The organism is Bacteroides intestinalis DSM 17393 (assembly GCF_000172175.1).
GTDB lineage: Bacteria > Bacteroidota > Bacteroidia > Bacteroidales > Bacteroidaceae > Bacteroides > Bacteroides intestinalis.
The window spans coordinates 1-115,343 of sequence record NZ_ABJL02000007.1; the positions used below are offsets into that span (position 1 = coordinate 1).

A 115,343-nucleotide genomic window follows, 5' to 3' on the forward strand; every position below is an offset into this window, starting at 1 on the left:
TTCAGGATGACAGAGCGAAATGATAGTGATTCTTACTTTTGACACATTTACATTTGCAGTATTAAATATCACAACAAAATATAAGTGTATATTTGAAAAGTAGAGTTGCAGTGAACTAACTTTGACACTAGTCTTAAATGACTATAGGCTGAATCAGACTGCAACTCTCTTAATAGGAGAACCTAGCCAGTTAGAATTGTAGGCTCACGACCTAATAAATGTATTAGCTGTTTCTCCTTCATGTTTAATACTGTAAATACAAAGTTATGAATTATTCTCATTTTGTAGGTCTTGATGTAGGAAAAAAAACTTTCGATGCATCATTAATGTCCGCAGACGAAAAAGAGTTGTCTCACAAGTCTTTTGATAACGCTCCAACTGGGATCCAATCTTTATTGGATTGGATAGCTGGTTATCATCTCTCTTTATCCAAACTCTTGTTCTGTGCTGAAAACATGGGAAGTTATGTCACAGAGTTATCTGTTTCCAGTGTCTCCATGGGATTTTCCCTGGCTTTGGTTTGCCCGTTGACCATCAAGAAGTCCATAGGCTTGCAACGAGGCAAAAATGACCGCATTGACGCCAAAAGAATAGCGAACTATGCGGTATTACACTATCGAAAACTGGAGTTATACAAATTGCCTGACAAAGACTTGGTGAGACTGCGGGGATGGATTATTATACGTGACAATTTAGTCAAGCAAAAAGTATCAAGCATAAAGTTATTGGAAACATTCTCCCGGATGGCTAAGTTGGCTGATGTGACAGAATCTATTTCTTTTTTGGAAGAGCAGCTCAAGTCGATAAAAGAAAGAATCCTGGAGGTGGAAGAGGATATGGAGCAACTAATAGCCGCCAGTACATCGCTTTACACAAACTACTTGCTATTAAGAAGTATAAAAGGAATAGGAATTATCAATGCCATTGTATTACTGTGTGTTACTGACAATTTTCAAAGATTTGACAACCCGAGGAAATTTGCCTGCTATTGTGGGGTCGCCCCATTTGAACATACTTCAGGTATTTCCATACGGGGAAAAACGCAGACTTCTTCATTGGCTAACAAAGAAGTAAAAGTATACCTTACCCGGGCAGCTATTACTGCCATCTCTTGGGATCCGCAGATGAAAGCATACTATAAAAGGAAAATAGCAGAGGGGAAACATAAAGCAGCTGTAATCAATGCTGTAAGAGCCAAAATCATAGCAAGGTCTTTTGCTGTGATACGAAGGCAGACTCCATTTGTAACATTAGCCGTATAATAAAAAGGTCCTTAACTTCGAAAATATCTTAGGTTTAGGAAGTAGCTATACACTTCCGAAGAGTAGTTATGTCTATATACAAACTTACCCAAGGATACGTTAATGTTCGTAAACTTGGGTAAGATTTTATAGATATTGTTTGGAGAGGACTTAGAATTCAACCTCATTATTATTATCTTTGGGCTGAGAAACATCTTATACATAATGAAAAAGCCGAATTTAAACCTGAAGCGAGCGTCTTTGCTGACCTCATCACTCCTGTGCAGCGCCCTCCTGATAGCCGTCCCCCTGCGCAAAGAACTGAATGAAGGATGGAAGTTCAAGCAAGCCAGACTAAGCAACTGGTATCCCGCCACCGTGCCCGGAGTGGTGCACACCGACCTGATGGACAACAAAATCATCGAAGACCCTTTCTTCCGCCTCAACGAGCGAGGCATGCAATGGATTGACAAAGAAGACTGGATATACCAGACCACCTTCCAACTCACCCCCGAAATGATGGGAAGGGAGAACATCGACCTCATCTTCAAAGGACTGGATACGTATGCCGACGTATACCTGAACGAGAAGAAGATACTGGAAGCCAACAACATGTTCCGCGAATGGAAAACCAGCATCAAGCCCGACCTGAAACCCGGTGAGAACGTACTGAAAATCTATTTCCACTCCCCCATCAAAGTGGATATTCCCAAGTGGGACGCCCTGCCTTACCAGTATGAAGCCGGCAACGACCAGTCCGAGAACGGCGGAGTATTCAATAAGAAAGTCAGCGTATTCGCCCGCAAAGCTGGTTACCACTACGGATGGGACTGGGGCCCCCGCCTCGTCACCTCCGGCATCTGGCGGCCTGTATATGTGGAAGCCTGGGATAATGCCCGAATCAACGATGTCTTCATCCGCCAGCCGGAAGTCAGCAAAAGCCGTGCATCCCTCATCGGAGAAGTGGAGATACTGGCAGACAAGGAGATAGACCAGGCAAACGTCACCATCACCGAAGCCGCTTCCGGCAGAGTACTGGCGGGGCAAACCGTTTCCCTGCAGAAAGGCATCAACAAGATTTCCCTACCCTTCTCCATCAAGAGCCCGAAACTATGGTGGAGCAACGGACTGGGCGAACCACATCTGTACAGTTTCCGCACAGACCTCACCGTCAATAATCAGACATCCGATGCCTGGACAGAAGAAGTGGGCCTGCGCTCACTCAAAATCATCAACCGCCCGGACAAAGATGGAAAAACCTTCTACGTAGAACTGAACGGCATCCCCGTATTTGCCAAAGGTGCCAACTATATCCCGCAGGATAACTTCCTGCCGCGCGTCACACCAGAGCAATACGAAAAGACCATCCTCGACGCCGCCAACGCCAACATGAACATGCTCCGCATCTGGGGCGGCGGCACCTACGAAAGCGACCTTTTCTACCAACTTTGCGACCGCTACGGCATCCTCGTCTGGCAGGACTTCATGTTTGCGTGCAGCCTCTATCCCGCCGAAGGGGAGCTTCTGGAAAACATCCGTCAAGAAGCCATCGACAACGTGAAGCGGCTCCGCAACCATGCCTGCATCGCCCTTTGGTGCGGCAACAACGAATGTAACGATGCCTGGTTCAACTGGGGCTGGCAGAAGCGGTATAAAGCGCAGAACCCCGAATACGAACAGAAAATCTGGAAACAGTTCAACGACCAGTACAACGTCACACTCCCTCAGGTGGTAGAAGAGTATGCTCCCGAAAGCTTCTATTGGCCTTCTTCCCCCTTCGCCCGCTATGATGGCGGCAGCGACGACCGCAACGGCGACCGCCACTACTGGGAAGTATGGCACGGCAAGAAGCCGATTGAAATGTATAATAAGGAGAGAAGCCGTTTCTTTAGCGAATACGGTTTCCAGTCCTTCCCCGAATTTGAATCGGTGAAACGCTATGCACCGCGTCAAGAGGATTGGGACATCTATTCGGAAGTCATGATGTCGCATCAGCGGGGAGGTATGCATGCCAACGAGTTGATTGAAACCTATCTGCTGAACGAATACCGCAAGCCCAGAAACTTCGAAGCATTTCTTTATATGAACCATGTGTTGCAAGGCGACGCCATCAAAACCGCCATCGAAGCGCACCGCCGGGATATGCCTTACTGTATGGGAACGCTCTTCTGGCAGCATAACGATTGCTGGCCCGTGGCTTCCTGGGCAAGCCGCGACTATTACGGTCGCTGGAAAGCGCAGCATTACTTCGCCCGCAAAGCCTACCGGGACATCCTTGTATCTCCCATAGCCGACGAAGACGGGCAGTTGAAGGTTCAGATTGTTTCCGACCGCCACAAGGTTTGCAACGGTAGGCTTGAGGTAAAAGTCATGAAGCTGACGGGGGAAGTTCTCAACAGCTACAACCGGAATGTGAAAGTAGATGCCAATAGCAGCAAGGCGCTTTTCTCCGTCCCACTGGATGAAGCCCTGAAAGGAGCACGCAAAGAAGACGTCTTCATCCATGCCGTCCTCTTGACGGATAAAGGGAATAGCAACTATACCAACAACTACTTCCTGGTGAAGCAAAAAGAGGTGAACTATCCCAAGGCCCAACTTGCAACCAGTGTACAGCCCATTGAAGGAGGTTTTGAGGTAACACTTAGCAGTGATAACTTCGCCCGTGCCGTCTTCATTGCTACCGGAGACGTAAACAGCTCGTTCAGCGACAACTATTTCGATATACTTCCCGGAAGTTCAGTTAAGGTGGAAGTCTACACAGACTTACCGCTGGCGACATTTGAAAAACAATTGAAGGTGGTATCTCTGAGCGATGAATACTAAGACACGCAAATGAGTAGTTGGATTTGATTCATAACCCTACAGAAATGAATTAAAGATTGCTAATGGGCTTTTTATTAATCCACTGATAATCAACAAATAGCATTTACCGACTGTTTACTACAAAATGTAAAAGCATTTACCGCCGTATGTAATGGCTTTTACCCCTTATTGTAACGACCTTTACCGCGGCATGTAACGGTCTTTACCGCGGTATGTAAATGGAGTTACCGTGTGGAGTGAACAAAGTTACCATTTGGGGTAGCTGCGCTATATCACAGAGCGTTAGGTTGAAAACTATATTTTGCCTTATTGTTTTTATCCTTTTGCCAGTAACAAAACGGTATGTCTCGCAATTGAAAAACAAGGTTTTGCCTATGGCATAACATCATTTTCTTTAAAGCAAAAGGGGAAAAGGAAAGGGGCAATGGGGGATTAGTAACGGAGAATTGCCCTCTTTATACACGCATATCGTAAAAAAGATTGCCACTGTTTACTGACTTTTCGAAGAAGAAAGGGCTAAATATCCTCTATTTACTTGAGAAAAAGGGATATTTGCACATAAACTGGCAAGATGCACATAAAGCATTCACAATAGCTGATAATAAATAAGTTACAGAGTAATCCATGCACTTCAAGGCATGTTTCGGGGTGTAGGCAGAAGATTTCATACATCTGCCTACACCCTTTTACATCTCCGATATCTAATTGACAATCAATAGAAAGCAGACATTGGTGTAGGATGTAGGCAAAGTATGACAAAAAACGTATTTAGAATTGATAGTTATAACCTGTCATTTATCAAAAGACAATTCATACCTATCGCGTCTCTTTCAAAGCTGCATCCAAATCGATACCCAAAGCTTTGGCTACACCTGTGCCATAGGCCGGGTCTGCCTTGTAGCAGTTGCGAACGTGGCGCTGCTTGATGAAGAGTTCGGCATCCCCCATGGCGCGGGCAGTGTTTTCAAACAACAGTTGTTGCTCGTCCGCAGGCATCAGTCGGAACAAATCGCCCGGCTGGCTGTAGTAATCATCATCATATTCACGCTCGTTGTAGTTATAGACGTCGCCATGAACCTTCAAAGGCGGTTCTTTCTTCTCGGGAGAATCCTGCCATTCGCCATAACTGTTCGGTTCATAACTTTTGGCTGAACCATAGTTACCATCTACGCGCATGGCACCGTCGCGATGGTAGGCATGGAACGGACAACGGGGCTTGTTCACCGGAATTTGTTCTGAGTTTACACCCAAGCGATAACGTTGGGCATCGCCATAAGAGAAGAGGCGGCCTTGCAGCATCTTGTCGGGAGAGAAGCCGATACCTTCTACAATATTCTGGGGGTTGAAGGCAGCTTGTTCCACTTCAGCGAAGTAGTTTTCGGGATTACGGTTCAGTTCCAGGATACCTACATCCTGCAATGGAAAATCTTTATGCGGCCAAACCTTCGTCAGGTCGAATGGATTGATGCGGTAATGATCCGCTTCTTCCTCGGTCATTAATTGAATCTGGAACTTCCACTTCGGGAAATCGCCTTTCTCAATGCTCTCGTACAAATCCCGCTGATGTGATTCGCGGTCTTTGGCAATGATGGCTTCGGCTTCCTGGTCGGTCAGGTTTTTAATGCCTTGCAGGGTGCGCAGGTGGAACTTCACCCAGATGCGTTTGTTATCGGCATTGATGAAGCTATAGGTATGACTACCGAAACCGTGCATGTGGCGATAGGAATAAGGAATGCCACGGGGGCTCATGGTGATGGTCACTTGATGGAGAGATTCGGGCAGAAGGGTCCAGAAGTCCCAGTTATTGTTCGGACTGCGCATATTGGTGCGCGGGTCGCGCTTGACGGCGTGGTTCAAGTCGGGAAATTTCAACGGGTCACGCAGGAAGAATACGGGGGTATTATTTCCTACCAGGTCCCAGTTGCCTTCTTCGGTATAGAACTTCATTGCAAAACCACGGATGTCACGCTCGGCATCGGCAGCCCCGCGCTCACCGGCCACGGTAGAGAAACGGACAAAGCACTCCGTCTGCTTGCCTACTTCGCTGAAGATGGCGGCACGGGTGTACTTCGTAATGTCATGTGTCACGGTAAACGTGCCGTATGCACCGGAGCCTTTGGCATGCATACGTCTTTCGGGAATCACTTCACGGTCAAAGTGGGCGAGTTTCTCAAGAAACCAGGGGTCTTGCATCATGACCGGACCACGTTGTCCGGCTGTCTGGGTGTTCTGATTGTCGGCGATTGGTCGACCATTAGCAGCGGTTAGTTTTTTCTCTTCCATGGGATTTTGTTTAATGAATGAATTATTATGTAACAAAAGTAGTTCTTCTTAGGTTTACCTCCAACCGACAAAATCTATACACTGATAGACAAAATCTATGTATCTCACAAATATAGGTAATTCCTTGGGAATTCGTACCTTTGCAATCCCTAAAAGAATGGTATGAAACATCTATTTTATCTTTTAATAACCTTCTGGTTCATCCCCCTCGCAGCACAACAAAGCCAGACTGCCCGCCACATGGAAAATCTCGGTTTCGTAAACATTGCCGAAGCGGACAGCACCATTGCCATCGACCTGATGTATACACGTGCCGATAACTTCACCGGACGGGTGTTATACGAAGATTTGCACGAGGCCTATCTGCACCCCGACGCCCTGAAAGGACTGCTACGGGCACAGCAGGAATTAAAGAAGCGGCATCCCCGCTACCGCCTGATTGTTTACGACGCCGCCCGCCCCATGAGCGTACAGCAAAAGATGTGGAACGTGGTGAAAGGCACTTCCAAATATATCTACGTCTCCAACCCGGCACGTGGCGGCGGACTGCATAACTACGGTCTGGCAGTAGACATCAGCATACTGGATGAAGCGGGAGTCCCTCTGCCGATGGGCACGAAAGTAGACCATCTGGGTCCCGAAGCCCATATCACGAACGAAGCCGCCCTGGTGCAAAGCGGAAAAATGACGAAACAGGAACAAGAGAACCGCCAACTGTTGCGCACCATTATGCGTGCCGCAGGTTTCCGCACTCTGTCCAGTGAATGGTGGCACTTCAACTGGTGCAGCCGCCAGGAAGCCAAACAAAAATACAGGGTTATACCGTAAAAATCCCCTATATTCCTTATATTTGTGCAGAGAAACCAGGTAAAAACTCATACCGGAACAACTATGAAACAAGCTCTCAAACTTATACTCTCCACCCTGTTCGGGGCATGCATCGGCTTCGGGGCAGTGATGCTTTGCATTACATTCTTTACGGAAACCACACTCAGTGAATTCTTTGGCAACATGGGGAATGTACAGCTAAGCAGATTATTGCTCTCCTGTATCCTGTCGTTGGTATGCCTCATACTTGCTGTCTTCGTACAAATCATCCTGCACGAAGGCGGACATCTGATTTTCGGGCTTGCTACCGGCTACCGGTTCGTCTCTTTCCGTGTGGGCAGCCTTACCCTGATAAAAGAAGGTGGAAAGTTCCGCTTCAAACGCTTCTCCATCTCCGGCACAGGCGGCCAATGCCTGCTTTCCCCACCGGATAAGCCTTACGAACAAATGCCTTACTTCTGGTACAATGCAGGCGGGGTACTGATGAATCTGTTGACGGGAATCATCGCACTTATTCTTTGGATTTCGTACCCTGAATTGCCGTTACCCCTGCATCTATTCCTCCTATTTTCCTTTATCTGCGGTTTCTTCCTGGCGCTGATGAACGGCATCCCATTGAAAATGTCGGGCATCACGAATGATGCCTACAACCTGATATTGATGCACCGCGACCTGAATACCCGGAAGTACCTGGCCCTTCAATTAGCCGTCAACGCTGAAGTTCAGAAAGGCATGAGACTGAAAGATATGCCGGACGAATGGTTCCCGAACGATGAAGTGACAGACTATAAGAATATCATGCAAGTTGCCGTAAAATTACTCTATATCTCGCGCTATGTCGACCGGAAAGAGTTCAAGACAGCGCAGGTCCTTTTCAGCGAGATAGAACAACACAAAGAAGAAATTGTAGGATTATACGTAAAAGAAATCGAATGCGAACTCTTGTTCCTCGAACTGATAGGCGAACGAAGACAAGAAGAAGTGGAGCGACTTTATACAGACAGGACAAAGAGATACATCCAGCGATACAAGACCATGATGTCCTCCAAACAACGCCTGCTGTGTGCACTTGCCTTGTATTGGGAGAACCGGCCGGAGCGTGCGAAGGAGATTTATGAGAAGGTAGTCCGTAAGCGGGACAAGTATCTGCTGCAAGGTGAAGTCAACTCTGATTTGGATATCATGGAGACGATACTTCGGGAAGCACAAATACAGGTTTAAGTGAAGCCATTATTATTTTCTTTGCATTATTACTTTATAATAATTATCTTTGCATAATCATCATAAAGTAAAGAAGCCATGCCAATCATCCGAAACCCTTTCATTATAAACGGATACATATCCCCCGCCTATTTCTGTGACAGGAAAGCGGAGAGCGAGATACTTATCCGCCAAATGACCAATGGTAATAATATCGCGTTAATCTCAACGCGAAGAATGGGTAAGACAGGATTGATACGTCATTGCTTCCAGAGTAAAGAAATTCAAAAGGCATATTACACATTCTTTATTGACATATATGCAACTAAATCTCTGCGTGAGTTTGTGTTTGCCCTTAGTAAAGAAATTATTGAGTCATTAAAATCCTCGGGCAAGAAAGCGATACAGACTTTCTGGGAAACGATGAAGTCGCTGCAAGCCAGTCTGACATTCGACTTTAATGGTAACCCTTCATTCAATTTAGGCTTGGGAGACATCCAGTCTCCGGATGCTACATTGGATGAAATATTTCATTATCTGGAACAGGCCAACAAGCCCTGTATCGTAGCCATTGACGAATTCCAGCAAATTACCAATTATGCAGAAGACAATGTAGAAGCTATCCTGCGTACTTATGTGCAACATTGCAACAATGCCCATTTCATCTTTGCCGGAAGCCAGAGGCACATTATGGGTAATATATTCCTGACAGCATCACGTCCCTTTTATCAGAGCGTATCGATGATGCATCTGGAAAGCATCCCTTTAGAAGAATACATCAAATTTGCTCAGAAACATTTCAAAGAAGCAAATAAGACTATATCCAAAGAAGCCATCGAACACATATACAAATATTTCGATGGTATAACCTGGTACATGCAGAAAGTACTGCATACCCTGTATGACATGACACCTGTCAATCAGGTTGCCGATATTTCGATGGTAGAGGAAGCCATCTGTCAAATCATAGGCTCGTTTCAATATACCTACTCCGAGACCCTTTTCCGGATGCCCGAGAAACAAAAAGAACTGCTCATTGCTATTACCAAAGAAGGGAAAGCAAGTGCCATTACCTCCGGTGCATTCATCAAGAAATATAGATTGCCATCTTCCAGCTCTGTACAATCGGCATTAAAAGGACTGTTGGAAAAGGATTTTGTCACACAAGAGGCGGGAGCTTATCAGATTTACGACCGTTTCTTCGGATTATGGCTTCAAAGAAACTACTAAACGATAAGGTTTATGAAACTGAATGACGAAACCCTTCGTTTTATACACGAACACTGCAAGGATGATGTACGCAACCTGGCTCTGCAAGCGCCGAAATATCCCGGTGTGGATATGCCTGTCGCACTGACACAGATAGCAGGCAGACAGGCGGCGGCAGAGAAAATACCATCCTGGTATGCAGAAGAAGGCATTCTATATCCCCGCCACTTGTCCTTAGAGCAATGTTCCTCGGAAGCTACGGCACGATACAAAGCATCTATCATTCCGGAGTTTTCCTCCGGCACACTGGCCGACTTAACCGGAGGGTTCGGCATAGACTGTGCTTTTCTTTCTCCGAAATTCCATCATGTCACCTATGTGGAACGGCAGGAGGTTCTTTGCGAAATTGCTTCGCATAACTTTCCGCTACTGGCTCTGAACCATATCCGGATAGAAAACAAAGACGCCATCCGGCATCTGCAAGAAATGTCTTCCGCCGACTGGATATTCATTGACCCCGCCCGTCGAGACGGACATGGCGGTAAGACCGTCGCCATTGCCGACTGTGAACCGAATGTAGCCGAACTGGAATCCCTGCTGCTCGAAAAGGCGCAGCACGTAATGGTGAAACTCTCCCCCATGCTCGACTTGTCTTTGGCTATTCAGGATTTAAAGTACGTACAGGAAGCACATATTGTTTCTGTAAACAATGAATGCAAAGAACTCTTACTCATCTTAGGACACAATACTGTTGCCGCAGAGAATATTCCCATCCATTGCATCAATCTGCAAATGAAGGATGGGAGAAATACAGAGCCAACCGGACAGTTCTTCACTTTCACCCGCGAACAGGAACAATCAAGCTCCAATGAATATACCGATACTTTAGATAAATATCTATATGAGCCCAATGCGTCCATCCTCAAAGCAGGGGCTTTCCGCAATGTAGCCTGTATATATAAGGTGAAGAAACTGCATCCCAACAGTCACCTCTATACTTCCGGTGAACCGATAAAGAACTTCCCCGGAAGAAGCTTCCGGATAACGGGTATATGTACATTGAATAAGAAAGAACTAAAAAGCGTATTAGGAGATCTGAAGAAAGCCAATATCACGGTTCGTAACTTTCCAAGTTCAGTAGCGGAACTCCGTAAACGTATCAAATTGAGCGAAGGCGGAGAAGTTTATCTGTTCGCTACGACCTTGATCAATGAACAGAAAGTTCTGATCCGTTGCGAGAAAATATAAATGCCTTGTAACAGGTATTTTCCTTTTTAATGTAACCTCAGCAAAACAAGATGTAACATCCGGAAGAAATCTGTAACATAGGCTTAACTATCTGAAATACGATTCTTCTTCCAAATCCTCTTTTCTGCCTATTTTTGTAATCGTCATCCACAATGACAAAACAGAAGTCTATTAATAACAATAAAAAGCGCACTAATACCATGAAAAGAAAACTTCAGTTGCTCACCGGAATCGGATGCCTGTGTCTGTGCTTCCTTTCCTGTTCACAACCTCCCTACAAAAACCCGGCACTAAGCCCGGAAGAGCGTGCCAATGATCTGGTAGGCCGACTCACACTGGAAGAGAAAGCCGCCCTGATGCAAAACACATCTCCCGCCATTCCCCGACTGGGCATAAAAGCCTATGACTGGTGGAACGAAGCGCTGCACGGCGTAGGACGCGCCGGACTGGCAACCGTATTCCCGCAAGCCATCGGTATGGGAGCTTCTTTCAACAATGAACTGCTTTACGATGTATTCACCGCAATTTCGGATGAAGCACGCGCCAAGAATACCGAATTCAGCAAAGAAGGCGGATTGAAGCGTTATCAAGGGCTCACCATGTGGACACCTAACATCAACATCTTCCGTGATCCGCGTTGGGGACGGGGGCAAGAAACTTACGGAGAAGACCCTTACCTCACCAGCCAGATGGGTATGGCAGTGGTACGCGGTCTGCAAGGTCCTGAGGGGGAAAAATATGACAAGTTGCATGCCTGCGCCAAGCACTATGCCGTACATTCCGGTCCGGAATGGAACCGCCATAGTTTCAATGCCGAAAACATCGACCCGCGTGATCTTTGGGAAACCTATCTGCCTGCTTTTAAAGACCTGGTTCAAAAAGCGCATGTGAAAGAAGTGATGTGTGCCTACAACCGTTTTGAAGGTGAACCCTGTTGCGGAAGCAACCGCCTACTAATGCACATTCTGCGTGACGAATGGGGATATAAAGAAATCGTAGTATCGGATTGCTGGGCAATCAGCGACTTCTACAACAAAGGTGCCCATGAAACCGATCCCGACAAACAACACGCTTCCGCCAAGGCCGTACTCTCCGGAACAGATATAGAATGCGGAGATAGCTACGGATCACTGCCCGAAGCTGTGAAGGAAGGGTTGATTGACGAGAAACAGATAGACATCTCTCTGAAGCGCCTGATGAAAGCCCGCTTTGAGTTGGGCGAGATGGACGAACCTTCGCAAGTGTCCTGGGCACAGATTCCTTACAGCGTGGTAGATAGTAAAGAACATCGTGAACTGGCACTCCGCATGGCACGCGAGAGCCTTGTATTGTTGCAAAACAATCAGAGTTTACTGCCTTTAAATAAAAACCTGAAAGTGGCCGTGGTAGGACCTAATGCCAATGACTCCGTAATGCAATGGGGCAACTACAATGGTTTCCCCTCACATACCATCACTCTATTGGAGGGTATCCGCGAATATCTGCCCGAATCACAGATCATCTATGAACCCGGATGCGACCTGACCTCCGATGTTACTTTGCAAAGCGTATTCCAGCAATGTAGCATGGATGGCAAACAAGGTTTCAGTGCCAAATACTGGAATAATACGAAACAGGAAGGAACACCGGATGCAACCAATCACATCAGCACCCCCTTCCACTTCATCACCACCGGTGCCACGACCTTTGCAGCCGGCATCAACCTGCAAGATTTCTCTGCCAGCTACGAATCCGTATTCCGCCCCGTCAAGAGTGAAGACATCGCCTTCCGCTTCCAGACTCAAGGGATAACGAAACTCTCCATTAACGGTAAGGAAGTGGCTGCAGGCATGAACTTCAAGAACAATGCAAAAGTCTACACCCTCCAGGCAGAAGCTGGAAAGGAATATCATATCAAGATTGATTTTACTTTCCGCAACCGTGATGCCGCACTCGATTTTGACATGGGGCGTGAAGTCCCCGTTGATCTGAAGCAAACAGTAAACAAGGTAAAAGAGGCGGATGTCATCATCTTTGCCGGAGGTATATCCCCGGCAGTGGAAGGTGAGGAAATGCATGTCAACATTCCCGGCTTCAAGGGAGGTGACCGCGAAACCATCGAACTTCCATCTATCCAAAGCCGTTTGCTTGCCGAATTGAAGAAAGCAGGAAAGAAGATCGTATTCGTCAACTTCTCCGGTTCCGCTATCGCTCTGACTCCCGAATCGAAAACATGCGATGCTATCCTGCAAGCATGGTATCCCGGTCAAGCCGGTGGTACGGCTATCGCCAATGTCCTCTTCGGAGATTATAACCCGGCAGGACGTCTTCCAGTCACTTTCTATAAGAGTACGAGCCAACTGCCCGGCTTTGAAGATTATTCCATGAAGGAACGCACGTACCGGTACATGACAGAAGCTCCGCTCTTCCCCTTCGGGCATGGTTTGAGTTATACCACATTCCGTTACGGAGACGCTTCATTGAATACACAGGAAGTAAAAGATGGAGAACAAACCATCCTGACCATCCCCGTGAGCAATGTAGGTGAATACGACGGGGAAGAAGTGGTACAGGTGTATCTGCGTCGTCCGGGCGACAAAGAAGGTCCGTCGCACGCACTCCGTGCCTTTAAGCGTGCGAACATCGCCAAAGGGGCAACCAGCAATGTGACCGTATCATTAAGCAAAGAAGATTTCGAATGGTTTGATACGGAAACCAATACAATGCGCCCGATAGAAGGTGATTATGAAATACTTTATGGTGGTACGTCGGAGCTGAAACAGTTGAAGGCGATACCAGTCATTGTTAAATGATAATTTAACTGCGTAATCTTGAAAATCATATAATATAAAACGTTCCTTTATGAAGAACTTATTTTACCTCCTCCTTTGCCTCATCGCCGGGACATCGTGCAGCCAGGCAGACCCGACAAAGCCCTGGGATAAAGGTGCCTTTGAAACACAGAAATACCGGAATCTCCTCGCCGAGATGGGCTACAAACAGGCAGATATTGATGCCAAGCTCAAATCCGTCTTTGACGGTGTATTCTACGGTCCCGACAAAGTATATTTTGAAGTAGGCGACTCTATGGCTTACATCAGTGACATCAAAAACCATGATGTCCGCACCGAAGGTATGTCTTACGGATTAATGATTGCAGTCCAGTTCGACCGTAAAGATATCTTCGACCGCCTTTGGCGATGGGGCACAAAGTACATGCAGCATCAAGACGGTCCGTTGAAAGGATACTTCGCCTGGAGCTGCGAGACAGACGGTACCCGTAACTCCCAAGGCCCCGCCTCCGACGGAGAACTTTACTATGTAACCGCCCTCATCTTCGCCTCCAACCGTTGGGGAAACGACACCGGCATCAACTACCTTGCCGAAGCTCGGAATATCCTGAACTGTTCCATGGAGAAAGATGGTACAGACCGAGTAATGCCTTTTATCAATGTAGAGCATAAGCTCATCACCTTCGTCCCCGACATACGGGGCGGCCTTTTCACCGATCCATCTTACCACGTACCCGCTTTCTATGAAGTATGGGCACGCTGGGCCGATGATGGCAGAGCCGACTTCTGGCGTGAATGTGCCGAATGCAGTCGTGAATACCTGCATAAAAGCATCCACCCCGTAACCGGTCTGAACCCCGATTACAACAACTATGACGGCAGCCTGCTGGGCAATAACCGCATTATTGGTGATGCTTTCCGCTTCGATTCTTGGCGTGTACCGATGAATATTGCTTTAGATTACTCCTGGGCATGTGCCGACAAAGAGTGGCAACAGGAATACGGCAACAAAATCCAGAACTTTCTCTACAGCCAGGGTATTGATACTTTCGTAGACCAGTACAACATAGACGGTACACAGGTAAAAGATACCCTCCGAGCCGGAGAACACAAGGCGTTAAGACACTCTTTAGGCTTAGTAGCCACTTCTGCCGTCGCCTCACTGATGTGCACTCACGAGAAAAGCCGTGAGTTCGTAGACAAGTTGTGGAACGCAAAACACGAGCCGTATGAAGACGGATACTTCGATGCTTACTATGACGGGCTGCTCCGCCTCTTCGCTTTTATGCACCTGAGTGGAAACTACCGCATCATCTTCCCTGAAAAGTAAACTTAGAGCATAACCCTAAAAAAAGAAACAGTAGATTCAGGATTTACATCCTATTCTACTGTTTCTTCACTAATTAACTAATCCTAAAAACATCCTACCATATAATTGCAGAGATTTGGTAAAAAGATAGTTATTTCAGTTGAGGGAAACCATCCCTCCAGATAATCTTTCGTTGTGAAAGGAACCAGGTTCTGCCGAAATCCTCATTGCCCTGATAGAAGAGGTAGGTCTGCCCATCTTTATCTTTGAAGATATGCGGATGACCCGATTCGCAATAGTTCCAGGCCCCCGGATCTCCATTCGCCAGGAAAGGTTTATTCGAAACTTTCCTCCAGTGGATACCATCTGTACTGGTTGCCAGTCCTATCTGCTGCGGACGATTATTATAAGCCCCTGCATAGAACATATATAGCGTACCATTCATCTCTACTACTGAAGGAGCCTCTATACAAGTTTCTTCCCACGGCCATTCGGGAACCAAGATGGCACGGTCACAGGCCTCCGTCCATGTTTCCCGATTGAAATTTGTACCTGCAGGAGCAGTAGCCACACCTACAATCTGTTTCACATAGTCGGGTGTACGGGTAGCATAATAAAGAAAATACTTTCCTTTTGCAAATATGACTTCCGCATCAATGGCCCGTCCACAATTCCAGTCACCCGCTTTAGGGGCAAAAATAGGATTGGTAGCATTACGTGTGAAGTTCACGCCATCCACCGACCATGCATGACAGATCGCATCTTTCTTGTCATTACCATACGTTTGATAGAATAGATGGATCGTATCGTTACGTACCAGTGCACCCGGTGCACACAAGCCCTTAGCCTCATAGTCGGCAGCCGGAGACAAAGAACCGATAGGCTTCCATTGTGTCAGGTCCGTACTCTCTGCTATACCTATTCCCCAACCCGAATTTCCCTTAGGAGGTACAGAATAATACATCAGGTACTTTCCGTGGAATGGAATCACATGCGGATCTTTCGAGAAAGGCCTGCCTGTACGGGTAGTATCGGCAAACAACATCGGAGAGTCCTGATGTTTAGGCAGCACATTGTACTTTATCGCCCAGTATTCCCATTCATTCCGCAACTTCTTCAGTACATCGGGATGCTGGGAAGCAAGATTATTTTTCTCCGTACGGTCTTTCACAATGTCGTAAAGTTCCCATTCCGTACCTGCTTCATCACGTATTGCTTTCCAGTTACCGTAACGGATGGCACGATTGCCCTGATGCTCCCAATACATATATTCATGCAGGGAGGGCACTTTCTCCGTAATGGCGGGGAACAGACTGGTACCTACCAAAGGATGAATTTTATTTCCACCATGATAGGTTTCAGGATATGCAGCGCCTGTCGCTTCCAGAACAGTAGGCATAATATCCGGCAAATAACCCGGAATAGTGCACAAATTGCCATGCCGGTTGCCTAGTTTCTTGTTCCAGGAGAAGATAAGAGGAGTGGATATACCACCTTCGTAGGAACGACATTTGTATTTCCGGAACGGAGTGTTCGAAGTTTGCGCCCAGGCTCTGCCATAGGACGGCATATTATTGCAGGCAGGATTATTAATATCTTCCTGCTTGCCGCCTCCCAATTCCAGATAAGGTTCGGCACAAGCACCATTGTCTGCAAGGAACAGGATTAAGGTATTATCCAGTTGTTTGGTTTTCTTCAGATAATCGATCACCTTACCTACGTTGTAGTCCACACAGTGTACCTGTGCTGCATACACAGCCATGCGATAGGCGGATTCATCCTTTTCTTTCTCTGTCAGTTCATCCCAGGAACGGTTTTCCCATTCGGCGAAACCAACATTCTTATCGATAATACCCATCTTCTGCATCCGGTTGTAACGCTCCTGGCGTATCTTATCCCAACCCTTGGAACGGTAAAGTTTGGTAAACTTCTGAATGTCTTCCTCTTTTGCCTGCAAGGGCCAATGCGGAGCATTGAAAGCCAGATACAGGAAGAATGGTTTGTCATCCTTCTGTTCACCAACAAACTGAAGGGCATGATCGGTGAAAGCATCCGTGGTATAGTAAGGAGATTCAGGTGCAGGCAAATGTTCATTATCCAGCGTCAGACCACGTCCACCTTCCGGACGTAAGTAACTGGCAGCACCTGCCAGAATACCGTAGAAGCGTTCGAAACCTCTTTGCAAAGGCCATTTCTCTTGCCCATGCATACCCAAGTGCCACTTACCTGCCATATAGGTATGATAGCCGTTTTCTTTCAGCACTTCGGCAATGGTGACACAATTACGATTCAGATAACCCTGATAGCCTTCGGAGCCCCAATCATTGATATCCCGTTGCGTTTCTTTCTTAAACGTTCCCGGATCCTCGGACATCTGACCGATACCTGCCTGGTGCTGATAAAGTCCGGTCATCAGACTGGCACGCGCCGGACAAGAACGGGATGTATTATAGAACTGGGTAAAGCGAACCCCTGTAGATGCCAACTTATCGAGATTCGGGGTCATAATCTCACCCCCATAACAACCGATGTCGGAATAGCCCATGTCGTCTACCAGAAAGATAACGACATTTGGCTTCTCTTGCGCCCAACAAAGGGGAGCAATCATTAATGGGGTCAAAGCAATAATACTCTTTCTCATAAAGCCTATATTTTGAAATTATTTTATGATAATCTGCAGTCTTTTTCCTGTAAATGATAACTCATAAGCCTGTTATTGTAAGATTCAGGCGTCTAAAATATAAATTATCACTTGCAATACCAAACATATAATACCCCAAAACCTCTACATTACTCCCCAATAACTCTTTCCCTTATTCCTTTCAACATCTCCCTAAGACTTCATGCAAAAGATGGCATCTTTTACAACAAAACATACCATCTTTTGCATCAGCGGAATAAGGCATAAGAACCAAAGGGTTACGGCTGAAACCTCTGTGCTTCATCCGGTCCGGGCACAGCATATGCAGGGTCAATAGCGCGGATATAAACATCCCCGTCTTTCCCTGTCTTTACTTCCAGAGGAACAATCGTGGTTCCCTGCTCATTAATGGTCTGAGCAGTCTCACTTAAATCGCGATTCTGAATGCCCAATTTGGATACAGGTGCGATATTCCCGTTAAAGAATGCCGTGCACCACCATTGGCCCTTCTTATCCTGGAACGGAGTTCCATGTCCCAGGAAACGGCCGGCAAAACGACGTTCACTGTAAGGACCGGTTATCCGGTCGGCTGTGCAATAATACAGATTATAAGACCCCTTACGGGAATCATCCGTAGACCATGCCGTACCGAAAAGTACATACTTTTTTCCTATCTTCCGTATAGTTGCACCTTCGTGCCCGATGCTGCGGTCGGAAGGATCAATATGTACAGGTTTTGCTGCCAATCCCTGAAAATCAGGTTTCAGAGGGGCAATCTCGGTATTGCTCCACGTCAGATACCAAGTGCCATCATCATCACGAAAAAGAGAAGGATCGTGCTTGTCTCTCATATCATCTCCCATAGGGAAAGCGAAAGAATCATTCTTATCCGCATGATCGGCAATAATAAGATTGGCACCATTGCCTACAGGTTCGGGTGAGGTATGTACAAATACCCATTTGCCATCTACCCGGTACATTTCGGGGGCCCAAAGCAACCAGTTTTTCTTAGATTTATTCTGGAAAGCATCCGGGAATTGCCGGGCCCAGTATCCCTTTTCCAACGAAAAGGGTTCGCCCAGATATTCCCATTCAGCAAGATCCGGGCTACGCCATACGCGAATTTGATAACCGACTATACTTGGTTTCAAACCCATCTTCCGAGAAACATGGTCCAGTCCCAGATTATAGGGATCTCCGGCTTCACAGGTATCTCCATACGTAGGTGTGGTACCAGTCAGATAATAGAAACCATCCTCACACAAGTAAATATACGGATCTCGTATCCACCCTTCTTTCAGATAGACTGCCTGGTTATGCTGCTTCACAGCTTTCCGGATTTCTTTCTTATCCTGGGCTTTCGCAAGAAACGATACACCTATCAAAAGTATGAAGCAAAAGAATAATCGGTTTCTCATCATCAGGGTTTCTTTTTATTGAATGGATGTTACTTTGCAGAAGTTGCTACTGTTCCCGACGGTTTGTTCAGACGAGTCGTTGTAGGAAGCGGAGTTCCGAAATCGGGATAGTCGTTCTCGAGCCATACAAACTTCTGGGCACGTGGTGAACGGGTATCTCCAGCACCTTCAGGATCTACCTGTGTGTCGCGAGCATGATACAGGATATACCATTCCGTACCATCAGGAGAGGGGAAGAAGCTATTGTGTCCTGTACCGTATACACCGTTCTCTGGTGACTGTTTGAATACAGGTTGCTGGGATTTGGACCATGACTTCGGGTCCAACATATCACTGTCAGTGCTCGCCGTCAGCATACCCAGAGCATAATACGGAGTCCATACCCCACTGGCGGAATAAGCTATATGAACATACTTACCTTTAGGACTCAGCAGGGGTTGAGGACCTTCATTTACAAAAATATCGTAAGAAGGATTCCAGCCGTTCTCGTTCTTATGATGTCTTTCCCACTCCAATTCCGGTTTGGAAATCAGAACTCTCTCGGAACCCAGTGTCCAGGGGTTCTCCATACGGGCAATGTAGATACACTGAGTTTCGGTATCCACACGACGGGTTTGCCAACCAGACCATACCATATACAATTCACCTTTATTCTGGAATACAGAACCGTCGATAGCCCAGTTGTTATCCTTGTCCGTACTGATACGGCCTTTCATTACAAACTCTCCATCAAAAGGATCTTTGTTTACATTCTCCAATACATACATCTGGTGATTGTCCGTATTGCCATCATCGGCGGCATAATAGATATACCATTTGCCATCGATATTATGGATTTCAGGTGCCCAAAGATGGCATTTATTAGAAGATTCGGTAGGAATCCAGACAGTCTTCCGGGGAGCATTCTTTACATCGGTAACGTCTGTAGTCTTCCAGAGTACCAGACTATCTTGCACGGTATGCATATAGTAGTAAATACCTTCATGGAACAGAGCCCAGGGATCAGGACCTTTCTGGAACAAAGGGTTCACATACGTAGTTGCCAGAGAATCAACCTCTGCCAATCCGTCTTTCTTCACTTTAGTATTTCCACATGAGGTTACAGAAAGTAATGCTGCGACTCCCAGCATCACAACAAAGCAATTCTTAAATTTCATATTTTATCATATTAGAGTTGTTGACTATTAGTTTTACCAGGCTCTGTATTTAGCCATCGGATTGGTCACATTCCAACGGAAATATTCGTATGCAGTATGAACGGATGCACGCTGAAAAGCAGGCATCTCATAAAGCAACCGTCCACCTTCACCTACCAATTCCACTTTAACCGTCTTCGAACGGTCTATCGCTTTCAGTACTTCAGGAAACACGAAAGTGCGCGTATCACGCTCTTCCACTGCTTTACCACCATCTGCTACGTCGGAATATTCTATCTCCAAAGGAAGTTCATACGTAATGTCGTCCAGAATAAACCGGATAAGATTCATCTTGAAAGGCTTTCCAGCAGGATATTTATAGCTGACTTTAAAGGCCGACTGGATATTATTCTCTTTACTTTCCTGATTATAGAAGGCGAGCATCACCGATGCACCATTCGCCTCATAGTTATAAGGTCCATACCACACTTTGTGTGATACTCCCGGATAGAAAGTTTCAACTACCGGAAAATGGAATAAAGAATAGAACTCCACTTTGCCGGGTAGTAGTCTTACAGCATAATCCGGATCGGAATAAACCACAGCACCTCCCTGTTTATAATCTGCTTTCTTAAAATGTCTGTCCAGGTTCTTTTCTATTGCTGCACGCTTAGCATTATCCTGGGTATCGTAAAACAGGATAATGCCATAAATCACGCTGTCGCAGAATTGATAGGAAACTCCTGAAAAGATGCTTTTACTATAAAAAGGTCGTACAGTACTTTCTGCCATATTCTCATTTTGACCTGCCAATTCTATCTCCGAAGCAGTACTTAGTCGAAAGCCGAAAGGGATGACCTCACGTGCACCGTAATCTTCCAGATCGGGCAAGTTTAGCATCAAATTCTTCTGGTTATTGTAGAGGGTACTCAATAACCCGTACCGCCTCTCGGGAGCACCTTTCAGTTCAACGGTTTGCCCGGTAGCAGCCAAATATTCATCTACTTGTTTCAGACGGGGTTGTTGTGAAAAAGCCTGAATGGCACCAACCCACAATAGCATTGTTACGATATAATATTTCATAGCTTGTTCCTTTTTTATTCTTTTTCCAAACCTTGTGTACGCGCATAACGCTCTATCATCTCTTGCCGTTTTTCCATCGGCCACTGTTCTATGACATCAATATCCCACTCGCCGAAAGCATCCATAAAGCGGTGCATAGGTTCGAGTATGGAAGCCTGATTCCACGGAAGCTGCTGGCGTACACTATGTCCACGATTGGATTGCGGGTTGAAGCATTCCGTAAGCAAACCTCTGTAACGGTATCTCATGTCTCCATTCAGATCCATAATGGAAAGAGTATTGTTTTGAATCAGCTTTGCCATTTCCAGGAAATGCGTATCTCTCGTCATGAGGTATAAGCGATAGTACTGAAAGGAAGAGAAAGCCAGTCCGTTGTCTATTGCAGAGTGTCCGGTAGCAATCAGGGTTTGCCCTACAATACTTACATCCTTTGGGAAATCAGTCAATGTATCGTTAATGGCCATCGGTACGTGATAAGCAAACATAAAGGTTTCCGTATAGCGGGCAGCCTGTATGGCGGCTTCCTTCCACTTGGCATCACTTGTAACGTCATAAAGTGCCAGGAAAGCATAAATAGCCATTTGTCCGGACTCACGGTCTTTTACATTGGGATTGTCAATAACTCCACCTACATAAAGGTAATCATGGTGGATAAAGTCATAACTAAATTCACCTGCTTTCAAGGCTGTATCCAAATAGCGTTTGTCCTGGGTAACCGAGTAGAGTTCAATCAGGAAGCGGATGGTATTAGTAGTTGTATATTTACTGTCATGAGTCGGCTTTCCGGTTCTCCAGTCATAACGGAGATAAAAGCTACCGTCCTTTTCCTGATTCCGTACCAGCCAATCAGCGTACTTTTTGCAATAGGAGAGCCATTCGGGTTTATTAATTCCATGCTTTTTCATTATATTCCATGCACCCATCATGCCTTCCATACCACCGGCAGCAACACGCATATAAGCTTCATAATCACGCCAGGTTGCTTTCCGATCTACATAGGCATCTGCCCAAGGACTTACAAGGCCACTTTCCTGTTGTGAGTTATTCACCCAGAAGTCAACAACTTCCGATGCTTTGCGTACATATTCCTGATTGTCAATTTCCAATCCTTTCCGCAAAAGGAAATAGGCATTTGAAATCTGGAAACCGATAAAGCCCATCTGATAGTTATAAGCACGGGCTATTCCATTAGGCAGATAGATCGAGAAAGGCCAGCCCGGTGCACCATTCAGATTCAACAGGTAAGCATCTAGCACCTCAATACTAGCTTCATAAGCATCTTTCACATCTATTTTATGTACGACAGGGGTATATTTATTCCACGCCTGTTTCCATACTGTTTCCACCAGTTCGGGGAAATCTTTTGTCTGGTTGAAACCGAAAGTCAGGCTATATGTATGTTTCACTCCGGCTTTCACAGGATGACTGCGATAGGCAAAGCCTTTTCTTTTCTGTTCGGGGAGGCGACCTACATAGGTGGTTTCGCCCTCAATTCCCGGGAAGACAAAAAGAATAGAGTGTGAATCGGTTTCTGTGAAACCCAGGCTACCGAATTGCATACGTTCATCCACTATACGGTTTACTCCATTTTCACCATAGAAAGTTTCAGGATCAGCATTCAAGTGCACCATGTCAATAGCTAATCCGGAAGCCTTCTCACGGGCAGATACCAATGGCAAGGGTAAACGGTCTTCGCGGAAATAAAAGTAATTATCGGTGTAGTCACTGGCAAGAGAACCACGTCTAAGGCTCAGGTTGTTCCTGTACCAGATACCCGGAACAAAGAATTCAAAATCTTCAATCTGTGTTTTACGTTGCAGAGTCAATCCGAAATAAGAGTTGAAGTAGTCATCTCCTTTTCCAATCTTTTCAATCGTTACCTCCCTATCCATACGGAAATGATTCTCTGTATCGGGGGCAAACACATCTTTTACATGAAATACGGTTCCATGAGATGACTTTAACTTTGCGATGCAAACCAACGACCCTTTTTCTTCCTTTACAGAAGAATAGTAACCGTTCAGCGTTTCTGCATTCACTTCCAATGTAACTACATAAGGAGCATTTAAACTCAAATAATGGGCGTTACCAGTTTGCAGGATCAGGCGTTTTCCATCTTTGACTACAGACAGGCTGGCATCACCACTTTGCAATGTATATGTTTTTTCTGCTGCCAGGGAAAACTGGATGAACGAGAGGAAACTGATGAGTATAAATAGATATTTCATGTTTCAGATATTATCAGGAATACAATAAATTTAATTTGAAAAGACTCTGCCGGTTTATGCCGGCAGAGCCTTTATATCAAAACATAGTGTTTACTCTACCGGCAGGTTTTCGATCTTCTTAATTGTTGAGAAGAGGAAATATTCGTTCATTCCCTCTAACTCAATAGCTACACGATAGAAAGCATAAGTACGATAGTTGTCGATGAAATTTTCCTTCTTACGATACTCAGACAACGGGATATACACCTGCAATGTCGTATCATCGATGTATTCTACATCACTGCTACGTGTACACTTAATACCACTGTTAACCAAAGAACTTGTGCTTAACCAGATACGAGTTTTTACAATCTTCGGAGCAGCTTTCACCGTGTTGGTCATCTTTTCAATATTGAAAGTAGCAACGATATTACCGTTTTTCAGTTCAGCATTCAAGTTCTTCAACTTGTAGTACGGACGCACTTCAAAGTCTTGTGTAACGTTCGAGTTAAAATGATAGGTAATAGAGTCATAGCCCTTACCTGCACCTAATGATTCAAAATCAGGGAGTTCAAAAGGTAGAGCCTTGTTTACTAATGTCATTTTATACTCTGCATCAAAGAAGAGTTGTTGGTAATGTCCTTCATCGTTGGTACGTATACCCGTACCACCACCGTCGACTTTACCATAGCCTTTTTGAAAAACTCTTAACAGTCCTCTATTTGAGTCAAAAGGAAAATTTTCTCCGTCACATTTCAACTGACCGCTGAAAACATAAGACGGGGCATCGTAATTATCATATTCGCAGGATGTCATAGTAAATCCCAATATGACAAATGTTGCTGCAATTATAGATTTTATTTTCATTGTTTTTAAGCTTTAGTTGATAAATTAATGATTAGGATTCTTTTCAATGTTCGGGTTACCTTCATTCATCGGATATGCATTGTAGTACATTGTGTTATTGAAACTCAAAATAGCATTACTGGCTCTATTCTGAGCTTTCATCTTCCGATAAATCCACTTACCATTTTCGGGTGTACCCGGAGCATAAATCTTATACGGCCACAATACATAGATAGTAGCAGTCTGATTAGCTTGGTCATTGAACCACCACTCATCAGCAACTCTCCAACGCTTCAAGTCTTCATAACGATGATCTTCGAATGCCAACTCTACACGTCTTTCGTTTACAATGCGATTAAATGTCAGTTCATTCTCAGTCAACTTGAACACCTCACCACCTGCACGCTGACGTACGCGGTTGATATAGTCTAATGCTACAGTCTTAGTAGGACGGCCATTGTAGCTGGCTACTCCTAGTTCATTCAAATAGAAAGCAGCTTCAGCAGCATTCAACAAAGCCTCACCAAAACGGAATACTACATAAGGAACAGAACTTGCACCATTTATCTCACTTCCAGCGGCAGTATCAACAAACTTCCTCAATAAGAAACCGGAATGAGAAATATACCAGTTACTACTACCATCATCGCCACGAAGAGGTCCATCTTCTCCAGTCACTTTCTGACCTTCATATGTAAAATCATCAACTTGTCCAATGGTCTGTGCTGCTTTAAATTCATAGCCATCAGCAGTAGGAAGAGCCAGACCTGCCTGAAGATCAACAGAAGTACCTCTGAATGAACTTCCCGGATACAGTACCGTACCAGCCAAACGAGGATCACGTCCTGCAAAAATATCTTCCGGTTTATCGTACAGATTATATTTGCAAGTAGATGTATACACATTCATATCTTCGATCACTTCATCACCTACATAAGCGTCCATCTCTTTCACTTCATGTGTGTTTAGCATTTCATAATCATTCACAAGATTCAAGACAGGATTAACCTGACAACCTGCTTTATTATTCGAAGCACGTACCAATTTGCGCGTAAGGGCACGGGTAGTAAAGTTATTCTTCACATTCACTCCATCATAAGCCTTACAGAAAATCAATTCTGGATTATCTTCCGGTTTAGCAATAAATGCTTCTGCATAGTTAGTTGCTAAATCAGCTTGTTTTTGATAAAGTTGATAACCCATAGCTTCCAGTTCGGCACAAGCATCCAGGCAAGCTTTCAAATAACCTTCTGCCTTACTTCTTTCAATACCCGTAGCACCACTTGACAAATTCAAAGTTTTGGTAGCACTTTTATCATAGTTGTATGCTAAAGTTCCGGCATACAGAGCTGCACGGCACTTCAGGGCCATAGCTGCACCTTTGGTAGCACGAGTCTTAACACGGGCAGTTCCAAAATCTTCTTTTATGGCATCCATTTCACTGATAATAAAGTCATAAATTTCAGATTCCTTATTTCTGGGCACAGCCAATGGCGTCGGATCCTCCATATATTCTGTTACTTCAGTAACCAAAGGCACGCCACCGTATTGAACAACCATCTTAAAATAAGTATAGGCTCTAAAATAACGCGCTTCTGCTTGAAAATACTTCAACTTATCAACGGCAATTGAACCGGCAGATACCGTATTCAAATTACGGATATGAAGATTTAATTCACGGATAAAGGCATAATCATAAAAGTTTCTGTAATCAGTTCCTACATTTCCTGCAAAGTTCCAGTACTGACTATTATTGGACGCTTCATCCCAACGAGTAAGATCATAAGAATCTCCATCGGTACCAAAATCTTGCCAGTACTTCATACGACCATAAAAATTGGCCGCAATACTGTTAAGGCCAGTTTCTGATGTATAGGCCTGATTTTCCGTAAAAGCCATCTTGTCCTCTTGTTCCAACCAACTATCACAAGAAGAGAAAAGCAATAAGCCTAATAATAACGCTATTGATAATCTATTTTTTTTCATGTTACATTCAATTAAAAGGTTACGTTTACTCCAACTGTGTACACTTTGTGTTGCGGATAGTCGAATCCGGTAACAGAAGAGATTTCAGGGTCGAAACCAAAGTCATTCAAGCTATCCCAGCAAAGCAGGTTAGAACCTTCAAAGTAAACTCTAAGCTTTTGTATCAAAGCCTTCTTTGTCCACTTAATCGGCAATGTATAACCTACCACTAAGTTACGCAGACGTAAATAGTTGATTTCCTTTGCATAAAAATCATTCCAGTCTCTGATAGAAGGATTGTTACTGCGAACAGCAGGGAACTTACCACGTTTCCAAGGAGATTTTGTATCGAAGATATCTTCGTGTTGCCAAGAATCTATCACATTGTATACATATCCCATCTGGTCAGTGCCAATACCATACTTCACATGCCAGTCGCCAATAAATGTGTTCATGAAACCACCGGCAAAATCGGCTGCAAAGTCAATGCCCTTATATTCGAAGCCCAAGTTAATACCCATTGAAAGTAAGGGGTTCTTGTTAGCATTACCGCTATCCCAATCATAATCAGTAGCTGCATAACCCAAAGGACGCTTATCATAGTCATCAATCAAGCCATCACCATTAACATCCTTGAAAATCAAGTCACCCGGACGTAAGTTCACGTTGTTAGCACCATCAATGTTCACCGGATAGTTATCAATTTCTTCCTGAGTCTGGAACACACCGATAGTTTCCCACATCCATACGGCACCATTTTTCACATTAGACCAACGGTTAGTCTGTGCCCAACGATATTGATCCCATCCGTTCAAGAAAACTTCACCATAGTTATTTATTGTCTTCTGACGAGCTAAAGTCAGATTAACACCTACAAAATAATTGAAGTCATTAACGCGATCATTCCATCTCACCATACCATCAATACCACTAACCTGATCGGAGTTCAAATTCTGTTTTTGTACACTATAACCTGCCTCATAAGGGTAGATAATGTCAGTTGGGGTAGCAGGGATGCCACTTCTTTTTCTCTTAAAAAAGTCCACTTCCAGTTTCAAGCGATCGTTCAGGAAACCCATATCGAAACCGACATTCATCATAGAAATCTTCATCCAAGAAAGTCCAGTTTGAGGAATTCCTTTGTAAGCAGTGCCTGTAGTATAAGCATCTGGAGCATTCCCCAAAGGATTATTGCTTATGATAGCTCCTCCATTGTTAAATGCATAACCAGGCAAGTAAGCAAAGTCCGGATAACTGCTATTAAAGTTTCTAGCCATGTCATCGCCCATTTCACCATAAGAAGCTCTCAACTTAATGCTGGAAATCCAATCAGCCACCTTAGAGTCTTTGTAAAATTCTTCTTCAGACAGACGCCATGCACCGGAAACTGACGGGAAGAAGCCCCATTGATTACCCGGTAAGAAACGCCAGGAAGCATCATAACGACCGGCAAAATCAATGATATACTTTTCTTTATAAGAATAGCCTGCACGGAAAATGAAACTGGCTGTAGTAATGGTACGTACTGAATTACTTACAGTATTATTAGCATTCGTTGTAATATTTTCTACAAACGGATTTTCTACTGGACTCTGAGCCACAGTCAAATATTTCCGGTCTTCTTTAAAGAATTCAAAACCTGCGACGGCTGTCACATGATGATCCTTGGCAAAAATATGATCGTAATTCAAGGTAAACTGCCCCATCATTTCAACTTTATGATTTCTTACATCTCCACGATAAGTATCAGTTTTTGTAGATGCTACTTTGTACTCCTGTGTGGCAGGGTCATACCTATATTCATTCCAACTCTTCTCATTATCTGTCTGATGAAGAGTTTCGTAATAATAAGACAGCAAACCTTTAGCTGTTAATCCTGGAAGCGGTGTCTTATATTCCAAATTTGCACTAAGCTGAATAGTACGGAAGTCTTTCTGGTGCTTACCAGCATTGTCAATAGTATAAGCAGCCATATTACGAGCACCGTCATGAGTCGGGGTAATATAATTCAGATAATCCGGATTATCGTTAGCATACGGGCGCATAGTCGGAATCAAATTAAAGATAGAATTACGCATCTGGAAGTAATCGTCTCCACCAGGAAGTGCTGGATTGACATTTTGCTCTATTTTACCCAATGTCTGAAAACCTACCTTGAATTTATCGGTCAACTGCATATTAAAGTTAGCCTGTAAGTTCGTACGGTTATAGTTGTATTCTTTGAACACGGCATCCTGATCAATATGTCCTACCGAAATGTAATAATCTGTCTTCTCTGTGCCACCGCTGATATTAGCATTTACATAATACTGAGGAGCAGCATTGCTTACAAAATTATCCTTCCAATCATATCCACGATAATCTTCACCTGTAGCCGGATTATAATATCCTGTCCGCCATTTCTCCAAATCAGCCTTAGCATTAGCAATATTATCAGCTCCAGTCAGGTTTCCATCATTGGCTTGCTTCATGTAGTTACCCCATTTCCATTGGTAAGCATTCAGCAGTTCAGGATACTTTGTCCATCCTTGCCATCCCATGTGAGCATTCAGATTTATCTGAGGCTTCTGTCCTTTTTTACCGGTTTTTGTAGTAATCAAAACCACACCGTTGGCAGCCTTCACACCATAAATAGCAGCAGCACCATCCTTCAGAATAGATACATTCTCAATATCGTGAATATCCAAGGCATTGAATGCTGTCTCATCTTTCATGATACCGTCGATAACATAGAGAGGAGTACCCATGTTACGAATCTCAAGGTTAGTCGAAGTTCCCGGTTGACCAGACTTCTGACGTGCCGTAATACCTGATACTTTACCTACCAAAGCATTGGCAGCCGATGTTGATGTAGAACGGGTCAAATCTTTATTGTTCACCGAACTTACCGCTGCAGCCACTGTAGCTTTCTTCTGAGTGGCATATCCCACTACCACAACTTCGTCAAGCAACTCTGTATCTTCCTTCAGTGTAACATCCAGGTTTCGTTTTCCCTTTACGCTGATCTCCTGCGGTGCATAGCCCACAAAAGAAACTGTCAAAACTGCATTAGTTCCCTTAACAGAAAGTGTAAACTTACCATCGACATCAGTAATCGTTCCGTTGGTAGTTCCTTTCTCCATAATGTTTACTCCAGGCAAAGGTTCACCTGTAACATCTTTCACTATACCTGACACAGCTATATTTTGTGCCTGAAGCATTGCGGAAGACACTAAAACAACTAATAATAAGAAGAAATTCTTCCTTCTATTACCAGCCGAGATTAACTCATTTAAAAAGTGCTTCATAAGTTATTATTTAAAATTAAACATAAATTAGTTTATCTGTATATTATTGAAAACTGAAAAATGAAAACTTATCTGAAAACTTATTATTTTACCTTAACTATGAATATCTTATATCATGCTTGTTTCAATGTTTTTTTTAACGCCCTCCTTTCTTGATCCTTAAAAGTGAATACTCATTTATTTTTATAAACTTTAAATGCTTTTTGTTCTCCTGAAACTAAACACACATTCAAAATATAAAACCCTGAAAACGTTCCATGCATCGGGAATGTGTATTCCTCATCTGTTACCTTCATATCTTCGGTCCATAACCGTCTTCCTGCCAAATCTGTAAGCTCTACCTTTGAAATATCTTCTTTACCTTTATTTACCAGAAAAAGCTGATCCCCTGAAATATATGCCGAAAGTGAATTTCCATCAATCGTTTCGATTCCGGTCTCCGGATCCTGCCCATAATCGGAAGACTGATATTTCGAATATCTATTATTCAATTCCTCTACCTTGGATTTCGGCATAGCTTCTACTTCCTCCAGATCATAAGTACCAAAAGCATCCTTAAAACGAATCATCGGATCCAAGTGAGCAGCAAAGTTCCACGTCAATGCTTCCATAATAGAATTCATTCTTCGACCCGCACCATTGCTTACCCTTACTTGGAAAGCTTCTTGCTGCAAGCCTTCAGGTTGTCCGGGATAAAGTTCCTGTCCCAGATTCATAGACTGTTTCGTATTGTGAGCACTGATACGTGCAACGTGGAGATAATGTTCTTTACCCGTCAACAGATACAGGCGATAGTACACAAATGAGGACCATGCAAAACCTAAATCCGTAGCAGAATGGCCAATAGCTATAATATGCTGTCCGACAATACTTCTGTCTTTAGGCCAATCTGTTCTAGCTGTCTGATCCTTTTCTACCGGTACTTCAAACATATAGCTCCAACTTTCGGTGTATGTAGCAGCTTGTTCTGCAGCAGCCAACCATTTCGGATCTTTTGTAAGGTCATAGATAGCAAGAAAACCATTGATAGCTTGCTGACCGGATTCACTGTCGATAGTCTGCGGATTGTCTACCACACAAGCCACATAGAGATATCTTTCATGAATATTAGCATAAGAAAACTCTGCAGCTTTCAAAGCAGCTGTCTTATAACGTTCATCATTGGTGGCGATATAAAGCTCTACCAGATAACGAACAGCGCAAATAGTCAGAAACTTATTCTGATTACCTGCCGGATGTTTACCACCTACAACACTGAAAGGGTCATATTCCAGATAGTAACTACCATCCGCATTCTGATTAGTCACCAGGAATTCACCAAACTTCTTACAGGCATTCAGCCATGAAGGGATATCTATTCCATTACGTTTGGCATAACACCATGCATTCAGCAATCCGGCCATTCCGTTACAAGCTTGGCGCATAGAAGTCTTTGCCCAGTTGTCCCATGTACCCCATAGTGCAGCATAACGTGTCTTGGGAAGTCCTAAATCTGTCAATCCTTGAGAAGCCCATAAATTCAGTACATTGCTTCCTCTTACCTTATATTCCTCATTACCAGTCTCCACACCTGCACGAAACAATGCATAGCCAGCTGTAGGTTGTGAGCCAACAAAACCGATCTCATAAGTATTCTTATTTAAGGAGAAATCTGTCAGTTTCACACTCCATGGGAATCCGGGACCTTTTATATCCTTATCAACCGAACTGTCCAGATAATAATGATTAACAGTTTCAATCAATCCCCGATAAGCAGAATTCAAGTTAACATCATAAATCTTTGGATTATACAGATTGAAAGCCAGTTTCCAAGCTTCATTTACAGCATTAGCATAGTCGGAAGTTTTATCTATTTTGAAATAGACATTATAAGTATGTTTATCAAATCCTTTTGTTATGGGATGCATACGTCTGCCCATTCCTCCGGTACGCAAGTCAGAACCTGGATAAGTAACTACAGCAGCAAAAGAGTCAGACTTCTTCCAGTTGACAACACCCACGCCACCAAACTGATAATTTTCGTCGACTACTACACCACGTGAATCATTCAGTACAGTTTCACATTTTGAATCTTTATGTACTAAAGTGAAAGTCAATCCACTTTCTTTTTGACGCATCATCACCACCGGAAGGGGAATGCGGTCTTCTCTATAAAGAAAACTCAAATCAGTAGCGACCGGAATGCCTGCAGGAATATTTCCATCTTTCTCAAAGTTACCTTTATACCAAACAGCAGGAATAAAGTATTCGCTATTTGCCAATACATCTTCCGGTGCAAACTGTAAGCCGAAAGAAGAAGAGAAGCCTTCATCATAAGGATTATCTCCCAACTCAACAACTTTCACGTTGCGTTTCAGTTCAAACTCACCGTTTCCCTTCGCTGTATATACGTCATTTATTTCAAAGACGGTGGTGCGAGGAGTGGTAGTCAGGCGTGCCATCAACTCTACTTTATCACCATCCTTTGTATAAGATGTATAAGTCGGGTAGAAAGTATTCATCTTGACGTCAATCAGTAAAGCAGGATTATGCTCTGTACCCGCATTAAATTCTTTGCCATAAGCAGAGAATGTAACACCATACGTGTTATCTTTCTGACGGGTAATATTCAGTGTTACTTCACCGGATGACAAAGTTGCTTCTTGTGAAAAAGCAAAAGAGGTATAAAGTAAGCAACTTAACAGGAAAAGAAGTTTTAGCGTTTTCATAATAGTACTTCGATTACAATGTAACATTCGTTTTGATGGTGCAAATCTAACGTGAAATAATATAAGAGGATATCCCTTGCGTACCAAAAAATTGCTCTAATTTGTCTATTTACAAAATTGCCTCAAACGGCCTCCAGAAAGGGGAAAAGAACAAAAATGCTCTATTCTTCCAAAAAAATGCTATTTCTGTTCAAAGAGGAAAAATTAGAGTTCATATCCACGTATTGTACGTATAGAAATAAATCAAAGATTGCTGATGGACATTTGTTAGTTTTCTGATAATCAGCTAATAGTATTTACCAATGGCTTACTGCAAAATGTAAACGCATTTACTGCCGTATGTAACGGCCTTTACTCCTTATTGTAACACCATTTACCTCGGCATGTAACGAGCTTTACCTCGGTGTGTAAATGGAGTTACCGTGTGGGGTTAACAAAGTTATCATTTGGGATAAATAGAATCTCCATGAAATGAAACAACGATATACTTATCGTTCACCTCACATAAGTAAAAATCGGCTTGCTCTTACAGATTGGTCAAATGCTGTTGTTTTCTGAAAAATTAGCATCATTCCAAAAGGAAAGTTTCGCCTACATTTGCATCGAACTTAAATATATAATATCATGAATATACAACGATTATTAATCTGCATCTGTGTGGTACTAACTGCCGCCATCTCCGCTACTGCTCAAAGCAAAGTATGGAGTACAGAACAAGCCCAGAAATGGGGCAAAGAAAATCCGTGGTATTGCGGAGTAAACTACATTCCCGCCACTGCCATCAACTACACTGCCATGTGGGATAAAACGTCCTTCTCACCCGAAGTGATAGAAAAAGAAATGAAGTTAATGAAGAGTTTAGGTATGAACTGCGCGCGCATAGTGATGCAATATGCGGTATATGAAGAAGATCCCGCATACTTCATACGTACACTCGACCGCTTTCTAAGTATCTGTGATAAGTACGGTGTAAAAGTAATGCCTATTTTCTTTGATGATTGCGCCTTCGGTGTCAATACAGACCCGACAGTAGGAAAACAACCCGAACCGCTGGAAGGCTGGTACGCCTGGGTCTGGTCTCCATCTCCCGGCTACTCAATGGTAGTAGATGAACGGACTCACGGTAAACTGGAAAAGTATGTAAAAGAAGTAATGAACCACTTCAAGAATGACCCGCGTATCTTTGTATGGGACTTATACAACGAGCCTACCAATACCACCATGCCGGAAAGAAGCTGGCCACTCCTCCGTAAAGTCTTCACATGGGCGCGTGAAGTGAATCCGAAGCAACCCATCACATCAGGACTCTGGAACGAAAACAAAGAGCTAAATGACTTCCTGGCATCAAATTCAGACATCATCACTTTCCATTGCTATGCTTCGAAAGAAGAAACTGAAAAAGTGATGAAAGAGCATCTTAAACTAGGTCGTCCTACCATCTGTACCGAGTGGATGAACCGTGTAGCTCACTCCACTATCCCGGAAATCCTCCCAATGTTGAAAGAAGCACATGTAGGCAGCATGATGTGGGGACTGGTAAATGGAAAGACGCAGACCCATCTATGCTGGGGACACCGTCCTGAACAATTGCCTTACACTGGAGTATGGCAACATGACATTTACAAAGGAGATTATACCCCGTATTCTGCTAAAGAAATTGAAATAATCAAGAAAACAACCAAGTAGATAGAAAGATTGTTTTTAAACTGAGGTTGTGTCAAAACGTTGGCACAACCTTTTTCTATAATTTATCGTCCTGTTATCTTTTCTTTTGTCTACGCCGCTTTTTTCTCATTCATTTGGTAACAAGTTGCTATATTCCCGTTGTATCGGGTTATAAATAGTCCAATAAATATAGATTTAGTAAGTGTAATGAGCTCCTTTCCTGTTTTTCTCAGTTTTGCACACATCTTTTTGATATTAAAAGCTATGGCAAAGAAGGCAAAGTCCATTGTCACCTTGTCTTCTCCCACATGCCGGAACCTCCTGTATGCCATGTTGTATTTCATTTGTCCGAACACAGCTTCCGGTTCTATACACCGCCTGCCCCTATGCCTGACTCCTTCTTCTGAGACTAACCTTTCCCGTGCCTGCCGTTTGTATTGGTTTAACCGGTGGTTGACTTCTATAATACGGTTCCCCCGTGCTTTAAAACAACTTCCATGCAAAGGACAACCTTCGCATCTTTGTGCTTTGTACCGGGCACTTTCGGTGATGTATCCGCTCGCTGTTTTGTCATGTCTGGTTCCTATGCGGTTCATGTGTTGCCCCATCGGACAAACGTAATAATCCTCCCCCGCATTGTAATGGAGACTTTCCGCATGGAACGGGTTGGGAGTATAACGGGGACGCTGCTCTTTATGGAAGTAGTTGTACTTGACAAAGGCCTCTATCCCGTTTTCCTGCATGAACCGGTAATTTTCTTCCGAGCCGTAACCGGAGTCTGCCACACCGATACCCGGTAAGCGGTTATAGCGGTGCTGGAAGGAGTGGAAGAAAGGGATCAGGGTCAGCGTATCGGTGGGGTTGGGAAACAGCCGGAAGTCTATGATGAATTGGTTTTCAGTACCTGTTTGTAAATTATACCCGGGCTTGGTCTGCCCGTTCTTCATGGCGTCTTCTTTCATACGCATGAATGTAGCATCAGGATCGGTCTTGGAATAGGAATTACGTTCTCCAAGGACTTCAAGGTGATTGTCGTATTCCATCAGCTTGTCACGATACCCTTCAAGTTCCCTGACCTGTTTCTTCTTTTCGCGCAGGGCTTTCTTTTGTTCCTTATCCTTTGTCGCAGGCTGGTGTTCTAGGACTTCTTTAAGTTCATCCACTATGTCAGAGAGCATGGCGGGAGTGAATTGGGCGGGTGTGTCTTTTACGGAGTTCTCTTGTGCAATGGCTTCGTCCACCTGTTCCAGAAGGATACGAATCTTGTCCAGCAACTTCGTGCGGTGCTTTTCAACACTCTTGCGCCAGACAAAAGTATATTTGTTGGCTTTGGACTCAATCTTGGTACCGTCGATATACTCCACGTCAAGACTGATGAAACCCTTATCGGCAAGGACAAGAACCAACTGCGTGAAAACGTTGTTTATCTCCTCCTTTACACGGTTACGGAAACGGTTGATGGTGATGAAATCCGGATGCTCATGACCGGCAAGCCAGATATAATGAATGTCACGCAAAAGAAGCTTCTCTATTTTACGACAGGAATAGATATTATTCATGTAAGCGTAGATAATTACCTTGAGCATCATTTTAGGATGATAAGCTGAGCGCCCCGTTTCTTTATAAAGCTTCTTGAAATTATCAAGATTGAGATTATCAACAACTGCATTGACTATGCGGACAGGGTCGTCCGCAGCTATGTTTTCATCAATTCTTTGTGGAAAAAGAACGGTTTGGTTGGGAATGTAAGGACGAAAATGTAACTTTGCCATAACGAAAAAAATGATGCCTAAAGTTACATAAACTTTGGGTAATAACAAAGCCTGGGCTTGGGAAAGTCCGGGCTTTGCGCATAAAAAAAGGTTGTGCCAGCATTTTGACACAACCTCTTCTTTTATCACTGCTTCACATGACTCTTAGCAAAGTCTTTCGGCAGCACCCCAAACTGTTTTTGGAAGCTCTTTGAGAAGTACGACAACGAGCGTATTCCCACAATCATACAGATTTCATTAATCCTGTACTCCCCTTCCAGCAACAACTCAGCAGCTTTTTTCAAGCGGATAATACGAATAAAGTCACCGGGAGTCAATTCCGTAATCCCCTTTAGTTTCCGGTGCAGACTGGTACGGCTCATATTCACCTCCCGTGCCAAATCATCAATATTAAACGTATCATCATCCAGATTCTGCCTGATAACTTCCGTCAGTTTATTCAGGAAGTCCTCATCCGCTTTATTCTGTACCATACTATTGGTAGCAATATACGGGCTATTAGCAAAGTTCTGCCGGAGTTTACTTCTGTTTTCCAATAAGTTCTTAATCTGCACCAACAGATGAGGCATCGCAAATGGCTTCTCCATATACGCATCCGCCCCACTATTCAACCCTTCAATCTTATTGTTCAGTGTAGTCTTCGCCGTCAGCAGAATAATAGGAATATGGCAGGTTTCAAGATTCGATTTAATCTCATTACACAGTTCCAGTCCATCCTTCAACGGCATCATGATATCCGAAACAATGAGGTTTACAATATCTCCCTTGAGTACCTCCATTGCCTCCTCTCCATTATTGGCAGTGAGTACCTTGTAATATCTGCTCAACTGGACAGACAAGAAAGATTGGAGTTCTTCATTATCCTCAACCACCAGTATGGTTTCCTTAGCAGAGAAAGAGTCTTCAAGTACCACAGTCGAAATATTATCTTCGTCAGTTATTGCATCTTCAATCAAAACATCTTCCTCGGCCTGTTGAGCATCAGCCGATGCATTGGTAGGTATTTCCACCACAAAGGAAGTATCTTCCGCTTCTTCATCCAGATACAACTGTCCGTTATGCAGCTGCACCAACGAAGATGCCAACGTAAGTCCGATACCCGAACCCGGTTGCGTAGGATGAGCGCCTTTTATCTGGAAGAAAGCTTCGAAAATACGCTCCCGCATATCCGGTGGAATAGGCGTACCGTCATTCTTCACGGTAATCCGGAAAATACGACCATCCTCACTCACCGACAGTATGGCTTTAATGTATGTAGACGAATATTTAATAGCATTATTAAAGAGATTACTACATACCTTCGTTATAGCTTCTTCGTCCACCAGTGCCATCACTGCATGATCGGGACATTCCAGTATCATCTCCAGCTTCTTCCGCTTACCTGTCGGGACGAAGCGATTGAATGTATTAGCCACCAATACATTGATATTCCGTATCTTCAGAGACAACGTAAACGCTTTAGACTCTATCTTACGGAAATCCAGCAACTGATTCACCAATACCAGCAAACGGTCTGTATTCCGTTCCATTGTTATCAGGTTCTCCTTCGTTTCGTGCTCATCCGGATGGGAAGTCAGAATATAATCGAGAGGTGCCTTAATCAATGTTATCGGAGTTCGTATCTCATGTGCAACATTCGTAAAGAAGTCTATTTTAGCCTTATATATTTCCTCTTTCTTCTGCTGTTCCTGATGGGCCATTTTCTCATCTACCTGCCTCTTCTTCTTCCGTACATAGAATCGGATGACACCGAAAGACATACCCAGAATCAGCAAGGTATATAGTGCGTAAGCCCAAGAGGTCCGCCACAGCGGAGGAATGATATTGATATTCACTACAGTATTCGTATCACTCCAATCATGGCCATCCCTCGAGTATTTGATATGAAGTATATAATCACCGGGAGGAATACTATTATACGCTATTCTAAAGATATTGTCCACGTAATTCCATTTCTTATCAATCCCCTCCAGCATATAAGCATACTTCCCGTTTCCTTCGGTAGAATAATTCAATGCAGAGAAGCTGAAGCTGAAAGTAGCCTGGTCATAATTCAGGTTAATCGTATTTGCATACGGTATAGCCTTGTCCAATACATGATCAGAAGTTCCCACCTGAACTTCCTGATTGAATATGTAGAATCCTGTCAGGACAACGGAATACTTGTTTTCATTCGGATGGAAGTTTTTAGGATTGAAAGCTACAAAACCATCTATACTGCCAAAATACAGTGTACCATCTTCTGTCTTGATGCCAGAATTGTAATTGAACTGCTTACTCCGCAATCCATTAGGAAGATTATACAGCGCCTCAACACTCATCGTTTCAGGATTGAAGTTCGCCAACCCGTTACTGGTACTCAACCAGAAATGCTGATGATCATCTTCCAGAATCTTGTAGACCACATTGCTGGGAAGTCCTTGTTTCGTAGTGATACGCGTAAAAGTATCATCCGTCTCATTGTAACGGCAGAATCCACCGTCCTCGGATGCAAACCACAGGCGCTTTTTACTATCTTCAAAAGCACAGGTAATCCGGTCGTAACAGAGACTGTTAGGGTTCTTCACATCATGACGGAATCTCTTTATTTCCTTGGTATCCGGATTATATCTAGCTACTCCAAGGTTATAAGTTGTGAACCAGATATTTCCGTTCTTATCTTCCAGGATATCGCTGATGAACATGCCATTCATAGGCATGAATACCTTGAAACCATCTATTTCGGGCACATACGTATAAAGTTCCGTAGTCGAACTCACCCAAGTAGTATTCCGGCTATCTGTATAAATGGCAAATATATCATTATTGAGGATCGAATTTGGATGTCCGTCCTTCTCGTAATGTCTGCAATGATTTGTTTTTAAATCCAGTACATCTACTCCTTTAGTAAAGGTTCCGATCCACAACTTATCACCTACCAGATTCAGACATTGAATATTCGTAAAAGAAATATTCACCGGTTTAGTCTTATCGGATATATGTGTAAATAGCCCGGTATGGGTATCGTAGTAGTTCAACCCGTTATCTTCCGTAGCAATCCACAAATAGCCTTTCCGGTCACTCACAAATTCTCTGACTCTGTAACCGCTAATAGAGTTTTTATAGGCAATGGGATAGAAGTTCTCAAAATAAGAATATTGCTTAGGAATATAGTCCACACCGCCGAAGTAACTTCCAACCCAAATCCCCCCTTCCCTATCTTTAAAGAGGGCATAAATGGCATTATCAGAAATAGACAAATCATTGTATGCTTCATAAGTGATATGCTGAACCGCCCCATCTTTCAAGACGTAAATGCCGCTTTCCGCACCTACCCAATACTCATCTTTCGAGATCTTTTCAATATGCCGCACATAAATATCAGAATTTCGCGATTCGTCAATCTGGAGTTTCTTAGATTCTCCGGTTTCTTTATTGATAAGAAACAATCCCTTGTCCAGAGTACCCAGAAGAATATACTGTTCCTTATAAGCACAGATAGCGGTAGGAGTATTATCATTCCGCGCTAAAAAGGTTGTTTTATCTCCATCGATATCATATTTGATAACCCCTATATCGGGAAAGGCAAGATAAGCGGTTCCATCTTCATCCAGAAATAACGCCCGGGGGGCATAAGCTGTGTAGGGTGCAAACCTATCATGCATATTATAAAGTTTATCCTCCGATGGCTGGTAAATGAATAGTCCGTCACCGGAAAGTATCCATACCCTATCCGACTTATCAATATAAATCTTATTGATAAATCCGTCTACCCTTTCCTGCTTATCTGTTTGCTTATTGAAATTCGAGAAAGTCTCCGTAAAAGGATCATAAAGAGAAATCCCTTTATCCGTGGCAATCCACAAGGTTTTGTCCTTATCTTCAGTGATGCAGTATATCATACTGTTCCGAAGTTCATTAATAGAGTCACCACGTTGGTAGACCTTAAAGTCATGTCCATCGAACCTGTTCAGACCGTTCTTAGTTCCCACCCAGATAAACCCTTTGCTGTCCTGAAACAAGCACATTACCGTATTATGTGACAAACCGGAATTATTATTATAATGTTTAATCTGTTGTGCCCAAAGGTTCCCCAAACAGAATATCCCCAAGAATAATATTAGTATAATCTTTCTCATAAGAATATGTTTTTCATATAGCTCGAACTACTGATGCAAATTTAGGAATTAAAATCAATTCCGGCATAAGAAGAGCATAGAATAAAGCCCAAAAGGCCCATTCTGGTCGAAAAACGCTAAAAATGGCAAAATAGTATCTTTTCAACACCTCCTGACCCTTCTCATTAATATATAGAATGAGTGAAAAGTGTCATTTTTTGGTGTTGTATTGCCAAGGCTTTGGGCTAATCTTCAGTATGTTTGCAGCAGGCAGAGTTAGATTTGTTAATCACTAAATTTATGTAGTTATGCAAAACTGTAAAACCAAAAGAGAAGTAATAAAAATGGTGCTGGATGGTCAAAAACCTCCTTATGTACCTTGGTCTTTCAAATTCACGCAGGAGCCCAAAGAACAACTGCAAAAGTACTACGGTGTAGAAGATCTGGACGTAGTATTAGGCAACCATGTTCTTCAGTTAGGTAGCGATATCGGTTTCTTCGAATACCTGGGCAATGACCTGTATCAAGATGTATTTAAAGTAGTATGGGATCGCAGCATCGACAAAGACATCGGTGACGTAAAAAGTATCGTGTTGCCGGAACCCACCTTGGAGAGATATACATTCCCCGACCCACTGGATCCCCGCTTCTTTGCAAACATCGAATCGGAAATAACAGCCAAACCGGATATGTTCCCTTACAGGACAGAATCACAGTATCCGTAGATTGGAACAAGGTACCTCAAGGTGACGATGTTGTAGGTGTCATCGAGTTGACTTTCGGTAATCAGACAAAGGAAGTATTCGTTCCTGTCTTCAATCCGGCAAACCCCACAGTTGAGGAATTGAGAGGAATGTATGTAGAAGACAACGGATGTGTTTCCATCAATGCCGGTAAATTCCACCGAAAAGTGGAAAATAGCGGTATAAAAATCAGAACTATCAAGGGATTGGGATACGAGAACGATTGTGTTCTATTGGGAGAAGCTACCCAGAATGTGCCCAATATGTGGTTCACTAACAAAAGCCCTAAAGCCGAATATGACTTCTATACATTCAATGGTGGTAATGCAACCGTACATGTTTATGCCCTACCCTTGTTCCCTATCAACTCCAAACATGATACCCGTTACGGTATCATGATCGATGACGGCATGGTACAATGGATGACTACTTCGGCTAAAGAATACTCCAGCCAATGGAGACTGAATGTGTTCCGTAACAGTACCATCAGCACTATCAATGTAAATGTCGACAAGCCCGGCAAACACACCTTGAAACTAATCTGTGCCGACCCGGGTATGATTATCCAGAAAGTAGTTATCGACTTCGGTGGAATGAAGCGCTCTTACTTAGGTCCTAACGTAACATACATAAAATAATAATAATTATGGAATTAAAGAAAATCTTGATTGCAGCCGTATTGGCTGCCGGCATGGCATTTCAGACAAATGCCGCAGATATTCCGCGCAAGGAATATCCCCGCCCTCAGTTTGAACGGACAGCATGGGTGAATTTGAACGGTGAATGGGATTACACATTCGATTTCTCCAATTCGGGTATGGAGCAGGAGTATTACAAAGCTACTTCCTTCTCAGGAAAGATAACAGTACCTTTCTGTCCGGAAAGCAGTTTATCCGGTGTAGGGCATAAGGACTTTATCAATCATATCTGGTATCATCGGGAGATAAGTATTCCGCAGGATTGGAGCGGCAAGAATGTATTGCTGAATTTCGGAGCTGTCTACTACAATTCTGAGATTTACATTGACGGAGCTTTGGCAGGACGTCACTTCGGCGGTAGTTCTTCTTTCAGCATCGATATCACCAAGTTAGTGACTCCGGGTAAGGTACACCACCTAGTAGTACGCGCATCCAGTGATTTGCGTTCGGGCATGCAGAGTGCCGGTAAGCAGAGCCTGCAATTTGGTTCTTACGGCTGTAACTATACCCGTACTACAGGTATCTGGCAGACTGTATGGATGGAAGCGATCAATCCTTCCGGCTTAAAATCCGTACAAGCCGTTGCAGACGTCGATCAGGAGCAATTGGTCGTATGGCCTACATTCTACAGTGACAGTAACAACAAGCTGAAGATTACGCTGAAAGATGGTAATAAAGTCGTTGCTGCTGCCACAGTGAAAGGTACCAACAGTTCTGTGGCCGTACTTCCGGTAAAGAAAGCCAAACTCTGGTCACCGGAATCACCTTTCCTATACGACATTACTTATCAGATGATTGATCCGGCAGGAAAGGTTATCGATGAAGTATCATCTTACATAGGTATGCGCAAAGTGCATATTGAAGGAAATAAGATTTATCTGAATAACAAGCCTTACTATCAACGCCTGGTACTGGATCAGGGTTTCTATCCCGATGGCATCTGGACAGCTCCTACCGATGAAGCATTGAAACGCGACATCGAGTTATCGATGGCTGCCGGCTTCAACGGAGCACGCCTGCATCAGAAGGCATTCGAAGAACGCTTCTATTATTGGGCAGATAAACTGGGTTATATTACTTGGGGAGAGGCTCCAAGCTGGGGTATGGATGCCAATAACATAGAGGTGGCACGCAATTTCCAGGTTGAATGGTCGGAACTGGTACTTCGTGACCGGAACCATCCTTCTCTATTGATCTGGACACCGATGAACGAAGAATGGTGGCCTGATTTGGTTCAGTACCCACGTTTTACGACCGATTTATACAATCTGACGAAGTCACTCGACCCTACCCGCCCGGTGAACGATGCCAGCGGTGGTTGCCACATCAAAACAGATATATGGACTGTACACAACTACGAACAGGATCCTGCCAAGCTGAAAGATATCATCTACAAAGATGGTAAATTCTTCCAGGCTCCCAACTATAAGATTGGAGTACCTGCAGCCAATATTGGCTTCAACGGTTTACGCCAGAATGCAGTATATGACTTCCCGGTATATGATGGCAAAATGCCATATCTGATTGATGAAGTAGGGGGTATTAAATGGGTGAAAGACCAGGATAAGACCAACTCAAGCACACAATCATGGGGTTACGGCACACCTCCGAAAACTGAAAAGGAATTCCTGGAACGACTGGAAGGTCAGATGAATGGCATTCTCGAATTGAAAGATCAGGTTTGGGGATATTGCTATACTCAGCTGACGGATGTGGAACAGGAACAAAACGGTATTTATTACTATGACCGTACTCCTAAGTTTGATACGAAACTTATTCACAGTATCTTCAGTAAGAATCCTGAAGATCTGGAAGGCACTTATACCAATCCATTATGCAATTATGGTCCGGATCCCTGGGCTATCTGGCACGATGGTTCCTACTATTACATGCATACCATGGTCGACAGCCTCGTGTTGTGGAAGACGCAGGATGTGACCGACATTCGTAATGCAGAGAAGAAAACAATCTGGATTCCGACAGACCCGTCTAATAAGCATAACCTGTGGGCACCCGAGATTCACAATATTGATGGAAAGTGGTACATCTATTATGCAGCCGATGACGGTAACTCCGACAATCACCAGATGTATGTACTGGAAAATACAAACAAAGATCCGTTCAAGGGAGAGTTCGTGATGAAAGGCCGCATCAGTACGGATAAAGATAACAACTGGGCTATTGATGGATCAGTATTCGAAAACAAAGGCAAATTATACATGGTTTGGTCCGGTTGGCAAACCCGTCGTGTGGATACCGAAACCCAATGTATCTACATTGCCGAGATGAAGAATCCCTGGACACTGGGTTCCGAAAGAGTCCTGATCTCTAAACCGGAACTGGAATGGGAACGCCACTACATTAACGAAACCGGTTGGAATCCTCCACACAAAGTATTTGTGAACGAAGGACCTCAACCGTTGAAGAGCCCGAAGGGTAAATATATTCACGTTGCTTATTCGGCAAGCGGTGTATGGACTCCGTACTATGCTTTGGGCATGCTGACAGCAGATACGAATGCAGACTTGTTGGATCCGGCATCCTGGAAGAAAGCTCCCCAGCCTCTGTTCCGCCAGTCTCCTGAAAATGGAGTATACGGTACAGGACACAACAGCTTCTTCAAATCACCTGATGGCAAAGAATGGTATATCCTGTATCATGCTCGCGACACTCAGGTAGATCCTCCGGGCATGGGCGATACAAGATCTCCCCGTGCTCAGAAGATAGAATGGAAAGCTGACGATTACCCTGTATTAGGTACCCCTTATCCAAAGACGATGCGGTTGAAAAAACCGTCAGGGACAAAGGTTAAATGATTAAACTGAAACTCTGAAATCAACAAACAATAATGAACAAAGCATCTTTATGGATAAGTTGCCTTGTGCTGTTTCTCCTTGCCGGCTGTACGAATGCCGGCAAGCAGGCAGCTGAGGAAGAAACAACTTTCACCAATCCGGTCATCTATGCTGATGTACCGGATGTTGACGTTATACGCGTAGGTAGTGATTACTATATGATTAGCACTACCGCACACATGTCACCCGGAGCGCCTATCATGCACTCCAAAGACATGGTTAACTGGAAAATCATCAGCTATGTGTTTGATGAACTCAAAGAGAGCCCATACAATGATCTGGAAGGCGGTAATATCTACAGCCGCGGACAATGGGCTGCTTCCTTACGCTATCACGACGGGCTTTTCTATGTATTCTTCGGTACAGGAAACAAATCCTACATTTATACGGCAAAAGATCCGGCAGGAAAATGGGAACAGAAGCTTGTGATTGATGAGTATCTGCACGATGCTTCCATGTTGTTCGACGATGATGGACGCATTTATCTGGCTTATGGTGCACGCCATATCCGTATCATTGAATTCAATAAGGATTTGTCTGGAATCAATCCTAACGGCTTACAGGTAGAAGTTATCCCCGGTGAGCCACAAGGGTTACTGGAAGGCACTCACTTCTATAAATTCAATGGTAAATATTACCTCACTCTGATCTGGTGGCCGGAAGGCGGCATACGCACACAACTCTGCTTCCGTTCCGATAAAGTGTCCGGACCTTATGAGATGAAAACCATTCTTTCGGATGATCTCGGATATGCCAATCACGGTGTAGCACAAGGATGCTTCATCGATACAGAAGCAGGCGAATGGTATGCTATGTTGTTTCAGGACCACGAAGCCGTAGGCCGTGTACCTGTGCTGATGCCTTGCCGTTGGGAAAATGGTTGGCCCATGCTGGGGGACGAAAATGGCAAAGTGCCTCCGGTAATGAAAGTACCCGTACAAGGATATGATGAAAAGACGGAACTGGTAGTCAGCGACAACTTCGACGAAGCTCCCAAGCTGGGACTGACCTGGCAATGGAATCATAATCCGGATAATTTGCTATGGACTCTCACCGAACGCCCGGGCTATCTGAGACTGAAAACCGGAAAAGTAGTAAAGAACCTCTTCGAAGCCCGCAACACACTGACGCAACGTACTGAAGGTCCCAAATGTAGTGGTGTCGTTTCCTTAGACCTCACCTTCATGAACGATGGTGACTATGCAGGATTGGCAGCATTCTGTTCTGAACCGGGAATCCTCTCTGTCGTGAAAGAGTATGGAAAAAAGTATCTGGTGATGACCGACCGCAATGTAGAAAAAGCACGGCGCGAACTGAATCAGGATATCGTCTTCCTGAAAATGGAGTGTGATTTTACCACTGACTATGCCCAATTCTCCTATAGCCTGGATGACACTAACTGGACTCCGATAGGCGACAAATTCCACATGATATTCAGTATGGCGCACTTCACTGGTAATAAATTCGCTATATTCAATTATGCCACAAAGGCTGCCGGTGGATACGTGGATGTTGATTTCTTCCGTTACGAAAAGCAATCTAATTAATAGAATATGAATAAACTGATGATTTTGGTATGTGCCGTCCTAGTGGTTGGATGTACCGCAACAACAAAAGAAGAACTGACTGAATCCGGATTGAAGCGAAGCGATTTCCAGACAGAAGTCGATGGTGAAAAGACAGACCTGTTTGTGTTGAAGAACAAAAACAACATGGAAGTTTGCATCACTAATTTCGGAGGCCGTATTGTATCGGTCATGGTTCCCGATAAAGATGGTAACATGAAGGATGTGGTTCTGGGATTCGACTCTATACAGGACTATATCAAATATCCGTCCGACTTCGGAGCAAGCATTGGACGATATGCCAACCGCATCAACCAAGGGCGCTTCACACTGGATGGTGTGGAGTACCAGTTGCCACAAAATAACTATGGTCATTGTCTGCATGGTGGACCGAAAGGTTTCCAGTACCGTGTATACAAAGGAGTACAAAAGAACGATCAGGAGGTACAACTGACTTATCTGGCAAAGGACGGAGAAGAAGGATTTCCCGGTAACCTGCAGTGTACGGTTACTATGAAGTTGACGGATGATAACGCCATCGATATTCAATATGAAGCCGAAACGGATAAGCCGACTATTGTCAATATGACCAATCATTCTTACTTCAATCTGGATGGTGATCCCACAACTGATAACTCTGCCTATCTGTTAACGTTGAATGCCGATAACTACACCCCGATAGACAGCACTTTCATGACAACAGGCGAGATTGCAACGGTAGAAGGAACTCCCATGGATTTCAGAAAGCCTACAGCAATCGGTGCAAATATCAATCAGGAGTTTGAACAGCTGAAGAGTGGAAACGGAATAGACCATAACTGGGTACTGAACACTCAAGGGGATGTAACTAAAGTATGCGCTACTCTTGAATCACCCAAAACCGGTATAGTTCTGGATGTTTATACCAATGAACCTGGCATACAGGTATATTGCGGAAACTTCCTAGATGGTACTCTGACGGGGAAGAAAGGCATTGTTTATAACTTCCGTGCAGCAGTTTGCCTGGAGACGGATAAATATCCCGATACGCCTAATAAACCGGAATGGCCGTCGGCAGTGTTAAGACCGGGAGAAAAGTACCAAAGCCAATGCATCTATAAATTCTCGGTACATAAGTAATACAAAGAGAATCTGGTCTCTATTATCCTGATATAAAAGAAGAATCTGCTTTCCCTGTGTATGAAAAAGAAGCAGATTCTTCTTTTTGTTTCGTAGAAGAGAGTGTATGGTGAACCGGATTAATGGTAGGAGTTCCGATACTCCTGCGGAGTAAGTCCTGTTGTCTTTTTAAAGAGCCGATTAAAATAAGAATAGTCATCAAAAGAAAGGGAAAAAGCCACGTTCTTTACAGACATCTCATCTGTTACCAGGATGAGTTGTGCTTTTTCTATTTTCTTCTGATTGATATATTTTGAAGGAGTCACACCAGTCTCTTTTTTGAATAAACGGATAAAATGATCTTTTGACAAACATGAGTTCTCAGACAGAGTTGTCAGGTCTATAGCCTCATAGATATGTTTGCGTATATAAAGAATAGCTTTCTCTATTCGATCGTCTTTCGTCTCTACTTTAACTTGCGCACGCTTTAAGAAATGTGCCAGTAACTGATATACAATACCACGTGATTCAACCTTATCACATAACGCACGCTGCTTGTTCTTCAGAAGATTCTCCATCAACGTTGAGTTATTATCATAAGTCGAAGGGTCCGACTTAGGCAAACTCATGTGAGGGTTTATTGCACATAGACGCTGAAATAGAGCCAAATCTAAATCACCGGCAGGTATCTCTACCGGAAATTCCCACTCATCTAATGAATTGGAATCTGACTGATGCTCTTCATAAATGTGCAGGTAGTAATGGCAAAAATAGGAATTGCATATATAACTATGTATAGTAAAAGCTGGAATAAAATACAGATAGTTTGGTTTTAAAATTTGTACGCTCCCCGATAACTGTATTTGGGCAGTCCCTTCCGTTATATAATATAAGCGCGTAAACGGACTATTTACATTCTTCCAGTTCCAATCTGCATTATGCACAGCTAAACCGACATTCAACACAAGAGGGTGTAACTTATCAACCAATGAAACCATAGTATATAGTATTTAGTAACTCGATAAAGGTAGGTGAATTTCTTTATCATTCAAAACGATTATCGATATTCTCAATATAAAAATCGTTTTTATCCTATCATATCAGATATATCCTATTTATATAATCGATATTTTCCAATACAAACACTTTTTAATCCTATTATAACTATTAATTAATCCATATCTTTGCAATGTACAATAGAAACAAAATTAATACCTATGAGAACCAGAATTTTATTAGCCTCTTTAGTTCTTTCAATAGGAACCTTATCTGCCCAGAACTATCAGGTTCCGGTTTCAGAAAAGAACGAACCTATGATGAAAGGTAAATTCCAACCTACATGGGAGTCTTTGGAGAATTACCAAGTTCCCGAATGGTTTAGGAACGCAAAATTCGGAATATGGGCGCATTGGGGACCTCAGTGTGTAGAAGGCTCGGGCGACTGGATGGCACGCTCCATGTATATGGAAGGAACATCAGAATATAAGCATCATGTAGAGCACTACGGTCATCCTTCTGAAGTGGGATTCAAAGACATCATCCCTTTATTTAAAGCAGAAAAATGGAATCCGGATGAACTGGTTGCATTCTATAAGAAAATAGGAGCGCAGTATTTCTTTGCTTTAGGTAACCATCACGATAACTTTGACCTTTGGGATAGTAAATATCAACCATGGAATTCAAAGAACATGGGTCCGAAACGTGATATCTTGGCAGAATGGGAAAAAGCGGCACGCAAATACGAGCTTCCATTTGGTATCAGTTTCCATGCTGACCATGCCTGGACCTGGTATGAACCCTCCCAACGTTATGACAGACACGGACCTAAAGCCGGTGTCCCTTACGATGGCACTTTAACAAAAGCGGATGGTAAAGGCAAATGGTGGGAAGGATACGACCCTCAGGATTTATATGCACAAAATCATCCGATGAGTAAAGGTAGCTGGGCGGATGGCATGATTCATAGCCAATGGGCTTGGGGAAACGGGGCATGTTTGCCTACTCAGGAATACTGCACAAACTTCTATGACCGTACCGTAGATGCCATCAACCGCTATAATCCCGATCTGATTTATTTTGATGTGACTGTAGCTCCATTCTATCCAATCAGTGATGCCGGACTGAAGATTGCGGCTCACTTCTATAACCACAATATGGCGACCCACAAAGGCAAGTTGGAAGCCGTCATGTTGAGTAAGATATTGGATGAAAACCAACGCAAAGCCATCGTCTGGGATGTAGAACGCGGTGCACCCAATGAAATAATGGAGCGACCCTGGCAGTCCTGTTCATGCATTGGCGGATGGCATTACACTACATCTGTCTATGAGAATAACTGGTATAAATCAGCCTCGGATGTCGCAAAACTGTTGATTGACATCGTAAGTAAGAATGGTAATCTGCTTCTCAGTGTTCCATTGCGGGCCGACGGTACGTTTGATGAAAAAGAAGAAAAGATACTGAATGAATTCGGCGAATGGATGAATATTAATAAAGAAGCTATCTACAGCACCCGACCTTGGGAAGTGTTCGGCGAAGGTCCGATAGCCGAAGCCGATATTAAAATCAATGCACAAGGATTCAACGAAGGAGCATATAGCAAAGCTACGGCACAAGAGATCCGTTTCACCCAAACCAAGAAGGATTTATATGCCACGGTTCTGGCTTGGCCGGAAAATGGAAATGTAATCATCAAATCATTAGCTGCCGACAGCAAACTATTTCCGCAAAAGATAAGGAAGGTAGAACTGCTCGGATATGGCCCGGTACGATTCAACCGCACAGCAGAAGGGCTTTCCATTAATCTGCCGGAGAAAAAGCTCAACAACATAGCTCCCGTCTTTAAAATAAAGAAATAAAATCATAAGGAATAAGAGAGTATTTATCGGCTTTTTCTTAAGTCGATAAGCTCTCGCTATACCTTAAAAATAACCCAATAATCAATTAAAATTATGAGAAACAGATTAACGTATGGACTTATGCAACCAATGAGATTCATAATGATCCTATTGGTTTGTCATCTTAGCAACGCTACTTGGGCACAAGTGCAAAGCAATGTGAAAGGCTTAGTTACCGATTCTTCTGGCGAACCCCTGATTGGGGTAAGCATATTGGTTAAAAGTACCAATAATGGAACTGTCAGCGATCTGGATGGTAAATTTACCGTAACAGCTAAAACCGGAGATATTCTCCATATCAGTTATGTAGGTTATATTTCTCAGGAGATAAAGGCAGAAGAGAATAAGCAGCTTCGCATCATTATGGAAGAAGATACGAAGAAGCTGGAAGAAGTTGTAATCGTAGGTTATGGTACACAAAAGAAGGTGAATCTGACAGGATCTGTATCTTCCATATCGGCCGAAGACTTAGCCAGCAAACCTGTGATGAGTACTGCACAAGCATTGGCAGGTTTAGCACCGGGACTGAGTGTTTTACAAACTTCCGGTCGTCCGGGAACAGGAGCAACGGTCAAAATACGTGGTACAGGTACCTTCTCCAATGCCGGAACAGATCCGTTAGTATTGATTGACGGTTTATCCGGGAATATAGACGATATAGACCCCAACGACATTCAGAGTATTTCTTTCCTGAAAGATGCCGCCTCAGCCTCTATTTACGGTAACCGTGCCGCTAATGGTGTCATCCTGGTTGAAACCAAAAAGGGAGTACAAGGAAAGACTACCATCACATACAGTAATTCTTTTGGTTGGCAACGTCCCACAGAGTTACCGGATTTCCTGCCATCATGGGAATATGCAGAATACTACAATATGGCTATGCGCAATATGGATAAGCAAGATGCCTACCTCCCTGAAGAGATACAGAAATTCAAAGACGGCTCAGACCCCGATAATTATCCTAATGTAAATCATCTGAAATGGCTATTGGAGTCAGGTTCCGGTTTCCAACATCAGCATAACGTCAGCATACAAGGCGGTAATGCCACAACGAACTACAACTTATCAATAGGCTACCGCAACCAGGAAGGTATGACGGCAAATACTTCTAACGAACGTATGACAGCATTATTCACTATGAAAAGTGAAATAGCTAAAGGACTTACCCTCAATCTGAATATTAACGCCTATAACAATAAATACAATGCTCCCAATGGAGAGCCTCAAAGTATTGATGGGATGATAGGATATGCCGTACGCCAGGGTCCTATCTATGCAGGCCAGAAGTCTGACGGCAGTTTTGGGTATCAGGACAATTACAGCCCGGAGGCATGGCTGGCAAGTGAATCTTTCGTGCAAAACATCAATAGAAATATCAGTGCTTCCGGTCAGTTGAAATGGGACACTCCTGTTGAAGGACTCTCTTTCATCGGAAAAGCAGGGGTTAATTACTGGACTAAGTATGACAAAGCTTATCGTGCGGATACTTATTTTGATGAAAGTAAGACTGTGGGACCGGCTTCTTTGAACGTCTGGACAGCCAACAATACATACACTACTTTCGAAGCATTGGCTACTTATGAAAAGCGGATAAAAGATCATAGTTTTAAGTTACTGGCAGGTACATCCGTAGAGCAATCAGCCAATAGAGGGTTAGAAGGTTACAGAAATACATTCCCCAATAACTATCTATATGAATTAGGTTCCGGTGACAAAGCAACAGCTACGAATAACAGTTCACTGGAAGAATACGCATTATTATCTTTCTTCGGACGTATCAATTACTCACTGAAAGACCGTTATCTGTTGGAAGCCAATTTGCGATATGATGGTTCTTCCCGTTTTGCAGACGGACATCGTTGGGGAATCTTCCCATCTGTATCTGCCGGATGGAGAATTTCAGAAGAAGACTTCTGGAAGAACAGTTCCGTTTCTAATATATTCGATAATCTGAAGGTTCGCGCTTCCTACGGTGTATTGGGAAATCAAAACATCGGTGTCTATCCGTATCAGCAAACTTACAGCCTTGGACAAGATTATCCTTTTGGCAATCCTGCCGCCCTGCAACCCGGTGCTGCCGCAGGAACTTATAATAATCCGGAAATAACCTGGGAGAAGACAGCTATCACGGATATCGGTTTGGATTTCAGTCTGTTTAACGGACGCTTTACCGGTACTTTGGACTACTTCTATAAATATACCTCAGACATTCTGGCACCGGTAGAAGTATCCAGCATAATGGGACGCGGGGTTGGACAGTCAAACATTGGTGCTGTATCCAATAAGGGTATCGAGGTGAATCTTACTTATAACGGACAAATCGGACGTAACTTCCGCTTTAGCATCTCTCCTAACTTTACCTGGGTAAAGAATGCCGTAGAGAAACTGGCAAATGGTGCTACTGAAGAAATCAATAATAACCGTATTGTGGGACAACCTATCGGAATAATTTATGGTTACGAGACAGATGGTTTATTCGTAGACCAGGCTGAAATAGATGCAGCTCCCGAACAATTGGTTGGTAAATCAAGCCTAAAACCGGGCTATGTGAAATACAAAGACATCAGCGGTCCTGACGGAGTGCCTGATGGCAAAGTGGATGCACAATATGACCGCACCGTATTAGGAAGCACCACCCCTAAATTCTATTATGGTCTGAATCTGTCAGCATCTTACAAAGGACTCGATTTCTCCGCTTTACTGCAAGGTTTGGGAGGACACAAACGCCTCATCGGTTCTTATATGGCCTATGCATTTTACAATGGGGGACAAATCCAGAGATGGCAGGCAGATAATTGCTGGACAGAAGCAAATCCCAATAAATGGGCAGAATATCCACGTTTGGAAACTCTGAATATGAATAATACAAACCTTCAGACCTCTGATTACTGGGTACGTAATGCCAGTTTCCTGCGTGTGAAGAATGTGCAAATAGGATATACCTTCCCCAAAACATGGACAAAGAAAATAGGAATGGAAAATGTACGTGTCTATGTGAGCGGGCAGAATCTGTTCTCTTTCAACAGTTTCTATAAAGGTTGGGACCCGGAAAATGAAATTGCTACAGGAGATGGTCCATCCTATTATCCTATCAATAGCATCTATTCATTTGGATTTAATATCAAGTTCTAAGTTAACGATTCAATCAAGAACAATATGAAAAATATATATCATACATTAGAAATAACAAAAGCCTGTTTAGTTACTTTGGCTTTATCATTGGTAACAGTAAGTTGTTCAGACTTATTAGATAAAGAACCTCCTTCATCTATTTCTGATGGTAGCTTTTGGACAGGTGAAGGAGATGCTATGCTGGCATTGACCGGATGTTATCGTTTCCAGACCGGCTGGTCGCATGATGATTTTGCCACCCCACAAGGATTGCTCTATCTGGACTTTGCCGGAGGAAATGGTACGGAAAAAGAAAACTTTTCCACATTGATGGCAAGTTCCAACACAGTTGCCACCAATAGTAATCTGCGCTGGTTTTGGGGAAACGCCTATACCCAGATAGCCAAATACAATGTCTTCCTGGAAAATATAACGGACTGTCCTATGGATGGAGATAAAAAAGGAATCTGGTCAGCCGAAGTGAAATGCCTGCGTGCCTATTTCTTATTCAATCTTGCATTTTATTATAAAGATGTACCGATGCCATTGAAAACATTGTCAGTAGAAGAAGCTAACACCATCTCACAAACTCCACAAGCGGACGTCTATGCTCAAGTGGAAACTGATTTGAAAGCAGCCATCAATCTATTGCCAACCAAATACTCGTCGGAAGAATATGGACGTTTCACGAAAGGAGCAGCACAAGTATTGTTAAGCCGTCTCTATCTGGCACAAGAGAAATGGTCGGAAGCCGCTGCTGTTTTGCGTAGCGTCATTGATTCCGGAATATATGAACTAGATCGCCGTTATGGTGAAGATAGTTATGAAAAGCTATTCCAGATAGGCGGAGAATATAGTCCTGAAACAATATTCTGCATCATGGGAGTAAAGGACTTATATACAAATTCACGTTATCAATATTTGTATCCTGAGGCTGCTTACGGTGGTTGGCACCAATTTGCCCCTTATAATGAACTGGTCAAAGAGTACTTTTGTACAGACGGTAAGGATATAAAAACATCTGAAGTATATGATGAAAATGACCCCTATGCAAATCGTGATTTACGTTTATATGCGTCCGTCTTCTTGCCGCCATTGGGAAGTTATCCGGGAACCAAATATAATGATATAACCTACGACTGTTTCAAAGGTGCCAACACTTCAGATTACTATAACAAGTTTGCCCTGTTTAATGGTTATTGCCCCAAGAAAGGATGTGATCCTTCCATAATCAACAATTTGGGAGCTACTCCCACTTATACGCCGATAATGCGTTATGCAGAAGTCTTGTTAAGCTATCTGGAAGCTTTGAACGAAGCTCAACCAAGTGCCGTAGACCAAGACATTCTCGACCTTACAATAAACGACATTCGTGACCGTGTAAAATTAACAAAGCTTGAAAAAGCCAATATGTCTCAGGAACTAATCCGTGAAGCTGTCCGCAAAGAAAGGCGGGTTGAACTGGCTTTTGAAGGCCTGCGTTATTATGATGTATTGCGTTGGGGCATTGCCGAAAAAGAGTTGAACCATACATTCACAGGCGTTAAACTATCAGACGATCCCAAAGCCCGGAATTATCGGGGAAGCGGAACTGCAGCTTCTCCGGTTGATGAAGACATGTATTATCAGTTTGAGAAACGCACCTGGTCACCTCATAACCGTTATTTCCCAATACCACAGAATGATCTGAATGTCAATAAGAACCTCAAACAGAATACAGGATACAATTAGTTTTTATTTAATGGACAAGTAATTAATAGGTATGGTTAAGTATCCGGAACTTTGTCTCCGGATACTTATATTATTATATAGTTTTTTAATGCAATAAGATTATGACAAATAAAGGATATCAAGTAAAGGAATACCATTGCCCGGTAAAAAGATATTGCCAGACTATGGATTTAAAAGACAATCCAAAACTAATTAAGGAATACATCAGGTGCCACAGCAAACCTGAAGCCTGGCCGGAAATAAGAGCCGGCATTCGTTCAGTAGGTATTTTAGAGATGGAAATCTATATATTAGGTTCCCGGTTATTCATGATTATAGAAACACCGCTTGACTTCGATTGGGAAACAGCTATGGACAAGCTTTCTCATTTACCCAGACAAGCAGAATGGGAAGAGTATGTATCCAAATTTCAGGAGTGTGTACCTACAAGCACCTCTGCAGAGAAATGGAAATTGATGGAGCGAATGTTTCATCTATATGAATAGTAAGAATTCTGATAGAAAAGCTTTACTTTGCTTTTTCTTAAAGTAGGTATAACCTTAAAACGATTATAATATTATGAAGAAAAGTCTTTTTACCAGTTTAATGTTAGGGATTCTGATTTCAGAGCCACTAACAGCGCAGACAGGAGCAGACAATCCTTTCGGTAACGCTTTGATACCTGATATGATTGCAGATGCAAGCATTCAGGAAATAAACGGAACGTTCTATTGTTATGCTACCACTGACGGATATGGTCGGGGATTGGAAACTTCGGGACCGCCTGTGGTATGGAAATCAAAGGACTTTGTTCATTGGAGCTTTGACGGTACTTATTTCCCTTCTGCCGCGAAAGAAAAGTACTGGGCACCCAGCAAGGCTGTCGCTGCCAATGGTAAATACTACATTTATCCGACAATAAACGGATATATGTATCCCGCAGTAGCGGATAGTCCGGATGGTCCTTTCAGGCTGGCCCGCGGAAAAGATGAGTTTCATAAACCTTTCACGACTTCCACCTTATTACAAACAGAAGATCCCGGAGGCATTGATGCTGAGGTGTTTATTGATGACGACGGTCAGGCTTATGTGTTCTGGGGACGCAGGCATGTGGCTAAACTTAATAAAGACATGATAACGGTGAATTCGGACATTCAAATGATCTCCACTCCCCGCAAAGAATATTCCGAAGGACCCATTTTCTTTAAAAGACAAGGAATATACTATTATTTATACACCATTGGAGGAGACGAAAAGTATCAGTACGCCTATGTGATGAGCAAGGTTTCTCCAATGGGGCCGTTTGAATTTCCCAAGCAGGATATCATTTCCACGACTGATTATAAGAAGGGCGTCTTCGGTCCGGGACATGGTTGTGTATTCAGTCCGGAAGGAACGGATGATTATTATTTCGCTTATCTGGAGTTTGGACGGCGTAGTACAAACCGGCAAACTTATGTAAACCGATTGGAGTTTAATGAAGACGGCACCATCCGGCCTGTCGAACTTACTCTGGATGGAGTGGGTGCCTTGCGGAAGGTAAAGCGGGAGAAGAAAATAAAGGTAGACACCATTTATGCGTCCAGTATAGCAGAGCCTTTACACATCAAACCGATGAAGGATACTTTGTGCCGCCGAACAGAATATTTCGTTCCCGCTTTTGCAGCAGACGGGGCCAATGGCTCGCGGTGGATGGCGGCTGACAGGGATAATGAAAGCTGGATTGTTGCAGATTTGGGAACAACCAGAAAGGTGCGCCGCAGTGAAGTCTACTTTGTGCGTCCCACAGCCGGACATGCCTATCTGCTTGAAGGTTCGAACGATGGAAAGGTATGGGAAGCTTGTGGAGGACATGAAGATATAAGAATACAGTCGCCGCATACGGATGCACCAGGCAAGAAATACCGGTATCTCAGGATAAAGATATCAGAGGGCGTAAAAGGAATTTGGGAATGGAATATTTACTAATAAGAAGTTATTATGAAACACCTATTAGCACTCATCTTTTGCGTATATTTTAGCGGCTGCCTGATGGGGCAGCAACAAGCCGAATGGGGGAACTGGAAAAACTGGGGCGACCAGGAAGACGGTACCTACCTGAACCCCATCATTCCGTCAGATTATAGCGATATTGATTGTATCCGGGTGGGTGAAGACTATTACGCGATATCCTCCACCTTCCAGTTCTCTCCGGGAATGACGCTGCTACACTCCAAAGACCTGGTGAACTGGGAAATATGCAGCAATATTATAGATGATCTGATCCAAATAAGTGAATCCCTGAACTGGACCCGCATGGACCGCTATGGCCGTGGCGTGTGGGCCGGAACCCTCCGCCATCATAACGGGCGTTTCTATTTATTCTTCGGTACACCCGACGAAGGGTACTTCATGACCTCTGCCGCTCACCCCGAAGGTCCGTGGGAACCACTGACACCACTTCTTGCCGAAGCAGGTTGGGACGATTGTACTGCAATGTGGGATGACAACGGAAAAGCCTACTTTGTTGGCACCCATTTTGCCGACGGATATAAGACCTATCTCTTTAAGATGGCTGAAGATGGGAAAAGCATTGACCGGAAATCTGCGGTACTCATCAATTCGGGCAGTGGCAGGGAAGCCAGTAAATTGATTAAGGTGAACGGCTGGTATTATCTGATTTTCAGTGAGCATAAGCCGGGAGTGGGCCGTTACGTCATGGCAAAGCGTTCCAGGAAGTTAACAGGACCCTATAAAGAAGAAAAACAGTTGGCATTACCCAGTTGTGAAGCTATGGAACCGAATCAAGGAGGTATTATCCTGGGAAAGGACAATAACTGGTATTTTCTTACCCATCATGGAACAGGGGACTGGAGCGGGCGAATTGTCAGTCTGCTACCCGTTACGTGGGTAGATGGCTGGCCCATACCGGGTGAAGTGCTTCCCCAGAACATCGGTGCAATGAAATGGAGTGGAAAGATGCCTTTCAAATATATTGAGAAACTATCTATCAAGCGTAGTGATGATTTCGACGATGAACGGCTTGCCCCGCAGTGGCAGTGGAACTATCAGCCGAGGAAGGAATACTTTTCACTCACCGAACGTCCGGGCTGGTTACGCCTGAAAGCTTACCGACCCTTAGAGGCCGATAAACTTCTGAAAGCCGGCAATACACTTACGCAGAGGACTTTCAGAAAGCAGGATAATGAGGTCGTGATAAAGATGGATATTTCCAATATGAAAGACGGACAAAAGAACGGGCTTTGCCACTTCTCTTCACAACATTCGGCCATTGGCATAGTAAAAGAAGAGGGTACCTGCTATCTGGAATATAGAAAGAATGATAACATAACAAGAGGAATCCCCATCCGGTCGCAATATGTATGGCTTAGGACGCAGTGGGGGTTAGATGGTAAATCCCATTATTATTATAGTCTGGACGGGGATAACTTCCTGCCGTTTGGAGAGCCCTATCAATTGGTATGGGGAAACTATCGGGGTGACCGCGTAGGCATTTATTGTTTTAATGATAAGGGAGAGGCCGGTTTCGTAGATGTGGATTATTTCCATTACCGATTGTAACCGGAATGTATCATATTTGTTACCGATTCTTAAATTTGCCGCAAAACGTATGAAACGCCACGTCTCTACTTTTGCGGCAAATTAATCAACGAATGACAACAGGTATGAAACACATTGTTAAAGTATTCACGCTCTTATTCTTATTTCTAACAGTCGGCAGCACAGCAAAAGCCGACGAGAAAGTAAACGTAGTGAAACAGGGCACCGTACGCGGCCGCATCATTGATGCCACAAAACAAACCCTTCCGGGTGCCTCCATCTACATCGAGAAACTGCATGCCGGAGTGACGAGCGACGTCAATGGCTTCTACACTTTCCCCAATCTGGAACCGGGGACGTATACCGTAAAAGTAAGTTATGTGGGCTATTCACCCGTAGAACTGAAAATAACCATTCCCGAAGGACGCACTTTAGAAAAAGACGTAGTGATGAATGAAGGAGTGGAACTACAGGAAGTAGTGGTAGGCGGCGCCTTTCAGGGACAACGCCGCGCCGTCAATTCGCAGAAGAACAGCCTCGGCATCAAGAATGTAGTGTCTGCCGACCAGGTAGGCAAGTTCCCCGACTCCAACATAGGTGATGCACTGAAACGCATCTCGGGTATCAACGTACAGTACGACCAGGGTGAAGCCCGCTTCGGACAAGTACGCGGCACCTCTGCCGACATGAGTTCCGTCACTATCAACGGCAACCGCGTTCCTTCTGCCGAAGGTGATACGCGCAACGTGCAACTGGACCTCATCCCGGCAGATATGATACAGACCATCGAAGTGAACAAAGTAGTCACCCCAGATATGGATGCCGACGCCATCGGTGGTTCCATCAATCTGATTACGAAGAACTCTCCTTATAAACGCTTCATCAGTGCCACCGCCGGAACAGGCTACAACTGGATTAGCGACAAAGCACAACTGAACCTGGGTTTCACCTATGGTGACCGCTTCTTCAACGACAAACTGGGACTCATTCTTTCCGCTTCCTATCAGAACTCCCCCTCCGGCTCGGATGACATCGAATTTGTATGGGACAAGGACGTAGAAACCGGAGAACTTTGCATCACCGACTATCAGGTGCGCCAATACTACGTCACCCGCGAACGCCAAAGCTACTCCGCCGCACTGGACTGGGACATCAACGAAAACCACAAGCTGACTTTCAAAGGCATCTTCAACAACCGCAACGACTGGGAAAACCGTTACCGCCTCAACGTGAAAGGTATCAATCTGGAAGAAGACGACAATGGCAACGAATATTGTTCCATCAACAACAAAGGCGCCGTGCGCGTGCAGACCAAAGGCGGCACGCCCGACAACCGCAACGCCCGTCTGGAACGTCAGCGCACGATGGACTTCACCCTCGGCGGCGAGCACCTCTTCGGCAAACTGGACACGAAGTGGAGCGTCAACTACGCCAAAGCCAGCGAAGAACGTCCCAACGAACGCTACATCGACTATCAACTGAAGAAACAGAAGTTCACAATGGATTTGAGCGATGAGCGCAAGCCGTTGCTTACTCCGCAGGAAGGTTCGGCTATGTATCTGAACGACGATTTCAGCCTGAAAGAGGTGACGGAGCAACAGGAAGATATTCAAGAGAAGGACTTCAAGTTCAAGCTCGATTTCAGCTTGCCGCTCACAAAAGGAAAGTTCGGCAATCATCTGCGCTTCGGAACCAAGGTGGTGCATAAGACTAAAGATAAAGAGATTGATTTCTACGAATACACCCCGCTGGATGAAGACGGTTTCGACAAAGCCAGTCTGGCGGCTGCCGTAGACCAGAACCGGGACGGATACATGCCGGGCAAGCAATATAAAGCCGGTAGCTTCATAAGCAAGGAGTATCTGGGAGAACTTGACTTGAACAATGCAAGTCTGTTTGAAAAGAACCAGGTGCAGGAAGAGCTTGCCACCAACTTCAACGCCAAAGAAACCGTTGCGGCAGGTTATCTGCGTTTCGACCAGAAACTGGGTGAGAAGTGGGACTTGATGCTGGGCCTGCGTCTGGAGAATACACATGTGAAATATTCGGGTAGCCAGTATGATGCGGACGAAGACAAGACCACCCGCACAGCCTACGAGTCGGACAGTTATCTGAATGTGCTTCCTTCCGTTCTTGTGAAGTATGATGTAAACGATGACTTCAAGGTGCGTGCCTCGTTCACCAATACAATTGCACGACCTAAGTATGCGGCCTTGGCACCGAATATTACGATTAAGCGTAGCGACAACTCCATCTCTTTGGGTAATCCGGGCCTGAAACCCACCATTTCTTATAACTTCGACCTGAGCGGTGAGTATTACTTCAAGAGCATCGGTCTTGTCAGTGCCGGTGTCTTCTACAAGAAAATCAATGATTTCATCGTAGACCAGACTATGCGCAACTACAATTACAACGGAACCACGTATACCAAGTTCAGCCAGCCGCGCAACTCGGGCAACGCCGACCTGCTGGGTGTGGAGGTAGCTTATCAGCGCGACTTCAGTTTCATAGCCCCGGCCTTGAAATGCATCGGCTTCTACGGAACATACACTTACTCTTACTCCCGCGTGGATAACTTCAACTTCGAGGGACGTGAGAATGAAAGCGGTCTGCGCCTGCCGGGTTCTCCGGAGCACACGGCCAATGCTTCGCTCTTCTTTGAGAAATCCGGCGTGAGCCTCCGCCTTTCTTACAACTATGCATCGGCATTTATCGACGAGATGGGAGCGGAGAAGTTCTACGACCGCTATTACGATGCAGTGAATTATATGGATGCCAACGCCAGCTATACTTTCGGAAAGAAACTGAAAACAACATTCTATGCCGAAGCCACCAATTTGCTGAACCAGCCTTTGCGCTACTATCAGGGAACGAAGGAGCGGACGATGCAGAGCGAACATTACGGAGTGAAAGTAAATGCAGGTGTGAAAATTAACTTCTAATAAAGTAACTGCACAATATATTGCAGAGATTTGTCAGAATTTATCAATAGCAATACAGCTTTTTATAACATTCTGATTATCAATATCATTAAACCATGCCCTATTCAGTATACGACTGAACCCTATTAAGTATACGACTGAATGGCATTCAGTATACGAGTGAATTAGGTTCAATATACGACTATTATAGGAGGACACATCATTTGTAAACAATATACACCACTACTCTGCTTTTTCAGTTCATAACCGCAACAGAAAGGAAACAAATTAATTCCGCCAACAAATTAATAACAATCAAATCAATATAATAATGAAAAAAGTATTCTTTCTCCTTTTAGTTGTCCTCCTCAGCAACTGGGCAACCGCACAGATAACGGATTATTCCATCTTCGACAAGAAATTCAACTTCTACGTTGCCAACGACCTGGGCCGTAACGGTTATTACGACCAGAAGCCCATAGCCGAATTGATGGGAACCATGGCCGAAGAAGTCGGTCCCGAGTTCGTAGTCGCCACCGGAGACATCCACCATTTTGAAGGCGTGCGCAGCGTGAACGACCCTCTGTGGATGACCAACTACGAACTCATCTACTCCCACCCGGAACTGATGATTGACTGGTTTCCCGTACTTGGCAACCACGAATACCGCGGCAACACGCAAGCAGTAATGGACTACACCAACATCAGCCGCCGCTGGACCATGCCCGCCCGCTACTATACAAAAGCATTTGAGGACAAAGGAATCACTATCCGTATCGTCTGGATAGACACAGCCCCCATGATGGACAAATACCGCAATGACTCCGCCACCTATCCCGACGCTTGCAAACAAGACTTGCAAAAACAACTCGCCTGGATTGATTCAGTGCTGGCCAATGCCAAAGAAGACTGGATTATCGTAGCCGGACACCACCCCATCTACGCCGAAACTCCGAAGGACGATAGCGAACGCCTGGATATGCAGAAGCGACTCGATCCGATACTCCGTAAGCACAAAGTAGACATGTATATCTGCGGGCACATTCATAACTTCCAGCATATCCGCAAGGCGGGAAGCAATATCGATTACGTTGTCAACTCAGCCGGTTCGCTTGCCCGCAAGGTGAAACCGACAGAAGGAACCGTATTCTGCAGTCCTGAACCGGGTTTTTCCATAATATCTGCGGACAAAAAAACGCTAACACTACGAATGATCGATAAAAAAGGGAACATACTGCATACCGTAACACGCAACTCACAGTAAGCTTTTCACAAAAATAAGAGGGTGTTTACTCCTTGCTCATTAACCAGGCAATTGAGTAAACACCCTCTTATTTATCTTTTCCTTTTTACTTCTCCAATGAGAAAATATCAATTGGCAGACTTCTGATAATTCTTATACCAATCTGTATATTCTTTACCATCCGATTCTACCCATTTCTCGAAATCGGGATATTCTTTATCTATCGTCACAGTCTCCGTTACAGAAGTGAAAGTGCCGGGTATTGAAATGGCAAACGGGTGTTTTCCATCCTTATTTACATAGTAAGCATCTGCCTCTTTACCTATCTGATCAGAATTTGCCAAGTTAGTAGCTTTAGACTTTGGCAAATGCACTTCAGTACGATTGTCTTTTCCAGCCCCCTCATAGTTCACAATGATATAAGGATTCAATATTGAGTTTCCAACTTTTAAGGCATCCTTCTTCATGGCGCCAGCAGCAAATGTACGGGTAATCACGAACTTCTGATTTCTCACATCCATAGCATTGGGGAAGAGAATAATAGAATTAGTTTGCGTTTCATCCACAGCACCGGATGGCAGAACCATTTCGCCGCGTTGATCTGTGGCATACTGTACGGCAAACGCATTCCTGTTCGTGGCAGCACCCACCTTTTGTACCGGTTCGTAGGTTTCTTTCACCTCACTCACGTAATTATCTTTATTGAAGGTAATGGAACGATGGTATTCTATGATAACATCATTCAGGTCATAGTCACCTCCCGAAGGCCAGATATCCTCATAGGCAAAAGACATATAATTGTTCTCTGTTTCAGAAACTTCCGGTTCATCTGGATCTATGACAGGACGGTCAGGGTCTTGGATGGCTTCATTAGGATTCGCATCAATACAGAAGAGGAGATCTTCGTAACTGCTGTCTCCACCATCTTCTACGCCATAGACCACAGTACCCCCTTCGGCTGAAAGAGAGATAAAGCGGGCTTTCTGACCTTGATAGTTCTTATTCCACTCTTCATTAGAATAAACGAAACTCTTATCTGTATCAATGAAACCGTCATGGCCTTTACTACCACATTTAAAACCGTCAGCAATAATAAAGTAGCCGATGGTATACCCTGCCGGAAATTTGGTGGAAAGATTACCCTGATCGTCCTGAAAGAGAAGTTGCACCTTCCGGTTCGTTTCCAAAGGAGCATTTCTACTACCATAATTAGTAGCTCCTCCCGGCACTTTATCGTACCAATTCAAATAAGGTACATTACCTTTAATTGAAGCATTCGGGAAGATAACGATTTTCTTCACTTGATCAGGAGCCGCAGGACATTCACCGGTCTTATAATAATAATACCCCACTACATTCTGATACCAACAGGATTCTGTTAAAAAAGTAAAGAACAATTCAGCATCTGCCACTGTTACGATTTGACCTTGTTCATTTTGATAGGCCTTTGCAATAGTAGTATTAACGTGCTCAGTATCTCTCACATAATTTGAATTATTCAATTTATCTGGTTTACTGCTTTTACCTTTCCACAAGGCCTTTTGTACGTTATTGATAAACTTACTACTAATAACCTTATTATCCTCAATCAGACCATTGATATCCCCAGGTTTTCCGTAACTATCACTAATCTCCACCAAGGAATACACTTTCTGTGCATTATTGACTGTAACTAACTTCAAATTTGACTTCGCCCGTGTAGCAGCTACCGCCCGCGAAGCAGCGTCCGTCTCGTTCACCGTCACCTTTCCATTCTCCACACTAGCTTCCACACACATGGGAACACCCCAGGTAGGCGAGAAAACATACACAACTTTAGCAGCCGTAGGCAATTCCACATCGCCAACGAAACGTCCTTTTGCATCTGCAAATATTTTATAAACTGGTTCACCCTGAATAACGAACGAACCTGTTTCATTGTAAGAGATTGGATATTCTGTAAAGATTTCTATTAAGGCATTACTGCCAATCTCCCCATAGTTGACCTCGAACGCCACATTAGTAGTTGTGGTAAAATCGAAGTATTCACTTTCTGGCTTTAAGACGGTCGGGTCCTTATCAGGATCATAAACATCTTTATCCATGCATCCTGCCAGTGCGAGCATAGCGAAACACGCACCCATTCCAAGTAATTGATTAACTCTCATCATTTGGTTTATGTTTGTAAAAAAATAGTAGGTTCTCGTTTTGTCTCACAAAGATATAAAATACAATAAATGTATCCAAATAACCAAGGATAAAGTTGCATTTATTATGCAAAATATTTATTTTTAGGAAAAGAGACTGTGGAAAGAAGTCTATTTCGAGAGCTATTTTCTTTCTATAGATTTAAGTTGAGTGGAAGTATAATATCAGACAAAAAAAGAAAGAATATCAGTAGAAAACGCTACATTTGTCGCATTAAAAATAGAAACGCTATGAAGAACTTATCTCTCTTTCTGTTACTTTGTCTGCTGTTTGCTGCATGTGCCAAAGATGAAGACAAAGAACCTATTCTGGTAACCGATATCGTAATGCCCACACAGACCAGCTTCAATCCTGGTGATAAAGTAACCATCTCAGCACAAGGCTTCCAGCCCGGTGACAACTTCATGTTCGAAATATACTGGCCACTCCCCGACCAGCCCGCAATGAACTACCAAGGATACGCCCTCGGAGTATCACCCGTTATGGTGGAGCAGACCGCCACAAGCATCACTTTCCTGGCGCCCGGACACTACCCTGCTTCAAAAACCAAAATACGCCTGCGCCGTTCCGGTGACATCATGACACTTGGTGAGATTGCTGTTACCAACGGTGAAGCACCCAAAGAGTTCCAGCTCTATGGCATTGTCAATTCCCATTCCAGCACGGGTTATAATAATTGCATCGAGCACGTAAACCTCACAAATGGCACGCCCACAAACATCGTGGGACTGACAGAAGACCAGAAAGATTTTTCCTGCGTAGCAAATGTTCCTGAAACTCAGAACCTCTGCGGAATACAGACGAAAGATGGAGTGCGTAGTGTATTCAGCTACGACCTATCCATGCGTTTCTGGCAAGATATGGGACTCAAAAATATATTGACTCTCTGCAACGGCCAAAGCTCCATAATAGCCGTAAAGCAAATATCTGACAATGAAATGATGCTAGCATCCATCGGATCATGGCCCTATACCCGCGACATTGACCAAACTCTGAATTACCGCTACGAACTTCCCGCCGACATAAAGCCTGAAGCTCTGACACGCTATCCCGGTGTACAGGGTGACAGTTATCTGCTACTCTCGGCTGATAATGGAAACAACAGTTTCACACCCGTCGCACTGAGCTTGGACCCAAGTAGCAGGAAGGTATATACCGGCGAATCGATACAGGCCACCGCACTCATTCCCTTCTGGACAATAATCTCAGGAAAAGACACCGGAACTACCAAATACGTACGCACCGGCGGATATGCCGTAGTAAGAGCCGATGATGGCCGGACAGATCTGTGTCTTTGGAATCAAGCTACAATAAGTTTGGAGGAGCCTTTCGCCACATTCCCCAATTCGGCACGTTCAGTAACCATGCTCGCTAAAGATACGGAGACACTGAAACTTTACGTTCTATTCGATACAAATCGGGGAGGAAGGCTGATCTATGCTTACGATTTGGTGAGCAAAAGTTGGCAAGCCGTTCCCGGCATCGGCTATCCTTATTCGGAAATTGTGATGGCACGGTAAAAGACATGTTACCCCCGCACTGTAACTCCATTTACGCGCCGAGGTAAAGAGCTTTACAATAGGCGGTAAAGGTCGTTACATACTGAAGGAAATGCTTTTACATCGCGAGGGAAATAACTTGTAAATGCCATCATTTCTTTTCCCGGAGGTCATCCTTAGGTATAGTCGTCTCACTACCATCTCGCGTAGCAATATAGTGGGGCGACATTATTTCTATGCCTTCTTCATTAAACCGATCCTGAATATTCTGGTGCAAATCAGAATAAACCTGTGCCAACTGATTGGCATCTTTAATATATGCATTCACCTGATAGACGGGATAATAATCCTGAAGAGATGTTTCCAGTACAAACGGACGCGGGTCATCCACTACTCCGGGAGTATTCAGCGCCGCTTCAATCAGAAGCTGATGGGTCTTTCGCCATGGAATATCGTATCCGATGCTCACTTCCGAATGAATTATCAGCCCGTAGTCGCGTGCCGACTGGCTGAAATTCACCGTATGCGAAGACATAATAAAAGAGTTAGGAATCGTAACTACCTCATTCTTCGGCGTACGGATACGCGTTACCAACGGTGTCTTCTCAATCACATTTCCCGTTGTATCATTCAGCTTAATACGGTCACCCAACTTAAACGGACGCATATACGTGATAACCAGTCCTGCAATAATATTCCCGATCACCGTACTCGATCCCAGCGAAACAATCAATCCGACAAAGACTGATATTCCCTGAAAGACCCCCGATTTGGAGCCAGGCAGGTAGGGATAAATCATAGCAATCATAAATGCATAAAGCAGGAAGCGCACAATGTGGAACGTCGGCATAGCCCAGTCGGCATAAAAGCCGCCTATCTTCAGCCGTTCCGACTGTATTTCACTGGCAAGATAACGAACCAGTCGCACCAGATACTTCACGGCAAGCCATATCACAAAAATGGTAAACAAGTTGGGAATATACTCCACTATACCCAGGAAAATGCTCTTTATCGGCTCCCAGATATACGAGAACAACTTATAAGCAAGATCTTTGGTTTGAGGGAATATAGCAAAGAGTAATGGCACCGTCAAAATCAACTGAAGCAGCATGACGGCATAGCGCAGCAGACTTGCCAGGAAGACAAGCAGGTTTACCTGCTTCTGTGTGTCCAGTAACTCGTAATCTTGAATAGAAATAGGCTTTAGTTTAGTATCTTTCAGACGTTGAATACGGGCTTTCAGCTTATTGAACAGCCAGATAGTGAGTTTAAACAACAGGAACTGGCCTACAATTACAAGAATAAAATAAAGAACACGCTTACCAAGCTGCCACAGACTATGCTCATCCTTCATAACCTTCAACTTGTCCACTATCACTTTCCGTTTGGCAGCCGCCAACTGGTCGCGTGAACAGCCTTCCCAAAGGCCATCTTGATCCGTGAAAGAAGAAAGAACTTTATTGCCATACATCAGATCGGTAACAATATCACTGCTTTCTATATAAACCGAATCCGGCTGAAGATTGAATCGTTTGCCCAGTTCCGTAATTGCCGCTGCATTCATCTCGGCACGCTGCTGGGGAGTGTGACCGCCACGTTTGGCAAACAGGTAATATAATGTATCGCCTTCCACAATTACAGGAATACCCGGAGTCATTCTTCTGAGCGAATCGATACGTAACCGCTGTTTGGCCAGCTTCAGAGAGTCCGCTGCATCATACTTCAGCTTCATCTGCTCTATCTCCATCCTGAGATTAGCCTCATTCAATCTTGATGTCTCCAGATCCTCTTTAATCTTCAACAGATGTAATGAATCAGTATCCGACTTTTGAGCAACCATTGTTCCCAATGTATCTTCATTCAAGATGTCCAAAACCTTCTCTACCAACTGGGCGGATGCACCACTCGCGAACAGCAGTAACAGCCCAAAACACAACGCCCGAATTCCCTTCATATTAAAAGTCCTTAATCAGGTTACTTAAAATTATAAATTGTTTAACGCGCCAAACATACGGAATGTTTTTCACTTATCATAAAAGGAATTAATTATATTTGCACAAAAATCAGTATTCTTATGGATATTCTTTTCCTGATTGGGGGACTTCTCCTCATACTCTTAGGTGCCAATGGACTAACAGACGGAGCCGCATCCATTGCCAAGCGTTTTCATATACCGTCTATCGTTATCGGACTTACCATCGTAGCTTTCGGAACATCTGCTCCGGAACTGACGGTTAGCGTATCTTCCGCCCTGAAAGGCAGTGCGGACATTGCCATCGGAAATGTGGTAGGTAGCAACATCTTCAATACCTTGATGATTGTGGGTTGTACAGCACTCTTTGCCCCTATCGTCATCTCCCAAAATACGTTACGTAAGGAAATACCTCTCTGCATCCTTTCTTCCATCGTACTGCTGATTTGTGCCAACGATGTATTATTGGATCATAGTGCAGAAAATATTCTCAGCACTACGGATGGCTTGCTATTGCTCTGCTTCTTTATCATCTTTTTGGGATATACCTTTGCAATCGCCTTTCAGGGAAAGAAAGAAGGAGAAGCACCCGAAGAAGAAATCAAGCAACTTCCCATGTGGCAGTCTACCCTATATATGATAGGTGGACTGGCAGGGCTTATCATCGGCGGTAACTTCTTTGTAGACGGTGCCACAGGCATTGCCCGCAGTCTGGGAGTCAGCGAGTCCGTCATCGGGCTGACGCTTGTGGCAGGCGGTACATCCCTACCCGAACTGGCTACCTCCATCGTAGCTGCCCTCAAAAAGAATTCTGAAATTGCTATCGGTAATGTAATCGGAAGCAATCTTTTCAACATCTTCTTTGTACTGGGATGTAGTGCTTCCATTACACCCCTACATCTGGCAGGCATCACTAATCTGGATCTGCTGGTACTGGTAGGTTCAAGTATTCTGCTTTGGATTTTCGGACTGTTCTTCGCCAAACGGACCATTACCCGCATTGAGGGCAGCATACTGATACTTTGTTATATAGCTTATACTGTTGTACTTATTTATAATGTTTAAAGTGGTATTTTAAAGATTATCATGTATCTTTGCCCTCTCATTAGACATAAAATTATGGCAATAACAATCAAAAAAGCTTCCACAATGAAAGAATTGAAACGGTTCATCCGCTTCAATTACCGGCTATACAAAGGCAATCCTTACTCCGTCCCCGATCTTTACGACGACATGCTCAATACCTTCAACAAAAAGAAGAATGCAGCGTTCGAATTCTGCGAAGCAGAGTATTTCTTAGCTTACAAAGACAATCAGATAGTAGGACGTGTAGCTGCCATTATCAATCATAAAGCCAATCAGACCTGGAATAAAAAGAATGTCCGCTTCGGCTGGATCGATTTCATCGATGACCCCGAAGTTTCCGACGCATTGATCCGCACGGTCGAAGAATGGGGTAAAGAGCGGGGAATGACTCATATACAAGGTCCCTTGGGTTTCACAGACTTCGATGCGGAAGGCATGCTTGTCGAAGGTTTCGATCAACTCAGCACAATGGCCACCATCTATAACTACCCTTACTACCCGCAACACATGGAACGCATGGGCTTTGAAAAAGATGCCGACTGGGTAGAATTTAAAATTTATATTCCGGATGCCATACCGGAAAAACACAAACGTATCTCCGACCTCATTCAACGTAAGTATAATCTCAAAATCAAAAAATATACATCTGCGAAAAAGATTGCCCAAGATTACGGTCAGGCCATCTTTGAACTGATGAACGAAGCTTATAAACCCCTGTTCGGATATTCCGCCCTGTCACAACGGCAGATCGACCAATACGTGAAGATGTACCTTCCTATTGTAGACCTGCGTATGGTGACACTTATCACGGATGCCGACGACCAACTGATTTGCGTAGGTATTTCCATGCCATCCTTGTCCGAAGCTTTGCAAAAAGCACACGGACGGTTATTGCCCTTCGGATGGTATTATCTGCTGAAGGCTCTCTTCATGAAACGCCGTGCCAAAATGTTGGATTTATTGCTCGTTGCAGTGAAGCCGGAGTACCAGAACAAAGGTGTTAACGCATTGTTATTTTCCGATTTAATTCCGGTTTATCAAAAATTAGGTTTTATATTTGCAGAGAGCAACCCTGAACTGGAGATGAACGGCAAGGTACAAGCCCAATGGGAGTACTTTAAAACAGAGCAGCATAAACGGCGCAGGGCGTTCGTGAAAGAGATTAAATAAAAGGGAACAAGAGACAAATTGACAAGGAAACAAAGGGTTGCACTGTATTTGCGCCATTACAAAGACAGACCATTTCCCTCGTCAACTCGTCAACTGAAAACCTTGTCAACTAAATAAGAATTTATGGAAGAAATCAACGGACTGATGCCCGAAGGCAATGTAGAATATACGGAAGACAACATTCGTCATCTTGACGATATGGAGCACATCCGTGTCCGTTCGGGTATGTATATCGGTCGTTTGGGCGACGGTACGCAAAACGACGACGGTATTTATGTATTGCTAAAAGAGGTAATGGACAACAGCATCGATGAATTCAAAATGGGTGCGGGTAAACGGATCGAGATAAGCATTGAGGAGAATCTCCGTGTCAGCGTACGCGACTACGGTCGGGGTATTCCGCAAGGAAAGCTGATCGAGGCAGTAAGCAAACTCAACACCGGTGGTAAGTACGACAGCAAGGCTTTTAAAAAGAGCGTCGGACTGAACGGTGTAGGCATCAAGGCCGTAAATGCACTTAGCAACCGTTTTGAGGTACGCAGTTATCGTGAAGGCAAAGTCCGTATCGCCATTTTCGAAAAAGGTATTCTTCAGAGCGATGTCACGGAAAACAGCGATGAAGAGAGCGGAACTTACATTTTCTTCGAACCGGATAGTACATTATTCCTGAACTATTCTTTCCAAGCTAACTTTGTGGAAATGTTATTGCGTAATTATACGTACCTGAATACAGGCCTTTCCATAATTTACAACGGCCAGCGCATCATTTCACGCCACGGTCTGGAAGATTTGCTGAACGACAACATGACCGCACAGGGGTTATACAACATCATCCACCTGAAAGGGGAAGACATTGAAATAGCCTTCACACATACCAACCAATACGGAGAAGAATATTACTCCTTCGTCAACGGACAGCATACGACGCAAGGCGGTACACACCAAAGTGCACTCAAAGAACATATTGCCCGCACCATCAAGGAATTTTATAACAAAAACCAGGAGTACGCCGATATCCGTAACGGTATCGTTGCCGCCATTGCCATTAACGTGGAAGAACCCCAGTTCGAGGGACAGACAAAAACCAAACTCGGTTCGCCTTCCATGTCTCCGGGTGGTGTAAGCGTAAATAAATATGTAGGAGACTTTATCAAGACGGAAGTGGATAATTACCTCCACAAAAACCCATTGGTTGCAGAAGTCATGTTGCAAAAGATACAGGACTCTGAAAAGGAACGCAAAGCGATTGCCGGTGTTACCAAACTGGCTCGTGAACGTGCCAAGAAGGCCAACCTGCACAACCGTAAATTGCGCGATTGCCGCTACCACCTCAACGACGGCAAGGGAAAAGACCAAGAGACCGAATCTTGCATATTCATTACTGAGGGAGATTCTGCAAGTGGTTCTATCACGAAAAGCCGTGACGTAAACACACAAGCAGTATTTAGCTTGCGTGGTAAGCCATTGAACTCTTACGGGCTGACTAAAAAGGTGGTATATGAAAACGAAGAATTCAACCTGCTGCAGGCTGCCTTGAATATAGAAGACGGTATCGAGGGATTACGTTACAACAAGGTGATTGCTGCTACCGATGCCGATGTGGATGGTATGCATATCCGCCTGCTACTTATAACCTTCTTCCTGCAATTCTTCCCTGACTTGATAAAGAAAGGGCATGTATACATCCTGCAGACTCCGTTGTTCCGTGTACGTAATAAGAAGAAAACCCTTTACTGTTATACGGAAGAAGAACGTCAGAAAGCAATTGCAGAACTGGGACCGAATCCTGAAATCACCCGATTTAAAGGTTTGGGAGAAATCTCACCCGATGAATTCAGGCATTTTATCGGTAAGGATATGCGTCTGGAGCAGGTAAGCCTGCGCAAGACGGACCTGGTAAAGGAATTATTAGAGTTCTATATGGGTAAAAATACCATGGAACGACAAAACTTTATTATTAATAATCTGGTTATAGAAGAAGATTTGGCATCATGAGAAGAGCAATCTTTCCGGGAACATTCGACCCTTTCACTATCGGACATTTCTCGATAGTGACCCGCGCACTGACTTTTATGGATGAAGTCATCATTGGGATCGGTATTAATGAAAATAAGAATACCTATTTCCCTATCGAGAAACGCGTGGCAATGATACAGAACTTCTACCGGAACGACCCCCGCATCAAAGTATACTCTTATGATTGCCTGACGATTGATTTTGCACAACAGGTAGATGCACAGTTCATCATCCGCGGCATCCGCACCGTGAAAGACTTTGAATACGAAGAAACCATTGCAGATATCAACCGCAAACTGGCAGGTATTGAAACAATCCTGCTCTTTACCGAACCCGAACTGACATGCATCAGTTCCACAACTGTCCGCGAACTGCTACAATTCGGCAAGGACATCAGCCAGTTTATTCCCGAAGGAATGGAGATTTAGTGATTAGTGAATTTAATGATTAGTAAAAAGAATAATGAAGAAACTCCTTATCTTTATAATATGTATATGTGGTGGCATGGCTTCCATGCAGGCACAAAATACGGGTAATGCGGCAGCAATCCGCAAGTTACAAATGGCAGAATTTGCTATAGCCAACCTGTATGTAGACTCGGTAGACGAAAACAAACTGGTGGAAGAAGCTATTATCCGCATGTTGGCACAGCTTGACCCGCACTCCACATACAACAATGCCGAGGAAGTGAAGAAAATGAACGAGCCTCTGCAAGGTAATTTCGAAGGTATTGGTGTTCAGTTTCAGATGATAGAAGATACTTTACTGATCATACAGCCCGTGAGCAACGGACCGTCCGAAAAAGTAGGTATACTGGCAGGAGACCGTATTGTAGCTGTAAATGACAGTGCCATTGCAGGTGTTAAAATGTCCACAGAAGACATCATGACGCGCTTACGCGGCCCCAAAGATTCGGAAGTTAAACTGACCATCGTCCGCCGCGGAGTAGATGATCCTCTATATTTCACTGTAAAACGGGATAAAATTCCTATTCTCAGTCTGGATGCTTCTTACATGATACAACCCAAGATAGGCTATATCCGCATCAACCGTTTCGGCGCCACTACCGCCGAGGAGTTTACGGCAGCTCTTAAAGAATTACAGAAACAGGGAATGAAAGACTTAATACTCGACCTGCAAGGTAATGGAGGCGGATACCTGAACGCAGCCATCGATCTTGCCAATGAGTTCTTGCAACAGAAAGAATTGATTGTATATACCGAAGGAAGAGCCGCCCAGCGTAGTAATTTCTACGCCAAAGGCACGGGTAACTTCAAAAACGGCCGTCTCGTTGTATTGGTGGATGAATACTCTGCCTCTGCCAGTGAAATCGTTACCGGTGCCATACAGGACTGGGACAGAGGAGTTGTTGTAGGCCGTCGTACATTCGGTAAAGGCTTGGTACAGCGCCCCATCGACCTGCCCGACGGTTCCATGATACGCCTGACTATCGCCCGTTACTATACCCCTTCCGGACGTTGCATTCAAAAACCGTATGACCATACAGCTAATCTGGACAATCCCAGACTTCAAGGTGAGGATACCCAGGAGAAATACAATATGGATCTGATAGAGCGCTTCAACCGTGGAGAGATGATGCATGCTGACAGCATCCATTTCCCCGATTCACTGAAGAATTCTACAAAGAAACTGAAACGTACCGTTTATGGTGGCGGTGGTATCATGCCCGACTATTTCGTACCTATTGACACCACTCAATACACCGATTATCACCGGAATTTGGTTGCCAAAGGCGTTGTTATCAAAGCAACCACGAAATACATCGAAAGCCACCGGAAAGAATTACAGGAACAGTACAAGAAGTTCGATAGCTTCAACAATAAGTTTGAGATAGACGAGCAGATGCTTGCAGACATACGCGCTGCTGCCGATAAAGAGAAGATCGAGTTTAATGAAGAACAATACAATAAATCGCTTCCGCTGATAAAAACACAGTTGAAGGCCCTGATTGCCCGTGACCTCTGGGATATGAACGAATATTTCCAGGTGATAAACACCACGAACAACAGTGTGCAACAGGCACTAAAAGTACTGAACGAAAAGATTTACGAGAAGAAACTACCGCTTTAATTACCGAATAACCACTTATTTAACCAGCGGTTCACATAGATATTTACTACCGCACATCCCGCTCCGATGACTGCACCTGCCAGTACATCGGACGGGTAGTGCACACCCTCATTCATACGGGACATCCCGACAGAACAAGCCCATAAAGCCGAAGGACCTATCACATACCATTTCGGATACTTCACGCAAAGCGAAGTTGCCAATGCAAAGGCTGTTGCCGTATGTCCGGATGGGAAAGAAGGACTGGTCTCATGACTATAAGCATGAACCCGGTCGGGATAACGGTCGAACGGACGTTCACGGTCTATAAGATATTTCAAGCCATAGGTCACCACAAAAGCACCGGCAACACTGGTACCTACATACACAGCATCCTTTAATAATTCACGGTCTTTTTTCACCCATGCAGCCAGTACCATCGCCACAGGAACTCCAACGGCAATATAAGGTTCAGTACGAGAAATTATTTTATTATAATTGCGAATAAACTTACCATCCCAACTGTTTATTTTATGCAAGGTATTGATGTCCCAATTTTGTGCAGAAATACTGAGTACAACTAATGATGCAAAAAATACAAAAAAAATAGTTCTCTTCATGCAGTCTTTCTTATAGTTTGCAGCAAAGATAGGTGATTTTGTTAGAGTATTCACAAAAAAATTCTATCTTTGTTGCCATAATTTTAGTAATTCGTCCTATATTTCATGACAAAAGACACTCTTTGCACACGGCAGGTAGATTGCACTCTATGCCCGAAAATTTCTGATGGGACATTGGTACTTCGCCAACATCCCCAGGGGCAGCATTTCTCAGCGGAGAAGTGCACCCAGAACTGCATGATCTTTATGTTAAAGGGTGAGTTGCTGATTAATAGTAACGAATATCCGGGCACTACGCTCCTAAGCAGACAGTGTGTATTACAAGCCATCGGCTCAAAAATGGAGTTATTGGCACTGACTGAAGTGGAATACATCGCCTATTGGTTCACGGAACTCCCGCTTTTATGCGAAGACCGCTATAAAGAGATCCTGGAACGTTCCGAAGCTCCACTGATTTACACACCGTTGCTGGCCAACGCAAAACTGGAACGACTGCTAAATGATATCGCCGACTATTTTAAAGAACAACCTTCCGCTTGCGGGAAATATCTCGATATCAAGCGTCAGGAACTGGTTTACATTCTAACCTGTTATTATCCACTACGCCAGATAAGTACTTTTTTCTATCCTATCAGTACTTATACAGAAAGTTTCCATTATTTCATTATGCAAAACTACGATAAAGTGAAGAATGTGGAAGAATTTGCCCATTTAGGAGGATATACCACCACTACCTTTCGTCGTTTGTTTAAAAATATGTATAATGTTCCGGTGTACGAATGGATACTGGACAAGAAGCGTGAAGGTATTCTGAATGATCTGCAATTCACCAAGCAACGTATCTCTGTAATTAGCGCACGCTATGGTTTTGATTCCCTGTCACACTTCGCACATTTCTGTAAGGACTCCTTTGGGGACACCCCCCGTTCACTACGGAAACGCGCTGCCAGTGGAGAGAAAATCACTATTATAAAAGAAAAAAGTGACGACTCAGCAAGGGAACAAGGTGACGAGGAAGGGTAACCCTTTTCTCGTCACCTTGTTCCCTTGCTGAGTCGTCAACTTCTGTCTATTCTCCTGATTACGGAATTATTTCTTTAATTCCTTGTTTAATCAATGTTTTTCTTCTATTTTTGCGGGAAATTAGAGTAAGACCCTAAGTAAAAAGCAAATTTTCTAACTATTAAATAATTTAAATTCAATCATTTATGTGGTTAAGTAATTCATCTGTAGGAAGGAAAGTGGTGATGAGCGTTACCGGTATCGCCCTTGTCCTGTTTCTGACGTTTCACATGGCGATGAACCTGGTTGCATTAATCTCGGCAGAGGGATACAACATGGTTTGTGAGTTCCTGGGAGCAAACTGGTATGCCTTGGTGGCTACGGTAGGTCTGGCTGCCCTTTTCATCATTCACATCATCTACGCTTTCTGGCTGACAATGCAGAACCGCAAAGCGCGCGGTACAGAGCGTTATGCCGTAGTTGATAAACCCAAAACAGTAGAATGGGCTTCTCAGAACATGCTCGTACTGGGTCTTATTGTAATCGTAGGTCTGGGCCTGCACCTAGTAAACTTCTGGGCAAAAATGCAGCTTCCCGAGTTGATGCACAACATGGGTATGCAAACCGATGCTGCCACACTGGCATATGCAGCCAATGGTGTTCATCACATTGAAAACACATTTGGCAATCCGGTATACGTAGTGCTTTACCTCATTTGGCTAGGCGCACTGTGGTTCCACCTGACTCACGGTTTCTGGAGCTCTATGCAGTCTCTGGGCTGGAACAACAAGGTATGGATTAACCGTTGGAAATGTATCTCCAACATCTACTCTACTATCGTCGTTGTATGTTTCGCCTTGGTAGTTGTCGTATTCTTCGCAAAATCATTGTGCGGCGGTGCTTGCTAATTTGTAAATTGTAAACGATTAAAATGTAATAGCATTATGACTAAGATAGATTCAAAAATTCCGGAAGGACCAGTAGCAGAGAAATGGACCAACTATAAAGCTCACCAGAAATTAGTGAACCCGGCTAACAAGCGTCGCTTGGATATCATCGTAGTAGGTACAGGTTTAGCAGGTGCTTCTGCTGCCGCTTCACTCGGTGAAATGGGTTTCAGAGTATTCAACTTTTGTATTCAAGACTCTCCCCGACGTGCACACTCCATCGCTGCACAGGGTGGTATCAACGCTGCAAAGAATTACCAAAACGACGGTGACTCAGTATACCGTTTGTTCTACGATACAGTAAAGGGCGGTGACTACCGTGCCCGCGAAGCTAACGTTTACCGTTTGGCTGAGGTTTCCAATAGCATTATCGACCAGTGTGTGGCACAAGGTGTTCCTTTCGCCCGCGAATATGGCGGTCTGCTGGATAACCGTTCTTTCGGTGGTGCTCAGGTATCACGTACGTTCTATGCCCGCGGTCAAACCGGGCAGCAGTTGTTGCTGGGTGCTTATTCAGCATTGAGCCGCCAGGTAAACGTAGGTACTGTAAAACTGTATACCCGCTATGAAATGCAGGACGTTGTTCTTATTGACGGACGTGCCCGCGGTATCATTGCTAAGAACCTCGTTACCGGTAAACTGGAACGTTTCGCTGCACACGCAGTAGTAATCGCTACCGGTGGTTACGGAAACGCATACTTCCTGTCTACCAATGCAATGACTTGTAACTGTACAGCTGCTGTTTCTTGCTACCGTAAGGGTGCTTGGATGGCTAATCCGGCTATGGTACAGATTCACCCCACTTGTATTCCTGTTCACGGTGACAAACAGTCTAAGTTGACTTTGATGTCAGAGTCGCTGCGTAATGACGGCCGCATCTGGGTTCCGAAGAAAAAAGAAGATGCAGTGAAACTTCAGAAGGGTGAAATCAAGGGAAGCGATATTCCGGAAGAAGACCGTGACTATTACTTGGAACGCCGTTATCCGGCATTCGGAAATTTGGTTCCGCGTGACGTTGCCAGCCGTGCTGCAAAAGAACGTTGTGATGCAGGTTTCGGTGTGAACAATACAGGCTTGGCAGTATTCCTCGATTTCTCTGAGGCTATCAGCCGTTTAGGCATCGATATCGTTCTTCAACGTTATGGTAACCTCTTCGATATGTACGAGGAAATCACTGACGTGAATCCGGGCGAACTGGCAAAAGAAATTGCCGGTGTGAAATATTATAATCCGATGATGATCTATCCGGCTATCCACTATACAATGGGTGGTATCTGGGTTGACTACGAACTGATGACTTCTATCAAGGGTCTGTTCGCTATCGGTGAATGTAACTTCTCTGACCACGGTGCAAACCGCCTCGGTGCTTCTGCATTGATGCAAGGTCTGGCTGACGGTTACTTCGTATTGCCTTACACTATTCAGAACTATCTGGCTGACCAGATCACAGTTCCCCGCTTCTCTACCGACCTGCCTGAATTTGCAGCAGCAGAGAAAGCAATTCAGGATAAGATCAACTGGATGATGAACATCAAGGGTAAGAAGTCTGTAGACTCTATCCACAAGGAACTAGGTCACGTAATGTGGGAATATGTAGGTATGGGCCGTACAGCAGAAGGTCTGAAGACCGGTATTGCCAAACTGAAAGAAATCCGCAAGGAATTCGAAAAAGACCTCTTCATTCCAGGAGATAAGGAAGGCATGAATGTAGAGTTGGATAAGGCTATCCGCTTGTACGACTTCATTATCATGGGTGAATTGGTTGCATACGATGCTCTGAACCGTAACGAAAGCTGCGGTGGTCACTTCCGTGAAGAATACCAGACTGAGGAAGGCGAAGCAAAACGTGATGATGAAAACTTCTTCTACGTTGCTTGCTGGGAATATCAAGGCTCCGACGAAAAAGCTCCTGAACTGCTGAAAGAACCGCTGGTTTACGAAGCAATCAAGGTACAAACTCGTAACTATAAGAGCTAATCGGGAAGTTGAACATTTAAAGAATTAAAGAAAATGGATAAAAATATAAGTTTCACACTGAAAGTATGGCGTCAGAAAGGTCCAAAGGCAAAAGGCGCTTTTGAAACATACCAAATGAAAGATATCCCCGGTGACACTTCATTCCTTGAAATGCTGGATATCTTGAATGAGCAACTGATTTCTGAAGGTAATGAACCGGTTGTATTCGATCATGACTGCCGCGAAGGTATCTGCGGTATGTGTTCGCTCTACATCAACGGACATCCCCACGGTCCTGCAACGGGTGCTACTACCTGTCAGATTTACATGCGTCGTTTCAATGATGGCGACACTATCACTGTTGAACCTTGGCGTTCTGCCGGTTTCCCGGTTATCAAGGACTTGATGGTAGACCGCACGGCTTATGACAAGATCATGCAAGCAGGTGGTTATGTAAGTGTGCGTACAGGTTCTCCTCAGGATGCCAACGCTATCCTGATTCCGAAGCAGATTGCTGACGAAGCTATGGATGCTGCTGCTTGTATCGGTTGCGGTGCTTGCGTAGCTGCATGCAAGAATGGTTCTGCTATGCTGTTCGTTTCCGCAAAAGTTAGCCAGTTGAACTTGCTGCCGCAAGGTAAACCGGAGGCATTGCGCCGTGCAAAAGCTATGTTGAGCAAGATGGACGAACTCGGATTCGGTAACTGTACCAACACTCGCGCTTGCGAAGCTGAATGTCCGAAGAACATTTCTATCAGCAACATCGCTCGTTTAAACCGCGATTTTATCATCGCAAAACTGAAAGACTAATCAGCCCTTTCTACATTTGATTAATATCACCAGAACTCCTCTGCCGGGAAACCGACAGAGGAGTTTTTATACCATCTTACAATAAATACTTTCAGAGATTTCAAATGATATCCATTAACGATAGGATAACTGTAAAACGGCTCCCCTTTCCTACTTCAGATTGCACCTCTATATGCCCGCACAACCGTTCAATAATGACTTTACAAATAGAAAGTCCAAGTCCGCTTCCCTGTTCAAACTCATCGGTTTTATAAAAACGGTCAAAGATCATCATGAGCTCCTTCTCATCAATTCCTTTTCCCGTATCCTGCACATAGACACTAACTTTCCGATGCTCCTTATCCACACTACATCCCAATGTTACCGAACCACTACGGGTAAACTTATCCGCATTATTCAGAAAATTGGAAATAACCTGAATAAAACGCATACGATCTATCCTGACGGGCAAGGAAAGACTTTCATCCAGAACAAGATGAAACTGCAACGAGGGTTTGATTAGTGTCTGATAAGCCATATAAATCTCTTTCACAACCGTCGTCATATTCCATTCTTTTATTTTGAGATCCAGATTACCGGAATCCAGACGCGATATTTCCACTACGTCATTGACTAGTTTCAAAAGCAGTTCATTATTACGGTTGATAATCTCAAGCATAGCTTTCTTCTCTTCCGGTTCAATCTCATCGCCACCTTCGCCTACCAATAAATTAGTAAATCCGACAATAGCATTCAGCGGAGTACGGATTTCATGGCTCATATTATTCAGAAAAGATTGCTTCAATTCAGCATTTTCGGCCATCTGCTTAGCCTGAATGAGTTGTTCTTCACGCTCCACCTGTAGCTGAATATCCTGCATAACACCTGCCAGCATTATCCTCCCCTTTGCATCTTTCAGGCTGCGACACCGTAGTTCATACCAGCGATAATTTTCTTCACTAAAAGAGAAACGTACACGCCGAACATGCATGTCCGTAGATTGATGCAATGTTTCGTATAATGAATTCAGTAGGGATACATCATCAGGATACGCATATTTCAAGAAATCGGTTCGCACAAACGTCCTCTGTTCCATTCCCACCAAACGAGTATAATTCTCATCAAATTCAATATTCTCCCCCTGAATATCCCAAAGGGCAACTCGTCCTCCATCCATGGAAAGCGTCAACCGCTTATGAATTTCCTCAAGCATCTCCAGGTTCTTTCGTTCCTCACGCGAACGTCGACGGATGCGCAACCAACTGACCAATACCAGAATAAAAGCAAGGATAAACAATCCAGTCAGAAAATAAAGCTCATTCCGATACCGATCATAAAATGAGTAATTGATAATACGCACATTTTCAGGCACATTTTCCACATCAAAGTCTGCATAGGCTGAAAAGTAAGTCCAATCCAGTACATATTCCTTTTCCATATCCCTTATTTTCGGCATACCGATCTTCTCTTTATTCATCAGGCGAACAGAAAAATCGGCCGCAGTACGCGCAGAAATCTCATCAGTAGCCATATAACCACCCACAATTTTGGCATCCTCCCCAAATCCCTGACGGATACAACTGAAAGAGGGAATATTCAAGGCTTTAGTTATCGGGAGCGACATCTGATCAAATTTATCCAGCAGGAAAACCTCTTTCTTCTGCCCACTCTTTGATTTCTCCATGTCGACAAACAAAGAGGTCCCTTTGGTATAACGGAAAGGACAAAGGCTTATGGTTATCTCATCTTTACCAACATGACTACCCGCTCTTGCAGGCATCAAATTATAGTGCTCGACCATTTCCTGTAATTCCTTATATTCCGGTTCTACAGAGAAAGCAGTCCCACAACCCAATAGCCGCATTTCCTTTCTATCGGCAAACCGGGTTAACAGATCAAACGATTTGCGTCCAAGAGGAGTCAGATCTATATTATAAATAACATCTATCCCGACTTGTGGCCGTAAAGATTTTATAAAATCGATATTACGTTGAAAGTCCGGTGCATCACGCAACACATAAACTTTTCTGCGCTCATATTCCTTTATAAGTTTTTCATCGGGAAAATGTACATTGCAAGCTACTACAGAGACAGAGGAAAGCAGGCGGTGACGGGTGTTAAATAAGGCAGATACAGCTTGGTCGCCCACAGTAAGAATCAGTGCCACCGGCTTATCTTTAATGATCTCAAGATACGCCTCCATGTTTTTTATCCCCTCTTTCGGATCGACAGTATTGAAATCCAGATAAAATTTATTAAATACCGGCTCTATTCCCTGCTTTCTGAACTCCTGCCTCAGAAGCTCTTCAAAATTTCCATAGCAATCATAATAAGGAGAGGAAGAATACATAAGAGAAATTATTCTTTCTATCCGATGGTTGGCAGTATACCATCGTTTAAAATTGACCCCACATAAAAAAGCACATAGCAAGAGAATGAAGGCGAAAGCATATTTTAGTTTGTCGGTTTTCATTGCAAGACTAATATGCTAGCAAAAGTAATATAATCTATAAAAAAGGAGAGGTTTTATTCAAAAAATATTCAATCTTTTTTTTTATTTTCTGTAACGTGTGGAAAAGAAGTGGATTGATAAATAATAATATGGGTATACGACGACACGGATGAAGACGGACGAACGCGGACTTTATAAGGCTGAAAGCCTCTCCTATTATGCAACCATTATCAGGGAACTACACTTTCTGTTTATTCTCAATAGGGTGAGAACTTTTTCTCTCTTTGTTGAGCAATAGCTCTCAACATAGTGAGAAAGTTTTCTCAATTAAGCGAGAAACAGTTCTCACTGTAATAAGCATTCATTAGACATTATGTACATATCATTTCCGCACGTTAACTAACAAAGACAAAAGCGATACTTTAAATTTTCTTTATCAAAGTATTGTATACAAACGAAAACTCCCTAATTTTGTGACTGCTATAAAAGACTTAAGATGAACGTGCACAAAACCTGGATATTATTGCTATTCTTACTAATCCCGACTATTCTATTCGCTCAAAAAACAAGAACAGTCAAGGGAAAAGTGTGCACGGCGTCAGATACCCCAAAAGGGGAAGAACCCTTACCTTACGCAAGCATTGTTATTTTAAGTGGAAAAGATTCCACTTTCATAAAAGGAGCTGCAAGCGATACGGACGGACACTTCAACCTTCAGTTTACTACTCAGAAAGGAACACAATATCTACTCAAAGCTTCTTATACGGGCATGCAATCTGTCTTCCGAAAACTGGATGGCAATGCTTCAACCATTAATCTGGGCAGCATCCTACTGAAGGAAGGCATCGAATTGGGAGAAGTGACAGTGAAAGCTCCAATACGTGAAATAGACCAGGTGGGAGATACCACCGTCATCAATGCAGCAGCTTATAAAACACCGGAAGGCTCCTATCTGGAGGCTCTGGTGAAACGTATTCCCGGAATGGAATATGACAGTGAAACCAAAACCCTGAAATACAATGGACTGCCTATCAATGAAATCAACGTAAACGGTGAAGCCTTCTTTGCGGGCGACAACAAGATGGCACTGGAGAACCTCCCTGTAGAGTTAATCAGCAAGATAAAAGTATACGATAAGAAGAGCAAACTGGAAAAGCTGACAGGCGTCAGTACCGGAAAGGAAAACTATGTACTCGACTTGCAGACCAAAGCAGAATTCAATGGGACCCTTCTTTTATCGGGACAAGCCGGATATGGCAATAACAACAAAAAGGACTTCAACTTGCAAGGTAACTACTTCAAGAATAACGGAAACAACCTCTCCGTCATTGCCAACTCCGGTAATCTCAATATGAGAACCAGCTATAAAGACAACATACAGGAGAACGTTGCATTGAACTTTACCCAAAAGTACAATAAGAAGCTGACTATCAACGGAAATATGTCCTATCACCACAATAATCAGGGCAACGTATCCACATCCTACAATGAACAATACCTGACAAGCGGAAACAAATACCAATACTCTGCCGGTAACAATACGAACGGCAGTCGCAATATGAATGCGACATTGGGCTTAAACTGGCAGGTAGATAGCATGACCTTTGTTAATATCTATGGTAATTTCAACCTCACCCGGAATAATAGTGCCAATAATAACCGCCAAGGCACATTCAATGAAAATCCTCATCTGGATATCCTGGACCCTTTCAGTACTATCAGTGAAGTACCCGATGATCAAAAAATCAATGATATTTCTATGGGGTCGCTGATGAGAGGCAACCAACACCGGTCTTCCTTCCACGCAAATATCATGCGCCGGATCAATAAAAAAGGAACTTCCGTCGGGCTAACAGCTCAATACAATGATAGTAAAAATGACAATAACAACTTCTCCTTATCCTCAACGACCTATTATCAACTGAAAAACAGTGCCGGAAACGACTCTATACTCTACCGTAACCAGTACTCATCGAACCGGTCGCCCAACCGTTCACAAGGCATAGGGGTGATGTTCACCCATCCTTTCACCAAGAAACTACGCTCACAGATCTCATATAATTTCAATTATAGCAAGCAGAAAAACGACCGCAATACATACGACCTGTCCGGCTTTATGGAAGAAGCAGAGGTGCAGCCCGGCTATCTACCCGAAGGATATGAGACGAGTTACATCGACAGCCTGAGTAACCGAAGCCATAGCAGTACCCTACAACACGGAATCAATCTGTTTTTTAACTACTCCGACACCACTTGGAATGTCAATGCCGGGATGTCCGTAAAACCCGAACGCCGTAGCCTGAACCAAAAAACAGGTTTACATAAAGCCGATACCACCCTTCGCTCTGTCGGTTTCCAGCCTATGTTGTTCGTCTCATGGCAGAAAAAGAAAAACAGGATCATCCTGCACTATTATGGAAATACCTCGCAACCGTCATTATACGATCTGATCGCCCCCACCAACAACAGCGATCCGCTCAACATCACACGAAGCAACCCTAATCTGAAGCCTACTTACAATCAATCCGTCCGACTGGAAGCACAAAATACAAAGCAAGGCGTCTTTGCCACACTGAACTGGAACAACAGAATCAACAGCCAGACCCGTGCAGTGACCTACAACCAGCAGACAGGCGGGCGTGAAACCTATCCGGTCAATATCAACGGCAACTGGAACATGAACGGGGTACTTCGATATCAGAAGCGCATCAAAAGTTTTAGCCTGAATGCCAATGCCGGAGGCTCTTTTGCGCAAGATGTCAGCCTCATCAACGAAAACCAGACCGAACAACCGGAGCGTAGTACCACTCACAACACCGGGATAAACACTGATCTCCGCCTATCCTACCAGCCTAAATGGGGAAACTTCGACCTGAACGGAAGATGGAATTTTCAACATTCTGCCAACTCGCTTCTGGAAACAGATACTTACACCCGTAATTATGCTTTCGGAATAAACGCCTTTGCCGATTTACCCAAAAGTATACAGCTGAGAACCGATGCGAATTATTCTTTCCGAAACGGTACGAACATAAAGAAGGGGGAAGACGACCAATTTGTATGGAACGCAAGTATCACATGGCGTTTCCTGAAAAAAAAGCAAGCCGAGGTATCAGCCAACTGGGTGGATATACTCAGCCAACAAAAGAGTTATTACCGCAGCACTATGGCAGATGGCTTTTACGAGAGCCATACGCAACAGATAGGCAGTTACTTCATCGTCTCTGTGAAATACCGTTTTAACCAACCTCTTCGCAAAAAGTCTGTGTCTCCTCAGTAGCAACAGATTGCACCGAACGAAGCCCGCGAGGGGAAGAACCAAAATACTTCTTACAGTAGTTAGAGAAGTGAGGCAAAGATTCGAAACCATATTTATAACAGATTTCGGAGATTGTGGCTTCCGTATACCGAAGTTCATAAGCTATGCTCTCTTTACGCTTCTCCATCATCCACTCATAAACAGGTTTATGGAACACAGAGTTGAAAATGCGCCGGAAGGTGGTAGTAGTGTAGCCACCTAATTGGGCTAATTCTTCCACAGTCTTCACCTTCATATGGTTTTGTAAAACAAAATACTCGAAGCTGGACGTATATCTGGACAGTGAATGCACCAGCATAGAGAGATCATAATCGGAATAATATTGTCCCAGAATAAAAGCAAGTTCTTTCCGTTTAAGAGAAAGCAATTCCCGGCAAATCTTCTCTTCTACCAAATAAGCTTTTGAAGCACTCAGAAAGAAATTCAATTCATTAGTAATTTTCAAAGGCGTGAATATGAGGGGAGGAGTTACACTTTTCATTATATATTTATAGCGTTCCTCGCAAAACAATTCAGGCTGATTGAAGCGGTAACAAACACATTCCACATCCGTCAGAGCAAGAATCTCATACTTTGAACCGATAGCCTGAAGAATAAACTCACCGGCATGCAGCACAGTACCTGCATACTCCTGACTGTTGACAAGAACTTCTCCTTCTAACAGAAAAATCATGATATTCTCTTCGCATTTTTGGGCAGGAAGGTGGAAACCTCTTGAATGAGAGGCATAAATGATAGCATTAGCTACAGCCTTAGGGCACTGCTGACACGATATGACCGCACCACATGCAGAGTAAGTTTGCATTGTAGATTGAATGTTTTTTGTTTGTTATTGTGCGGCAAAAATAAGAATATTATGGGAAGAAACAAAAAAATCCCCAAAGACTTTACAAAAGTGAAAGTCTTCGGGGATAATTCTTCAATCTATCCAATAATGCTATGGCAAGCGCAGTCTCTTATAACGATTTCGAAGAAGCCTTATGAATCTTGAAAGTTGCAAGGTTCCCTTTGTGGTCTGTAGGCCAAACACAGGAAGGGGTCAGGAACTTATCTTTGGAATCATTTTCTATTATTATGCCTCTCACAACTGTTTCGGAAGGACCTACCAATATGCAATTTTTCAATGAAAGAATCGAGTTCATCGGATAATAATAAATAAAATCAATCCGGTCACGTTCATCGGCTTCGGGGGCCCAAGCTAATTTTTCCAGTTTAGCTTCTTCTGCAAGCTTATTTCCTGCGGGAAATGTGAAGCCGGGATATCGAACAGGATTAGGATATTTTTCACGATAACTATCCTTGAATCCAGCTTCATGAAGCATCATAGAACAATCCCAATGAATGACAGCCCCATTGTGATCCCATAGATTTTTTGTGTCCGCCTGCCAGTCCAAATGAGAAGGCTCGTTGAAATCTCCTCCCATAATAACCGGACGTCCTTGTTTAATATCGGTTTGCACTTCTTGTACGAAAGCATGGATAGACTCATCTCTGAATGACAAACGATTGGCTTTCAGAACCTCGGACTCATCTGTTATAGGATTATCTATCTTTTTCCAGCTCGTGCCACTATATCCACGTGGCATATAACATTCATAATTCCGATAATCTAAATGGCAGGAATAAAAAGAAACTGGCTGCCCTTCGATTGTGGTTGTCATTTTCACCATAGCACGGCTTTCATCACCCGGTACAATGCAACATTTAGTCATGCTATCCGGTTTGAATTTACTTAAAATACCAATTGCCAGATCGAAAGTCTCTCCATAATAATGCTTTCCCCTCTTCTTCAATTCCTCTATCACGTGTGGTATAAACCGTTTTCCATCTCTGACTTCACATAAGAAAACTACATCTGCATCCATCTGGTCCAATACATCAATAATTCCTTGATCTCCATTAGGCACTTTAGCACCTCCATGCCACAGGTTTAATTGAAAAACTCTAAATGTACTTTTTGCTTTTGCATTGCAAAGGTTAACTGAACAAAACAGGCATAGTAATAATAATAGTAAATTCTTTTTCATTTCGTTAATTCATTCTATAACCTTGATAAATTATAAGTTTATACAAAAGTAGTATATTCTCTGTGCATTCCAAGCTACTTATATAGTTTTTGAATTCTAATTCTTTGTATCACACCCCACACGGTAACTCCATTTACACGCCGAGGTAAGGTCGTTACATACCGAGGTAAAGAGCGTTACAATAAAAGGTAAAATCCGTTACATACAGCGGTAAATGCTTTTACATCCTGTTGTAAATGACCCGTAAATGCTAATATCATATTTTCTATCATATACATAAGAGTCACAGTCTTAAGGCACTGCTGACACGATATGGCTACACCACACGCAGAGTAAGTTTGCATTGTAGATTGAATGTTTTTTGTTTGTTATTGTGCGGCGAAAATAAAAATATGATGAGAAGATACCAAAAAGCCCCAAAGACTTTACGTTTTGTAAAGTCTTTGGGGAAAAATAAAGGTTTATAAAAGATTATTTAACAGGAGTTATAGGATCAGCCTGAGGCTCTGCATCGCTCCATTCTCCCCATTCTGGTTCACCAAATGTCACCTGAGCAGCATCACTTGTTAAACTTAAAGTATAACGGACACGTTTTCCTTTCTCCCATGTTATAGCAGGAAGAGATACTTCTTTTACACCATCTTCAAGAGTAGATTGACCGTTTCCTCCTTCTTCTGTAACTTTTGCAGAATAAGTGACTTTCACCTTTACAGCATCAGCTGCAATAGCTTGAGGTAAGAGCATAAACAAAGCAGCAGTAGATTGATCTAAATTAGAAACATCTGCATCCGCATTAGAAATCAATTCAACAGAACCCGTATAGGCATATACAGTAGGAGTAGCCGATACTTTAACTTCAGTCCAAGTTCCTGCAGTTTTAGAACCATCAAAAGTAAAAGTACCCTGATCTTTCACACCTGTAAGTTCTAATTTAGTTAATGTATAAGTAAATCCGACTTCACCTTTAATTGAGAAATTAACCTGAGTCAATAAATGGCAGAATGGAAGTTGCAGATCACCAGCATCTTTATTTTTATCAATCAAATTTGCAGCCAATAAATCTTTTTGATCACCAATTTCACCAACTGTATAGTCAAAATGAGGATAGTTTGTCGTTACAGTCAGAGTTTGTTCTGGAGAGACAGAGAAAAATTGTACAAATCCAGTCGTAGGCCAATAATATGGGCCAGAAGTATACTCCCACTTATTCACATCCTTTTTATTAACTACCACACCCGGCATAAACTCTCCAAGTGTAACATCAGGGCCTATCTTCGTTGCCGTCTTATATCCATAAACTTTAAAGGATTTGAAATCTGCGTTATTCACAATATTCGCTCTTGTAGCATTACTCACTACTGCGCCAAAGTTAATTTTTGCCTTTTCACCAGCCTTCTCAATCTCTTCATTCTGTGAGCAACCTACGATTGCCAACGCAGCAACTGCTGCCAATAAAATCTTCTTCATAATCGTTTGTTTTATAAGTTAATATTTTTATTTGTTTACTTTCAATTCACAGGTAATTCAACATCCGTCTCATCATCCCAATCACCGACATCACCACCCATACCACCGCCTCCACCGGGAGGAACTTCCACATCATCCACTTCTATTTCTTCATCAATCGGTATTTCAATATCCGTTGCCGGATCTCCCTCTCCCTCTTCAGGAGGAGTAGGCGGAGGAGATGGAGCAGTTACAGCGGCTGTTATGTCAACCTTGACTTCCTGAACCGTATTATCTACCTTCACAAGTAGTAATTTCATCGTTACCTCGCTGCCTGAACGTGTGCCTGCTGATTCTGATACAAAAAAAGCAGAAAAGCTACCACGTATCACATCACCTCCTTTTCGGGCCTCTACATAAATTGGGGCAACACTTGCTGTACATGAGCCATTACTAATGTAATAAGAACCATTCATCCCGTCTACATTACAGATAATGCTTGCCACATTCTTCAATCCTTTCACCTTTATTTCAAAAGAATAGTTCTTGACTACCAGTTTCGGTTGAAACTCCATCAAAAGCATCTTCTCACTCTTTTCTATTTTCATATCTTTCACACTTACTACATACAAAGGGTCTGGCGACCACACCATCGCTTCACTGCTATTAAGCCCTGTACACGGTCCGGTGTAAGCTTCAATCGTCTCATACGCCCCATCACCACGAATCAACACACTCTCTGTATTATAATTGTAAATCACCATGTCATAATATCCCGGTGGCACTTTCACCACTCCCCCTTCAATCGAGAGATAGTTCTCCACCTTTCTTCCTTCTTCGCTTTTCGGGTAGAAGATCACCCTCATTCCTTCGGGCAACTGCTCCGTCACCCCCTTCCAATCAAGCTTGATCTGTACTCCGCTGACAGGATAATCATCCAGTATATCTCTAAATTCACATCCCGCTAAAAGCACCGATAGCCCCAATAGAAGCAAAAGAAACACACATTTTGTACACCGCATAGCTACCGCCTCCTTCCCTGAATGAGCCATACCAAAGAAACCTTGGCTTTCGTAGGCCCTATAAAATGATAGCGTCCGCTACTTGTCCATATCAAATCACTTTCGTAGGTAGTATATTTTCGGTATTCTGTTTCCAGATAGCCAATCCCCAGACTGAATTCAAGAGCCAGGTGCCGGGCCAGTCGATGACCGTAACCATAAGTCAGTCCAGAAGCTGCATAATAGTTTCCCCGATATCCTTTATCCTTATCAAACTGGAAGTCGTACACTCCCCCTTCAGCATATATTCCCAGAAAATGTCCCGTCAACCGTTCACGATTCTTACGATTCCCAAGCCAGTAACGTACCTCAGCACCTCCCGAAAGAAGCTGGTAACAGAAGCCGCGCTTATTGTTCGACCACCAGGGACATTTATATTCCATATTCAAAGACCACCGCTGCCCTACGGGCAATTCCACCTCCACATTCGGAGCCAAAGCTAAATCATAAAGTATATTGTTCTTCAATGCAATCACTGTTCTACGCGGGGTTTCCCTCTTACTTTCTGCCTCAACATACGGAGAAAAAGTCATTAGTTCCATTTTTCCCTCCGGTAGAGTATTTACAGGCAATGCTAATGTAGCTATCGACAAACTGTCTTTTATCTCCCCTATCCGTTCTACTTTCCGGAATTGATGTTCCGACAAATAAGCGTAAGGTTTTCCACCATCCAAATAGTGCAACAGCTTTATCAGCTTTTCAAAGTTCCCGAAGTGTCGCCGGATTAACGCCAGCACATCTTCTTTATCCGGCACCTGCGGATCATTCATTACCCATTGGTATATTTTGCTCCAGGTTTCCGGTTGAAACATTCGGTCCGTCGGGTTGCAAATATCCTTCTTCGCTGCTAATCTTTCAGCTCGCATCTCTGCTTTTCCTAATATCAAAAAAGAGAGTATTAAGAATATATATAAACCTACGCGAACCTTCATAACTTTGCTTTGTATATGACAAATGTATATTTAAAAAATTGAAAGAAATACGAAGATTATAACTCTTTTCAGGGTGTGGAAGCTTCTGTGAAACGAATGAAACAGATTTGCAACTTTGTAACATAAAAGAGGTCTCATGCTATTTGATAATCATTTAGCCACTATCATCCACTATATTGTCTCAAAAAGACAGTTCGTGTGCGAAAACAGTGAATATCCGTGAAAGAATTATAAAAGGAATATCAAACGGAAGCAAACATTTGGAAAAAACAGGGTGAGCTCTTATATTTGCAATGTGATTTTTTTCATAGTATTAGATTTAAGGTTAACAAAGGTTGGAGTACAGCGGTACTCCTTTTTTTATACCCATACTTTCCGATACTATTCTTTTCCATCCCTTCACCATACCAACTCCGTGTCAAGTCCATACCAAGTCCGTACCAAGTCCAAGTGTATAGACATGGAGCTAATACGGAGCAGACAAGGCTTTGACTATATTCAGAGAATAAAAAGTAAATGGCCATTACGGAGCTGTATTCTATCTACGTAAACATTTGATTATGAAATTCTACAATAGGGAACAAGAAACAGCCAAACTGCAAGAGATACAACAGAAATCTCTTCTTCAAGCTCAAATGACCATCATTACCGGACGAAGACGTATTTCTTCCTCTTCCTTGCCGCAAGCGGATAATCCTTCTTCACCTCAAACGAATAGCTGCCGGAAAGAAGTTTCAAAACCACCTCTCCATTTCCTTCACTGATAAATTCTACTCCTTTACACTTCCGGACAGGTTTCGTTTTCTCGCGAACATCCCTCAATGATGCAGTCGGCAGATATAGGGTAGCTGTAGTATTGGCAGGTACAGTGAAAGTATAACGAATCACTCCGCTCTCCACTTTCCAGCCACTTTCAATACGTCCATACATAGAATCATAATATCCCCGTGCATACGTCATCTTCCCGGTTGGATCGGGCATCGGCTTCAGAACGAACTGCTTGAAACCGGGAAAAGTTTCATCACGCTGTATTCCCAAAGAGTAATTGTACATCCAGGCACCCACGGCACCGAAAGAATAATGATTGAAAGAATTCATGCGATTGTTTCCACCAAAGCCATCCGTGCGAGTATAAGAGTTCAGACGTTCCCAGATGGTAGTGGCTCCCTGTTCAATGGAATAAAGCCACGAAGGATAACTGGTCTGCTGAAGTAGCCTGTAAGCCAAGTCTGAATGCCCGTAGTCAGACAAAGCCTTATTGATCCATGATGTGCCGATGAAACCTGTCATCAGAGAGTAAGACGGGCATTGCTGACCTCTGTCCGTGGTATTCTCCCTTCTCACAGTCTCTGCAAGATTGGCAATCACCTTATTACGATTCTCTTCATCAATAATATTGAAAGCCAACGGAAGCACATACGAAGTCTGTATATCGATATGTGATCCTTTCTTCTCAGGGACAAAAGCCGAAAATAGGGTCTTTCCGGTCTCAGGCTCTATATACGTTTTATTGAAGAAATCCTTCCGGGCGGCATGCAGTTCACGAAACCACTCGGCATCGGTAACCTTACCAAGGACAGTCGCCATCTTAGCCATCAACTCCAAATCATAAATGAAGTAGGCTTCCCATACCAGAGATTTGTCATTCTTCTCATCCTCCAGCCCCAGCCAATCACACAAATCACCCCACGAACGAGTTTGAACAATCAGGTTGGTTTCTGTTTCGATGGTATTATCGATGATGTATTGAATATAGCGTTTCATGGCGTCATAGTGTTCGCTCAACAAAATGGTATCCCCATATTGCTGGTAACACTCCCAAGGCACTGTGATTCCGGCACTTCCCCACAGCAGACCGCCAAAACCACCACCCAATGGAGCAATATCCGGAAAACGCCCATCCGTCCGCTGAACATCACGCATAGAACGGAGATAGCGTCTCAGGAATTGCGGAACATCCGCCAGATAAGTTGCCGTGCGCGAGAAGACAGAAATGTCTCCTGCCCATCCCAGCCGTTCATTGCGTTGCGGACAGTCCGTAGGAATAGAAAGGAAGTTTCCATAAGAAGACCAGGTTATATTCTTCCAAAGCTGATTCACCTGAGTATTGGAAGTCTCGTAGCGTGAAGCTAATTCGTGTATAGAGCTTAGTACTACCCCTTTCACCGCTCCCACAGGCAACGGTTTATCAATGCCTGTGATCTCTATAAAGCGGTAGCCATGATAGGTGAAGCGGGGAGAGATGGTTTCCTGCCCACCTTTGGCTATATAAACATCCTGAGCCATAGCGGCACGGATATTCTCCAGCATAATCATACCGATATTCCCTTCGTATTCCGGCAAATCGGGATATTTCACCTCAGCAAAACGCAATGTAATTTCCGTTCCGGGTTTCATGCCCGATAAACTAATCCGGGGAACTCCTACCATATTCTGCCCCATATCATACACAAACACACCGGGGCGGACTTCTTCCACCGAGAGAGCCGTCAACTCATTTATTTGTTTCACCGTCTGACCAAACTGCCCGATAAGTTCAAAGCCTGAATAATCATTCACCCACGGCATATTCGGATTACCTACCGTACTGATATTACCTTCCAAGGCAACTTCATGAGCCGGTTTCCAGGCAGATGCATCATAAGAGGCCATGCTCCATCCTTCCACTGCCGTTTCCCTTAAAGCATCATACACTTCGCCCTGGAAGAAACTACCGTAAGCAATAGGACCTTCACTAAAATACTGCCAGGATAACGGATCAGTTACCACCACATCGGTCCGGCCATCTGCATACGTGATAACCAGTTTTGCTAATAAAGATTGGCGGTCACCGAAGAAGTTCCAATTGTCTCCCGTAAAGGTAGCACCCCCACTCCACCAGCCTTCTGCCAGTAAAGCGCCAAGGGCATTTCTGCCGGAATGAACATACTCCGTTACATCAAACGTCTGGTACAGATGGGTTTTATTATACTGGGTGATTCCAGGATTAAAATAATCTTCTCCTATACGCTTGCCATTCAGATAAACCTCATAAATACCACGTGAAGTAACATACAAGCGAGCTTTGGTTATTTCTGTATGCGGAGTAGAGAAAACCGTACGAAGCATAGGGGCAGAATTGCCTTTGGGAGTGAAAGTACGAAAAGCACCGGAAACATCGCCATCTATCCAGTTATTCCCTTCTTTACAAGTAGTTATCACATTCGAAGGACTTCTGAAATTAGCAATCTCCATCTGCGGGAAAATAGCAGATTGCCCTGCGGGAACATCAAAACCGACATCGCCTACCACCGGGAAAGCAATAAAATCACCTCCCTGTCCCAGTGGATTCAGATTTACCCAACCAATCTCTTCACCACCATCCACATAAAATCTTGTAAACCCCAAATCGGAAGTAAGGCTTATGGTATGCTGTGCATACTTGTTGTTTTCATGAATCCATGTCAGCGGAACAGGGAAACTTTTGAAAGGAACGCTTCCCTGATCGCCCGGATGGTATCCCACACGATACACATTCAGCATTGCCTTTTTACCCGAAGCGAGTGAATCAATGCTCAATTCTATTTTAATATAAGATTCATCTTTTCCATTCTGCAAGTGATACAGGTTCTTATTCTTATCCATCAGACGCTTATCATTCGCTCCGTAGACAAAGCTTGCACGTGTGCTTTTCGACTTTTCATCCAGCTGAAGTGAAACATTCAGCCTGAATACCGGGAGATAGTGAGAATAGAGCATCCTGTCTTTATCTCCGCCACCTATCCACTTGGCACCACTCCATCCCTCGTAAGGGGAAGTTTTACTCATTAATCCTGTCTCAAACCAAGAAGTTTCCGATGATTGCTCGCCTCTTTGATTCCAAACGTTGACCGTCCAGAAATAGCAGGTAGCAGGTTGCAAAGGAGCACCGGCATATTCTATGTTCAGTGACAGGTCACTCGACACTTTTCCGCTATCCCATACCAAACTGCCCTTTTCATCAGTCACTATTATCTGATAGGCCTTCTGCGAATAACCTCTTTCGGTATCCGGCACCACCATTTGCCAACTGAAACGAGGCTTTTCTACATCGATGCCTAATGGCATTTCGGCATATTCCACCTTGAGTTTTTTTATAGAAACAGGATTTTCTACAGCATATAACAAAGCCGGACAAGCCAGGCAGATAGAAAGAATCAACAATACAAGGGATTTATAGCTTTTCATAATATACAGTAATTCATAGATTTACAGTGTACAAATATAGTGTTTATCTAATAAATATTGAATGAGTAATTTGATATAATTTATTAGAAAATTGCCATATCAGTAAACATAGAATCTAATTCAATAATCTGCATATAAGCTCTTATCCTACGATCCACTTACTGCCCGGTATGAATGAGATAATCTTCGTAGCGATGAAACAGCTAATGAATGTAGTTACTGCAATACAGGGTATAGCAGCAACAGTAGGCAATGCCAGGTTATGCTTGAACACAGTTACCCATAACCCAAGCCAGAATATATGCATAAGGTACATACCATAGCTGAGCTTTGATGTTTCTGTAATAACCTGTGGCGGATTCTGACGGTTTATACATGTGAAAAGAAGGAATGTACCTGCCGTAAGGAGCACACAGTTGATAGTACAGAAAGCCCATCCGATCTCTATTTCAGGAGTAACAAGAATTTTTCCGGGAATGGCCTGGACATAGAATGAATAGATCGTCCATACAGCGCCTACCACCATTAAAATAGTTCCTATAGTGAGACGCTTGGAACGGTTCCATGTAAGATGTACACGTATATAATGCGCCATTACAAGGTATCCCAAGTAACCGGAGAAGTACCACAACATATGGTATTCGTTCCAGAAACATTGTCCCCATACTTCACCGAACCAGCGGTTGAGATAAGGCATACAGGTCGAAAGCAGGAACAAACCAATGAAAAACCTTTCTTCTTTAGCCGTAGCTTTACTCAACCACGGCGATATGATGGGGATGAACAGATAAAGGCTGATCAAAGGATACATGAACCACAAGTGTCCGGCCAGTGACGGAAAGTTCAGGAGTATCCGCGACATATCATTCAATGATGTTTCTCCGTTTATCTGTCCCCACAACATCGGAAGCGTACTATACAGTATCATGAATATGAAGAATGGCGGCAAGATGCGAATGGCACGTTGACGGTAGAATTGCCACATGGTCTGTTCTTTCTTCATCGGTGCAAGAAGAAAGGCAGAGACAATCATAAACAGTGGCACCGCCATGCGTGAGAAACCGTCGTACACAGCTACCCATAGCCGATCCGCCTCACTACCCAAGTAGGACTGCGGCCCCACCATATCCGTAGCTCCGGCAGCACCATAAAAGTTTTCACTAGCATGGACAACCATGACAAGAAAGCACGCAAATACACGCACATAATCCAAAAAAACAATACGCCTCATCTTTTGTTTAGTATTAGAGATAACTATTCAATTGCAAAGATAGGACATGCCACACAAAGGTATAGGATAGAATCCTACCAAAAAATGCCACTTTTAAGCCAAAAGCTACAAATATAGTAATCGCATTGCAGTATTAGCCTACCACAATGCGATTACACGATAATCTGAAAAGACAGATTCGACTGACAAAGAAAAATTAGTAGTCCGGATTCTGTATCAGCAGTTCATTCTTCTGTATCTCGTCCAAGAGGATAGGCAGGAAATAAGATTTGTTCTTCCATCCCCGTTCCTGTACTTCCGTAATTGAATAAACCTGTTTGCCGCCTCCATAAGGATAACGGATATCAATACCCTGTGCATTCTTTATCACATCGGGAGCAATCATCCACCTGCGGATGTCAAAGTAACGATGCTGTTCATAAGCCAGCTCAATCTTCCGCTCATTGCGGTAACGCTCCACCAGCGCGGCACCGGTCACTCCCATCGGAATATCTGGCATTCCGGCTCTGGTACGGATTTTATTGATATACTTCACAGCTTCTCCTTCATCTCCCAGTTCAAGGCAAGCCTCAGCATAGTTCAGCAACACTTCTGCATACCTGATTTGACGGAAAGGATAGTTCTGGCGGTCATACTGATGATTAACAGCGGGATCAATAAACTTACGCATATAATATCCTGTGTATGTCCCGTTCCAGTCTTCTATCGGCCCTTGGCGGGTATCCAGCCCCGGATTATAAGAACCATTTGCATTCTCATAGAAGCCCGTCTGCACAATTCCCTCCGGATCGGAACCAATCACGTCATCAGGACGTTGCCTCCATTTCGCTCCATCATAAAGCACACAGGCATAAAAACGCGGGTCTCTGTTCTTATAAGGTTCCGCCTTATGTTCCGGGTTGTCCCAACTGAACTTGCTGCCATCAATCATTTCATAAGAATCTACCATCTGCCCTGTAGGCACATTGCCACCCCAACCATGGAAACCGTTGGGAGAGTTGAACAAACCGAGACTCGGGCACTGGAAATCCCCGTTGTTGCTATTTACAATGTCATAGTATGTCAGCATAATATCTTCATCATTTCCATTATTCAAGAAGAGATTCACATAGTTGTCAGTCGCTTCTTCCGCCGTTGAGAATCCATTTTCGCCGTACAAACGATAGATATTAAGGTCCATCACATCCTTTGCCGCCTTCCGGGCTGCTTCCCAACGGGCTTGCCGGTCACCATCCACATAGCTCACTAACTCCGGATTCTTGTAACCGGATGCCCACGATGCCTGAGAGTTGTACAGGTCGCTTGCCGCATAAAGCAGCACCCGCGACTTCAATGCCAATGCCGCACCTTTAGTGGCACGCGCCTTATCACCGCTCAGAGGTAGCAAGCCAGCGGCAGCATCCAGCTCCTTCACAATATAGTCAACCGTTTCTTTCAGTGTATTCCTCGTCACCAACAACTCGTCCGAAGGTGAATAAGACTTGTCGATAAGTGGCACACCGCCCCAGAAGCTCATCAGCCAATAGTAGAAATAACCGCGCAAGTAGTGCACTTCTCCCCGCAACTGGTCTATGTCATTCCCCTGCAACTCGTACTTCTCCACATTCTCAAAGAAGATGTTGCAAGCACGGATATTCTTATACAGCCTGTTCCACGTGACGTTATTGAAAGCATAAATCCAGAACCCGGGTCCCAGGATGCCCAGATAACTCGGGTTAATCTCACTCTTCACAACGGGCTGGCTCTCCCAAGACCATACTTCCATTGCTTCATCGCAAAGGGAAGAGAACATCACGGTGTGGAAGCCATAATACTGCCCCTGATAGATGTTGTTGACAAACGAAGTCACCAGCGCCTTGTCCGTCCAGACCGCAGCATCCGAATAGCGGTCCAGCGGGTCTACATTGAGGAAATCATCATTACATGCCGTGAACATCAGCATCATCAGCATAGCGAATATCTTAAACTGTTTCATAACATTTCAATTAAAAGGTTACATTTACTCCAAAATTCAATACTTTGTTCAACGGGTGGTTGTAGCCGGAACCACTCGTATTCTCAGGGTCGTAGTCCTTCATGTCGGGACTAAATGTCAGCAGGTTATAAGCGCTGATGTACACGCGTACTCTTTCGATGCCGGCTTGTTTGGTAAAGACTTTGGGCACGGTATAGCCCAACTCAATGTTCTTCAGGCGAACATAGTCCGTTTTGTGCAGCCAGAATGTATTAGGCTGGTTCACCCAGTATTCATTGCTACGGTTGTAGGTACGCGGGAAACTGGCTGTAGGGTTATCTTCCGTCCAGCGGTTGTCATAGAAACTCTTCAGGAAGTTTCCGAAGTCACCCGATTCCGTGCTTTGCTGGAATACACCGCCAAATGCACCCTGAAACAATACGGAGAAGTCGAAATCCTTATAGGTAAGGTCAACGTTCAAGCCGCCCGTGAAGGTGGGAGTCTTGGTCTTGTCATTCCGCACACGGTCGTTGCCATCAATCACTTTGTCACCATTTACATCCCTGAAAATAATATCTCCGGGACGGGCGCCTGCCCAGTGCGGATAGGATTCCACGTGAGCTTCGTCTTTGAAGATGCCGATGGCCTCATAATAAAGTCCGGCATCAATGGGCATCCCCGTTGACTTCTGATAATCGGGAGCACCCGGAGCTTCATCCCAAAAGAGAATTTTATTCTTGGCATACACTCCGTTCAAGCCTACTCCCAGAGAGAAGTCTTTGAAACGTTTGCGATAATCTATGCTGAAATCAACACCCTGGTTCTTCACCTTTCCGAGGTTTTCATCGGGTAAAGTGAGTCCCGAAGTATTGGGAACAGAAGCATTCCGCTTCCAAAGGATGTCTTTCCGCTTATTGTAGAAGTAATCGACGGTTACAGCCAAGTCGCCATTCAGGAACTGCAAGTCTAAACCGATGTTTTGTTGAGTAGCTGTCTCCCAGGTTACATTGACGTTGGGGGCTACGTTTTCCATCAGGGATTGATTGGCAGTTACACCGCCATTCGTGAGGTACATCAGGTTGTTGAAGGTATAAGAAGCGAGATACTGATACGGATCGATCATATCGTTGCCCGTCTTTCCCCAGGAAGCACGGACTTTGGCAAAGTGGACGAAAGGCAGCGCCTTCTTAAAGAAGTTCTCTTCGGAGATGACGTAACCCAATGAAACACCTGGGAAGAAGCCGAACTGATTGGAATGGTCGAAGATATATGAGCCCTGGTATCTCCATACAAATTCGGCCAGGTACTTGGACTTATAGCTGTAATTCACACGGCCGAAGTAGTTGAGACGCGCCTCTTTATACCCCTTACCGGTATTATTTATTTCGTCCTGTCCACCGGCAAACAGTTCATCAATGGCAGTGGAAATGAAATATCTGCGGAACGCCTCAAAGGAGTCTCCCTTACCGGTGATTCTTTCTGCACCCGCCAGCACATTTACAGAATGGTTCTCAGCAAAAGTACGGTTATAGTTTATAATGCCGCTGAGCAGGATATTCTGGTTGTCTTCCATAGACTCCCTGAGACGGGGATCGCTGAAACCTTTCTTACCTTCTACCAGAAGAGGATTATTGTTTTCATCCATGGATGTCCCGTCCCATGAGTACAAAGTCCAGGGGGTCTGCCATATCTTGCGGAAACGGAAGTTCTTGTCCAGTGAGGCAGTGGCTTTAAGAGTGAGTCCTTCCACATAAGGAACATTGATGTTAACGCCGAAGTCTCCGTTCAGTATGTAGCGTTTGTCTCGCTCGTAGCCTGTGGCGTCGGTGGCAATCACTACCGGGTTATCACCAAACTCGATATCGGGACCCGGGAGCCCATTGGGCCAATAAGCAGGCATGTTGGGCTTGGACCTCATCAGCATTCTGAAAATATTCTCGGACGAACGAGTGGGATATTTACGGTCTTCCATACGCCCCGTGAGGTTCATGAAGAGGTTGATGTACTTATTGAGTTTCAGGTCCAGATTCGATTTCAGGTCGTACTGGTTGTACTTGGTTCCGCTATTGCGGTAAAATCCGTCCTGGGTTTTAGCAGATACACTGACGAAGTAGGTCATGTTGTCCGTACCGCCGTCGATAGTGGCATTGGCATAGGTCTGGGGAGACCAGGGTTTCAAGGTTTCTTTGAACCAGTCGGTGTTGGGATACGACCAGGGATCGGAGCCATCACGGTATTTCTGAATATCTTCCGGGGTATAGCGTTCTTTGTTGCCTGCGTACTTATCAATCTCATTCAACAAAGTGGCGTATTCGGAAGCATTCGCCATTTCGGGGATGACGGTAGGACGGGATATACCGTAGTTATAGGAAAGGTTTACGGTGGGTTTACCCTTTTTGCCCCGCTTGGTGGTAATGATAATTACACCATTGGCGGCCTGTGCACCATAGATGGCAGCCGAAGCATCCTTCATGACGGACATAGTCTCAATGGTGCTGGGGTCGATACGTTCAAGCGAGCGTCCCGGAACGCCGTCCACTACCACCAACGGGTCGGCTTTACCGAAAGTGTTGACACCACGGATTCTGATGGTAGCTCCATCGTAACCCGGTTCTGCCGTATTGGAGATGGCAACCACACCAGGCAGCCGTCCGGCAAGTCCCTGACTGACATTAGTTACAGGGGTGTTTGCCAGCTTTTCGCCGCCGATGCTGGTTACAGAACCGGACAAGGTAGCTTTCTTCTGGACACCATAGCCCACGATTACCACTTCGTCCAGCATTTCAGTATCTTCCTTTAGAAGCACTTCCAGGCTTTTTCTTCCGTTAAGAGGGATTTCCTGTACCAAGTATCCCACATAAGAGATGCGCAGCGTGGCGCCTTCGGGCACGGAGAGGGAGAAGTTACCGTCCAGGTCAGTCACCGTACCGTTAGACGTGCTACCCGCTTCCAGAACAGAAACTCCTATCAGAGCCTCTTTCGTTTTCTCATCCAATACTTTTCCTTTGACAGGTTGGTTCTGAGCCCACAGCAAACCCGGGCTCACGAAGGCAACAACAACAAACAGAAGGAAATTCAGACATTTGTTTTTCATAATAATATATTTAAAGTTAAACGTATATATATGTGTGTTTAAAGAGTGCGACGGCACCGCTTCTATCATTCGGCATGTATCAGTACAGAGGCATCCTCCATTCCTTCGGCAGAGACCGTCACCCGTATTTCACCCTTTTCTTCCGTGGGCTGAACAATGGCGATGGCTCTTCCCCGGAATGTGTTGGGGGTAAGCGAACGGAAGCTTTTCATGTCATCATAGGCAGCATTTCCACTGGCAATAACGGTTCCCTTGCCACTGCATGCTATCTTGACGGGCAAGGACGTATCGGGAACTACATTTCCGTCTTTGTCTACCAGCTCTATCTTCACGTAAGAGAGGTCGTTCTTGCAGGCTTTGATGGTATTCCGGTCGGCAGTCAGACGTATGGCGGCAGGCTCTCCGGCTGTCTTCAATATGAATTCTTCCTTGCCTTTTGAATTCACCGCTTTCAGAATGCCCGGTTCATAAGGCACCTCGAAGGTGGCTGTATAATTCTCCTTGCCGGTTTCTTTCTCACCTATCAGCTTGCCATTCAGGTAGAGTCTCACTTTCGGGGAACGGCTGTATACGTTGACTGACAGGGTTTGTCCTTCCAATCCTTTCCAGTTCCAGCTTACAAGTTCGTTGGGCCATCCCCAGCCATTCACCACTTCTTTCTTATTATCGGGAACGGGGGCATGTACGGCCATCGTCAGCGGACGTTCCCGCCAAAGCACATCACGATAATAAGATTGGGGCTTCTTGTCACCGCAAAGGTCGATGTCGCCACACCAGCCATTATACCAGGGCCAACCCATGAATTGCGGATTGTGTTCGCCCTCACCCAGGTACAAGGCATGAGCCAGTCCGGCTTCACCCAGATAGTCGATAGCCGTCCAGACAAAATCGCCTATCACATACGGATGCTTTTCTACAAGATTCCAGTTCTGGGCGGCTTCTTTCGGATAAGACTCGCTGCCATAAATGACGCGGTCGGGATAGGCTGCATGATCACTTTCATATTTCCACCAGATGTAGTTGTAGCCTGCCACATCCAGGTTCCGGAAGATTCTATAGGAGTCTTTATCCCAGGTGAACTGGCGGCGGTCCCAGAAATCGTTTGACCCTATGGTTGTGAAGCGGGACGTATCGTATTTGCGGATGGTTCCGACCAGTCTCTTCGAAATCAAGTCTCCTTCGGGTTCATCGGCACGCTGTGCCACCTCATTTCCGATGCTCCACATGATGATGGAAGGATGGTTGCGGTCGCGGCGGACAGATGCGGACAAGTCTCTGTCGCTCCATTCATCAAAGAACTGATGATAGTCTTGTTCACGCTTCGCAGCTTGCCATTGGTCGAACGTTTCGTGAATGACCAGCATGCCAAGCCTGTCGCAGGCATCAAGAAAGTGTTCGGACACTTGGTTGTGAGAGCATCTGACGGCGTTGTAGCCATTGGCTTTCATAAGTTCCACCTTCCGCTCTTCGGCACGATCTATGGCAACCGCTCCCAGCAGTCCGTTGTCGTGATGGATGCAGCCTCCTTTCAGTTTCACAGGTTTGCCGTTCAGCAGGAAACCTTTGTCGGCAGAGAAAGAGAGGGTGCGGATGCCGAAAGGAACGGTAATCTTATCATATTCCTTTTCGTTGGAGAATAGCGATACTTCTGCCGTGTAGAGCACCGGTGTGTCTACCGACCATAACTCGGGCTTTTTGATGGAGAAAGATGTTGCTACCGGAGTCTCTTCGGAGAGCAGCACGTCCTGTGAGGTTGAAAACACTTCGTTTCCGGCAGGTGAATATATTTTAATACCTATTTTACCTGATTTATTTTGCAGGGCCTCGTTGTGTATGATAGTGGAGAACTTAATCACAGCGTCCTTCTTTTGCAGTTCGGAAGCATCGACAAAGGTATCCCACTCGTCCAGATAGAGCTTCTCCGTCTTCATCAGCCACACGTGGCGGAAGATGCCCGAACCGGCATACCAACGGCTGTTGCGCCCTGCATTCACCACTTTCATGGCAATGGCGTTCGGGGTGCCGGGAGCATTCAGATAGGGGGTGATGTCTACCTTATAAGAAGTATAGCCGTAAGCATTGAAGTTAGCCTTTTTGCCATTTATCCAGAGTTCGGATTGATTGTACACTCCTTCGAAATAAAGGACAATGCGTTTGCCGGCATCGTCTCCGGAGAGGGTGAATTTTTTCCGGTACCAGCCTTCACCGCCCACGGTCTGCCCGGTGTCGATGTCTCCTTCGCTCATGCGCGAGAAGGGACCGACGGTGATTCCTTCTTTCTGAAAGGGTAGTGGTTCTACGCTCCAGTCATGGGGGAGGTCGAGTACTCTCCAACGGCTGTCATTGTATTCCGGCTGTTCGGTATTGGCCGCAATGCCCAAATGGAATTTCCAATCCTTATTGAAAAGGATTTTACGCCCGGATGCACGAAGTGTACCGCCCGAAAAGGTGGTGACTAACATCACCATACACAAAAATAATAGCTTGCTTGCTTTTCTCATAATAGTTATGACTCAAGTTTAAATTCTTGTGACAAAACAAGCTATATTCAGTAAAGGAGAGGGGACAAAAACAGGTCGCCGGAGGGGTAAATTCCTGTCATGAAACGTTTCTATACCCTGATGAAAGGATTTTATACCCTAAAGAAGAGGCATAATAGTAAAATAGCTCCGCTTAGGAATTCGTCTCTCCCTGCCTCTGCAAATATTCTGTCGGCGTAACACCAAACTCTTCCTTGAAACATTTAGTAAAATATTTAGGACTACTGAAACCTATGGCATAGGCAATCTCCGAAATATTTAGTGTCCGGGCAAGAAGCATCATACAGGCACGTTTCATCTTGACATTCCGCACGAAATCTAAAGGCGTCATTCCGGTCATGGACTTTATTTTGCGGTACAGGGTAGATTTGGACATATTCATTTCTGTAGAAAGATGTTCAAGATCGAACTCCGACTCTTCAAGATGTTGTTCTATGCTATCGATAATAGATTGCAGAAACTGTTTATCCGCCGATGGATAGGCAAGTCCTTCCAGATTGATATTTTCTTCTTTACGAAAAGCGGCCTGACGCATCTTTGAAGACCGTATCAGGTTATCCACGCGGGCAAAGAGTATCTTCAATTCAAAAGGCTTGGCAATATATCCGTCCGCACCGGCCTCATAGCTTGCCACCCGGTCGTCGATACCATTCTTCGCTGTAAGTATGATGACAGGAATATGATTAAAACGCATATCCCCCTTGATACGTGTGCAAAGCTCCCAACCGTTCACGTCGGGCAGCATGACATCGCACAGGATGACGTCTACCTCATTGTTATTCAGCTTTTCCCAGGCATTCTTCCCATCTACAGCCGTCAACACGGTGAACCGTTCCTTAAATATCTCCTTCATCATAAAGAGCAGTTCGGTATTATCGTCAATAAGCAACAGTGTGAGCTTGTCCGTGTCATCGGACAAAACGGCACAATCTTCGGAGTACTGTTCGTCCGGAGCAGATGATGAGACCATCGTTTCATCCACCAGTTCATCCGCTGCGTAGCTCTCCTTATCAATAGGCAACTTTACCGTGAAACACGTGCCTTGTCCTTGAACACTTTCTACCATGATAGTACCGTGGTGAAGATTCACCAGGTCTTTCGTCAAAGAAAGCCCGATACCATTTGATTCAATTCCCCTGTTTTTACGGCTACTATAGAAGCGGGTGAAGACATGCTCTATCTCTTTGGCAGGAATCCCGATACCCTCATCTTCCACCTTCAACAACAACATTCTATGATTTTCTTCACAAACTTCAGTCCGTGCCTCGACGATAATCCGTTTATTCTCCGGGGTATACTTAATAGCGTTGGACAACAGGTTATGCAATATCTTATCCAACTTGTCAAAGTCCAGATATCCAAATTCTTCTTCTGCCCGAATGCGAGTTTCCAATGTGATATTCTTCTTTAGGGCAAGAGGAAGGAAGTTTATCCGACAGATATTCAAGATGAACTCATTAATCTCTCCTTCAGAAACATTCAACTTCAACTTCCCCACATCCATTTTCCTGAAATCGAGCACCTGCTGTATCAGCCGTTTCAACTTATCTACATTGGCTCTCAACATTACGGCTTGTTGCTCCATATTCGGTGCTTTCTGGTCTAAATAATCAGATATACAGGATATAACGGTGAGAGGCGTCAATAATTCATGGGAAACATTAGTGAAATAAGTAAGTTTCGTACGCGTTAGTTCTTCTTGCAGCTTGACTTCACTCTTCAACCTGATGCGGCGCATGTAGAGCCGGATTACAGTATAGAAGCAGAGCCCGATTAAGAGAGCATAAACAAAATATGCAAACCAAGTCTCATAAAAAGCCGGTTTCTTCTCAAGAATCAGCAATACACTGTCTTCAGTCCATTTGCCCTGTTCATATTCCAGTTTCAACCTAAACTTATAGGTCCCTCTTTTCAACTGATTGTAAAAAGCCGAATATTTATCATGATTCAAAACAATCCAGTCTTTGTCAACCCCTTCCAGTTTATAAGCAGCCCGGCACCTGGCATTGAGTGAATATTGAAGAGGAGAAAAAAATATCTCTATATTCCGGTCGTTCGGATCGAGAGATATATTTTCCACTGTATTCTCCTCCGAAGTATAAGGGAAGAAAATACTTTTATCCCCTACCTTGACATCCGTGATAACTGGATTGGAATAAGCTTTACTCTCCTGCGAAGTACCAACAGAACGTATATGTGTAACCCCACGGTGTCCACCGGCATACAATCCCCCCTGACTGTCTCCACTAAAGGCCCTGTACCTGAAAACATCTACCAGCATATTGTCATCCGAAGTAGTGTAACCTGTATAAATCTTCCGACGAATATCATAACAAAGTATTTTTTTATTCGTAATAATCCAGACGTTTCCTTTATTCGATAATAACCCGAGTACGGAACAGTCATCAATGACATCATCCAAACACATATTTGCTAATGTCTGTTTATCTTTATCAGACTTGAAAATCTTTCCCAAAGAGGAGATTACCCACAAACAGCCTTCTTCATCTACACATATATTCTTTACCTCTTCTTTCTCGTAGAAATAAAGCATAAGGTTTCCCTTCTGTTCATAACTGATTTTATTATCAGCATAATGCAGCCGATAGACCTGTTTATCTGCTGATATCCCCCAGATTCTTCCCTGCATATCACAAGCCAAAGAAGACATTAGCGGAAGAGCGGCATCCTGGTTTATCAAGTTCCGAACATCAGGACACTTTACATATATATTATTCCACGTAGTTATCCACAGATTACCGTCACCATCTTCCACCAGCCCCTTTATCATTTCTTGTTTCTTTATCAATTCTGACAGGTCAACATCTTCTGCCACCTGTACTCTGAGATTCTGGTTGGTAAGCCGTATCAAGCGGGTAACACCACGGATACTGGCCCACACTCCGGATTTAGAACAGGATTTTATCAGAATATCTGCCTCTCCCAAATTCCCCGTCTTACTGATATCTGCAAAGGCATCCCGGGACAAATCGTACAGGCAAAGTCCATATCTGTCTTGGCTCATCCATAAAACATTATCTCCATCCAAGCAAAGATTAAGTAGATTGGCATCCCATCCTGTTTGTTCCTTAAACTGACGCAAAGGATAATTATCTATATTCGAATTATCAAAGAAAATGGTATAAGCCATATCATAAGAAGCCAACCACAAATTACCTTCTCTGTCTTTTCGTATTCTGGTGTACATCATCTGTGTATCTACCAGATCGTGTATATCGACCTGCTTCAATGTCCCTTCGCCTGTATATTCTAACGCATAGAGCCCTCCATAAGATAACAGCCAAAGATAACCGAAAGTATCATCCTGGGTCATACTGAAAAAGATAGGTTCAGTCTCACCGCTTCGGGGATTCAGTACATGGTGTCGCTTATAACATTCTTCTCCTGCCTTATCCGGGAAAAACTGCCACAATCCTTCTCCCCATGTGCCTATCCAATAGTTTCCCGAGCTATCCTGGAACATAGTAAAAAATGAGTTCCCTTTTTCAAGTTGCGGATAGCCTACGAAAGAGTCAGTATGCAGATCATATTTGAACAAACCTGCATAGGAAAGTACCCATACCGATCCTCCAGAATCTACATATATAGAATTTACAGTAGGGCTTTTACCCGATTCAGAAGAAAGTTCATATTCGCGTATAACATGAGCAGTGGAGTCACACTTATAGATTTTTCCTCCGGAGGCTATCCAGGAGATTTCGTTTTTATCAATTACTATATAGTCTATTACCCTATTCCGGAGTCTTTCATCAGGGAATGGTATGACCTGGCAAGTCTGTTTATTATAGAGGTTAACACCTTTTCTCGTCGCAATCCATACATATACATCATTATCGGTTATGCATACGATAGAATTGTCACTTAATAAGTTCAGGTTTTTATAGTCGGAACGGAAAGTCTGTAATCCATAACCGTCATATCGTGCCAGACCATTCGTAGTACCAATCCAAAGATAACCTGTGCGGTCCTGATAAATATCAAAGATTTCATTGGAAGACAATTGATAGAAGAAAGGAAACTGTCTGGAAAGCATATGCTGTGCACATACAAGCAATTCTCCACATAATAGGAACAGACATAAAATAAGGTATTTCATAGCATTATGACATGGTAACGCAAGCAAAGATATGAAAAAATATCGTTCTACAGACGACTCACATTAATAAATGATATACTCCTCCCACCATTGCACGAACCACCCCTTTCATCTCCAACTCGAAAAGCAAACCAGTCATACGGTTCACAGGAATATCCGCTTCTACTACCAGTGCATTGACGTGTAGATCTCCCTGACGGGTAAGAATACCTACAATACATTCCTCGTCTTTACTCAATTCAGGAAAAAGATCACGTTGAATGCCTTCCGGCTTAACGGGTTCTCCGGCAGGATTCCACCCCATAGCTTCTATAAAATCTTCAGCAGACTGAATGAGAGCGGCTTTATTATCACGTATCAGCAGATTGCACCCTCTTGAAGATGCGTCTGAAGTACGTCCCGGAACAGCAAAACAATCACGGTGATAGCCTACGGCAAGGTCCGCTGTAATAAGAGAACCTCCTTTATCGGCTGATTCTACCACAATGGTAGCATCGCTCATACCTGCTACAATACGATTGCGGCTTACAAAATTGTGACGGTCGGGATTGGTTTCGGTAAGGAATTCAGTGAGTAGTCCACCATTTTCTAACATATCAATAGCTGTTTTACGATGGACATAAGGATATATACGGTCCAGCCCATGGGCCAGAACCGCCACTGTGGAAAGATGGTTAGCCAATGCTGCACGATGGGAATGAATATCAATGCCATAAGCCAGGCCACTCACAACCAGGACATCGGGACAGGAAGCAGACAAATCACGAAGAAAGTCTGCACAAAACTGTTTGCCATATTCCGTAGCATTACGGGTGCCTACCATATCAATAACGCGAAGACGGTTGAAATCAGTATTACCCTTGAAGAATAGAACTGCCGGAGCATCTTCACACTCACGCAGGCGTGAAGGATAAGATTCGTCTTTCAATGTAAGACAAATCAGGCGGTTCTTCTCCACAAATTCCATCTCATGTTCGGCACGTAGAAAAGCAGCGGGGTTATCAAGTGCAGCAATCACAGCGGGACTTATACCGGGAAGGAGTTCGGGCAATTCTTTACGCTGACGGAAAACTTCGACAGCACTACCCATACCGTCTATTAAACGCTTTGCCCCGATATGTCCTATACCGGGGCAAAGTGTAAGTGCTATACTGCAAATACGTTCATCGTTGTTCATGGAAATGAGTGATTAGTAGTGAATGCTTAGTGATTAGCAGTAAGATAAGGCTCGAAGATTTTATCAAACAGTTCACTGTCGCTCAAACGTCCGTTCACCACACAGACCGTTTCAACCACCGCTTTAATCGCCACTTTATCGTCACTTTTCCGGAAGATATCCTGATAGAAAACATACTTGATACCTTCCTTTTTCATGTAAAGCTTGGAAATGAACTCATCACCACTCTTTAGTGGAGTTTTAAATGCCATATTGATGCGTGCCACTACCGGGTCTACTCCCTGTTCATGCAACTTGGCAAAACTTACGCCTGTTGACAACAGGAATTCATGGCGTGTATGTTCCAGATAATGCTGGTAATTCGCATTATTCACAATACCTTGCAGGTCACATTCGTAATCCCGCACCTTCATTTCCAACTCATAGATATATTTTTCCATACTATACTCTTTAACCCCAAGATGAGACACATGTGATACACTTACGAGACACTTGCGATACATTTATGAGACACTTGCGATACATTAATGAAACACTTGTGATACACTTATGATACACTTTATCCCTAAAAACGGCATAAACGCTAATAGTGTATCATAAGTGTATCATCCGCGAGTTTTTTCAATGTCCAGTCCTTTGAATTTCTTTAATTCTTCCGTAGAAACCAACTTGTAAAGTTTGTCACTGGGACGTATTTTGTCCGCTTTCATCGAAAAATGCTGTCCTTTCTTCACCGTTTGCACAGGTTTCAGATCAACGCGGGCCTCATCGAGCGTAGTAAATACCGCACCTGTAGTGGGTCCCGTAATCAGTAACTTATCACCTACATTCAACTCCGCAGCTTCTACCAAGAATTCTGCCACACCGATATTAGAGAAATACCTGACGCCCTTGCCTACATATATTTTCCGTTCCGTGGCTGCAGAACCGTAGTTCTTTGTCCATTCACCAAGGCGTTGGCCCAAATAGTAACCATCCCAGAAACCACGGTTGAATACTGTTTTCAGGCATTCATCCCATGCGGCAATCTTTTCATCGGTAAACGTACCGTCCAGATAAGAACGGATAGCCTCTTTATAGCATTCCACTACCGTACGGACATACTCCGGTCCACGGGCACGCCCTTCTATTTTGAATACCCGTACGCCTGCATCCAGCATCTTATTCATAAAATGAATGGTTTTCAGGTCTTTGGGAGACATGATATACTGATTGTCCACTTCCAGTTCCACATCCGTCTCTTTATCACGTACCGTGTAAGAGCGGCGGCACACTTGCATACAGGCACCTCGGTTAGCCGAGTGATTCATCTCGTGAAGTGAAAGATAACATTTTCCGGACACTGCCATGCAAAGCGCACCGTGGCAGAACATCTCGATACGGATAGGTTTCCCGTTGGGGCCGCAGATGTTCTCTTCGCAGATATGACGGTAAATCTCGGCTACCTGCTCCAGATTCAATTCGCGTGCCAACACCACTACATCAGCAAACTGTGCATAAAAGCGCAGTGCTTCCACATTCGAAATATTCAATTGCGTGGAAAGGTGTACTTCCTGACCTATCTGCCGTGCATAACTCATCACAGCCACATCCGCAGCAATCACTGCAGAGATACCGGCAGCTTTTGCGGCATCTACAATAGTGCGCATCAGCGTCAAGTCCTGGTCATAAATAATGGTATTGACGGTGAGATAACTTTTCATTCCGTGCTCATCACACGTCTGCGCTATTTCCTTCAGATCGTCAACGGTGAAAGTATTCGCCGAACGGGCGCGCATATTCAGATTCTCAATGCCGAAATAGATAGAATCAGCACCCGCCTGGATAGCTGCTGCAAGTGATTCGCGCGAGCCGACGGGAGCCATGATTTCAAAATCTTTTAAATCCATAAATCATATATTTATAAGCTACGAGTTACCGGCTACAAGCTACAAGTGGCTGCGCTATGTTCCGAAAGGACTCGTAGCCGGTAGCTCGTAGCTTGTAACTTACTCATTTGTTTCCCTGCGCATCCAGGTCTTTCTGGAGTTCAGTGGCAATCTCCATGCCCAACTGTTGTCCGATCTGCATACCTTCGGTCATCATAGCAGGCGTAGATGCGCCCAACTTCTTTCCGACGGGTGTTTCATAAAAAGCAACGATTTTCTTCAAATCATCCAGTGTGAGATACTTCTGATAAACAGGAGCATAAAGTTCCGCCAGCTTACTTCCGAATTTTGTTTCCCACTTTTTCTGGAAACCATCCCAAAAAGCGGTTGAAGCCGAAGGCGACTGTTGTTTCAACATAGCTATCATCTGCGGTACCATAGCCTTTGCAGATGCCATAGAACCGGATAATTCAAGCATTTTTTCCAATGTAGCCTTGTACTCGTCATTTGGAGCCTGTGCAGAAACAGAAGATGCAGCAGCAAACAGCATGGCTACACACATCACTACTAAAACCAAACCTTTTCTCATAATTCTATATTAGTTAAATAAATGAATGATACAAAGGTAGGCTTTTTTCCGTATTTTTGCAGCGAAATAATCATTTAGTTCAATTCATCCATGAAGATAGGCCACATAGATCTGGGCGAATGCCCCATATTTTTAGCTCCGATGGAGGACGTCACCGACCCCGCATTCCGACTGATGTGCAAGAAGTTTGGCGCCAATATGGTGTACACCGAATTTGTATCGGCAGATGCCCTGATACGTTCCGTCAGCAAAACCGAGCAGAAACTGAATATCAGTGACGAAGAACGCCCTGTAGCCATACAGATATACGGTAAAGACACAGAGACCATGGTAGAGGCCGCACGTATTGTGGAAGAAGCACGACCGGATATTCTTGATATTAACTTTGGCTGTCCCGTAAAGCGTGTAGCAGGCAAGGGTGCAGGTGCAGGTATGTTGCAGAATATTCCCAAGATGCTTGAAATTACCCGTGCCGTAGTGGATGCCGTAAAGATACCCGTCACCGTAAAAACCCGTTTAGGCTGGGATGCCAACAATAAAATCATCGTAGATCTTGCCGAGCAGTTACAGGATTGCGGTATTGCTGCCCTCACCATTCATGGGCGTACCCGTGCACAAATGTATACCGGTGAAGCGGACTGGACACTTATCGGTGAGGTGAAGAAGAACCCGCGGATGCACATTCCCATTATCGGTAACGGAGATGTCACTACCCCTCAAAGGGCAAAAGAATGTTTTGAGCTTTACGGAGTAGACGCAATCATGATAGGTCGTGCCAGCTTCGGCCGTCCATGGATATTCAAGGAAGTAAGGCATTATCTGGAAACAGGAGAGGAATTGCCTCCGCTGAGTGCAGAATGGAAATTAGGTGTATTGCGTCAGGAAGTAATAGACAGCGTCAATCTGTTGGATGAACGAAGAGGGATTCTGCATGTACGCCGCCATCTGGCAGCAAGTCCATTGTTTAAGGGAATACCCAATTTCCGGGATACACGCATCGCCATGCTACGGGCAGAAACGAAAGAAGAGTTGTTTCGTATATTCGACGACATCGAAAGTTCTTTATTCTCTGCATTATAATATTTTTCAAGTACAAGTTATACGGATAAATACACTGGAGCTTCATTATCTTCAGTGAAAATCCGTGTACCCCTATGCCTGTTTCATATTGAGACTAGTATAAAGCGAGCGTATCAATCAGAATCCCTCTTTCATTATCACCCCAATGCAACCATAAAGTCTAAGACAAGCCCGGCTGAAAACTATGCTTTACCTTATTCTTTTTATTCTTTTGCCGATAACAAAACTTTGTCCTCCAATTGCGAACCGGATAGTTTCCAATTGGGGGCTATTCATCCTGCAATTGCGGGCTACACAGCCCCCAACTGAAAAACGAAGTTTTGCTGGTGGCATAACGGCATTTTCCTTAAAGCAAAAGAGAAAAAAGAAAGGGGCAAATGGTGATTAGTAACGAAGAGTTTCCCCTTTATACCCGCATATCATAAACAATATTACGGCTTTTTTGAAAAATAAAGCACTAAATGCCCCAACTTATTGGCAAAAAGAAGCTATTTATTTACAATCGGATAAAGTTTGCGCAAAGCATCCCTAAAGACTGGTAATAAGAAGATTACAAAGCAAAATATGCATTTCAAAGCATACTCCAGGGTGTAGTCAGACACATCTCCTACACCTGCCTGCGCCCTTTTATGTCTACGATACACATCTGATAATCAACAGAAAAGATTCATTGGTGTAGGATGTAGGCAAAATAATATAAAAACAAGGTTTATATATTACTTGAACATTGGCTGTGCGAACCATCTCTTAAACATCCATGTCACCACCACATACAGACCGAAGGCTGAGATGAACCCTACAATCGAGTCGATGAGATAATGTGCCTGGATATACACCGTGGCACAGCAAAGCAGTATATAGAATGGGAACAGACATGCAAACAGCCGGCGACTGCCACGCCATGCCATAATCATCAAGAGCGTGGAGATACCCACATGTGAACTGGGAAAAGCCGCCGTAGGACGCTCACCAATTTGCTGTGACCCCTCTACCAAATTGTAGAAGAACCCATGATCGTATCCCGGTCCGGGCAGCAACTCCTGATTATGGTTGAAGTAATCTCCAATGGAAGGGAACACCCCTTGCGCCACATTATCATCTCCGATAGCCGGAAAATAGAATTGCGGGCCTGCCACCGGAACAAAGATATAAATCAGATAATAGATAAAGAACGAAGTGACCAGCACGAATGATAACTTTTCGAAATACTGAAAACGGTAGATAAAGTACCAAAGCACCACAATCAGAATCATCGGATAGTAGAAGAAATACCCCATATTAAACGGCTCACTCACCCACATCTGCGGAAAACGAAGACAGAACCATACTGCCGGTTGTCCGTTGAACAGCCACTGTTCGGCCGAAGCAAAAACATGGTCGAGGTTCGGGAATATCCGGTTAAACTCAAATGTATCGGGGTACCAATATGAAAGCAGAGACATCTGGATGGCAATACGCACAAAAGCAGAGAACTTACAGGGTGCCAGCCGGTAAAGATACATCAACAGGAATGTCATGCCGGCAATCATAGCACGATCAATCAACATCTGTACAGGATGATCCATTTCCTGGAAAAGAAACAAGATCAAAATAGAAGTCAACAGATTATATATAAGTGTTATCTTCTCGACTGCAAACAACCCTTTCCGGGTTTCTACCTTTTTAAATAAATCTAAAGCCATCCCTCGTTCTTATACCAGGCAACGGTCTCCTTTACGCCTTGTTCCAGATTATACTGGGGCGCAAAACCCAACTCTTTTACAGCCGGGGTAATGTCACATTGCCAATTGCGTTGTTTCATTATGTTATACTTATCAGAATTGAGCGTACTTGGTATCTTGTTCCACTTTGCCCAGGATTCAGCGAGCAAAGATACAACTTTCAACACAATTAACGGACATATCACCCGAATTACAAACGGATTACCCAATTCTTTCCGGATCAAGTCAGAAAAAGCACGGCTACGATACACCTGACCGTCTGCCAGGAAATAGGCACGGCGACATGCCCGCTTCTCGATACCAAGGAACACAGCCTGCACAATATCTTTCACATAAATAAATGTCAGATCCTGACGGCGGAAACCGACCGCAAAATCCGTATGTTGCTTGATAGACTTAGCCATCAGGTAATAATCTTTTTCACGCGGGCCATATACTCCTGTGGGGCGATAAATAACATAGGGGAATCCGGGAATACTTTGTAAATAAAGCTCGGCTTTGAGTTTGCTCAATCCGTAAGCGGTGTTGGGCAGGGGCGAATCTTCCTCTGTAATCGGTTGGTAAGTTTTCTCATGAACAGGACCGAACACACTCAGCGTACTGATATAAATAAACTGTTTCGGTATCATGTTCAGCTCGCGAAGAGTATCAACGAAATATTTCGTCTGCAAATAATTCACCCGGTCGAATTCCCGTTTATCGGTGCACTTGGTTACCCCGGCACAATGGATGATATAATCAAACTTATTATACGTTCCTTTGTGTCCGGAAAGTTGGGCACGCAGTTCATTGGGATGTGCAAAGTCCAGTTCAAGGATATGTATTTTGCGGTTTCGCAAATACTTCCGGCTACTGCTTGAACGGATTCCCGCCCACACACCAAACTTCCGCTTCAACGCTTCTTCCACGATGAAACTTCCGATAAATCCGCTGGCTCCTGTAATTAATATACTTTCCACCTGTCACTCTTTACGTTAAACAAATGTATTTAGTGCGATTAGGAATCACTATTTCAACGGTTCGACATGAATACCCACATGTGTACCCCTACCGAACATCTCTTTTAGCTTGTTCTCTATTTCCGTCGCTGTCCGGTG

69 protein-coding genes and 1 pseudogene (1 of these 70 running past the window's edge) are annotated in these 115,343 nt (G+C 44.0%); 34 read left to right on the forward strand and 36 right to left on the reverse strand.

From position 1 onward, the window contains the following. Positions 1-266 precede the first annotated feature (266 nt). Positions 267-1,262, forward strand: a complete 996-nt coding sequence (locus BACINT_RS04160) for an IS110 family RNA-guided transposase (RefSeq protein ID WP_007660818.1) — start codon at positions 267-269, stop codon at positions 1,260-1,262. Between the two features lie 204 nt (positions 1,263-1,466). Next, entirely contained in the window at positions 1,467-4,064 is a 2,598-nt protein-coding gene (locus BACINT_RS04165) for a beta-mannosidase (RefSeq protein WP_044154762.1), read from the forward strand. A gap of 816 nt (positions 4,065-4,880) precedes the next feature. Here BACINT_RS04165 and BACINT_RS04170 read toward each other — a convergent pair. Further along, positions 4,881-6,347: a catalase gene (locus BACINT_RS04170; RefSeq protein ID WP_007660823.1), complete on the reverse strand. Its 1,467-nt coding sequence runs from the start codon at positions 6,345-6,347 to the stop codon at positions 4,881-4,883. Between the two features lie 162 nt (positions 6,348-6,509). Here BACINT_RS04170 and BACINT_RS04175 point away from each other — a divergent pair, with 162 nt between their 5' ends. The 6 genes from BACINT_RS04175 to BACINT_RS04200 all read left to right on the forward strand — a co-directional run bounded on the left by BACINT_RS04175 (position 6,510) and on the right by BACINT_RS04200 (position 14,933). Beyond that, positions 6,510-7,175, forward strand: a complete 666-nt coding sequence (locus tag BACINT_RS04175; protein ID WP_007660824.1) for a M15 family metallopeptidase — start codon at positions 6,510-6,512, stop codon at positions 7,173-7,175. A gap of 63 nt (positions 7,176-7,238) precedes the next feature. Beyond that, positions 7,239-8,396, forward strand: a complete 1,158-nt coding sequence (locus BACINT_RS04180; protein ID WP_021967504.1) for a zinc metalloprotease — start codon at positions 7,239-7,241, stop codon at positions 8,394-8,396. Positions 8,397-8,474: 78 nt separating this feature from the next. Further along, complete coding sequence (locus BACINT_RS04185) at positions 8,475-9,605, forward strand: AAA family ATPase (protein ID WP_007660834.1); 1,131 nt, start codon at positions 8,475-8,477, stop codon at positions 9,603-9,605. A gap of 12 nt (positions 9,606-9,617) precedes the next feature. After that, on the forward strand, positions 9,618-10,832 hold the full coding sequence (locus BACINT_RS04190; protein ID WP_007660836.1) for a THUMP-like domain-containing protein: 1,215 nt from the start codon (positions 9,618-9,620) through the stop codon (positions 10,830-10,832). Positions 10,833-11,032: 200 nt separating this feature from the next. Next, entirely contained in the window at positions 11,033-13,624 is a 2,592-nt protein-coding gene (xyl3A, locus tag BACINT_RS04195) for a xylan 1,4-beta-xylosidase (RefSeq protein ID WP_044154763.1), read from the forward strand. 49 nt (positions 13,625-13,673) lie between these two features. Next, on the forward strand, positions 13,674-14,933 hold the full coding sequence (locus BACINT_RS04200; protein WP_007660840.1) for a glycosyl hydrolase family 8: 1,260 nt from the start codon (positions 13,674-13,676) through the stop codon (positions 14,931-14,933). 130 nt (positions 14,934-15,063) lie between these two features. Here BACINT_RS04200 and BACINT_RS24490 read toward each other — a convergent pair whose 3' ends face one another. The 10 genes and pseudogenes from BACINT_RS24490 to BACINT_RS04250 all read right to left on the reverse strand — a co-directional run bounded on the left by BACINT_RS24490 (position 15,064) and on the right by BACINT_RS04250 (position 32,203). After that, positions 15,064-15,996: a family 43 glycosylhydrolase gene (locus BACINT_RS24490; RefSeq protein WP_044532670.1), complete on the reverse strand. Its 933-nt coding sequence runs from the start codon at positions 15,994-15,996 to the stop codon at positions 15,064-15,066. Further along, positions 15,970-17,520: pseudogene (locus BACINT_RS24495) on the reverse strand (arylsulfatase); the annotation flags it as partial. The gene BACINT_RS24490 and the pseudogene BACINT_RS24495, both read right to left, overlap by 27 nt. A 311-nt stretch (positions 17,521-17,831) precedes the next feature. Continuing rightward, positions 17,832-18,974 (reverse strand): family 43 glycosylhydrolase, encoded by a 1,143-nt coding sequence (locus tag BACINT_RS04215; RefSeq protein ID WP_007660842.1) that lies wholly within the window; start codon positions 18,972-18,974, stop codon positions 17,832-17,834. A 26-nt stretch (positions 18,975-19,000) separates the two neighbouring features. Further along, complete coding sequence (locus BACINT_RS04220) at positions 19,001-20,128, reverse strand: glycoside hydrolase family 43 protein (RefSeq protein ID WP_007660843.1); 1,128 nt, start codon at positions 20,126-20,128, stop codon at positions 19,001-19,003. Between the two features lie 33 nt (positions 20,129-20,161). Next, a complete protein-coding gene (locus BACINT_RS04225) occupies positions 20,162-21,190 on the reverse strand; it encodes a hypothetical protein (protein ID WP_007660844.1) in 1,029 nt (342 codons plus the stop codon). 14 nt (positions 21,191-21,204) lie between these two features. Next, positions 21,205-23,418, reverse strand: a complete 2,214-nt coding sequence (locus BACINT_RS04230; RefSeq protein ID WP_007660845.1) for a glycoside hydrolase family 76 protein — start codon at positions 23,416-23,418, stop codon at positions 21,205-21,207. 90 nt (positions 23,419-23,508) lie between these two features. Continuing rightward, entirely contained in the window at positions 23,509-24,264 is a 756-nt protein-coding gene (locus BACINT_RS04235) for a DUF3823 domain-containing protein (RefSeq protein WP_007660846.1), read from the reverse strand. A gap of 24 nt (positions 24,265-24,288) precedes the next feature. Next, positions 24,289-26,229, reverse strand: a complete 1,941-nt coding sequence (locus BACINT_RS04240) for a RagB/SusD family nutrient uptake outer membrane protein (RefSeq protein ID WP_007660847.1) — start codon at positions 26,227-26,229, stop codon at positions 24,289-24,291. An 11-nt stretch (positions 26,230-26,240) separates the two neighbouring features. Beyond that, the gene (locus BACINT_RS04245; RefSeq protein WP_007660848.1) at positions 26,241-29,495 is read right to left on the reverse strand and encodes a SusC/RagA family TonB-linked outer membrane protein; all 3,255 of its coding nucleotides are present in this window, start codon (positions 29,493-29,495) and stop codon (positions 26,241-26,243) included. Between the two features lie 173 nt (positions 29,496-29,668). Further along, on the reverse strand, positions 29,669-32,203 hold the full coding sequence (locus BACINT_RS04250) for a glycoside hydrolase family protein (protein WP_007660849.1): 2,535 nt from the start codon (positions 32,201-32,203) through the stop codon (positions 29,669-29,671). 624 nt (positions 32,204-32,827) lie between these two features. Between BACINT_RS04250 and BACINT_RS04255 the strand changes: the two genes are divergently transcribed. Further along, on the forward strand, positions 32,828-33,889 hold the full coding sequence (locus BACINT_RS04255) for a glycoside hydrolase family 2 TIM barrel-domain containing protein (protein WP_007660853.1): 1,062 nt from the start codon (positions 32,828-32,830) through the stop codon (positions 33,887-33,889). Positions 33,890-33,978: 89 nt separating this feature from the next. Here the strand turns inward: BACINT_RS04255 and BACINT_RS04260 are convergent, their stop codons facing one another. Continuing rightward, entirely contained in the window at positions 33,979-35,640 is a 1,662-nt protein-coding gene (locus tag BACINT_RS04260; protein ID WP_007662726.1) for an IS1182 family transposase, read from the reverse strand. 125 nt (positions 35,641-35,765) lie between these two features. Next, a complete protein-coding gene (locus tag BACINT_RS04265; RefSeq protein ID WP_007660855.1) occupies positions 35,766-39,758 on the reverse strand; it encodes a hybrid sensor histidine kinase/response regulator transcription factor in 3,993 nt (1,330 codons plus the stop codon). A gap of 287 nt (positions 39,759-40,045) precedes the next feature. Here BACINT_RS04265 and BACINT_RS04270 point away from each other — a divergent pair, with 287 nt between their 5' ends. Genes BACINT_RS04270 through BACINT_RS04290 form a run of 5 tightly spaced genes read left to right on the forward strand, consistent with a single transcriptional unit; the run spans position 40,046 to position 46,717 of the window. Next, entirely contained in the window at positions 40,046-40,462 is a 417-nt protein-coding gene (locus BACINT_RS04270; protein ID WP_007660857.1) for a hypothetical protein, read from the forward strand. A gap of 47 nt (positions 40,463-40,509) precedes the next feature. Next, positions 40,510-41,118: a hypothetical protein gene (locus BACINT_RS04275; protein WP_007660859.1), complete on the forward strand. Its 609-nt coding sequence runs from the start codon at positions 40,510-40,512 to the stop codon at positions 41,116-41,118. 8 nt (positions 41,119-41,126) lie between these two features. Beyond that, positions 41,127-43,994 carry a glycoside hydrolase family 2 gene (locus BACINT_RS04280; protein WP_007660860.1) on the forward strand — a complete coding sequence of 956 codons (2,868 nt, stop codon included), beginning with the start codon at positions 41,127-41,129 and terminating at the stop codon, positions 43,992-43,994. Between the two features lie 32 nt (positions 43,995-44,026). Next, on the forward strand, positions 44,027-45,580 hold the full coding sequence (locus BACINT_RS04285) for a glycoside hydrolase family 43 protein (protein ID WP_007660862.1): 1,554 nt from the start codon (positions 44,027-44,029) through the stop codon (positions 45,578-45,580). Positions 45,581-45,586: 6 nt separating this feature from the next. Beyond that, positions 45,587-46,717: an aldose epimerase family protein gene (locus tag BACINT_RS04290; RefSeq protein WP_007660863.1), complete on the forward strand. Its 1,131-nt coding sequence runs from the start codon at positions 45,587-45,589 to the stop codon at positions 46,715-46,717. 119 nt (positions 46,718-46,836) lie between these two features. Here BACINT_RS04290 and BACINT_RS04295 read toward each other — a convergent pair whose 3' ends face one another. Further along, positions 46,837-47,694, reverse strand: a complete 858-nt coding sequence (locus BACINT_RS04295; protein WP_007660864.1) for a helix-turn-helix domain-containing protein — start codon at positions 47,692-47,694, stop codon at positions 46,837-46,839. A gap of 219 nt (positions 47,695-47,913) precedes the next feature. Between BACINT_RS04295 and BACINT_RS04300 the strand changes: the two genes are divergently transcribed. The 8 genes from BACINT_RS04300 (at position 47,914) to BACINT_RS04335 (ending at position 62,139) form a co-directional block, all read left to right on the forward strand. Then, positions 47,914-49,554 (forward strand): alpha-L-fucosidase, encoded by a 1,641-nt coding sequence (locus BACINT_RS04300; protein ID WP_007660866.1) that lies wholly within the window; start codon positions 47,914-47,916, stop codon positions 49,552-49,554. Positions 49,555-49,647: 93 nt separating this feature from the next. Further along, positions 49,648-52,725: a SusC/RagA family TonB-linked outer membrane protein gene (locus BACINT_RS04305; RefSeq protein ID WP_007660867.1), complete on the forward strand. Its 3,078-nt coding sequence runs from the start codon at positions 49,648-49,650 to the stop codon at positions 52,723-52,725. Positions 52,726-52,749: 24 nt separating this feature from the next. Continuing rightward, positions 52,750-54,435, forward strand: a complete 1,686-nt coding sequence (locus BACINT_RS04310; protein WP_007660869.1) for a RagB/SusD family nutrient uptake outer membrane protein — start codon at positions 52,750-52,752, stop codon at positions 54,433-54,435. Positions 54,436-54,536: 101 nt separating this feature from the next. Then, the gene (locus BACINT_RS04315) at positions 54,537-54,920 is read left to right on the forward strand and encodes an L-rhamnose mutarotase (RefSeq protein ID WP_007660871.1); all 384 of its coding nucleotides are present in this window, start codon (positions 54,537-54,539) and stop codon (positions 54,918-54,920) included. Between the two features lie 73 nt (positions 54,921-54,993). Further along, positions 54,994-56,382 carry a family 43 glycosylhydrolase gene (locus BACINT_RS04320; protein WP_007660873.1) on the forward strand — a complete coding sequence of 463 codons (1,389 nt, stop codon included), beginning with the start codon at positions 54,994-54,996 and terminating at the stop codon, positions 56,380-56,382. A gap of 12 nt (positions 56,383-56,394) precedes the next feature. After that, complete coding sequence (locus tag BACINT_RS04325; protein ID WP_044154767.1) at positions 56,395-57,975, forward strand: glycoside hydrolase family 43 protein; 1,581 nt, start codon at positions 56,395-56,397, stop codon at positions 57,973-57,975. 104 nt (positions 57,976-58,079) lie between these two features. Further along, positions 58,080-60,896, forward strand: coding sequence for a TonB-dependent receptor (locus BACINT_RS04330; protein WP_044154860.1), 2,817 nt, complete (start codon positions 58,080-58,082; stop codon positions 60,894-60,896). A 310-nt stretch (positions 60,897-61,206) separates the two neighbouring features. After that, the gene (locus BACINT_RS04335; RefSeq protein ID WP_007660884.1) at positions 61,207-62,139 is read left to right on the forward strand and encodes a metallophosphoesterase; all 933 of its coding nucleotides are present in this window, start codon (positions 61,207-61,209) and stop codon (positions 62,137-62,139) included. 107 nt (positions 62,140-62,246) lie between these two features. Here BACINT_RS04335 and BACINT_RS04340 read toward each other — a convergent pair whose 3' ends face one another. After that, positions 62,247-64,268: an LruC domain-containing protein gene (locus BACINT_RS04340; protein WP_007660885.1), complete on the reverse strand. Its 2,022-nt coding sequence runs from the start codon at positions 64,266-64,268 to the stop codon at positions 62,247-62,249. 267 nt (positions 64,269-64,535) lie between these two features. On the opposite strand from BACINT_RS04340, the gene BACINT_RS04345 reads away from it, so the two are divergent. Continuing rightward, on the forward strand, positions 64,536-65,825 hold the full coding sequence (locus BACINT_RS04345) for a WD40-like domain containing protein (protein ID WP_007660886.1): 1,290 nt from the start codon (positions 64,536-64,538) through the stop codon (positions 65,823-65,825). A gap of 130 nt (positions 65,826-65,955) precedes the next feature. Here BACINT_RS04345 and BACINT_RS04350 read toward each other — a convergent pair whose 3' ends face one another. Then, entirely contained in the window at positions 65,956-67,758 is a 1,803-nt protein-coding gene (locus tag BACINT_RS04350) for a mechanosensitive ion channel family protein (protein ID WP_007660887.1), read from the reverse strand. A 120-nt stretch (positions 67,759-67,878) separates the two neighbouring features. Between BACINT_RS04350 and BACINT_RS04355 the strand changes: the two genes are divergently transcribed. The 5 genes from BACINT_RS04355 to BACINT_RS04375 all read left to right on the forward strand — a co-directional run bounded on the left by BACINT_RS04355 (position 67,879) and on the right by BACINT_RS04375 (position 74,139). Beyond that, positions 67,879-68,841: a calcium/sodium antiporter gene (locus tag BACINT_RS04355; protein ID WP_007660888.1), complete on the forward strand. Its 963-nt coding sequence runs from the start codon at positions 67,879-67,881 to the stop codon at positions 68,839-68,841. A gap of 54 nt (positions 68,842-68,895) precedes the next feature. Next, the gene (locus BACINT_RS04360; RefSeq protein WP_007660889.1) at positions 68,896-70,032 is read left to right on the forward strand and encodes a hypothetical protein; all 1,137 of its coding nucleotides are present in this window, start codon (positions 68,896-68,898) and stop codon (positions 70,030-70,032) included. Between the two features lie 123 nt (positions 70,033-70,155). Further along, positions 70,156-72,027, forward strand: a complete 1,872-nt coding sequence (locus tag BACINT_RS04365) for a DNA topoisomerase IV subunit B (RefSeq protein ID WP_007660890.1) — start codon at positions 70,156-70,158, stop codon at positions 72,025-72,027. Next, positions 72,024-72,476 carry a pantetheine-phosphate adenylyltransferase gene (gene coaD / locus BACINT_RS04370; RefSeq protein WP_007660891.1) on the forward strand — a complete coding sequence of 151 codons (453 nt, stop codon included), beginning with the start codon at positions 72,024-72,026 and terminating at the stop codon, positions 72,474-72,476. The genes BACINT_RS04365 and coaD overlap by 4 nt, the downstream gene beginning before the upstream one ends. Before the next feature lie 34 nt (positions 72,477-72,510). Beyond that, positions 72,511-74,139, forward strand: a complete 1,629-nt coding sequence (locus BACINT_RS04375; protein WP_007660892.1) for a S41 family peptidase — start codon at positions 72,511-72,513, stop codon at positions 74,137-74,139. Here the strand turns inward: BACINT_RS04375 and BACINT_RS04380 are convergent. Next, a complete protein-coding gene (locus BACINT_RS04380) occupies positions 74,136-74,738 on the reverse strand; it encodes a phosphatase PAP2 family protein (protein ID WP_007660893.1) in 603 nt (200 codons plus the stop codon). The genes BACINT_RS04375 and BACINT_RS04380 overlap by 4 nt on opposite strands. Before the next feature lie 105 nt (positions 74,739-74,843). Here BACINT_RS04380 and BACINT_RS04385 point away from each other — a divergent pair, with 105 nt between their 5' ends. From BACINT_RS04385 to BACINT_RS04400, 4 genes are all read left to right on the forward strand, one after another. Next, a complete protein-coding gene (locus BACINT_RS04385; protein ID WP_044154768.1) occupies positions 74,844-75,761 on the forward strand; it encodes a helix-turn-helix domain-containing protein in 918 nt (305 codons plus the stop codon). Between the two features lie 185 nt (positions 75,762-75,946). Then, complete coding sequence (locus BACINT_RS04390; RefSeq protein WP_007660895.1) at positions 75,947-76,648, forward strand: succinate dehydrogenase/fumarate reductase cytochrome b subunit; 702 nt, start codon at positions 75,947-75,949, stop codon at positions 76,646-76,648. 36 nt (positions 76,649-76,684) lie between these two features. Next, entirely contained in the window at positions 76,685-78,664 is a 1,980-nt protein-coding gene (locus BACINT_RS04395; RefSeq protein ID WP_007660896.1) for a fumarate reductase/succinate dehydrogenase flavoprotein subunit, read from the forward strand. A 33-nt stretch (positions 78,665-78,697) separates the two neighbouring features. Continuing rightward, complete coding sequence (locus BACINT_RS04400; protein ID WP_007660901.1) at positions 78,698-79,453, forward strand: succinate dehydrogenase/fumarate reductase iron-sulfur subunit; 756 nt, start codon at positions 78,698-78,700, stop codon at positions 79,451-79,453. Between the two features lie 100 nt (positions 79,454-79,553). Here the strand turns inward: BACINT_RS04400 and BACINT_RS04405 are convergent, their stop codons facing one another. Then, positions 79,554-81,905, reverse strand: a complete 2,352-nt coding sequence (locus tag BACINT_RS04405) for a sensor histidine kinase (RefSeq protein WP_007660903.1) — start codon at positions 81,903-81,905, stop codon at positions 79,554-79,556. 475 nt (positions 81,906-82,380) lie between these two features. Here BACINT_RS04405 and BACINT_RS04410 point away from each other — a divergent pair, with 475 nt between their 5' ends. Continuing rightward, entirely contained in the window at positions 82,381-85,164 is a 2,784-nt protein-coding gene (locus BACINT_RS04410) for an outer membrane beta-barrel protein (protein WP_007660904.1), read from the forward strand. On the opposite strand, the gene BACINT_RS04415 is transcribed toward BACINT_RS04410, so the two are convergent. From BACINT_RS04415 to BACINT_RS04485, 15 genes are all read right to left on the reverse strand, one after another. Further along, positions 85,124-86,008, reverse strand: a complete 885-nt coding sequence (locus BACINT_RS04415) for a helix-turn-helix domain-containing protein (protein WP_007660905.1) — start codon at positions 86,006-86,008, stop codon at positions 85,124-85,126. The two genes, BACINT_RS04410 and BACINT_RS04415, sit on opposite strands and share 41 nt — an antisense overlap. A gap of 151 nt (positions 86,009-86,159) precedes the next feature. Next, complete coding sequence (locus BACINT_RS04420; protein WP_007660906.1) at positions 86,160-87,230, reverse strand: endonuclease/exonuclease/phosphatase family protein; 1,071 nt, start codon at positions 87,228-87,230, stop codon at positions 86,160-86,162. Between the two features lie 471 nt (positions 87,231-87,701). Further along, on the reverse strand, positions 87,702-88,697 hold the full coding sequence (locus BACINT_RS04425; RefSeq protein ID WP_007660908.1) for a fimbrillin family protein: 996 nt from the start codon (positions 88,695-88,697) through the stop codon (positions 87,702-87,704). 41 nt (positions 88,698-88,738) lie between these two features. Further along, on the reverse strand, positions 88,739-89,698 hold the full coding sequence (locus tag BACINT_RS04430) for a DUF5119 domain-containing protein (RefSeq protein ID WP_115502279.1): 960 nt from the start codon (positions 89,696-89,698) through the stop codon (positions 88,739-88,741). A 2-nt stretch (positions 89,699-89,700) separates the two neighbouring features. Beyond that, positions 89,701-90,669: a DUF3575 domain-containing protein gene (locus BACINT_RS04435; protein ID WP_007660910.1), complete on the reverse strand. Its 969-nt coding sequence runs from the start codon at positions 90,667-90,669 to the stop codon at positions 89,701-89,703. A 645-nt stretch (positions 90,670-91,314) separates the two neighbouring features. Next, positions 91,315-94,875, reverse strand: a complete 3,561-nt coding sequence (locus BACINT_RS04440; protein WP_007660911.1) for a family 78 glycoside hydrolase catalytic domain — start codon at positions 94,873-94,875, stop codon at positions 91,315-91,317. Between the two features lie 142 nt (positions 94,876-95,017). Beyond that, on the reverse strand, positions 95,018-96,106 hold the full coding sequence (locus BACINT_RS04445; RefSeq protein ID WP_007660912.1) for an acyltransferase: 1,089 nt from the start codon (positions 96,104-96,106) through the stop codon (positions 95,018-95,020). Positions 96,107-96,302: 196 nt separating this feature from the next. After that, positions 96,303-98,081, reverse strand: a complete 1,779-nt coding sequence (locus tag BACINT_RS04450) for a RagB/SusD family nutrient uptake outer membrane protein (RefSeq protein ID WP_007660914.1) — start codon at positions 98,079-98,081, stop codon at positions 96,303-96,305. A gap of 10 nt (positions 98,082-98,091) precedes the next feature. After that, on the reverse strand, positions 98,092-101,223 hold the full coding sequence (locus tag BACINT_RS04455; RefSeq protein WP_007660915.1) for a SusC/RagA family TonB-linked outer membrane protein: 3,132 nt from the start codon (positions 101,221-101,223) through the stop codon (positions 98,092-98,094). Further along, a complete protein-coding gene (locus BACINT_RS04460; RefSeq protein WP_007660916.1) occupies positions 101,220-103,655 on the reverse strand; it encodes a glycoside hydrolase family 2 TIM barrel-domain containing protein in 2,436 nt (811 codons plus the stop codon). Before BACINT_RS04460 ends, BACINT_RS04455 begins: the two co-directional genes overlap by 4 nt. A gap of 172 nt (positions 103,656-103,827) precedes the next feature. Further along, positions 103,828-107,811 (reverse strand): hybrid sensor histidine kinase/response regulator transcription factor, encoded by a 3,984-nt coding sequence (locus BACINT_RS04465; RefSeq protein WP_044154773.1) that lies wholly within the window; start codon positions 107,809-107,811, stop codon positions 103,828-103,830. Positions 107,812-107,869: 58 nt separating this feature from the next. Next, positions 107,870-108,988, reverse strand: coding sequence for a DNA-processing protein DprA (gene dprA, locus BACINT_RS04470; protein ID WP_007660919.1), 1,119 nt, complete (start codon positions 108,986-108,988; stop codon positions 107,870-107,872). A 26-nt stretch (positions 108,989-109,014) separates the two neighbouring features. Next, complete coding sequence (locus tag BACINT_RS04475) at positions 109,015-109,428, reverse strand: acyl-CoA thioesterase (RefSeq protein WP_007660921.1); 414 nt, start codon at positions 109,426-109,428, stop codon at positions 109,015-109,017. Between the two features lie 165 nt (positions 109,429-109,593). Beyond that, complete coding sequence (locus BACINT_RS04480; RefSeq protein ID WP_007660923.1) at positions 109,594-110,877, reverse strand: peptidase U32 family protein; 1,284 nt, start codon at positions 110,875-110,877, stop codon at positions 109,594-109,596. Between the two features lie 103 nt (positions 110,878-110,980). Next, positions 110,981-111,445: a DUF2059 domain-containing protein gene (locus BACINT_RS04485; RefSeq protein ID WP_007660924.1), complete on the reverse strand. Its 465-nt coding sequence runs from the start codon at positions 111,443-111,445 to the stop codon at positions 110,981-110,983. Positions 111,446-111,535: 90 nt separating this feature from the next. On the opposite strand from BACINT_RS04485, the gene dusB reads away from it, so the two are divergent. Continuing rightward, positions 111,536-112,525: a tRNA dihydrouridine synthase DusB gene (dusB, locus tag BACINT_RS04490; RefSeq protein ID WP_007660925.1), complete on the forward strand. Its 990-nt coding sequence runs from the start codon at positions 111,536-111,538 to the stop codon at positions 112,523-112,525. A 716-nt stretch (positions 112,526-113,241) separates the two neighbouring features. Here the strand turns inward: dusB and BACINT_RS04500 are convergent. The 3 genes in view from BACINT_RS04500 to BACINT_RS04510 are tightly spaced (at most 48 nt apart) and all read right to left on the reverse strand, a layout consistent with a single transcriptional unit that may run on beyond the window. After that, positions 113,242-114,207 carry a phosphatase PAP2 family protein gene (locus BACINT_RS04500; RefSeq protein ID WP_007660927.1) on the reverse strand — a complete coding sequence of 322 codons (966 nt, stop codon included), beginning with the start codon at positions 114,205-114,207 and terminating at the stop codon, positions 113,242-113,244. Further along, complete coding sequence (locus BACINT_RS04505) at positions 114,198-115,205, reverse strand: NAD-dependent epimerase/dehydratase family protein (protein WP_007660928.1); 1,008 nt, start codon at positions 115,203-115,205, stop codon at positions 114,198-114,200. Before BACINT_RS04505 ends, BACINT_RS04500 begins: the two co-directional genes overlap by 10 nt. A gap of 48 nt (positions 115,206-115,253) precedes the next feature. Next, a protein-coding gene (locus BACINT_RS04510) for a cation diffusion facilitator family transporter (protein ID WP_007660929.1) crosses the window boundary here: on the reverse strand, positions 115,254-115,343 show its 3' end. The gene runs 822 nt beyond the window's last position; 90 of the gene's 912 nt are visible here — the last part of the coding sequence; its start codon lies beyond the right edge, outside the window; it ends in the stop codon at positions 115,254-115,256.

What these genes read in the sequence shown, in the direction of transcription:
- BACINT_RS04160 (WP_007660818.1), top strand. Translation starts at nt 267, where the DNA reads ATGAATTATTCTCATTTTGTAGGTCTTGATGTAGGAAAAAAAACTTTC.
- BACINT_RS04165 (WP_044154762.1), top strand. Translation starts at nt 1,467, where the DNA reads ATGAAAAAGCCGAATTTAAACCTGAAGCGAGCGTCTTTGCTGACCTCA.
- BACINT_RS04170 (WP_007660823.1), bottom strand. Translation starts at nt 6,347, where the DNA reads ATGGAAGAGAAAAAACTAACCGCTGCTAATGGTCGACCAATCGCCGAC.
- BACINT_RS04175 (WP_007660824.1), top strand. Translation starts at nt 6,510, where the DNA reads ATGAAACATCTATTTTATCTTTTAATAACCTTCTGGTTCATCCCCCTC.
- BACINT_RS04180 (WP_021967504.1), top strand. Translation starts at nt 7,239, where the DNA reads ATGAAACAAGCTCTCAAACTTATACTCTCCACCCTGTTCGGGGCATGC.
- BACINT_RS04185 (WP_007660834.1), top strand. Translation starts at nt 8,475, where the DNA reads ATGCCAATCATCCGAAACCCTTTCATTATAAACGGATACATATCCCCC.
- BACINT_RS04190 (WP_007660836.1), top strand. Translation starts at nt 9,618, where the DNA reads ATGAAACTGAATGACGAAACCCTTCGTTTTATACACGAACACTGCAAG.
- xyl3A (WP_044154763.1), top strand. Translation starts at nt 11,033, where the DNA reads ATGAAAAGAAAACTTCAGTTGCTCACCGGAATCGGATGCCTGTGTCTG.
- BACINT_RS04200 (WP_007660840.1), top strand. Translation starts at nt 13,674, where the DNA reads ATGAAGAACTTATTTTACCTCCTCCTTTGCCTCATCGCCGGGACATCG.
- BACINT_RS04215 (WP_007660842.1), bottom strand. Translation starts at nt 18,974, where the DNA reads ATGATGAGAAACCGATTATTCTTTTGCTTCATACTTTTGATAGGTGTA.
- BACINT_RS04220 (WP_007660843.1), bottom strand. Translation starts at nt 20,128, where the DNA reads ATGAAATTTAAGAATTGCTTTGTTGTGATGCTGGGAGTCGCAGCATTA.
- BACINT_RS04225 (WP_007660844.1), bottom strand. Translation starts at nt 21,190, where the DNA reads ATGAAATATTATATCGTAACAATGCTATTGTGGGTTGGTGCCATTCAG.
- BACINT_RS04230 (WP_007660845.1), bottom strand. Translation starts at nt 23,418, where the DNA reads ATGAAATATCTATTTATACTCATCAGTTTCCTCTCGTTCATCCAGTTT.
- BACINT_RS04235 (WP_007660846.1), bottom strand. Translation starts at nt 24,264, where the DNA reads ATGAAAATAAAATCTATAATTGCAGCAACATTTGTCATATTGGGATTT.
- BACINT_RS04240 (WP_007660847.1), bottom strand. Translation starts at nt 26,229, where the DNA reads ATGAAAAAAAATAGATTATCAATAGCGTTATTATTAGGCTTATTGCTT.
- BACINT_RS04245 (WP_007660848.1), bottom strand. Translation starts at nt 29,495, where the DNA reads ATGAAGCACTTTTTAAATGAGTTAATCTCGGCTGGTAATAGAAGGAAG.
- BACINT_RS04250 (WP_007660849.1), bottom strand. Translation starts at nt 32,203, where the DNA reads ATGAAAACGCTAAAACTTCTTTTCCTGTTAAGTTGCTTACTTTATACC.
- BACINT_RS04255 (WP_007660853.1), top strand. Translation starts at nt 32,828, where the DNA reads ATGAATATACAACGATTATTAATCTGCATCTGTGTGGTACTAACTGCC.
- BACINT_RS04260 (WP_007662726.1), bottom strand. Translation starts at nt 35,640, where the DNA reads ATGGCAAAGTTACATTTTCGTCCTTACATTCCCAACCAAACCGTTCTT.
- BACINT_RS04265 (WP_007660855.1), bottom strand. Translation starts at nt 39,758, where the DNA reads ATGAGAAAGATTATACTAATATTATTCTTGGGGATATTCTGTTTGGGG.
- BACINT_RS04270 (WP_007660857.1), top strand. Translation starts at nt 40,046, where the DNA reads ATGCAAAACTGTAAAACCAAAAGAGAAGTAATAAAAATGGTGCTGGAT.
- BACINT_RS04280 (WP_007660860.1), top strand. Translation starts at nt 41,127, where the DNA reads ATGGAATTAAAGAAAATCTTGATTGCAGCCGTATTGGCTGCCGGCATG.
- BACINT_RS04285 (WP_007660862.1), top strand. Translation starts at nt 44,027, where the DNA reads ATGAACAAAGCATCTTTATGGATAAGTTGCCTTGTGCTGTTTCTCCTT.
- BACINT_RS04290 (WP_007660863.1), top strand. Translation starts at nt 45,587, where the DNA reads ATGAATAAACTGATGATTTTGGTATGTGCCGTCCTAGTGGTTGGATGT.
- BACINT_RS04295 (WP_007660864.1), bottom strand. Translation starts at nt 47,694, where the DNA reads ATGGTTTCATTGGTTGATAAGTTACACCCTCTTGTGTTGAATGTCGGT.
- BACINT_RS04300 (WP_007660866.1), top strand. Translation starts at nt 47,914, where the DNA reads ATGAGAACCAGAATTTTATTAGCCTCTTTAGTTCTTTCAATAGGAACC.
- BACINT_RS04305 (WP_007660867.1), top strand. Translation starts at nt 49,648, where the DNA reads ATGAGAAACAGATTAACGTATGGACTTATGCAACCAATGAGATTCATA.
- BACINT_RS04310 (WP_007660869.1), top strand. Translation starts at nt 52,750, where the DNA reads ATGAAAAATATATATCATACATTAGAAATAACAAAAGCCTGTTTAGTT.
- BACINT_RS04315 (WP_007660871.1), top strand. Translation starts at nt 54,537, where the DNA reads ATGACAAATAAAGGATATCAAGTAAAGGAATACCATTGCCCGGTAAAA.
- BACINT_RS04320 (WP_007660873.1), top strand. Translation starts at nt 54,994, where the DNA reads ATGAAGAAAAGTCTTTTTACCAGTTTAATGTTAGGGATTCTGATTTCA.
- BACINT_RS04325 (WP_044154767.1), top strand. Translation starts at nt 56,395, where the DNA reads ATGAAACACCTATTAGCACTCATCTTTTGCGTATATTTTAGCGGCTGC.
- BACINT_RS04330 (WP_044154860.1), top strand. Translation starts at nt 58,080, where the DNA reads ATGAAACACATTGTTAAAGTATTCACGCTCTTATTCTTATTTCTAACA.
- BACINT_RS04335 (WP_007660884.1), top strand. Translation starts at nt 61,207, where the DNA reads ATGAAAAAAGTATTCTTTCTCCTTTTAGTTGTCCTCCTCAGCAACTGG.
- BACINT_RS04340 (WP_007660885.1), bottom strand. Translation starts at nt 64,268, where the DNA reads ATGATGAGAGTTAATCAATTACTTGGAATGGGTGCGTGTTTCGCTATG.
- BACINT_RS04345 (WP_007660886.1), top strand. Translation starts at nt 64,536, where the DNA reads ATGAAGAACTTATCTCTCTTTCTGTTACTTTGTCTGCTGTTTGCTGCA.
- BACINT_RS04350 (WP_007660887.1), bottom strand. Translation starts at nt 67,758, where the DNA reads ATGAAGGGAATTCGGGCGTTGTGTTTTGGGCTGTTACTGCTGTTCGCG.
- BACINT_RS04355 (WP_007660888.1), top strand. Translation starts at nt 67,879, where the DNA reads ATGGATATTCTTTTCCTGATTGGGGGACTTCTCCTCATACTCTTAGGT.
- BACINT_RS04360 (WP_007660889.1), top strand. Translation starts at nt 68,896, where the DNA reads ATGGCAATAACAATCAAAAAAGCTTCCACAATGAAAGAATTGAAACGG.
- BACINT_RS04365 (WP_007660890.1), top strand. Translation starts at nt 70,156, where the DNA reads ATGGAAGAAATCAACGGACTGATGCCCGAAGGCAATGTAGAATATACG.
- coaD (WP_007660891.1), top strand. Translation starts at nt 72,024, where the DNA reads ATGAGAAGAGCAATCTTTCCGGGAACATTCGACCCTTTCACTATCGGA.
- BACINT_RS04375 (WP_007660892.1), top strand. Translation starts at nt 72,511, where the DNA reads ATGAAGAAACTCCTTATCTTTATAATATGTATATGTGGTGGCATGGCT.
- BACINT_RS04380 (WP_007660893.1), bottom strand. Translation starts at nt 74,738, where the DNA reads ATGAAGAGAACTATTTTTTTTGTATTTTTTGCATCATTAGTTGTACTC.
- BACINT_RS04385 (WP_044154768.1), top strand. Translation starts at nt 74,844, where the DNA reads ATGACAAAAGACACTCTTTGCACACGGCAGGTAGATTGCACTCTATGC.
- BACINT_RS04390 (WP_007660895.1), top strand. Translation starts at nt 75,947, where the DNA reads ATGTGGTTAAGTAATTCATCTGTAGGAAGGAAAGTGGTGATGAGCGTT.
- BACINT_RS04395 (WP_007660896.1), top strand. Translation starts at nt 76,685, where the DNA reads ATGACTAAGATAGATTCAAAAATTCCGGAAGGACCAGTAGCAGAGAAA.
- BACINT_RS04400 (WP_007660901.1), top strand. Translation starts at nt 78,698, where the DNA reads ATGGATAAAAATATAAGTTTCACACTGAAAGTATGGCGTCAGAAAGGT.
- BACINT_RS04405 (WP_007660903.1), bottom strand. Translation starts at nt 81,905, where the DNA reads ATGAAAACCGACAAACTAAAATATGCTTTCGCCTTCATTCTCTTGCTA.
- BACINT_RS04410 (WP_007660904.1), top strand. Translation starts at nt 82,381, where the DNA reads ATGAACGTGCACAAAACCTGGATATTATTGCTATTCTTACTAATCCCG.
- BACINT_RS04415 (WP_007660905.1), bottom strand. Translation starts at nt 86,008, where the DNA reads ATGCAAACTTACTCTGCATGTGGTGCGGTCATATCGTGTCAGCAGTGC.
- BACINT_RS04420 (WP_007660906.1), bottom strand. Translation starts at nt 87,230, where the DNA reads ATGAAAAAGAATTTACTATTATTATTACTATGCCTGTTTTGTTCAGTT.
- BACINT_RS04425 (WP_007660908.1), bottom strand. Translation starts at nt 88,697, where the DNA reads ATGAAGAAGATTTTATTGGCAGCAGTTGCTGCGTTGGCAATCGTAGGT.
- BACINT_RS04430 (WP_115502279.1), bottom strand. Translation starts at nt 89,698, where the DNA reads ATGCGGTGTACAAAATGTGTGTTTCTTTTGCTTCTATTGGGGCTATCG.
- BACINT_RS04435 (WP_007660910.1), bottom strand. Translation starts at nt 90,669, where the DNA reads ATGAAGGTTCGCGTAGGTTTATATATATTCTTAATACTCTCTTTTTTG.
- BACINT_RS04440 (WP_007660911.1), bottom strand. Translation starts at nt 94,875, where the DNA reads ATGAAAAGCTATAAATCCCTTGTATTGTTGATTCTTTCTATCTGCCTG.
- BACINT_RS04445 (WP_007660912.1), bottom strand. Translation starts at nt 96,106, where the DNA reads ATGAGGCGTATTGTTTTTTTGGATTATGTGCGTGTATTTGCGTGCTTT.
- BACINT_RS04450 (WP_007660914.1), bottom strand. Translation starts at nt 98,081, where the DNA reads ATGAAACAGTTTAAGATATTCGCTATGCTGATGATGCTGATGTTCACG.
- BACINT_RS04455 (WP_007660915.1), bottom strand. Translation starts at nt 101,223, where the DNA reads ATGATAGAAGCGGTGCCGTCGCACTCTTTAAACACACATATATATACG.
- BACINT_RS04460 (WP_007660916.1), bottom strand. Translation starts at nt 103,655, where the DNA reads ATGAGAAAAGCAAGCAAGCTATTATTTTTGTGTATGGTGATGTTAGTC.
- BACINT_RS04465 (WP_044154773.1), bottom strand. Translation starts at nt 107,811, where the DNA reads ATGAAATACCTTATTTTATGTCTGTTCCTATTATGTGGAGAATTGCTT.
- dprA (WP_007660919.1), bottom strand. Translation starts at nt 108,988, where the DNA reads ATGAACAACGATGAACGTATTTGCAGTATAGCACTTACACTTTGCCCC.
- BACINT_RS04475 (WP_007660921.1), bottom strand. Translation starts at nt 109,428, where the DNA reads ATGGAAAAATATATCTATGAGTTGGAAATGAAGGTGCGGGATTACGAA.
- BACINT_RS04480 (WP_007660923.1), bottom strand. Translation starts at nt 110,877, where the DNA reads ATGGATTTAAAAGATTTTGAAATCATGGCTCCCGTCGGCTCGCGCGAA.
- BACINT_RS04485 (WP_007660924.1), bottom strand. Translation starts at nt 111,445, where the DNA reads ATGAGAAAAGGTTTGGTTTTAGTAGTGATGTGTGTAGCCATGCTGTTT.
- dusB (WP_007660925.1), top strand. Translation starts at nt 111,536, where the DNA reads ATGAAGATAGGCCACATAGATCTGGGCGAATGCCCCATATTTTTAGCT.
- BACINT_RS04500 (WP_007660927.1), bottom strand. Translation starts at nt 114,207, where the DNA reads ATGGCTTTAGATTTATTTAAAAAGGTAGAAACCCGGAAAGGGTTGTTT.